This window comes from Kribbella sp. NPDC054772 (genome assembly GCF_053611945.1).
On sequence record NZ_JBSHBJ010000012.1, the window covers coordinates 57,672 to 171,448 of the forward strand.

A 113,777-nucleotide genomic window follows, 5' to 3' on the forward strand; every position below is an offset into this window, starting at 1 on the left:
CGGGGAGAAGCCCCGGGCCGACGGGCTCAGCCCGCTTTCCAGATCACCACGTCGAACGTAGCGCGTGAGTCCAGCGCGCCACCGGCGCCGAGAGCGGAGACCTTCAGCCGCGCAATGTTCTGGTCGCTGGTAATGACGCACAGCACGGTCTTCTTCGTGAGTTTGAAGTCGTCGCGGCTGCCCTGCGTCGTCGCGAGATCCGAGCACTCCTGAGGGCCCGGCAGGGTGCCGGCGGGGTCCGGCCACGGCGCTATCAGGACATTGTTCCAGCCGCTCATCTCGTTCTCGTACAGCATGTAGATGTCGCCTTCGTCGGAATACGCGGCCCGTTGCGGTGGCACCGCGTCGAGATCCTTGGCCTCGTGATCGAGCGACAGCGTTCCGTGCCAGAGCTGGCTTCCGGCGGGAGTAGCCGTCGGGGTTTGTGACGACGACTCGCTGGGTGACTGGGGCGTGCTGGGTGTTGTTTGCTGCGTCGGGCCGGAAACGGCTGAGCTAGGTGCCGCAACCGGCCCGCTGACGGCGTCCTTGTCATCGCCGGACGACGCGAACACCGGCACCAGCGTTGCAATCAGAGCAGCGAAAACCGTTGCCCCGGCGGCGATCCAGGCGCCCTTCTGGTGCCTGTCGAACCAGCCGCCGCGGGAGGACGAGGTGTTTTCTTCAGCGTCGTCGTCGGCCATCGTCCGCATCGCCCCCAGCGCTCAAACGTCTCCGTAGGTCGCTGAGGTTAGCAGTCTGTGAGGGCGCGAGCACTACCTGGATTCAGGACCCGTGACACCACCTCGGCCACCATCCGTCGCGGGATCGGGCGGTGGGCGACGAAGTGGCGGTAGAAGAAGGGGCTGGTCAGGAGGTCGGTGGTGAGTTCCGGATCGGTGTCGGGTGGTAGTTCGCCGCGATCGCGGCCACGTTTTAGGGCGATCAGCATCGGCTCGCGGCGGCGTTTCGTCAGGTCCTGGTGGAGTTTCGCGAGTGCGGGGTCGCGTTCGGCGGCGTCGATGAAGGCGGCGAGCAGCCGGGGGAACCGCGTACGTTCGAGGACTGTGACGAACGCGGTCAGGATCGTGGTGGCGTCCTTGACGACCGAGCCGGTGTCGGGGCCCGGCAGCGGTTGGTACGTCGCGTCCATCGCGTCGACGAGCAATGCGCCGGTGGTGGGCCAGCGGCGGTAGAGGGTTGCTTTGCTGGCGCCGGCTCGGCGTGCGACTGCCTCCATCGTGAAGCCGGCCAGGCCGGCGTCGTCGAGGACGTCGAGGGCTGCGGTCAGCATCCGCTGCCGCGCGCCGTCTCCACGAGAGACCATTGATCCACCTCCATCGAAACGCTATCGTACCGTTAGCGGAAGAGTACGGAACCGTCTCGATAGCTGGTGAGCCGGATGCGGGCAACTTATTGGGCGACGACCGCGATCGTGGTGGGGGAGTGTGCCGTCGGCGGCACGATGGACCTGTTCCGGCTGCCGCCGTTCTACCCGATGATGATCGACCTCGGGTATCCGAGCTACCTGGCCACGATCCTCGGCACCGCGAAGCTGATCGCGGCGGCGATCGTGATCGCGCCGGGGCTCCCGCGGCTGAAGGAGTGGGCGTACGCCGGGGTGCTGATCAACATGATCGGCGCGGCGGCGTCGAACGCCGCCGCGCATCAGTTCTCCGGGATGATCGCCCCGCTCACGTTCGCCGCGCTGGCGCTCGCGTCGTGGGCGATCCGTCCCCGGAACAGGCGACTCAGCGGCTGAACCCGGCCGTCAGACCACTCAGCAGTTGCCGGCGACCCACGGCGTACAGGATGACGATCGGCAGGGTGGTGAGGACGACGGACGCGAGGACCGCCGGGACGTTCACGCTGTACTGACCCTGGAATGTCCAGAGCGCCAGCGGCAGCGTGCGCTTGTCGGGGCTCTGGGTCAGGATCAGCGGGAGCAGGAACCCGTTCCACACCGCGAGGCCGTTGTAGATGCTGACCGTCACCAGCGCGGGCCGGGTCAACGGCAGCGCCAGTTTGCGGAGCATGTCCCATTCGCTGGCGCCGTCCACCCGCATCGACTCGAACAGCTCCTTCGGTACGTCGCGGACGAAGTTCGACAGCACCAGCACGGACAGCGGGATCGAGAACGCGATCGATGGCAGGATCAGCGCGATCAGGCTGTCGTAGAGGTGCATCCGGATGATCAGCAGGTACACCGGGATGATCGTGGCCTGCAGCGGGATCGCCAGCCCCATCAGGAACATCCCGTTCACGCCGGCCAGGAACTTGCTCCCGGCGCCGCGGATGATCGCGTACGCCGCCATGAACGAGATCGCGACGGCCGGGATGATCGTCCCGATCGTGACGATCACGCTGTTCACGAAGTACCGCGGAAAGTCGGACTCGATGACCAGCTTGTAGTTCGTCATGGTCGGCGCGGACGGGAGCGCGAACGGGTTCTGGCTGAAGTAGGCGCTCTGATCCTTGAAGCTGGTGACCACGATCCAGTACAGCGGGATCAGCACGACACCCAGCCAGATCCAGCCGGCCAGTCCGCCGAACCAGTTCAGCTGCAGCAGTTTGTGCGCCTGGACCGGACCGCCGTGGCTCTGGTGGGTCGCCGTACTGGCACCACTGGTGGCCACCGTGTTCGAACCTGTGGCCATGTCAGGCACCTTCCTGCTGGCTGGCCGTCGTCGAGCCACCGAGCCGGCGCAGCAGCAGCGCGAGCGCCAGACCGATCAGCACGATGATCGTGGCGATCACACTCGCCGGCCCCATCTGGTTGGACATGAAGCCCCGCTTGTACATGTCGAGGGCGAGCACTCGGGTGGCGTCGCCGGGACCACCCGCGGTGAGCACGAAGATCAAGTCGAAGAAGGTCAGCGAACCGACCACCATCAGCGTGGACGAGGTGATGATCGTGTACTTCAGCTGCGGCACGGTGATGCTGAAGAACTGCCGGACCCGGCCGGCTCCGTCGATCGAGGCCGCCTCGTACATCGTGGTCGGGATCTGCCGGACGCCACCTTGGTAGATCAGCGAGTGGAACGGGATGAACTGCCAGGAGACGATGAAGACCACGACGCCGACCGCGAGGGTGCTGTTGCCGAGCCAGTCCTGGGTGAGGAAGCCGATGTGCAGCCCGGGCCCGAGTCCGAAGTTCGGGTCGAGCAGCGCCTTGTAGGTGATCGCGATCGCGGCCGAGCTGAGCAGCAGCGGGATGAAGTACAGCACCGCGAGGAACGCGCGGTAGCGCTGCCGTCCGGCCAGGAACGTTCCGAGCAGCAGGCTGATCGGGGTCTGCACCGCCCACGAGAGGATCATGATCTCGAAGGTCACCAGGATGCTGTGCGGCAACTGCGGATCGGACAGCACCGACCGCCAGTTGCTGATCCCGGCCGGTTGGATCGCGCCGAGACCGTCCCACTGGGTGAAGCTGAGGACGAGGACGCCGATCAGCGGGACGACCCCGAACAGCACGAACAGCGCCAGCGCGGGCAGCACCATCCAGGTGACCGAACCGCTCCGCCCGGCGCCGGACGTGGACCGCACTGGCGTCGACAGGATCGGCGGCCGGGTAGGCGGAGCGGTCGCCGTCATGGCGCCTCCCGGCCTGGACTGAGGAGCGCAGGGACTGGAGTGACGAGGGAAGACCGGGAGTTCCAGCGCCATGACCGCCGCGACGGAGTCGCGGCATTCAACACAGTCATGGCGCCTCCAGGCCTTGGCTGAGAAGCAACGTCACTGGCCGATCACCGCGTTCATGTTGGTGGCGAACTGCTGCGGGGAGATCGACAGCTGGAACAGCTTGGCGATGTTGTCGAGGAGAGTCTCGGCCTGCGTCGGGCTGAGCGCCTGGTCCCACGACTGGGCGAAGTTCTTCGCGTTCGCCGCCGTGTCGTAGACGAAGTTCAGCCACGCGGAGTCGTTCTTGTCCGTGATCGAGGAGAGCTTGTCCTTCGCGCTCTTCACGACCGGGATGTTGCCGGACTTGACCCAGTCCGTCACCGTGGCGTCGTCGAGCGTGTTGTTCGCGATGAACTTCTTCGCGGTGTCCTTGTCGGCCTGGCTCGCCTTGGAGGAGATCGACATGTACTGACCCGGGTTGCCGACGGTGTCGGTCGGATCCCCCTTGCCGCCCTCGTACGGCGGGAAGTTCATGTAGCCGAGGTGCCCACCGGTCACGAAGTCGCCACCAGAAGCCTTCATGTTCCCGTAGGTCCAGGCGCCGTGCAGCATCATCGCGGCCTTGCCGGTGTACAGCAGTGCCTGGTCGGCGTTCGAGTCGGCCGTGATCGAGGAGAAGCCCTTGATGAAGCCGTTCGCCTTGATCAGGTTCTGCATCTCCTCGAGCGCCTTCAGCGCTGACGGGTCGGACCAGCCGTCCTTCTTGCCGTCGTAGATGTTCTGGAAGACCTCACTGCCGCCGATCCGGTCGAACAGGAACTCCAGCCACATCATGTTGGTCCAGCGCGACTGTCCGCCGAGGGAGAACGGTGCGATGCCCTTGTCGTTGAACTTCGGGACGAGGTTCATGATGTCCTGCCACGACTTCGGCGGCTCGGCACCGACCTTCTCGAACGACCGCTTGTCGTAGAACAGCACGATCGGCGTCACGGTCTCGCCCGGCACCGCGTAGATCTTGCCGTTGACGGTCGCGGCCGTGAAGGCGGACGGGAAGATCGAGTTCTTCAGGTCCGCGTGCTCTTTGTTGAGCCAGTCGGTCAGGTCCTCGACCTGGTTGGCTTCGACGTAGGCCTTCAGACCGCCGCCGCCCCAGCCCCAGATCAGCGTCGGACCCTGGCCGGCCCCGATCGCGGTCTTGATCTTGGCCTTGAACGCGTCGTTCTGGAACTCGGTGGTCTTGATCTTGGTATTCGGGTTGGCGTCGTTGAACCGCTTGACCTGCGCCTCGCGGATGCCCTGCTGCGGCTGACCGGTCAGGAACCAGTACGTCGTACCGCTGCCGGCCGCCGCGCCGCCGCTGGCCGTGGAACCGGGCGTGCTGCTCGGGCCGGAACTGCCGCAGGCGGCGAGCCCGGCCGCGAGTGCGCCACCGCCGACCAGGCCGAGGAAGTTACGCCGGGATGTCGTCATGGGATCCACTGTGATCTCCGTACTCCGTGCTGCCCCGCAGGTTGCGGAAGCACCCGCCGATATGACTTGTTTTCGAAACATAGATTTCGGAGATTGTGCTGTCAAGACTTGAACAAAGCCCATGTCAGGGTCACAGTTGGGTCTCGTAACTCCTGCTGTCACAGGCGAATAACGAGCGTCCGCGAGCTAGGCAGGTTCGATCGGGAGGCTTCGAAAACTTTTCGATAATTGCTCACCGAAACGAAAGTGCAACAAGGGAGAATTTTCTTGTCCATCTCGACCGACCGGCCCTGGCGCGACCCGGCTCTAGCGCCCGGGGAGCGGGCCGCCCTGCTGCTCGGGGCGATGACGCTGGAGGAGAAGATCGCCCAGCTCGGCAGCCGCTGGGCCGGCAACGACATGGCCGACGCGGAGGTCGCCGAGCAGTCGCCGGACGAGACGATCAACGTCGCGCCGATGGAGGACGTCTTCGCGGTCGGCGGTTCGCTGTCACTCGAGGACGCCAGCCGCGAGGGTCTCGGGCACCTGACCCGGGTCTGGGGCAGCTATCCGCAGACCGTCGAGCAAGGTATCGCCGAGGTGATCCGGCAGCACGACGTCGTACTGAAGGACTCCCGGCTCGGTGTGCCCGCGCTGGTGCACGAGGAGTGCCTCACGGGCTTCACGACGTACGGCGCGACTGTCTACCCGGCGTCGATCGCGTGGGGTGCGACGTTCGACCCGGAGTTGGTCGAGCGGATGGCGGCGGCGGTCGGGCGGGACATGGCGGCCGTCGGCGTGCACCAGGGACTGTCACCGGTGCTCGACGTCGTGCGTGACTACCGATGGGGCCGCGTCGAGGAGACGATCGGCGAAGACCCTTATCTGGTAGGGATCCTGGGCTCAGCGTACGTGCGTGGTCTGCAGAGCGCGGGCGTCGTCGCGACCCTCAAACACTTCGCCGGGTACTCCGCTTCGCGGGCCGGCCGCAACCACGGTCCGGTGTCGATGGGCAAGCGCGAGCTGCTCGACATCATCCTGCCCACGTTCGAGACCGCGATCGCGACGGCCGGCGCCGGCTCGGTGATGAGCTCGTACGCCGACCTCGACGGACTGCCCGCGAGTGCGGATCCCTGGCTGTTCACCGACGTACTGCGTGAACAGTGGGGTTTCGAAGGGACGGTCGTCTCGGACTACTGGGCGGTGCCGTTCCTTTCGTCGATGCACCGGGTCGCCGCCGACACCGCAGATGCCGGCGTCGTCGCACTGACCGCAGGCACCGACGTCGAACTGCCGGACACGATCGGGTACGCCGCACTGCTGGACAAGGTGAAGGCCGGCGAGGTGCCCGAGGAACTCGTCGACCGCGCAGCGCAACGCGTGCTGCTGCAGAAGGCGGAGCTCGGTCTGCTCGACGAGGACTGGACACCCGAGGGTTCGGTCACCCCCGGCGTCGACCTGGACTCCCCGGCGAACCGAGACCTCGCGCGCGAGCTCGCGGAGAAGTCCGTCGTACTGCTGGATGCCGGCTCTGTACTTCCGCTCACCAACGGCGGGAAGGTCGCGGTGGTCGGGCCGTGTGCGGACGACCCGCGGACGTTGATGGGCTGCTACGCATTCCCGAACCACGTGTTGCCGCGCTATCCCGACCGCAGCCTGGGGATCGACATCGCGTCGCCACTCGATGCCCTACGCAACGAACTGACGGGTGTGGATCTGTCGTATATCAAGGGTTGCGAGGTGATGGGGGACGACCGCACCGGGTTCGCCGCGGGCGTCGCGGCGGCGCAGGACGCGGATGTGTGTGTGGCGTTCGTCGGTGATCTCTCGGGACTGTTCGGTCACGGGACGTCCGGGGAAGGATGCGACGCCGAGGACCTGCGACTGCCCGGTGTCCAGGGCGATCTGCTCGACGCGCTGCTCGACACCGGGAAGCCGGTCGTCGTCGTGGTGGTGTCCGGGCGTCCGTACGCGCTCGGGCTGTTCGCGGAGCGGGCCGCCGGGCTGGTGCAGGCGTTCCTCCCGGGCCAGGAAGGCGCCGGCGCGATCGCCGGCGTACTGAGTGGGCGGATCGTGCCGAGCGGGAAGCTCCCGGTGCAGATCCCGCGGCACGTCGGCGGGCAGCCCGGGACGTACTTGCAGCCGGCGCTCGGGAGTGCGGAGAGCGCGGGGATCAGTGGGCTCGAGACCCGACCGTTGTATCCGTTCGGGTACGGAGCGTCGTACACGGACTTCACGATCGGCGATCTCCGGATGAGCGCGCCGGAGATGGGCAGTGCCGGCGAGTTCACCGCCACGGTGCGCGTCACGAACACGGGCGACCGGGCGGGCGACGAGGTCGTCCAGCTGTACCTGCGTGATCTCGTGGCCCTGGTCGCGCGGCCGTTGAAGCTGCTGACCGGGTTCGCGCGAGTGTCGCTCGCGCCCGGTCAGGCGGCCGACGTCACGTTTCTGGTGCACGCCGATCGCACGGCGTACACCGGTCCCGACTTGCGCCGGATCGTCGAGCCCGGGGACTTCGAAGTGATGGTGGGCACGTCGTCGCTCGACCTGCCGTGTCGTGCCATGCTGCGGATCAAGGGGGATGTGAGGGTGGTGGGGCACGACCGGGTGCTCACCACGCCGGTCACGATCAGCAAAGATCCTGGAGGAGGGTGATGAGATGTCGCGGTTGAAGGGTCGTGTCACCCTGGCCACGGTGGCCGGGTCGGCCGGGGTCTCGGTCGCCACGGTCTCCAAAGTGCTGAACGGCCGCAGCGACGTCTCGGCGGCGACCCGGGCGCGGGTCCAGGACACCCTCGAGAAGCACGGGTACGTCGGACGCCGCCCGGACCCGGTGAGCCGGGACACGGTCGAGCTGTTCTACCAGGGCGTGCTGAACGCGTACTCGGTGCAGGTCATCCAAGGTGTCGTCGAGGCCGGTCAGACGGCCGGTGTCGACGTGGTGCTGAACGCGCACCCGCCGCACCCGCAGGCGTCGAGCAGCGGCCGCGCCGCCCGGTGGATCCGCGACCTCATCGGCAACGGCCGGCACGCCGCGATCGGCCTGACCAGTCAGCTCGCCGACGCCGACCTGGCCGCGCTCGCCCGGGCCCGGCTGCCGCTGGTGGTCGTCGACCCGGCGAACATCCCGGAGCCGGACCTGACCAGCGTTGGTTCGACCAACTTCGCCGGCGGGATGGCGGCCACCCAGCACCTGCTGTCCCTCGGCCACCGCCGGATCGGGTACGTCGGTGGTCAGCCCACGTCCGGCTGCAACCAGGCCCGGCTGAGCGGCTTCCGCAGCGCGATGGACTCAGTCGGTGCCGAGGTGCCGCCGGAGTACATCTGGCTGAGCGACTTCCTGTACGACGACGGGCTGACCGGCGGGTCGAAGATGCTCGACCTCGCAGACCGTCCGACCGCGGCCAAGCCGGGGCCGCCCCAGTGCCCCGGGCGCGGCCCGGAGGGCCCCGCCGCCCCCGCGCGGGGGGGGGCGGGGGGGTTCCTCGTGCCGCCCCCGCCCCCCCGCCCCCCCCGCGATCGGGGCGGGCAGCGACGAGATCGCGGTCGGCGTCCTGGAGGCCGCACGGGCCCGTGGGCTGCGGGTGCCGGAGGATCTCAGCCTGGTTGGGTTCGACGACACCGAGGTCGCACGGTTGGCGTCGCCGCCGCTCACGACGGTCCGGCAGCCGTTGCGCGAGATGGGCGCGGTCGCGCTCCGGACCGCCCTGCAGCTGGCGGCGGGGGAGCCGGTCGCGTCCCACCACGTCGAGCTGGCGACGACCTTGATCATCCGCGGCTCGGCCGCACCGCACGAGCTGGCGGTCGACAACGTGGTCGCAGCCTCCTGATCACTCCCTGCGGTCCGCGATCGTCCGCGTGGCCAGCACGGCGGCGACCAGGACGGCCAGGCACAGCACGGCCCACAACGTCGTCGGTACGGCGTTGGCGCCGGCCGACTTCTCGTTCGACAGCACCTTCATCAGCGCGCGGATCGGGGAGACCCAGCGAACGAGCATGAACAGGAGCACGGTGACCGCGGTCAGCATCGCGATCCCGATCCGCCGGATCACCAGCCGCGAGCACAACACGCCGATAGCGATCCCGATCATCGCCGCCGCGAGCTGTGCCACCGCGCCGACGAGGACGTCGCCGACCTGCGCGTGGTGATCACCGGTGACGAGCGGGCAGACGAGACCGAACACCAACAGCGGCGTACACCAGGTGATGACAACGGCGACCGTGATCGCCAGGACGCGCAGTGAACTACCGAGCGTGACCACGGTGATCTGGCGCTGCGTCGGGTCCTCGTGATTGACGATCGCGACCGCCATCCAAGTCGAGCAGACCAGCATCACTAGCACACAGAAGCCGTACGCCGACTGAACGGGCCCGTTGTCGGACGTCGTACCGACCGCGATGACGCCGAAGAAGATCAGCATCGGCGGGAGGTAGCGCTGCGAGAGCAGGACGCTGTGCAGCAGGTAGCGGTAGTGCGCGGTCATCGGGACTTCACCTGCCGGACCGTGGTGACCGACCAGCCGTGGTTCAGCGCGACCAGCAGTGCCGAGTCGTGGCGGCCGGTCGGCAGCGTGAGCGTGACGTTGCCAGCGTGCCGCCGTACCTCGAGGACGTCGGGGTGTTGCGTCCAGTCGATCTCGGTGCCGGGAACCAGCGAGACCTCGGTGAGGGCGAGCTGTTGGGCGGTCGTCGTGAGCGTGCCGTGCTCGATCGCGCAGACCCGGGTCGCGGTCGAGTGGACGGTGTCGGCGGAGTGCTCGGTGAACGCGACGGCAGCCCCGTGGTCAGCGGCTTCGGCGAGTAGCGCGCGCAGCGTCGCGTGGGCGTTGACGTCCAGGCCGGCCCACGGCTCGTCGAGGACGAGCAGCTCAGGTGGGGTGAGCAGCGCCTGCGCGACCGCGACCTTCTGGGCGTTGCCCTTGGACAGCTTGCGCATCGGGGTGTCGGCGCCGCCCGACAGCACGAGCCGCTCCAGCAGTTCGTCCGTACGCGCTCGCGCCGCCGTCGTGGTGAGCCCGCGGATCCGTCCCATGTGCCGCAGGTACGCCGAAGCGGACAGGCGATCGTGGGACGCGAAGACGTCGGGCACGTAACCGACCACGCGGGCGTTCCGCTCCACCGAGCCCTCCGACGGCCGCGACAGCCCGACCATCAGCCGGAGAACCGTGGACTTGCCGGAGCCGTTGGCTCCGACCAAGGCGAGCAGCTCACCCGCGTTCACCTGCAGGTCGACGTCAGTCAGGATCTCCTGTCGTCCGTACCGTTTGGAGACGCTCTGCAGCCGGACCACTTCCATGCGGCGAGCCTATCCAGACCTCGGGGCTCATCACGCGGGCCAGTGGGCGGGTCAGGACGATCGACACCAGCAGCGAGGCCGCCGCGAATCCGGTCATCGCCGGACCGGCCGCGGTCAGATCCGCGATGGCGCCGGCCGCGATGGCGGTGATGCCGAACATTGTCATCCGCAGCGCCGACTCCAGACCCAGCACCTGACCCCGCAACTCGCTCGGGGTGAGCTCGACGAGGACCTCCTGCTGCGCGAGCGAGGCGGAGTACCCGCTTGAGCCGACCGCGACGAGCACGCAGAGCACAGCCAGCGGCAGATCGAAGGCGAAGCCGAGGAACGGAATCGCGAGCAGCAGCCGCAACCAGCGGGCCGCGGCCCGGCGACCGTTGCGGGTGAGGAACCGCCCGACGACGAGGTCGCCGGTCATCATGCCGGCGGCTCCGGCCGCGAGCAGCCAGCCCGCGCGCGAACCGGCGTACGGGACGAAGAGGGCTTCGCAGCCGACGATCAGGGCGTTGGGGAGGGAGAGCGCCAGCAGTAGCGGACGGGTACGGCGTTGCGCGAGCAGCGTGCGGTTGCCCCGCCAGGTCTCGGCGAGCCCGGTTCGCGCGACCCGGCGCGGCGCACGGTCCCGCAGACCGAAGCGGACGACCGGTACGGCGAGGGCGGCGCAACCGGTGGCGATCCACAGCACGGTCGACGGACCGACCGCCTGGAGCAGCACGCCGGCGAGGCCGAAGCCGGCGATCTGCATCGCGCCGACGGACAGGTTCATCGCCGAGCGCCCGAGGATGAACTGGTCCTCGTGCACTACCTCACCGAGCAGCCCCCACCGAACCCCGCCGCCGATCGACAGGCCGTAGGCAACCGCGAGCGAGAGCACCAGCCGCAGGCCCGCCGACAGATCCACGGCCGCTTGGATGCCGACCGCAACCGTCGACAGGACGGCGAGCAGGGTGAGGACCTGCCGGGGCCGCGCGGTGTCGGCGGCCGACATCAGCGTGGAGACGCCGAGCACCTGCGCGAGCGACGGGCCGAACATGATCGCCGCCGTGAGCAACGCCGACCCGGTCGTCGCGTCGACCAGGATCGCCAGGGTCAGGCTCGTCATCGTCGACGACGCGTTCCCGAGGGCACTGCCGATCCACAGACTGCGGAACTCTCGGTTGGCGAAGATCGCCCCATAGGTGCTCATGCCGAGCAGCATCGACTCCGGCCCGTCGGCCGCCTACAGTTTCGGGTGGAGGCGAAACGTTGTCCGAGTTCCTGGTCGATGCCGACACCCTGGCGAACGCCCGCTTCGGTACGTCGCAACTCACCGAGACCGTGTCCGCGCTCAAGCTGCTGCGGGTGCCGGTCGAGCCGTGGTTCCGGCCGTGGAAGGACACGCACGTCACCGCGTTCCGGGCCGAGGTAGCGGCGAATCCGCTGTGGACCGCGTTGCTGGACAGCGCCTTCGGGCGGAGCTGGGTCGCGGACTTCTTCACCGTGCCGCCACTCGAGCCGGACCTCACGCTGGACGCCGAGCTGGAGTACCTGACGTCGCTGGACGACGATCACATCCGCGCGGACCTGAGCGTCGTACGGACGCCGTTGCCGGACATCCTGCTGAGGTCGACCGGGCTGGCAGCGGAGGCGGCGGCCCTGTTGCGGTGGGTGTGGAAGGCGACGGTGGAGCCCGAGTGGCCGCGGCGGTTGCGGGTACTGCAGGCCGACATCGTGTCCCGGACCTCGCGACTCAGCGAGCAGGGCTGGTCCGCCGTACTGCGTGGGCTCGGACCGGACGTGCGGTGGCTCGGGGACGGGCGGATCCAGGTCAACCGCTGGGACTACCCGGTGACCGACGTGCGCGGTCGCGACCTGATGTTCCTCGCGGCGCACACTCAGCGGGTGAACGTCAGCTGGCGGCTGCCGGACCGATTCGCGCTGACCTATCCGGTGACCGGGATCTTCGCGACCGCCGCGCCACCGGACGAGTCCCTGGTGCAGCTGCTTGGGCGCAATCGCGCCCGCATCCTGGCCGAGGCCGCCGCACCCGTGAGCACCACGTTGCTGGTGGCATCCACCGGACTATCCCTCGCGACGATCTCGGACCACCTCCGGGTCTTGACCGACGCCGGATTGCTGGAGCGTCGCCGATCCGGACGGTCGGTTCTGTACTGGCAGTCCGACACCGGCCGCCGCGTCGTACGGCGGCCGGCATCGAACTCTTCCGAGCCCCGATGAAGCTCGTGCAGCCGGGCAGCTAACGGATCTGCAGCTCGGTCCCGAGCGGCAGATCAGAAACCGACGAGCCGGCTCGGATCGTGAAGGCACCGGGCTCGGTCGTCCAACCGTCCGCCCAGTGCTCGAAGGCGTGCTTGTGCAGCTGGACCGTGATCTCGCGCGCCTGCCCCGCGTCCAGCCGGACGACGGCGAACCCGGCCAGCCACCGGACCGGGCGGTCCACGGTGCTGTCGGGCCGCTCGACGTACACCTGGACGACGTGCTTGCCGGCGCGGTCGCCGGTGTTGCGGACCGTCAGCGCGACCGACGTCGGGTCGTTCGCCCGCAGACCGGACAGCTCCCAGGTGGTGTACCCGAGCCCGTGCCCGAACTCGTACGCCGGCTCCGCGCCCGCCTTCAGCCACGCGCGGTACCCGATGTGGATGCCCTCGTCGTACCGCACCACCCCGTCCCGCGGCGTCACGTCGAGCACCGGTACGTCGGCCTGCTCGCGCGGCCAGGTCGTCGGGAGGCGGCCGCCCGGCTCGGTCCGCCCGAGCAGCACGTCGGCGAGCGCGTCGCCGTACTCCTGGCCCCCGAAGTACGTCGCCAGCACGGCGGTGACTTCGTTGCGCCAGGGGAGGAGCACTGGTGAGCCGGCGTTGACGACCACGACGGTGCGCGGGTTCGCGGCGGCGACCGCGCGGACCAGGTCGTCCTGGCGGCCGGGAAGCGCGAGCGAGGTGCGGTCGAAGCCCTCGGACTCGACCTTGGAGTTGGTACCGACGACCACGACGGCGACGTCGGCAGCGCGCGCGGCGGCGACGGCCTCGTCGATCAGCGCCTGCGGGTCGGCGTCGCCAGGTTCCGTGCCGACCGTCATGCTCAGCGCGCCGCCGAGGCTGTCCTCGCCCTTCGGGACGTCGAGCTCGACACGGACGTCGACCGGCCGGCCGGCGGTCGCCTCGAGCGGAACGGAGATCGACGGCGGGAACAGGATCGCGGCCCCGAGGTCGTCGCCGACCGGACCCGTGGATCCCTCGTGCCGGAGCGTGTCGTCGGCGAAGATCCGGCCGTGGCCGACCGCCGCGAACCCGAGCCGGACCGCGCCCGACTCGGCCGGCGTCCAAGTGGTCCGGAACTCGACGACAGCGGCGTCGCCGATCGGCGCGTCGCTGCCGAGGTAGACGAGCGTGCCGGCGAACCGGTCCTCGGCGAACACCTCGGAACCGTCGGCGGCCAGGAACCGGACCCGGGCGCCGGGCCCACCCGACACCGGGTTGGTCATCGTGGCCGGCGCGAACTCGGCGACGCCCTCCTGGACGACCGCGCCGATCGAGTACGTGACCTCGGCGCCGGGGAGTGCGGCGCGGATCCCGTCGAGCGGCGACACGACCTTCTCCGGGACCACGGTCGCGCTGCCGCCGCCCTGGGTCCGGGCGTCGCGGGCGTTGTGCCCGATGACCGCGACCCGGGTGAGCTCGTCGGCCTTCCACGGCAGCGCTGCCTCGTTGCGGAGGAGCACGGTGCCTTCGGCGGCCGCTACTCGGGCGAACGCGACACCGTCGATGTGTGGCGGGTCAGCCGGCTTCTCGAAGCCTTCGAGCGCGCCGACGTGGGCCGCGAGCGCGAGCATGCGGCGGACCTTGCGGTCGATCGCGTCCTCCTTGACCTCGCCCGAGCGCACGGCCGCGACCAGCGCGTCACCCCAGACGCCGATCGGGCCTGGCATCGCCAGGTCCTGCGAGTGCTTGGCGCTCTCGACGCTGCGGACCGCGGTCCAGTCGCTGACCACGACGCCGTCGAAACCCCAGTCGGTGTTCAACGGCGTCTCGAGCAGGTCGTTCTCGGACGCGGTCGCGCCGTTGATCGAGTTGTAGGCGCTCATCACCAGCCACGCCTTGGAGTCCGTGACCGCCTTCTCGAAGGCGAGCAGGTACACCTCGCGCAGCGTCCGCTCGTCGACCACGACGTTCGCGGTGAAGCGGTCGGTCTCGAAGTCGTTGGCCACGTAGTGCTTCGGGGTCGCGCCGACGCCGAGCTCCTGGACGCCGGCGACGTACGCCGCGGCGAGCTCCGCGGTCAGCACCGGGTCCTCGCTGAACGCCTCGAAGTGCCGGCCGCCGAGCGGGGAGCGGTGCAAGTTGATCGTCGGGCCGAGCACGACGTCGACGTTCTTCCGGCGCGCCTCGAGCGCCGACACCACGCCGTACCGATGGGCGATGTCGACGTCCCAGGACGACGAGAGCGCGGTCGCGGACGGGAGGTTGAGCGACGGATCGCGCTCGTCCCAGGCCGCGCCGCGGACGCCGCTCGGGCCGTCGGACAGCACCATCGAGCGCAGCCCGATCGCGGGCAGTGGATGCGTGGACCAGAAGTCCTGGCCGGTGAGGATCCGGACCTTCTCCTCCAGGGAGAGCCGGCCGAGCAGGTCGTCGACGTTCATGGCGACGATGCTACGACCGAAAACCAAGTGATGCTAGGTTTTGAGTATGGCCAGATCCCGCGGTCCGTACGCGAAGGGGGTCGCGAAGCGCGCCGAGATCCTCCGGGCCGCGCTCGCTGTGATCGCCCGGCACGGGTACCGGAAGACGTCGACCCGCGAGCTGGCCGCGGCGGCCGGGCTCAGCGAGGCCGGGATGCTGCACTACTTCGGTTCCAAGGAGAAGCTCTTCGAGGCCGTCCTGCGGGCCCGCGACGACGCCGACCGGGACCGCTTCGACGCCGCTGACGCGATCGACGGGCTGACCGCGATCGCGGGCCACAACCGGTCGGTGCCCGGTCTCGTCCAGCTCTACTCGACGTTCTCCGCCGAGGCCGGCGACCCCGAGCACACCGCCCACCAGTTCTTCGTCGAGCGGTACGCCGGACTTCGGGAGGCGCTCGCCGGCGCGGTCCGGGCCCGCCAGGCGGCCGGTACCCTCGACCCGGCGGCCGACCCGGAGACGATCGCGACGCTGCTGATCGCGCTGTCCGACGGTCTCCAGGTCCAGACGCAGTACGCGCTGGACGCCGATCCGGCCGACCTGTTCGGCCACCTGCTCGACCTGCTGGGTGGTCCCGCGCGGGATAGTTGAGCCATGACGAAGCCTGCTGAACGGCCGGCGACCGCGGCAGGCGCGGACCGGCGGGTGCTGACCAAGGAGATCTGGTTGGTGCTCGCGCTGTCCCTCGGGGCGTCCGGGGTGTCGGCGATCATCTCGTTCGCGGGCGTGCTGACGTCAGCCAAGCCGATCAGCGGGCAGACGGCGGTGATCATCGGTTCCCGGGCTCCGGGGCGACCCTGGCTGGATCTGTCCTGGCAGCTCTTCGCGATCGTGACCGCGCTGGTGCCGGTCGCGCTGGTCGGGCATCTGCTGGCGCGCGGCCACGAGTCGTTCCGGGCGATCGGGTTCGATTTGCGGGACCGGTGGCGCGACCTCGGTCGCGGGACGGCGATCGCCGCCGTGATCGGGGGAGCGGGGCTGCTGCTCTACATCGGTGCCCACGCGGCCGGCGTGAACCTGACCGTCGACCCGTCGCAGCTGCCGGACTACTGGTGGCGGATCCCGATCCTGGTCCTGGTGTCCGCGCAGAACGCCGTCCTCGAGGAAGTCATCGTGCTCGGGTACCTCAACCACCGGCTGGATCAGCTCGGCTGGTCGCCGCGGGGTGCGGTCGCCGCGAGTGCGCTGCTGCGCGGGTCGTACCACCTCTACCAGGGGCTCGGTGGGTTCGTCGGGAACGTGATCATGGGCGTGATCTTCGGCTACCTGTACCGGCGGTGGGGCCGGGTGATGCCGATGGTGGTCGCGCACACGCTGATCGACACGGGCGCGCTGGTCGGTGCGACGTACCTGCTCGGGAAGGTGTCCTGGCTGCCCCACTGAGCGAATTTTGGGCCAGGAATTTGGGCAGGTGTAAAGACTGACACGTAACCGATCGGGGCCCGGACGGGTTGACACTGCTGTGACAGTCAACGGGGAAATCACCAGTCCGCCAGAAATCGATGCCGGACTCGCTGCCGCGGCGCTCGCGGTGTTCGCGCATCGGCACGAGGTCGTCCATCTGCTGTACGCCGCCATCGACGAGCCGGACGCGCTCGCCCGGATCGGCGACCTGCTGAAGGTCGACGGGGCGACCATCGCCCGGGTCCTGGACCAGCCGCTGCGCTGGATGTTGCCGCAGTTCCGTTCCGAGCTCGAGACGATCGCGGCCACGCCGGACGCCGCGATCACCGCGCCGGCCGTGGCGCCCCAGGACGCGCCCGCGGTGCCGGCCACCGTGTCGAGCAAGTGAACAACTGCAGGTAGCTGCCAATCGATCGTCGCACGCACCGCTCCATCGCTAGGTTGGAGCGGTGCTGACGCGTGGGCGGGATGTTCTGGAGATTGCGGACGAACTGACGACGGCGTACGTCGAGGTGTTCACGGCACCGCCGTTCGAGCGCCGGGATCCGGAGGAGACGCGGATCGCGTTCCGCAAGCGGCTCGAGGGGGACGCGGAGCGGCCCGGGTTCCAGGCGTGGTTCGAGCGGTCCGGTGACGGGCGGATCGCGGGGTTCGTGACCGGCTGGACGACGTCGGCGCCGTTCCGGACCGACCGGTCGTACGGCAGCGTCCTCGACCGGCTCGGGGCGGAGCAGGTCGACGAGTTGCTGGTCGGAGCTTTCGAGGTCGACGAGCTGGGGGTGCTGCCGCACGCCCGCGGTACCGGTCTGGCGCGCCGCCTGCTCGCGGCGGCGACCCGGGACCACCCGCGGGCGTGGCTGCTGGCGTGGGACCAGAACCACGCCGCGATCGCGTTCTACCGCCACCTCGGCTGGCAGGAACCCGAGGTCCGCGGCCCCGAGCACGACCTCCTGGTCTTCGTCGCGCCTCCGCGCAGAGAAACCTGACGCATCGGTTCCGCAGGGTCAGAGGCCGAACAGCTCGATCGCGTTCTCGTGGGTGATCGCCTTGTGCTCCTCGGGCGTGAGGTCGGCGGCCTCCAGAGCGCCGAGGGCGACCGACGGGTCGATCAGGGTGGCGTCGGTGCCGAACATCAGCCGGCTCGGGCCGATCTGGTCGAGGATCCAGCGGATCCGGTTCGCCTGCGGCGCCGACCAGCACGGCTCGAACCAGATCCGGTCCGACCGGTCCGCCGCCTCGGGGACCCGCGGCCAGCCGTTGGCGCCCATGTGACCCGCGAGCACCCGCGCCTGCGGGATCCGGGCGGCGACGTCGGCGAGATCGACGACGGTGTCGCCCCAGGTGTGTACGAGCGTCGGCAGGCCGTACTCCGTGGTGAGCTCGATCGCTGCTTGCATCCGAGGTGAGCTGATCGGCGTCCGGCTGTACTCGCTGTGGATCTTCGCGCCGACCCACCGGCTCCGCCCGTCGCCGGCGAGCAGCTCGTCCAGGTCGGTCCGGGCCTCGTCCAGGCGTCGCGGGTCGACGACGATCATCCCGCGCAGCCGCGGGTCGGCCGGCAGTTGCTCGGCGAGTGAGCGGTTGCCGAGCGGGGCGTCGTACACGATGCCCTCGATCGCGGAGACCAGTTGGAGGTCGATGCCGAACCGGTCGATCAGGTCGATGTTCACGTCGATGCTCGTGGTCTCCATCGAGAAGAACCACGGACCCCAGTGGGCGTGTACGTCGATCAGCATGCGGGCTCCAGCAGGGTCTCGAGGCTGCGGCTGCCGGCCTGGGCGATCTCGTCCGGGCCGAGTCTCGACGTGAGCAGCCGGCGGACGACCGACCGGGTCTCGTGGAACGGCGTCCGGCAGCCGAGCACCAGCCGCTCGGCGCCGACCTCCGCGGCCACGATCTCCAGCGAGTCCGGCCCGGTCAGCATCCGCGTCGAGGTGTGGAACCCGGGCTCCGACCGCGCCATGATCACGAAGTCGCCGAGGTAGTAGAAGTGCGTGTCGAGGAACACCACCCGCGCACCGAGCCCGCGCAGCGCCGGTCCGACCTTTCGTACGTCGCCCTCGGTGAAGATCGTCAGTCCGGCGTTCACCAGCAACTGCACGACGTGCCCGAACGCCGGGTACCCGGGTTCGACGCTCTGCGCGGTCGGGGCCAGCCGGACCGCCCGCGGCGGCGCGTCACCGGCCAGCTGCCGCTCGAGTTCCTTCTCGGCGCCGAGCGGATCGCGCAGGTCCAACACCGGGCACGCCGTCCACCCGTTGCCGTCCGCAACCTGCCGCGCCTCGTCGTTCCCGGACGGTACGTCGAAGTGCACCGCCCGCAGCCCGGACACCACACCACCGGAGATCCCGCTCGCGGTGAGCACCTTCCGGATGTCTTCGGCGCGGCCCCAACGACCGGTGGTCACCTCGTGCCCGACGAGGATGTCGCAGTCGAGCAGCGGGGGAGTGTCAGTCACAGCGTCACTCATCAGGCCTCCCGGGCCAGTGCGCTATGGACCTTGCGGATCGCCGCGACGATGTCGTCGACGTCGGACTCGGTGTAGTTCTCGTTCCAGGGGAGCACGAGCAGGCGGCTGTTGATCAGCGCCTCGGCGTTCGGGCACAGGCCGACCGGATACTCGACGTCCTGCAGCGGGAACCCGGACCGGCCGTAGGTGATCCGCTCCCGGACGGCGGGCGCGGCGTACAGCGGGCTGGTCAGGTAGCCGCCGTTCGCCGGGATGCCCTCGGCCGTCAGCGCCGCGGCCCACTCACGCATGTCACCGGCCGCCTCGTCGATGATCAGCGGGTACTGCCAGTAGACGTGGTCGTGTCCGTCCGGCGGCGCGGTGACCCCAGCGAGGTCCTCAATCGCGGCGGTCGCCCGGAGTGCCGCCGTACGACGGTCCTCGACGACGCCCCGGAGGCGGTTCAGCTGGGCCCTGGCGACGGACGCGACCAGCTCGGTCATCCGGTAGTTGAGGGCCAGGAAGAGGTAGGTCCGCTCGTCGGTGTCCCGCGGCCAACCCTTGTCGGCGAACAGGCGCATCCGCCGGGCGTGCTGCGCGTCATCGGTGACGGTGAGCCCGCCGTCGCCGGCGCTGATGTGCTTGGTCTGCTGCAGGCTGAAGCAGCCGATGTGCCCGATCCGGCCGACGAAACTGTCACCGACCGGCGCGAGGTACGCCTGCGCGCAGTCCTCGATCAGCAGGATCCCGTGCTGGTCACACAGCTCACGAAGCTCCCGCACCGCGGCCGGCTTGCCGAACAGGTGGACGACGATCACCGCCTTGGTCCGCGGCGTGATCGCGGCGGCGACCGTCTCCGGCGTCAGGTTCCCGGTGATCGGGTCCACGTCCGCGAACACCGGTACGGCGTTCTGCATGATGATCGGGAACACGGTGCCCATGTCGCTGATCGGAGTGGTGATGATCTCGTCGCCCGGGTCCGGGTTCACAGCGGCGACGGCGAGGTGCAGCGCCGCCGTACCCGAACTGCACGCGACCGCGTGCCCGGCGCCGAGCAAGGAGGCGAACTCCAGCTCGAGCGCGGGCACCTCGGCACCCCAGGTGGCCGAGAGCATGCCGCTGCGGAGCACCCGCTCGACCGCCTTGACCTCGTCGTCGCCGAACCGGCGGCCGCTGGCGTTCATCACCGACGGCAGCGGCTCGGTCCGGACCGGCGTACCACCGTCCCGGGCGAGTTGGCTGTTCTGCATAGCGACAGTCCCTCCTTGGGGCGATGTTTGCTTAAGGCAACGGGAGTTGCACGAGGTCGCGGTCCGCCAGACCCCAGACGGTCTGCCGTTTGCCGCGCACCGGTGTCAGTTGCGGCACGGTGAACCAGCCGTCACCGAGCTTGTTGACCAGGAGTTTCGCCTCGGTGAGGCCCGGCCCGAGCTGATACAGGTTCCCGCCGAAGTTCGTTTCACAGTAGACCCCGGTCCGGTCAGTGTGGATCTGGCCGTAGCCGGAGAGCTTGTTCGCGCCACGGGTGGCGGTCCCGGTGCGCAGGTCGTAGGTGAACCAGGCGCCGCTGGTGCGCTTCAGGACGCCGTACAGGATGCCGTTGTGGACGGCGACGCTCTGGATCGAACGCTCGCCGGCGAACGGTTCGGCCGTCCAGAGCAGCTTGCGGCGGCGCAGGTCGAACGCCGCGATCGCTGCCGATGTGCGGGTCGGGGTGACACCGCCACCGCCCACCACGTCGCCGCCGAGGTACGCGATGCCGTCCGCGATCGCCACCGTCATGACGCTCTGGTCGGGGAGTACGCCGTAGTGGACGTCGACCTCACCGGTTCGAACGTCGACGAGCGTCAGGGCGCCGGTGAGTTTGCCGGTGCCGGGCGCGGTGGCGACCGCGAGCAGTCTGGTGGTCTCGTCGTACGCCGCCTGCCACGGGCGAAGCTGGTCGTGACCGATGGTGCCGAAGGAGTGGACGGCGCCGGTGCGTGGGTTGAGGCGGACGATCTCGGTGCTCGGGTACAGGGCGGAGTACAGCTGGCCACGGATCCAGGAGAGCGTCTTCGCTTCACCCGCGACCCGGAAGCGGCGGGTCTCGTCGCCGGCGTGCTCGGTGATCACCCAGTGCCCGCCGACGTAGAGGTGCGGGTCGCCGAGCAGGATCGACTGCGGTTTGTCGGCCGCCGCGGTGAACCCGGCGTCGAGGAGGTCGAGCAATTCAAAGGAGCCGGTGGTGATGTCGAGCCACCACAGAACGCCGGAACCGGTCGAGCCGAGGAGTGTCTTCTCGTCGAGGAACTCGATCCGGCGGTGCTCGTCCTGCGGCGCCGGTGTCGCGATCGCGGTGAACGTGTCGCCGGCACAGGACCAGACGGTGCCGGATCCACGAGTCGTCACGTACGCCGTCCCGTCGGGGCCGACCGTGAGCGTGTCGATGCCGGTCTCGCCGGCCGGTAGCGGTGCGATCCGGACGTCGGTGCCGTCGAGCGCCATCGTGGTGAGCGCGCCGTCGCTCCCGACGTACAGGCGGTCCGCGGTCGCTGCGAACGGGCCGAACTTCTGCCCGCGGATCGACTCCGGCGTCAGGTCGCGGAAGGTCGCCGAGGTGCGGTCGTAGGCCACGAGCTGCGAGGGCGTGTAGATCCCCGCGTAGACGTGGTCGCCGGCGGCACCGACGTACCGGCCGTACTGCGCTCCCGCGACCGGCGCGCCCAGGCCGGTCAGGGCGTTGGTGGCGGGATCGATCTGCCAGACCGTCCCGTTCGGGTAGCTGACGGCGAAGACCTGGCCGTCCGGGGCGGTGGTCAGGTCCCAGACGAAGCCGTCGGCGCCCGCGAGGCTGCCGACCCGGGCGAGCGAGCCGTCGGCGGGGTCGAAACAGTAGACCTCGGGGACCGGGTACAGGCCGACGTAGATCTTGCCGGCGGCAACGGTGATCGCCCAGCCGCCCTCGCCGACCGGGAGCTCGACGGTCCTGGTGACCTTCCGGGTGCTGAGGTCGAGCTCGGTCAGCCGGGGCGGGACGATGCCGCGGCTGACGACGTACGCGTGACCGTCGTGGACGGCGGTCGCGACGACAGCGGCGGTCAGGCAGGCGGGTCCGAACGTGGGCAGCGTCGAGCCGTCGATGGGACTGTCCTCCGCGTAGGCGGGAAGTTTCATGAGGCTGGCGGCTGCGACCGCGGTCGCCAACACTGTCCTGCGCGGGAGCTTCATCGCAGACCGCCGATGCGGACCAGGTCGCGGCCCTTGATCGTGTAGAGCGCGTCGCCGTTGTGGGATGTGGTGATCAGCGGGTAGCTGTAGATCTGCGCGGCCAGGCCGTCGACCACGGTGGTGACCTTGGCCCCGTCGACCTTGAAGACTCGTTTGCTGTCGGTGCCATAGAGACCGGAGCGGGCGATCGTCAGCCGGCTCTGCCCGGTGCCGATCGTCGCGGTGTCCTGCAGCTTGCCGGTGCGTGGATCGAGTACGGCGAGCCGTCCGTCGTCCGTGGTCGCGTAGAGGCGGCCGCGATAGACCACAACGTCGCTGTAACTCTGTGCCTTGGGCAACGGAGCGCTCTCCCACAGCACCTGGTTGCGCTTCAGGTCGAACGCGACGACGGTTGCCTCGGGCAAGATCGGGTCCGTTCCGAGGCTGTTCCGGGTGGCGCCGCCGAGGTACGCGATCCCGTCCGCGGTGGTGACCGATCGGACCGACTGGTGCGGTACGACGCCGCGGTGGACCTCGCGTTGACCCGAGTCCAGGTGCTGCTCGACGAGCGTTCCGTCGTACTTGCCGTAGTCGGGCTCGGTGGAGATCAGCCAGGTGCGCGAGCGGGCGTCGTACGCGTCGTCGGTCGGCCGGGTCTGCTCGTTGCCGATCTGCCCGAGCTCGTGGAGATCGGTGCCGTCGGGCTTCATCTGCCAGAGCCGGGCCAGTGTGTAAACGCCGAGGTACACGCTCTGGCCGACTGGTGTGAGGGTTTTCGCCTCGCCGGGAAGGAACGTGCGCGTGCTGGTGCCACTGGCGAGGTCGTGGACCTGGACGCCGGCCTTGCCGCTGACCAGGACCGACGTCGGCGTCGCGGCGATCGCCATCGCCTGCTCCGGCGCGGGTGGCAGCCCGGCCTGACCGAGGTCGGTGCCGGTGAACGTCCCGGTCGCCTGGTCGAAGTCGACGACCTGGCTGGTCAGCTCGGCGCGGATCGTCGAGCCCTCGACGAAGATCCGGTTGAAGTACGCCCCGTCGTACGGCGAACCGAGCTTCGTCAGCGTGTTGTCGCGGTAACGGTAGAGCGTCCCGGACGGGCGGGTGCCGAGATAGATGTCGGCGCCGTCCAGCGTGATCGCGGTGACGTACTGATCGCCGCCGGGCGTCTGCACCTCGACCGGGTGGCTCAGGTCGGTGGTGTCGAACACGAGCATCGTGCCGGTGGGGGACAGGCCCGCGGCGAGTTTCGTGCCGTTCAGGGCGAGGGTCGCGACGAAGGTGCGGTCGGCGTACGCGGCCGGCAGGACGTCGCGGCGGGTGCCGGTGGCGCGGTCGATCGCGATCAGGTGCGCCTGGGTGCCGACGCCGGCGTAGATCGTGGTCGCGTCGGCGGCGATGCTTCGGACGTACTGCTGACCGGGTACGGCGGCGCCGTGCGACTTGGTGCCGCCGGTGGCCGGGTCGTACTCGTGGACCGCGCCGTCCGGGTAGGTGCCGGCGACGATCTTGCCGTCTGGCGTCGCCGCGATCGACCAGATGAACGATCCGAACTGAGCGACCTTGGTGGCGGTCCCGGTGGTGGTGTCGATCTTGTAGACGTCGCCCGGGGTGTACAAGCCGACGTACAGGTCGGTGCCGATGTGCGTCATCGCCCAGGCGCCGGCGCCGGTCGGCAGCGAGAGTTTGCGGTCGACGGTCCGGCCGACCGGGTCGAAGGCGCCGACCTGGACGGGCGAGACGCCGGAGGTGATGGTCCAGATCCGGTCGCCGACCTGTTCGGCGACGCTCGTCGAGGTCACGGCCGAGGCCGGACCGAGGTTCGTGACCTGTGGGCTTTCGGTCACGACCGGAATAGCAGCGCGGGCCGGAGCGGAAACGCTCACGAAACCTGCGCAGACGACCAAGGTGGTGATCAATCCCCGTGCGAATCGCTTGTCCACAAGGCCTCCCGGGACAGTGCGCACTGAATTACGGTCATGGCTGAAATTAGCCGGACGTGCAGCAGTGCGTCAACCGTTCGGGAAACAATCAGCAATGAACTCAGAGATGAACGCGGTAGACGACCAGCGGGCGGCCGCTGCCGGTGCCGAGCTGGGTGCCGGTCGCATCCGCGAGCCCGGCCCGCTCGAGCCGGTTCAGGACCCGGCGTGCGGTGCGCGGCTGGATGCCGAGGTAGTCGGCCACCGACCGCGTGGTCAGACCGTCCTCCTCGGTGCTGTGGACGAGCTCCTGCAACCGCTCGAGGGTCGCCTTGGAGAGCCCGGCACGCTGCGCGAGCAGCTGCAGCTTCGACCGCTGCTGAGCACGCGGCGCCGCGCCGCCGACCAGGACCAGGTCGATGTCGTTGCGCAGTGACACCACCGCCGCGGTCCGCCCCGCGGTCTTCGCCCGGCCGAGCGCGCGCCGGGCCAGCGCCTCGGTCTCGGTCCCGGAACCGCCGATACCGAACCCGATCCGGACTGGTCCGAACTGCTCCTTCAGGCGGGTCAGCATGCCCAGCTCGGTGAACGCGGCGGTCGCCTGCTCCAGCGGTCCGCGGGTCGCGATCACCAGCCAACGCTTGTCGTCGTACCGGAGCACGCTGCCGCCCAGCGAGCCGGCCTCGCGCTGGAGCGCGCTCTCGGCGTCGGGGGAGATCTCGACCAGACCGAGCGCGATCTGCGCATCGTCACTGCGCAAAGCGTCATGCACGAGCAGCAGGCTGTTCACCGCGCTGCGGACGGAGTGCACCGACGGCGCGAGCCGTAGCGTCGTCTGCTCGGTGCGGAGCTTCTCGTATGCCGACCGCAGGCAGGTGATCGCCACGGTCGCGCCGGCCTCGTGGTGGAAGGCGAGGATGTCGTCGAGGCTCAGCCCCGGACGGTACGGCAACACCCGAACGCCACGGGTCGGCAGCCCGACCTCGTCGAACGTCTCGCGGACCTCCGCCTCATCGAGTACGTCGATGCTCAGCGAGGTCACGTCCCGCCCCTCGCGGAGCAGCTGGACCAGGGCGCGCATGAGGGTGGCGCCGGTGTACTCGACGTGCGCGGCCGGACGGTCGAGCAGGTCCTGCGCCGCCGCGATCTGATACGGCACCACGCCGGTGAACAACCACGCGTCGACGCTGCCGGGCGCGTCGGCCATCACCTTGGGCGTGTCCGTCTCGCGCCGGTACCGCAGTGGGACGACCTCGACTCCACGCAGCCCTTTGACGATCCGGCTCGTGGAGGTGACCAGGTCCGACGGTCCCACCACTCCGATCGTCGTCACCATCCGAGGGTCCCCTCCTTCATCGGCTCAGTCTCACCACAACACCCCACCGGAGCAAGAACCCGCGCCGTCGGTCGGCTAGGTTCGCAGCATGGAGCGCGTGCACGAGTGGATCGACGAGGGTACGGCGCTGTGCCGCGAGGCGCTCGCTGATCTTGCAGCGCCGTCGTTGCTGCCCGGGTGGTCGCGGCGGCACGTGGCGGCGCATCTGTCGCTGAACGCGGAGGCGCTGGGCAACCTGGTGTACTGGGCGCGCACCGGCGAGGAACGGCCGATGTACCCGTCAGCCGAGGCTCGCAACGCCGACATCGAGGCGAGCGCTGGGCGGTCCGACCTGCGCGCGTGGTTCGACTCGTCCGCGGCAGTTCTCGCGGGCGCCATGGCCGAGCTGAGTCCGGAGCAGTGGAAGGCAACGGTCCGAACCGCCCAGGGGCTCCCGATCCCGGCCACCGACATTCCGTGGATGCGCAGCCGCGAGGTGCTGATCCACGCCGTCGACCTCGGCACCGGGCTCACCTTCGCCGACCTCCCGACGGACTTCCTGGAAGCACTCTGCGACGACATCCGCACCAAGCGCGGCGACGTACCGACGATCGAGGGTCCCCTTCCGGACCAAGCCGCATACCTGTCCGGTCGCGCCTACTCCGACGTCACCACCGCGGACGGCGCTCCCGCACAGCCCCTCCGGCCCTGGCTCTGAGCTAGAGGAAGGCGCCGACGGATGGGGTGTTGTCCGCGGACCAGTTGAGGATGGCGGCGTAGAGCACTCGACGGTGGGTGACGCCGTTCGTGATCTGGGCATCGGTGCAAGGCGTCGTACCGGTGCCGCAGACCCAGGCGTGGAGGAAGATCCGCCAGCCGCCGTCGAGTGACGGGGTGACGTCGGCGCCGCCGGGACCGCAGAGGGCGGTGCCGGCTGAGGTCAGCAGCGAGTTCTCGGTGGCGGCGGCGAAGGTCCAGCGATCGGCGGAGCGCAGCCAGACGGTCGCGTAGCTGCAGTTGTCGTAGCCGTAGCGAGAAGCGAACAGGATGTACTGCGATCCGCGCTGCACCATCGTCGGGTTCTCGATGATGCCGTCACGTCGCAGCAGTTCGCGGCTGTTGGCGCCGGACGAGTGCAGACCGGCACTGTCGAGCGGCACCATTCGGAGCGACGACGGGATCTGCTGGGTCTTGTACAGCAGGAATCGGTTCCCGTCGCTGTCCTGGAAGGGGGAGGGGTCGATCACGCCGGCCGCCGCGATGGGCCGACCGGGTACGCCGTCCTCGGCGCCGTGTTGCCCGTCGGGACAGACGAGTGGAGCGTCGCCGATCGGTTGGTACGGCCCGCCGGCTTGCGACGACGTGGCGACGCCGATGCACCGTTGCCCGCCGAAGCTTTTCGCGACGGCCGAGTAGTAGAGGACGTACCCGGCGGACGTCTGCCAGGCATCCGGTGCCCACACGTCCGCGGTGGTGTCCATCCACGCCGGTGAGGTCGCGAGCGCCGTACCTACGCTCGACCATGGTCCGCTCGCGGTGTCGCCGCGGCTGACGCGTCCGCTCGGTCCCGTGGTGAACGCGTAGAAGTCACCGCCGGAGCGCAGGATGCCGGGATCGGCGACGGAGTTGCTGGGTGCGTACACGGGCTTGGGCACGGCCGCTTGGGCGGGTGACACGATCACCAGCGCGCCGACGACGGCCAGCAGCAGAGCTTTCCACATGCGGACAACCTCCCCAGGGGCGTGGATCAGTCGCACCACATCCTGAGGCCAAATTCCAACACCCTCAAGAGCGCAGGCCGAACATTTTTCCCACCTGGAGTTAAGAGTCCGCGCGAGGCTGGTACTCCGGGCGGCTGCGGACGTACGTCATCCAGGTCTCGCGGTCGATCTCGCCAGTGATGCGGGCGCGGTACATCCGCAGGTACTCCGGATCGTCCGGCGACATCGGGTCGCCCGGCCGGCTCCCGATCCGACCGTCGATCAGCTCCCGCGTCACGTCCGCGTGACCCGCGTGCCGGGTCGTGTCCAGGAGCACGGTGAATGCCATGTCCCGCACCGTGACCGTGGACCCGGAATGGTGCGTGCCGGTCGTCTCGAGATCAAGCTCCTCGACCGACCGTGCGCCGGCCGCACACGCGCGGCGGTACCCGTCGACGATCTCCGCCGGCGACTCGTCGGGCGTCGCCCACATGTCGAGCCCGAACCACAACTCCTCGTCGGTGCACTCCGGGAACATGTCGACGTCCCGCCCGAACGCCACACACAAGTACCCGTGCGTGATCCCGGTCAGGTGCTTCACAATGCCGATCAGGTTCGTCCCGCTCATCGTCATCGGACGCCGGAGTTCGTCGTCGGTGAGGCCCTCGACCTTCCAGATCAGCGAGGTCTGGACGGTGTCGAGCTCCTTCAGCAGGCGGGTCTTCTCGGGAGTCACTTCACGACCTTGTAGTGGAGGTGGGTGACGTCGCGGGCGGGGAGCTGGCGGACCTGCTCGAGTTCGATGTACTCGGCGGGCAAGTTGTCGAACAGGCGTCGGCCCTGGCCGAGCAGAACGTTGACGACGTGCAGCTCGATCTCGTCGATCAGCCCCTCGCGGAGCAGCGCCTGCGCGGCCCCGGCGCCGTGGACCATCACGTTCTTTTCGCCCGCCGCGGCCTTGGCCAGCGCAGCCGCCTCGGCGACATCGGTGACCCACCGCGCGGTCCCGGGCGGTACGTCGTTCGGGTCCACCTGGTGCGTCAGGATGAACATCGGTACACCGTCATGGTGGTCACCCTGCCACCGACGAGCGTGCTCGAACGTACGCCGTCCCGCGATCAACGCACCGGTCGCCTGACCCTCGGCGTACACCTGTCCACTCGGCCCGTCGCTGTTGCGATCGTCGAGCCAGTTGAAGAGCCGGAACCCGCCGCGACCCATCGGCTCGTCGAAGCTGTCGTCCGGTCCGACCACGAAACCGTCCAGCGACATGCTCATGTACAGCACGATCATCGGGCACCTCCAAGTGCTTGCGGGAAGTGGAACACACCGTCGGGGTCGTACTTCTGCTTGATGCCGGTCAACCGCCCGAGGTTCTCCCCGTGGTACGCCGCCGCCCAATCGGACAGCTCAGGGTCGGGGAAGTTCTGGTAGACCCGGCCCGACGCGTACCGGTGGGCGAGCGCCCAGGACCGTCGTACCGCGTCGCTATCAGGGCCGACGTGTTCGAGGAGGAAACGCTCGCTGCGATGCGGAAAGGCCGTCGCGCCGGCGGGGACGCGGTTGTACGCGCCGCCCATCGGGGTGAAGTGCAGCTCGCAGTCGCTCCGTACGAGTTCGGCGATCGCGTCCGGCGGCAGCGGCGCCCCGACGAACTCGGACTTGCTGTGAATCACCCGATCGTCCGGCTCGCCTTCCGAGAGGACACGCTTGAGATCCGGCCAACTGAGGTCATCCCGCACCTCGACCGCACCGTCACCGAGCGGCCCGGCATCGAAGCGGCCGAGCGCCGCGCCGAACACCTTCACCCCGTCCACGGTCACCTCGAGGGATGCGGTGATGTCGTCCGGGGCGTCCGGCGCCCAGTCCTGCCACGTGGCGATCACGTCGGCGGCCCGGGCGCGGGGCCAGGTGATGACGAAGAGCGTCGCGTGCGGCGACGGTACGGCGTCGAAGGTCAGCGACGTGACGACCCCGAACTGCCCGCCACCCGCACCGCGCAAGGCCCAGAACAGATCGGGTTCTCGCTCCGCGTCACACGTCATAACGTTGCCGTCGGCAAGTACCACGGTCGCGGCGAGGAGCCGGTCGCAGGTGAGGCCGTAGCGCCGCCCGAGCAGACCAAGCCCACCCCCGAGCGTCAGGCCCGCGATCCCCACCGTCGGCCCACACCCAGCCGGAATCGTCAGCCCGTGCTGGTGCAGCTCCCGGTAAACAGCCGCCAACCGAGCCCCGGCGCCGATCGTCGCAACCGTGTCCTGAACTGAGATCGCACTCAGCGCCGACAGATCGAGCATCACGCCGGTGGTGGAGGAGCGGCCCGCGAAGCAATGGCCGCCGCCGCGCGGAGTCAGCGGGAGGTTCTTCGAGCGGGCGTACGACAGCGCCTCGACCACGTCGTCGATCGACTCGCACCGCGCGACGACGTGTGGACGGATCCCGGCGTACTGCGGGTGCGCCGGCCGCCGCAAGACGTCGTACTGCTCGTGGTCAGGACCGATCAGTTCCATGGGTCGACGCTAGAAGCGGACGACCGCGCTGCGCTTGAACGAAACGGTCGTACCACCCGGCGAGGAACGGCCGGTACGACGCCGAGTGGTCGTGCCCGCAGTCGCACCGGTCGGCCTTGTCGCCGAGCAGGTCGCGCGGCGTCACCCCGGTCAGCCGTACGCACTCGCGGGTCAGATGCGCGTGATCGGCGTAACCGGTCTCGGCCGCGAGGTCGGCGAGCCCGCTGCCGAACCCGGCCTGCGCGAGCGCGAGGTACCCCTGGAACCGCAGCGTCCGCTGCAACGCCTTCGGCCCGGTCCCGATCGCGGTCAGGCACCGGCGCCGCAGCTGACTCTCCGACAGCGCGAGATCGTCGGCCAGCGTCGCGATCCCGGTCGGCTCCCACGGCATCAACCGGCGCACCATCTCCGTCACAACCGAGTCCGGCCGCACCGGCTGCCCGGCCAGATACCGCTGGACGTCGAGCAACGCCGCCTGTGGTGTCGCGGCGTCAGCCACCGCCCACCCGATCGCCTCGGCCGCCGGACCCCACAGATCCACCGCGCAGTCGACGAGCTCATCCGCCGGTACGCCGAGCAACGGCGTACTCGCACCGGGCATGAACCGCACGCCGACGATCGTGGTCCGGGCCGGGATCGTCTGCAGGTGCGCCCGGGTGAGCGGCCCGATCAACCGCGGAACGCCGCCGACCAGGCAGTGCAGTTCGACACCACCGGTCGGCAGATCGCGCTGCGCGTACGGCCGCGATCCCGTGCGCTGGATCCAGACCGTACGGACGAGGCCGGCCAGTGCAGGCACCGGCGGACTCTCGTCGTACGTCTGGTCCATGGCGGCGGCTACAACTCGATGTGGGAGCCGATGATGACGGTGCGGTCGCGGGGGAGACCGAAGTGTTCGGCCGCGTCCGCGGTGATGTGCGACGTGGCGAGGAACAGTTGCTTACGCCAGCCCGCCATCGTCGGCGCCTGCCCGCGCCGGAGTTCGATCTTCGACAGGAAGTACGACGCGTTGTCGAGATCGAGCGGTCCCTCCGACTGATCCGGATCGAGCCGCGCGAGCGCCGCCGGTACGTCGGGACGCTCCATGTACCCGAACTTGATCGTGACGTGGGTGATCCCGTCGTTGCCGTACCCGAGGTCGTTCACCATCACGCGCTTGTCCTCGGGGACCCGGGGCACCGGCTCGGTGTCGATCGCGACGATCACCACGTGCTGGTGCCGGACCTGGTTGTGCTCGACGTTCGCCCGCAGCGCGAGCGGCGCGCTGGTCCCGCCGCGGTTCAGGAAGATCGCCGTCCCCGGCACTGTGCGGACCGGCAGCATGCCGGAGCTCAGCTCGTCGATGAACTCCTGCAGCGAGCCCTCGGCATGTTCCCGCTCCCGGGTGACGACCTCGCGGCCACGCTGCCAGGTCGTCATCACGGTGAACGCGGTGAGCGCGATCAGCAGCGGCAGCCACGCGCCGTGCAGCAGCTTGGTCAGGTTCGCCGCGATGAACAGCCCGTCGATCAGCAGCAGCGGGACCGCGCCGAGCAGGATCAGCCACTTCGGGATGTTCCAGCGGTAGTGCGCGACGTAGAAGAACAGCAGTGTGGTGATGGTGATCGTCCCGGTCACCGTCATGCCGTACGCGTACGCCAGCGCGGCCGAGCTGCGGAACGCGAAGATCAGCGTCAGCACCGACACGAACAGCAGCCAGTTGACGAAGGGGACGTAGATCTGGCCGATCGTCGTCGCCGACGTGTGCGTCACCCGCAGCCGCGGCAGGTACCCGAGCCGGGCGGCCTGGGCCATCACCGAGTAGGCACCGGTGATGACGGCCTGCGACGCGATCACGGTCGCGGCCGTCGCGAGCAGGACCAGCGGCAGCCGGCCCCAGCTCGGGACGAGCAGGAAGAACGGGCTGCTGATGTTTTCGTGGTTCTTCAGGATCAGCGCGCCCTGGCCCATGTAGCTGAGCGTGAGGGCCGGCAGTACCAGGAACAGCCAGCCCCGGCTGATCGCCTTCCGGCCGAAGTGCCCCATGTCGGCGTACAGCGCCTCGGCGCCGGTGATCGACAGCACGACCGCCGCGAGCGCGAAGAACGCGATGTGGAAGTGCCCGGCCAGGAAGCCGACCGCGTACGTCGGGGAGAGTGCCTTGAGGATCGCGGTGTGCTCGAGGATGCCGCCGATCCCGGCCGCGCCGATCACGGCGAACCACACGATCATCACCGGCCCGAACGCCCGGCCGATCTGCTCGGTGCCGCGGCGCTGGACCATGAACAGCCCGATGATGATGACCGCGGTGATCGGGATCACGTACTCGCCGAGCGACGGCTGTACGGTCTTCACGCCCTCGACCGCGGACAGCACCGAGATCGCCGGCGTGATCATGCCGTCGCCGAAGAACAGCGCCGCACCGAACAGACCCACCGTCGCCAGCACCCCGGAGGCCTTCCGGCCCGGGTGCGTACGGGTCCACTTGCGGAGCAGCGTGATCAGCGCCACCACGCCGCCCTCGCCGTTGTTGTCCGCGCGCATCGTGAGCAGGATGTACGTGACGGTGACGATGATCATCACCGACCAGAAGATCAGCGACACGACGCCGTACACGTTGTGGTCACTGAGCGGCACCGGGTGCGGGTCTTCGGGGTTGAAGACCGTCTGGAGGGTGTAGATAGGGCTGGTACCGATGTCGCCGAAAACGACACCGAGTGCGCCGACCACCACTGCGAGCTTGACCGTGTCGCGCGCTGTGGCGCTGTGCGCCTGCTGATCCGTCACGTCCCCGGACACTACCCGCCTGGAGAGCTCACGGCGCGCATGTCGAGTCGGGACGGACAGCTCCGACGTACCGGGTATGACAGCCGAGCGAGTACTGCGGACCTACCTCACGCTGGTCGTGGTGTCGACGGGCGCGTCGTCGATGATCTGGGGGATCAACACATTGTTCCTGCTGGACGCCGGTCTGAGCGTCGGGAAGGCGTTCGCCGCGAACGCGTTCTTCACCGCCGGGATGGTGCTGTTCGAGGTCCCGACCGGCGTCGTCGCGGACACGGTCGGCCGGCGTGCGTCGTACCTGCTCGGGACCGCCACGCTGATGGGCACGACGCTGCTCTACCTGTTGCTGTGGCGCACCCACGCCCCGTTTGTGTGGTGGGCCGTGGTGTCGGCGCTGCTCGGTCTCGGGTTCACGTTCTTCAGTGGCGCGACCGAGGCGTGGCTGGTCGACGGGCTGCATGCGACCGGGTACCGCGGCTCGCTGGACGACGCGTTCGCGAAGGGACAGGTGGCGAACGGGATCGCGATGCTGGCCGGATCGATCGGCGGTGGCGTGCTCGCGCAGCTCACGAATCTCGGGATGCCGTACGTCGTGCGCGCCTTGTTGCTGTTGGCCACGTTCGCGGTGGCGTGGCGCTCGATGCGGGACATCGGGTTCACGCCGAAGCCGCGCGTCTCGGTACGCGGTGAGATGCGCGGGATCGTCCGGGCCTCGCTGCGGCACGGCCTGCTGAACCGGCGGGTGCGTTGGGTGATGCTGGCCGGACCGTTCACGGCCGGGGTGAGCGTGTACGGGTTCTACGCCGCGCAACCATATCTCTTACAGCTGTACGGGCACACCGACTCGTACGCCGTCGCGGGTCTGTCGGCCGGGATCGTCGCGGGGGCGCAGATCGCGGGCGGGGCGTCGGCGTCGTCCCTGGCGCGGATCTTCCGGGACCGGATCCGGACGCTGATCGCGGCGATCCTGGTGTCCGGCGTCCTGATCGCGTCGATCGGGCTGGTGACGTCGTTCGGGCTCGCGCTGGTGCTGCTGATGGGGTGGGGGACGATGTTCGCCGCGATGTCGCCGGTGCGGCAGGCGTACCTGAACAGTCACATCCCGTCGGAGCAGCGGGCGACGGTGCTGTCGTTCGACAACCTGCTCGGGTCGGCGGGCGGCGTGGTGATCCAGCCGACGCTCGGTCGCGCCGCGGACGTGTGGGGGTACGGGACGGCGTACCTGGTGTCGGCGGTGATCCAGGCGCTCGCCGTACCGTTCCTCGCGCTGGCGCGGCGTAAACCGGTCGAGAGCCCGCGGACCGAGACCCTAGTCTTGCGGGCGTGACGGCTCGACTGATCATCATCAACGGTGGGTCCAGTTCCGGGAAGACCGGGATCGTGCGGTGTCTGCAGGCGGTCCTGGCCGAACCGTGGCTGGCGCTCAGCGTGGACAACTTCGTGGACGCGCTGCCGGCCGATCTGGAGGGCTCGCCGGACGGCATCCTGATCGGCCCGGGCGGCGAGGTGTCCGTCGGGCCGGCGTTCCGTGAACTGGAAGCGGCCTGGACGGCGGGGCTCGTCGCGATGTGTCGCGCCGGCGGCCGCGTCATCGTCGACGACGTGTTCCTCGGCGGCCCGGCCTCGCAACAGCGCTGGCGCGACGCGATCGGCGACCTCGAGACGCTCTGGGTCGGCGTCCACTGCGCTCCCGAGATCGCCGCCGGCCGCGAGATCGCCCGCGGCAACCGCGCCGGCGGCATGGCCGAGAAGCAGGCGTACGTCGTCCACGAGGGCATCACGTACGACGTCGAAGTCGACACCTCCCACACCGAATCCATCGACTGCGCCCACACCATCGCGAGGCACGTGAACTAGCTATGACCGTCCACGACGGTGAGGGCGTGGATGGTGTGTTCGCGGTGCTCGGTTGCGACTGTCACGGCGTCCGCGCCGGCGAGGATTCGTCGTACTGCTCGGAGGTGGACGGTGCGGTAGGCGGCGACGGTCAGGGCCGCGGTGAGCTCAGGGTCGGGCACGCCCGTGTTCGCCATGGCGGCCGCGATGGCCTGCTCGATGTGATCCGTGAGCTCGCGGGCGCGGGACTGCAACGCCCGGGACTCGGCGATGACCTCCCAGAAGCGGCGGAAGCTCGCGCGGATCGTGGACAGCGGGTGCCCGGCGTCGGCGAGGGCGACCAGCAGATCAGACAGCGCCAGAACCGCGGACGTGCCGGCCGGCCGGTCGTTGATCGCGCCAACGACCAGCGCTTCCGCCTCGGGATAGCGGTCGAAGAGCAGGTCCTCCTTGCGGGCGAAGTGCGCGAACACCGTCGGCCGCGCGACATCCGCCGCCTCGGCGATCTCGGACACCGACACCGCGTCGAACCCGCGCTCGAGGAACAGCCCGGTCGCCACCTCCGAGATCCGGCTGCGGAGCTCGGCCTTCTTCCGCTCCCGGCGGCCGTTCTGGTTCACGCTTGAACCATACCGGATAAAAAGATGTACCGAGTATGACTTTGATTGCTAGGCTGCGGAGCATGCGAGCCATCGGGGTGAACTACGACACCGGCCTGCGGTACGACGGCCGGGACACACACGAGCGCTTCGACGCGGACGTCGTACGCCAGGACCTGGCGGTGATCGCGAACGAGCTGCGGGCTCCCGCGGTCAGGGTCTCGGGGAACGATCCGGACCGGCTGGCGATCGCGGGGGAGGCGGCGCTCGCGGCCGGGCTCGATCTGTGGTTCTCGCCGGTGCCGATGGATCTCGAGCCGGACGAGTTCATCGCCTTCCTGGCCGACTGTGCCGGTCGGGCGGAGCAGCTGCGGCAGTCCGGTCGTGGCGAGGTCGTGCTGGTGCTCGGGTGCGAGCTGTCCGTGTTCTGCAAGGGCTTCATTCCCGGAGCGACGTCGGGGGAGCGGCTCGCGCTGATGGCGGACCCGGCGACCTGGACCGATCCGGCGAAGCTGACCGAGCTACAGGCGGGGCTCGCGCGCTGGGGCGACGTACAGCAGCAGTTGGTGTCGGCCGGGCGTACGGCGTTCGGTGGCCGGATCACGTACGCCGCCGGGATGTGGGAGGACGTGAACTGGGACCTCTTCGACATCGTCAGCGTCGACGCGTACCGGGACGCGGCCAACCGGGCGACCTTCGCCGACGAGCTCGGGGCCCGGTCGAAGTGGGGGAAGCCGGTCGTCGCGACCGAGTTCGGCTGCTGCGCGTACCGCGGCGCCGGAGACCGCGGCGGGACCGGCTGGATGATCGTGAACCGCAGTGTCGACCCGCCGGCGCTCAACGGTGCCTACGAGCGACGGGAGGAGGAACAAGTGGAGTACCTGTACGGACTCGTCGAGGAGTTCGACCGGATCGAGCTGGCGGCGGCGTTCTGGTTCAGCTACGCCGGCTTCGGTCTGCCGCACCGCCCGGACGATCCGGAGCACGATCTCGACCTCTCGTCGTACGGGCTGGTCGCGGTCGGGGACGACGGGGAGCGGACGCCGAAGCGGGTGTTCGGGGCGCTCGCGGAGCTGAACAGTCGGCGGTCTTAGACCGGCGGGTACATTTGCTGATGTGTTGACAGCGAAGGGTGCGGCGACGCGGGAGCGGATCGTCGCGGCGGCCGCGGCCGAGATCCGCGAGCGTGGGATCAGTGCGGTGAAGCTCGACGACATCGGGCAGCGCAGCCGGACCGGGAAGAGCCAGCTCTTCCACTACTTCCCCGAGGGCAAGGAGCAGCTGCTGCTCGCTGTCGCCGAGCGCGAGGCCGAGCGGGTGCTCGAGGACCAGGAGCCGCAGCTCGGACAGCTGACCAGCTGGGACGCCTGGCGCGAATGGCGGGACGTCGTCGTCGAGAAGTACCGGCGGCAGGGCGTGAACTGCCCGCTCGGTGTCCTCATCACCGAGATCGGCCGGCACACGCCCGCCGCGCAAGCGGTCACCGCGACGCTGCTCGCCCAGTGGCAGGAGCGGCTCGCGACCGGCATCGAGGAGATGAAAGCGGCGGGCGAGATCCGTGCCGACGTGGATCCCGCCCGCGCTTCGGCCGCGCTGATCGCCGCGATCCAGGGCGGCGTCGCGATCCTGCTGTCGTCCGGATCGTCGACCCACCTGGAGTACGCGCTCGACCTGTGCCTGGACTACCTCAGCGCCAATTGAGCACCGGCGGCTGATACCCGACCGGCTTGTCAGCGACCTTCACGCCGGGGTTCACCAACCAGCCCTGGTACTCCGGCGTGAACATCCGGTACACCGACGACGGCGGTACGGCGCTCGCGTCGTCGAGCGCCGCCCGCAGCTCGGCCGGGAGCTCGAAGTCGAGCGCCGCGATACTCGACTCGAGCTGCTCCGGGCGACTCGCGCCCACGATCGCCGAGGCCACGCCCGGTTGAGTTGCGGCCCAGTTGACCGCCACCTGCGCCATCGTCACGCCCAGCTTGTCCGCCACCTCCCGCACGGTCGTCAGCAGGTCCCACTGCCGGTCGGTCCAGGACTGTCCGGCCGCCCCGTCACCGGTGAGCCGGCCCTCGCCCGCCATCTGCTGCGCGGCGTCGCGCTGGTACTTCCCGGTCAGGAAGCCACCGCCGAGCGGGCTCCACGCGGTGATCCCCAACCCGAGTTGCTGCGCCATCGGGACGTGCTCGGTCTCGACGGTCCGCTCGATCAGCGAGTACGGCAGTTGCAGGCTGACCATCGGTGTCAGCGAGTGCGCGTCGGCGAGAGTCTGCGCGCGAGCGGCGTACCAGGCCGGTACGTCGGACAGGCCGGCGTACCGGATCTTGCCCGCGCGGGCGAGGTCGTCGAGGGTCCGCAGTACCTCGTCGACTCCGGTGATGCGGTCCCAGGTGTGCAGCAGGAAGAGGTCGACGTAGTCGGTGCCGAGCCGGCGCAGCGATTCATCGAGGGCGCGGATCAGGTGCTTGCGGCTGTTGCCGCCCGCGTTCGGGTCGCCGGTGTCGACGCTGTTGGTCGCCTTGGTGGTGAGCACCATCCGCTCCCGGACGCCCGCCTCGGCGATCAGCCGGCCGAGGATCCGTTCGCTCTCACCCGCGGTGTAGAAGTCGGCGGTGTCGATGAAGTTGCCGCCCGCCTCGATGTAGGCCCGGAAGATCGCCCGGGCCTCGTCCTCGGTCTTCCCGTACGGCGCGTGGAAACCCGCCTGGCCGAAGTTCATAGTGCCCAGCGCGAGCCGGCTGACGCGCAGTCCGGAGCGGCCGAGCAGGTAATAGTCGTCAAGTGCCATGACCACAGCGTTGCTCGGGAAAAATGGACCGGCAAGTACAAAGACTCGGTGCCTGTGGGTTCAGAGGGCCGTGTAGCCACCGTCGACGGGCAGCACGGCACCGGTGACGTAGGCGGCCGCGGGCGAGGCTAGGAACGCGTACGGCGCCGCGATCTCGTCGACCGTCGCGCGCCGGCCGAGCGGCGTGAACGTGCTGATCCGCCGGTCGGAGGCGATCCCACGACTCGACCCAGTCACCACGGCAGCAGTACCCGACAGGCCGAAGATCTCACTCATGCGCCAAACGGTAGTGCGTGAAAGGATTTGACGATGGGCCTGTCTGAACAGCAACGGATCGTGCTCGAGCGGTTGGCGGAGTTTGCCGTGCCTGGGGCGGGTGGTGGGGCGGTCGGGTTCGTTGAGCAGGTGGTGACGGTGGATCGGCCCGACTGGCTGGCGCGGGTCGAGCGTGGGCTGGCGGTGGAGCTCGATCGGGTGCTGGACGACCCGGACGGTGCCTGGTTGGTGCGGTTGATCGCGCAGGGGTACTACGCGCAGCCCGGCTCCTGGGAGTCGGTCGGTTGGCGTACGCCGGAGTTCGCGCCGGTGCAGACGTCGCTCGACGTCACGGCGCGCGAGGACCTGGGGGAGCGGTACGACTCCATCGTGATCGGCTCAGGCGCCGGCGGAGGTGCCACGGCGCAGGTGCTCGCCGAGTCGGGGCGATCGGTGCTCGTCGTGGAGCTGGGGAGCTACCCGTCGACGGAGTCGCTCTCGCACGACCACCTGCGGAACCCGCGGTCGGTCGTGGGGTTGCCGGCGGCAACGGATCCGGACCCGACCGGGCGGCCGCGGGTGTCGGTCGTGGATGGGGTCCGGAGCCAGGTGCTGCCGCCCGACGGCGGGTGGGGGAACAACGCGTTCACGGTCGGCGGCGGCACCCGCGTGTACGGCGCGCAGGCCTGGCGGTTCGTCCCGCGCGACTTCCGGATGGCGACGACGTACGGCGTACCGGAAGGCAGTGCGCTGGCCGATTGGCCGATCTCGTACGACGATTTGGAGCCTTACTACTCGTTGGCGGAGCAGCGGTTCGGAGTGAGCGGCGGCGGCGTCGACCCCTGGCACGACTCGCGATCGATCCCGCTACCGATGCCGCCGTTGCCGAGGACCGGGCCGGCGCATCGGTTGGCGGCTGCCGCGGAGCGGTTGGGGTGGGGGACTCTCGACGTACCGCTGCTGATCAACTCGGTCGACTATCAAGGGCGGTCCGGGTGCGTGCGGTGCGCGCAGTGCGTCGGGTTCGCGTGTCCGGTGGAGGCGAAGAGCGGGACCCATAACACCGCGCTCCCCGCGGCGTTGGCCACCGGCAACTGCACGTTGGTCACCGAGACGACGGCTGAGCGCTTGGTGACCGATTCGACCGGCCGGGTCGTCGGCATCGCGCTGGCCGCGAGTGACGGGTATGGCGGGATCTGGCGACGCACCGTCGCGTGCGCGGAGGTCGTGGTTGCCGCCGGCGCGTCGGAGACCCCGCGGTTGTTGCTGAACAGCGCGCACGACGGCGAGCCAAACGGTCTCGGCAACGACCAGGACCAGGTCGGCCGGCATCTACAGGCCCATGTGTACGCCGGAGCGGTCGGGCTGTTCGAGGACGAGGTGATGGATCTCGTCGGGCCCGGGGTGTCGATCGCGACCTGCGACTTCCGGCACGGGAACGACGGGATCGTCGGCGGCGGGATGCTCGCGAACGAGTTCGTGCCGACACCCGCCTCGACGTACGACTATCTGACCGGGGCCGGGATGATTCCGGTCGCCGGGGTGGAGAGTCAGCAGGCGATGCGGCGCGAGCTCCGCCGGATGCTGCGGGTGGTCGGTCCGATCCAGGAGGTGTCGTCCGCGGAGTCCAGGGTCCGCGTCGACCCCTCGGTGGTCGACCGTTTCGGCAACCCGGTCGTCGTCACCAGCGGCTCGATCCATCCCGAGGACGCCCGGGCCCGGGCCTTCATGAGCGCCAAGGCCAGGACGTGGCTGGAGGAGGCCGGTGCGACCCGCACAGCCGTCGGCGGCCTAGGTACGTTGGGCCAGGCCAGCACCGGCCAGCACCAGGCAGGCAGCTGCCGGATGGGCGACGACCCGACGCGTTCGGTCACCGACCCGAACGGCCGGCTCTGGGGCCACGAGAACGTCTGGATCGCCGACGCGTCGCTGCACGTCACCAACGGCGGCGTAAACCCGGTCCTGACGGTCCTGGCCAACGCCCTCCGCGTCGCCACTCACATCACCCGCGCCTGAGCCCCGTCGCTGGCGGGTTGCTTGACCGCGGGCGTGTTGCAACCCGCCACCGCTGACATAACCCGCCAGCCGTAACGGCTCAGCCGACGCGGGAGATGCCGACGCCGCTGCGGGCCTCGCGGCCGTACTTCGTGATCTCGGCGGCGAGGTCCAGGCGGGAGATGCCCGTCTTCTCGCGGTCCTCGTCGGTGAGCAGGTCGGCCGGGATGATCCAGACGATCTCGAACTCGAGGCCGTCCGGGTCCTTGCCGTAGAGCGACTTCGTGGTGCCGTGGTCGGACGCGCCGACCAGGGCGCCGTGCTCGCTCAGCTTGCCGGCCAGTTCCTCGAGGTCACCGAGCGTGTCGACCTCCCACGCGAGGTGGTAGAGCCCGACCGACGTCCGCCCGGCGCCCGACGGAGCGGCCTGGGATCCGATCTGGAACAGGCCGAGGTCGTGGTCGTTGCTGGAACCGGGCGCCCGCAGGAACGCTGCTCCCTGGATCGCGTCACCGGTCTCGGTGTACCCGAAGCCGAGGACGTCTCGGTAGAACGCGACGCTCGCCGCGACGTCGCGTACGTACAGAACTGCGTGGTTCAACCGGAAGATCGCCATACCGCCATAGTAGTTGAAGACTCAACCGAATTCTAGCGGCGACGGCGAGGCTTCTTCTGCGGCGCTTTCCGCTGGGCCGGCGCCTTGGTCGTCCGCTTCGGCTCCCGCGTGGTTTTGGCGGGGCCGCGGGTGCTGTTCACGGTGCGTCCGCGGACGATGCCGATCAGGTGCTCGACGAGCTCGCTGGTCTCGTCCTCGGGCCAGCTGAGCGCGACCTGCGACTCAGGTACGCCGGTCAGCGGGCGGTACGTCAGGTCCTTGCGGTGATGCAACCGGGCGAGGGACTGCGGGACCACCAGCACACCGGTGCCCATGGCAACCAGCTCGACCGCGTCGCCGGTCCGCGCCGGCCGCTCCTCGATCAGCCGGCCGGGCGGCCGTTCCCAGTCGAGTACGTCGTCCCGCGGGTGCAGCACCAGTTCGTCGGCGAGATCGTCGACGGTGACCTCGTCGGCGGCCGTGATCACGTGGTCCTTCGGAACCACGACCACCGTCTGCTCGACGTACAGCGGGATGGCGTGCAGGCCGGTCCGGTCGATCGGGAGGCGCAGCAGCACCGCGTCGACCTCGGCGCGGCGGATCAGGTCGGGCGCCTCGGCGGCGGTGACCTGGACGAGTTCGAGCGGGACGCGGGGGAGGCGCTCGGCCCAGATCCGCACCCATTTCGCGGGGGTCACGCCGGGAACGTAGCCCAGCCGGAATCCGGTCACGGTGCTGAGGTTACCGGGCGTTACGCTGCTCCCATGACGGCGCGTAAGACGCAGACGATGAAGCCCGCGACGGCGGCGAAGAAGCTCGGGGTGTATCTCGAGGCCACGCCCGCGGAGTTCCAGGACGGAGTCGTGTCGCGCGACGAGCTGAACGCGCTGCAGGCGGACCCGCCGGAATGGCTGCGCGACCTGCGCCGCGACGGTCCGCACCCGCGCGCGGTGGTGGCCGCGAAGCTCGGTGTGTCGATCAGCGGGCTTGCGCGGGCCGGTGTCACCGAGGCGCTCACCACCGCGCAGATCGAGGACATCAAGTCGGACAACCCCGACTGGCTCGAGCACGAGCGCGCCACCCAGGCGGAGGTCCGCCGCCAGGCCGCCGACCTGAAGACCCGCGACTAACCGATCCGGACCCGGAGGCGGCGGAAGCCGCGGCCCTTGCTCTCCATCTTGACCACGTCCATCCGGCCGATCAGGGCGGTGGAGGCGACGTGGGTGCCGCCGTCGGCCTGCGTGTCGAGGCCGGCGATGTCGACGATCCGGACGATCTCGATGTCCGGCGGCAGCAGGTTGGTCGCCGTCCGGATGATGTCCGGGATCGCGAACGCCTCCTCGCGCGGCAGGTTGCTGACGGTGATCCGGCGGTCGGTGCGGATCTCGGCGTTGACGGCCTCGGCCACCCGGTCCTTGAAGTCCGGCGGTACTTCGGCCAGGTCGAAGTCCATCCGCGCCGACAACGGCTCCATGTTCCCGCCGGTGACCAGCGCCCCGAAGTCGCGGAACACCACGCCGGTCAGCACGTGCAGCCCAGAATGCGTCCGCATCAACTGGGTACGCCGTTCGTCGTCCAGCGCACCCCGCACCGCGGTCCCGACCGGCGGCACCGGATCGCCCTCGTGCGGGACGAGGTACAAATCGTCGCCCTTGACCGTCCCCACGATCCGCGTCCGCACGCCGCCCCACAGCAGCACGCCCTCGTCCGGCGGCTGCCCACCACCGCCCGGGTAGAACGCCGACCGATCGAGCACGATCCCGCGGTCCGGATCCACGCCGACGACCGTCGCGTCCCACTCCCGCACCGACGCGTCGCCAAGATCCAGCCGATCCGTGTGCCCATGCTGACTGCCCGTGTCACTCATGACTCCACCAGTTCGGTGAAGGCGTCTAGTGCCTTGCGGATGTTCTCGACCGAGTTCGCGTACGAGAAGCGCAGGTAGTTCTCGCCGTATGCGCCGAACGACGTACCGGGGAGGCAGGCGACGCCGGCTTCGTCGAGCAGGCGGTCGGACAGCGTCGCCGCCGGCATCCCGAGTTCGGTGATGTTCGGGAACGCGTAGAAGGCGCCCTCGGGCTCGACGCAGGACACACCGGGTACGGCGTTCAGGCCGGACACGATCACGTCGCGGCGTTCGCGGAACGCTGCGAGCATCCGGTCGACGTCGTCCCACGGACCCTCGAGCGCGGCGATCGCGGCGTGCTGGCTGAACGCCGACGTACACGACACCGAGTTGATCATCAGCCGGGTCACCGGCTCGACCAGCGGCTCGGGGAACACCCCGAAGCCCAGTCGCCAGCCGGTCATCGCGAACGTCTTCGACCACCCGTCGAGCAGGATCGTCCGCGACGCCATCCCGTCGAAGTCGAGGACGCTGTGATGCGTACCGTCGTACCGCAGTGCCCAGTAGACCTCGTCGCTCAGCACCACGAGGTCGTGCTCGATCGCGATCTCGGCGATCTCGGCGAGTTGCTCCGGGGTGGAGACGCTGCCGCACGGGTTGTGCGGCGAGTTCAGGATCAGCAGCTTGGTCCGCTCGGTGACCAGGGACCGCAGCTCGGCCGGGTCGATGGCGAACCCGTTCTCCTCGCGCAGCGGCACCGGCACCGGCTTCGCCCCGGCGAACGACGCGATCGACGCGTACATCGGGAACCCGGGGTCGGGGTACAGCACCTCGTCGCCTTCCTCGCAGAGGGCGAGGATGGTGAAGAACATGATCGGCTTCGCACCGGGCGTGATCAGCACCCGGTCCGGCGTCGTCCGCAGCCGACCGGTGCGCTCGAGGAAGTCCGCGACCGCGGTCCGCAGCTCGGGGATGCCGGGGGCCGGCACGTAGTGCGTGAAGCCCTTGTCCAGGGCCTGCTGCGCGGCGGCGATCACGTGCGCCGGAGTATCGAAGTCCGGCTCACCGATCTCCAGGTGCACGATCTCCCGACCCCGGGCCTCCAGGGCCTTCGCCTTCGCGAGCACCTCGAACGCCGATTCGGTGCCCAGCCGGTCCATCCGCGCAGCAAGCTTCACGGCCTCAGCCTAATCTCACATCTGATCTCAAGCCGGGTGCGGCCCGTACGGGAACAGCCGGTTCCGGTCGTACGCCGCCCGGATCCCGGCCAGCCGCGCGAACGTCGCCGCCGGCCAGGACGCCTCGTACGAGCCCGGCAGCGCGAACCCACCGGCGAAGTTCACCGTGGTCTCGTCGGACACCCAGTCCCGCAATGCCGCCAGCACCCCGTCAACCGTTGCCGGAAGCACCTTTTCGAACAGCCCCGGATCCGGTACGCCGATCATCGTCATCGTGAACGCCCCGGACCGGCCGCCGACGGCACTGCCCTCGGGGACGTCCCGCTCCGTCGCCCCGCCGAGGTGCCGCAGCTCGACCGCGACCAACGGCACCTGCTGGTCCGGGCCGACCGCGTCCAGGAACGCGGCGACGAAGCCGGCGTCCATCTCGGTCAGCATCAGCCCGCGGTCCCACGACGGTGTCGGGGCCTTGGGATCGTTGTGGATCAGTGCGATGTCGCTCGCCGGCATCTCACCGACCGCGTCGATCAGCGCCGTCCCCGCGTCCCGGATTGGCTGGAACAGGCGTTTGCCCTCCGTCGCGTCACCGACGTACGCGAACCGGACGTTGATGACGGTCTTGCCGCGCAGCGGTTCCGGGATGAACTCGAGCGGTGGCAGCCGCAGGATCACCACCGAGGAGTTGGCCTCCTCGGGCAGCGTCTTGGTCCACTCGGCCCAGGCGCTCAGCACCGGCGCGACGTACTCGGCGTCGAAGAACACCGAACCGCCGTACAGGGTGCTCAGCTCGACGAGGGCGAAGTCCATCGCGGTGACGATGCCGAAGCCGCCCTTGCCGCCGCGCAGCGCCCAGAACAGGTCGGCGTTCTCGGTCGCGTTCGCGGTGACGATCTCGCCCGTCCCGGTGACGACGCGGAACCCGCGGGCCCAGTCGGACGAGAAGCCGTAGGTGCGGGCGAGCGGACCGAGTCCACCGCCGAGCGTGTACCCGATGCAGCCGACCGCGTCGGAGCCGCCGGTGATCGGTGCGAGACCGTGCGGCGCCGCGGCCGCGATCACCTCGGCCCAGCGGTTCCCGGCCGCGATCTGTGCGATCTTCGCGTCCGGGTCCACGGTGAGGCCGGTCAGCCGTGTCGTGGTGACCACGATCCCGTCCTGGATCGGGTTCGGGATCCCGTGGCCGGTCGCCAGCACGCGGACCGGCGTACCGCTCTCGGCCGCCACGCGGACCACCGCGACCGCGTCGGCCTCGGACGTCAGCCCGACCACCACGTCGGGTGTGTGCGTCACGGCAAGGTTGAACCCGGACAGTTCCTCGGCGTACCCCTCGGCCTCCGGTGTCAGCACCGGCCCGGCGACTTCGCTGCGTAGCCGGTTGATCATTTCCTGAGTCATGTGTTGTTCCCTCCCTGCCGGGCAGTTTCGCGCACGGCGGGGTCACGTAGCAGAGCCCGAAAACACGCCTGGGGAGGGGGCCGACTCGACGGTAACGGCCAAGGACTGAAAGCCTGTGCCAGCGGCAGCTGTCTTCTGCGATCCAGGGGAGAGGTCTGCCCGCGAAGCTCAGGGTGAGACATGGAGGCGGTCGGTGTTCAAGCGTATCGCAATAGTGAACCGGGGAGAAGCCGCGATGCGGCTGATCAACGCGGTCCGGGAAGTCAACGCCGAAGGCGGTGACCCGATCGAGACCGTGGCCTTGTTCACCGACGGCGAGCGTGCCGCGACCTTCGTCCGGGCGGCGGACATCACGTACCCGCTCGGCCCGGCGTCGGCCCGGCCGTACCTGGACCTCGCGGTCCTGGAGCGCGCGCTCCGCGAGACCGGGGCCGACGCGGCCTGGGTCGGCTGGGGCTTCGTCGCCGAGGACCCGGCGTTCGGCGAGCTGTGCGAGCGGATCGGCGTGACCTTCATCGGCCCGTCGGCCGAGGCGATGCGCAAGCTCGGCGACAAGATCGGCTCGAAGCTGATCGCCGAGGAGGTCGGCGTACCGGTCGCACCCTGGAGCCGCGGGGCGGTCGAATCGCTGGACGCCGCGCTCGAGGCGGCCGAGCGGATCGGCTACCCGTTGATGCTCAAGGCAACGGCCGGCGGCGGTGGCCGCGGCATCCGGGTGGTGCGCTCCGCGGACGAGCTGTCCGACGCGTACGCGCGGACCAGTGACGAGGCGGCCCGCGCCTTCGGCAGCGGCATCGTCTTCCTGGAACGCCTCGTCACCGGTGCCCGGCACGTCGAGGTCCAGGTGATCGCCGACGGCCAAGGTACGGCGTGGGCGCTCGGCGTCCGCGACTGCTCGGTGCAGCGCCGCAACCAGAAGGTGATCGAGGAGTCGGCCTCGCCGCTGCTCGCCGCGTCCCAGGTCGAGGACCTGAAGGCGTCCGCTGAGCGGCTGGCGCTCGCGGTCGGCTACCAGGGCGCCGCGACCGTCGAGTTCCTGTACCACCCGGGCGAGAAGTCGTTCGCGTTCCTCGAGGTGAACACCCGCCTCCAGGTCGAGCACCCGATCACCGAGCTGACCACCGGGTTCGACCTGGTGAAGGCCCAGCTGCACGTCGCGTCGGGCGGCCGGCTGGAGGGCAGCAAGCCGCTCGAGAGCGGCCACGCGGTCGAGGCCCGGCTGAACGCCGAGGACCCGGACCGCGACTTCGCGCCGTCGCCGGGGCGGATCACCGTCCTCGACCTGCCGGCCGGTCCGGGGATCCGGGTCGACACCGGCGTCAGCGCCGGCGACAGCATCCCCGCCGACTTCGACTCGATGATCGCGAAGATCATCGGCTACGGCCGGACCCGCGAGGAGGCGATGGCGCGGCTGCGGCGGGCGATGCAGGCGACCACCGTGCTGATCGAGGGCGGTGCGACCAACAAGAGCTTCATCCTCGACCTGCTCGACCAGCCCGAGGTGATCGACGGCAGCGCGGACACCGGCTGGATCGACCGGGTCCGCGGCGAGGGCCGCCTGGTATCGCACCGGCACTCCGGCGTTGCGCTGGTCGCGGCCGCGATCGAGGGGTACGAGGACGCCGAGCAGGTCGAGCGGATCCGGCTCTTCGAGACCGCGCACGGCGGCCGTCCGCAGGTGCAGCACGAGGTCGGTCGCGCGATCGACCTGAAGCTGCGCGGCGCGAGCTACCGGGTGACCGTGGCGCGGATCGGTCCGGACCGGTTCCGGGTCGGTGTCGGCAACGGCAACGACCACCTGAAGATGGTGGACGCCGAGCTGGAGCGCCTGGACGAGTACACGAGCCGGCTGCTGGTCGGCGGGCAGCGGTTCCGACTCGTCACCGCGACCCACGGCCCGGTGCACCTGGTCGAGGTCGACGGCGTGACCCACCGCGTGAGCCGCGACGAGGGCGGCGTACTGCGTTCGCCCGCGCCGGCGCTCGTGGTGGCGACGCCGGTGCAGGCGGGGGCCGAGGTCGAGGCCGGCGCGCCCGTGCTGGTGCTGGAGAGCATGAAGATGGAGACGGTGCTGTACGCGCCGTTCAAGGCGACCGTGAAGGAGCTGCAGGTCTCGACCGGCAGCCAGGTCGAGACCGGTGCGCCGCTGCTCCGCTTGGAGCCGGCCGCCGACGAGGGTGCCGCGGAGGCGGCTGCTCCGGTGCAGAACGGCGTCGAGCTGGACCTGCCGAACGGGACGGGGGAGAAGTCCGCCGTCGAGCGCGTCGAGCGCGGGCTGGACGACCTGCGGAGCATGCTGCTCGGGTTCGACATCGACCCGCAGGACGAGGGCGGCATGCTGGCCGACTACCTCGCTGCCCGGTCGGAGCTCGCGCACCAGCAGTCCGGGCCGCCCGTCGGCGCCGAGATCGAGCTGCTGACGGTGTTCGCGGACTTCGCCGAGCTGAGCCGGAACCGGCCCGCCGGAGCGGACACCAGCATCGAGAACCGGGTGCACAGCCCGCGCGAGTACTTCTACACCTACCTGCAGAGCCTGGACCCGGACCGCGGCGGGTTGCCGGCCGAGTTCCAGGGGCGTCTGACGCGGGTGCTGAGTCACTACGGTGTGACTGCGCTGGAGCGGAGCCCGGAGCTGGAGGAGGCGGTCTTCCGGATCTTCCTGGCACAGTTGCGCTCGACTCCCGACGTACTGATCGTGACGTCGGTGCTCCAGCGGTGGATCGCCGAGCCACTGCCGGAGACGCCGTACGGCGAGTCGGTGCACGAGCTGCTGGACCGGTTGGTGCTGGCCACGCAGCTGCGGTTCCCGGTGGTCGGGGACCTGGCACGGAGTGTCCGGTTCCGCTGGTTCGACCAGCCGCAGGTGGACGCCGAGCGGGCGTCGATCATCGCGGGTGTCGGTGACGAGGTGGCCGACCTGGCCGCGAACCCGGACGCGCCGGACCGGCAGCAGCGGGTGGACGCGCTGGCCGCGATCCCGGAGCCGATCGTCCGGTTCCTCGCCGAGCGGCTGGAAGGCGGCTGGAGCGAGCGCGAGCCGATGCTCGCGGTGCTTGTCCGGCGGCACTACCGCGAGTACGAGCTGCACGACCTGCGGGAGTTCGCGGTCGACGGGCGGCCGTTCGCGACCGCCAGCTACTCGATCGACGAGAAGCCGAGTCACCTGGTCACGACGGTCGGCACGGTGGCCGAGCTCGCCGACCCCGACAGCGACCTGTCGCGGGCGCTGACCGCGCAGATCGACGCCCGTACGGCGGGTCACGAGGCGGTCGTCGAGCTCTACCTGCACGGCCCGGAGCTGCCGGAGTCCCAGCAGGAGGCCTCCGACCGCTACCGCCGGCTGGTCGCCGACCTGCCGATCGCCCAGCGGGTACGCCGGATCTCGGTCGCGATCGCCCCGGGCCACGGCAAGCCGGTGTCCTACTTCACCTACCGCCCCGCGGGCGGCTCGATGGCCGAGGACGACAACGTCCGCGGCGTGCACCCGATGGTCGGCCGCCGCCTGAACCTGTGGCGACTGCGCGACTTCCGGATCACCCGCCTGGACGCGCCGGACGACGTACTCCTGTACTACTGCGTCGCCCGCGACAACGAGGCCGACCGGCGGCTCGTCGCGCTGGCCCAGGTCCGTCAGTTCGCGGTCGTCCGCGACGAGGACGGCCAGGTCACGTCGCTGCCGCACGCCGAGCGTGCGATCGCGAACTGCCTGGAGGCGATCCGCCGGGCCCGGACGGCGCGCGGCGCGGCGGGCGCGAAGCTCGACATGAACCACGTCTGGGTGCAGATCTGGCCGGTGGTCGAGGCGCAGGTCGACGAGGTGACCGCGCTGCAGCGCAACATCGCCCCGCTGACCGCCGGCGCCGGGATCGAGGAGGTCCTGGTCCAGGGTCGCGTCGCGGCCCCGGACGGCACGATCAACCCGGTCACGGCCCGGTTCTACTACCAGCACGGCGCCGGCGTCGTGACGTCGGTGGAGCAGCCGCCGACCGGTCGGCTGTTGCCGCTCGACGACTACGCGCAGAAGGTGCAGCGGTCCCGGCGGCGGAACACGATCTACCCGTACGAGGTCAGCGGGATGGTCGCCGGCCAGGGCGGCAGGTTCGTCGAGCACGACCTCGACGACAGCGGCAACCTGGTCCCGGTCGACCGGCCGAAGGGCCTGAACAAGGCCGGCGTGATCCTCGGCCTCGTCACCACGCCGACCGACCGGTACCCCGAGGGCGTCACCCGGGTGGCGCTCAGCGGCGACCCGACGAAGGCGCTCGGTGCGGTCGCCGAGGCGGAGTGCTCGCGGATCATCGCGGCCCTCGACCTGGCCGAGCGGATGCAGGTCCCGGTCGAGTGGTACTCGCTGTCCGCCGGTGCCCGGATTTCGATGGACTCCGGCACCGAGAACATGGACTGGGTCGCGAAGGCGCTGAAGCGGATCGTCGAGTTCACCCAGGCCGGCGGCGAGATCAACGTCGTGGTCGCGGGCATCAACGTCGGCGCGCAGCCGTACTGGAACGCCGAGGCCACGATGCTGATGCACACCAAGGGCATCCTGGTGATGACGCCGGACAGCGCGATGGTGCTGACCGGCAAGCAAACGCTCGACTTCTCCGGCAGCGTCTCGGCCGAGGACAACTTCGGTATCGGTGGGTACGACCGGGTGATGGGCCCGAACGGCCAGGCGCAGTACTGGGCGCCGGACCTGAAGGGCGCCCGGGACGTGCTGATGACGCACTACGACCACACCTACGTCCTGCCGGGCGAGAACGGTCCACGGCGCGCGGTCACGACCGACCCGGTCGATCGCGACGTCACGCCGTACCCGCACGATGTCGCCGGGAGCGACTTCAAGACGATCGGTGAGATCTTCTCGGCGGCGACGAACCCGGACCGCAAGAAGGCTTTCGACATCCGCACCCTGATGCGGGCGGTGACCGACCAGGACCACCCCGTGCTGGAGCGCTGGGCCGGGATGGCCGACGCCGACACCGCGGTCGTGCAGGACGCGCGCCTCGGTGGGTACCCGGTCTGTCTGGTCGGGATCGAGTCCCGGTCGGTGCCGCGCCGGGGCTTCCCGCCCACCGACGGCCCGGACACCTACACCGCGGGCACGTTGTTCCCGCGGTCGTCTAAGAAGGTCGCGCGGGCGATCAACTCCGCCAGCGGCAACCGGCCGCTGGTGGTGCTCGCGAACCTGTCCGGATTCGACGGCTCGCCGGACTCGATGCGCAACCTGCAGTTGGAGTACGGCGCGGAGATCGGGCGCGCGATCGTGAACTTCCGGGGACCGATCGTTTTCTGCGTGGTCTCGCGGTACCACGGCGGCGCGTTCGTGGTGTTCTCGAAGTCGCTGAATCCGTCGATGACGGTGCTCGCGGTGGAGGGTTCGTTCGCCTCCGTACTCGGCGGCGCGCCGGCCGCGGCGGTCGTTTTCGCGGCCGAGGTCGACGCGCGGACGGCCGCAGACCCGCGGGTCGCGACGCTCGCGGAGCGGGTCGGCGAGGCGACCGGAGCCGAGCGCGCGGCGCTGGCGACCGAGCTCGCGGACGTCCGAACCGTCGTCCGGGCGGAGAAACTGGGCGAGGTCGCGGCCGAGTTCGACCGGGTGCACAGTATCCAGCGGGCCCGCGAGGTCGGGTCCGTCGACGCGGTGATCAGCGCGGCCGAGTTGCGGCCACAGTTGATCGAGGCAATCAATTCCGGGGTACCCGGACTGTGATGATTCCTCTAGCCTGGAAGGGTGCGTACCGACAGGGGCGGTCGCAGTCGGGCTCGGTCGTTGATCACGTTCATCGGCGTGAGCGTACTTTCGGGTGCGCTCGCGGCCGGGCTGGCGGTGCCGTTCGCGGGCTTCGCCGGACGTGGTGCGGCTGAGGTCGCGGGGACCGTCCAGAACCTTCCGAAGGAATTCCAGACCGATCCGCTCGCCGTCCGCAGCCGCATCCTGGCCGCGGACGGCTCGCTGATCGCCACCCTCTACGAACAGAACCGGGTCCCGGTCCGGCTGGGCACGGTCAGCCCGATCATGCGCAAGGCGATCGTCGCGATCGAGGACTCCCGGTTCTACGACCACGGCGCGCTGGACCTGAAGGGCACGCTGCGCGCGATGGTGCGGAACTCGACCGGCGGCGAGGTCCAGCAGGGCGGGTCGAGCATCACCCAGCAGTACGTGAAGATGAGCCTGGTCGAGAAGGCGCGGACGGCGGCCGAGCGGCAGAAGGCGACCGAGGTCTCGTACGAGCGCAAGCTCACCGAACTGCGGTACGCGATCGCCGTCGAGAGCGAGCTGTCCAAGGACGAGATCCTCGAGCGGTACCTGAACCTGGCGAACTTCGGCGACGGCGCGTACGGCGTCCAGACCGCGGCGCAGCACTACTTCCGGACCACCGCCGACAAGCTCACGCTCCCGCAGGCGGCGCTGCTGGCCGGCCTGGTGAAGAACCCGAGCGGGTACGACCCGACCAACGACCTGCAACGGTCCCGGGCCCGCCGGGACGTGGTGATCAAACGGATGCACGAACTCGGCGCGATCACCCTCCGGCAGGCGAACCAGGCGCTCCGCACGCCCGTCATCGACCTGGCCGCGGTCGAACCGGTGCCGAACGGGTGCGCCAACTCGCGGTACCCGTTCTACTGCGACTACGTGGTCTCCAAGCTGCTGGCCAATCCGGAGCTCGGCGCGACCGTCAAGGACCGCGACCACTACCTGAAGACCGGCGGCCTGTTGATCCGGACCTCGATCGACCCGCGGATCCAGGCGGCCGCCCAGGCGTCGATCGTGAAGCACACCAAGCGCAAGGACAGCGCGATCGCTGCCATCACCGTCGTCGAGCCGGGCACCGGCCTGGTCAAGGCGATGGTGCAGAGCCGTCCGTACGGCAACGGGCGCTACCACACGAACTACAACTACAACGTCGAGAAGTCGTACGCCGGTGGGTACGGCGGGTTCCAGAACGGCTCGACGATGAAGGCGTTCACGATCGCGGCGGCCCTGGCGAAGGGCATCCCGATGGACTACCGGATCAACTCGCCGGAGCAGATCGACCTGCGGAACACGAAGTTCAAGACCTGTCACGGCACGACCCGCGACCCGACGTACACGCCGAAGAACTCGACGCACAGCGGTGACCTGACGATGGTCGAGGCGGCGCGGTTCTCGACCAACACCTACTTCCTGCAGCTGTCGCAGCGGACCGGTCTGTGCGCGATCGCGAAGATCGCGTCCCGGCTCGGGATGTACAACGCGCAGACGATGGGGCCGCTCGACCAGGTGGTGTCGATGACGCTGGGCGTCGGGTACGTGACGCCGCTGATGCTGTCGAACGCGTACGCCACGTTCGCGGCGCGCGGGAAGTACTGCAACCCGCTGGTCGTCACCTCGGTGCGGGACAAGTCCGGAAAGGCGATTCCCGGTCCCGGCTTCGACTGCAAGCAGGTGCTGCCGCGCGCGGTGGCGGACGGGGTCAACCGGGTTCTCAGCGCGGTGATGATGCCGGGCGGTACTGGTGGCCACCTGCGGTTCGGTACCCGCGACATGGCCGGCAAGACCGGGACGATCCAGCAGAACCTGGCCGTGTGGTTCTCCGGCTACACCCCGAATCTCGCCGCCGCCGCGGTCGTCGCCGACGCGAACCTGCCGTACACGAACCTGATGTACGGCCACACGCTGGGCGGCCAGGACATCGTCGACCCGACCGGATCCGGTACGGCGGGTCCGCTGTGGGAGACCGCGATGCAGGGCGCCCTGCACGGCCTCCCGGTCGAACGCTTCGCCAACCCGCCGCGCAAGATGATCGGCAACCCGAAACCCCCGGCCTCGGGGAAGCCCACACCGAACAGTCCCCGCTGAGCCCAGCGTGACCAGCGCCCTGCTGATCGCGCTCGACGGGTCGCTCGGCACGCTGGTCGGCATCCTGCTGCTCGCGCTCGGCGCCGGCTACACCCACGGCGTACTCCGACCTGGTTGCTGCTCACCCGCGCCTAGAGCGGTCTGAGGTCCGAGCCCGGGACCCAGGCGATCTCGCCGTCCTTGTCGCGGAAGCGGCCGAGCCATTCGCCGTTGTCGCGGATCCAGATGTCGAGCTCGCCGGCCGCCCAGGTGGCGCGCTGGACCGACTGGCTGGGATCGACCTTGCGGATCGCGTCCGCGGGCCGGGGCCCGTGGGCGTCGTACTGGACGTCGAGATCGGAGGCCACCTGCCGGGCCTCCGTCTCGTCGTCGATCCCTGTTGCACGCCACCCGTTGACCGCACCGTCCCAGACGCCGAACCTGTTGGTTCCGTCGTCGGACGGGCGCACCGTGAACCGACCAAGCATGTTTTCAGATTACCGCCTTGTCGAACATATGTTCTAGTCTTGATGTCGACAGGAGGTGTGTGCGATGGACGACACGGTGCGCCCGGCCGGACTCAGTTGCGGTAGCGGAAGATGATCCGGCCCCGGGTCAGGTCGTAGGGGCTGAGTTCTACCAGGACGCGGTCCTCGGGGAGGATCTTGATGTAGTTCTTCCGGATCTTCCCGCTGATGTGCGCGAGGACCCGGTGACCGTTGCTGAGTTCGACCCGGAAGTTGGCGTTCCGGAGGCACTCGACGACGGTGCCTTCCATCTCGAGACCGCCTGCTGTTCTGGGCATCGTCAGGCCTTTCCCGGTCCGCTGACCAGTTCCAGGCTGCCGCCCGTTCGGTGGGCGCCGAAACCTTCGAACAGCCTTGTCGCGGCGGTGTTGGTCTCGTCGACCTCTGCCGTCGCCGCTTCCTTGCCGGAGTGGTGCAGTTGGGTCAGGGCGTGAGCCAGTAAGGCCCGGGCGATCCCGCATCGTTGCTCGGCGGCGAGGACCGCGACCAGTCCGATCCGCGGGAGTCGGGTCATCGTCGCGAGCCGGAGCAGGCCGACGTACCGACCGTCCCGGACCGCGACGGTGTACTTCGACGGGTCGAGCGGTCTCGTCCCACCTTGCCAGGGCAGGACCTCTGCGGGCATCGTGTGCCATCCGACGGTGGACCCGACCTCGGCGCGAATCGCCTGGTCCAGCTCGCGCAACGGCGCCTCGGCCACGTCGTCACCGGTCAGGATGGACAGCCCAGATGTCGTGGCAGTTGGTGTTGTGGGTACGGCGTACTCCGCCTCGCGCCGCCAGATCGTGAACCCGGCGCGGATCCACTGGGCTGTGAGGTCGTGGTCGGTCGCGTCGACAACCGTGTAGCGCGGGGCCGGCTGGTCGGCCAGGATCGCGGCGGCGAGCCGGTCGAAGACCTCGTCCCGCCAGGTGTCGATGCTGAGGAAGGTTCGGCCGTCGAGCCGACGGCTGGCGTGGCCGCGACCGACGACCAGGTCGTTCTCGATCGCATGCCATTGATTGTCGGCGACGCGTGAGACGGTCACCTTGTGGGCGTGAACGCCCGGACTGAAAGGCAAAGAGTTCATCGGTGTTCCTTTCGGGAGCTTCTGGGGGCGCTCCCGACGACACCTACGTCAGCCCGCCCGTGACCACGAGAGGGGGAGCACCCACTGCGTTGCAGCGTTCATCGGGGCCTCACCTCCAGGTGTGATGTCACGGACCACAGAACGGTACCAACCGCGCCGTCGGGTGGGCCACCGATTTTGGTCCTTCGAACAAGTGTTCTATTCTTGATCTCGGATGGAGGTGTGCGATGGGATACAACAATCCGCCGATCAAGTGGTCGGAGCTGGAGCGGAAGCTGTCCGACCGCCACCGCCCGGGCAGCCACGGCGGCCGTCCTGTCACCGCTGACGGCGGAGACAGCCCGGCCTGGTCCCAGCACCGCGGGCCCTATGTGCCCGAGCCCGTCCACCGCCCTGACCACGCGGTGCCTTATGCCGAGCTGCATGTCCATTCGAACTTCTCCTTCCTGGACGGCGCCTCCCAGCCGGAGGACCTGGTCGAGGCCGCCGTCCGGCAAGGGCTGCACGCGCTGGCGCTGACCGATCACGACGGGTTCTACGGCGCGGCGCGGTTCGCCGAGGCCGCCGCGGCGTACTCGCTGCCCACCGTGTTCGGCGCGGAGCTGTCGCTGGAGCTGACCGGCCCGCAGAACGGCGTGGCCGATCCGGAGGGCAGTCATCTGCTGGTGCTGGCCGAGGGACAGGAGGGGTATCACAAGCTCGCCGGTGAGATCACTGAAGCGCAGCTGGCCGGTGGCGAGAAGGGGAAGCCGGTCTACCACCTGGAGGAGCTGGCAGCGCGCGGGAAGGACCACTGGATGATCCTGACCGGCTGCCGCAAGGGGCTGGTCCGGCAGGCGCTCGAGCTCGGTGGACGCGCCGACGGCCCGGCCGCCGCGGGGCGCGAGCTGGACCGGCTCACCACCTTGTTCGGCAAGGACCGAGTGGTCGTCGAGCTGATGGACCACCACCTCCCCGCCGACACCACCCGGAACCGGATCCTGGCCGCCCTGGCCGCCGACCGCGGCCTCCCGGTCGTTGCTACGAACAACGTTCACTACGCGACCCCCGCCAAACACAAGCTGGCCGCCGCGCTGGCCGCGGTCCGGGCCCGCCGCGACCTGGACGCGATGGACGGCTGGCTGCCGGCGGGCGGGATGGCGTTCGTCCGGTCGGGCGCGGAGATGACCGTCCGCTTCCGGCGCTTCGACGGGGCGGTCGCGCGTTCGGTGACGCTGGCCGACCAGCTCGCGTTCGATCTCGCCCGAGCGAAACCGAAGCTCCCGCTCCGCGACGTACCGGAGGGGGAGACGCCGATGTCGTGGCTGCGGGTGCTGACGTTCCGGGGGGCTCTGAAGCGTTACGGGACACGTGAACAGCGCCCGGACGCGTATGAGCGGCTGGCGCGGGAGCTCGACGTCATCGAGGAGAAGGGGTTCCCGGGGTACTTCCTGATCGTCGAGGACATCGTCCGGTTCGCCCACGACCACGGGATCCTCTGCCAGGGCAGGGGATCCGCGGCGAACTCGGCGGTCTGCTACGCGCTCGGGATCACCGCGGTGGACAGCATCCTCTACAACCTGCCGTTCGAGCGGTTCCTGGCCACCACGCGGGCCGAGGAACCGGACATCGACGTCGACTTCGACTCGGGGCGTCGCGAGGAGGTCATCCAGCACGTCTACGCCAAGTACGGCCGGCGCAACGCGGCCCAGGTGGCGAACGTGATCTCCTACCGCCCGAAGTCCGCCGTCCGCGACATGGCCAAGGCGCTCGGGTACTCCGTCGGTCAGCAGGACGCCTGGTCGAAACAGGTGGACGGCTGGAGCCCCGAGATCACCTCGACCGAGCACGACATCCCGCCGCAGGTGGTGGCGATGGCGACCGAGCTGCTGAAGTTCCCGCGGCACCTCGGCATCCACTCCGGCGGGATGGTGCTGACCGAGCGCCCGGTCGGCGAGGTGGTGCCGATCGAGCACGCCCGGATGGAGGACCGCACCGTCCTGCAGTGGGACAAGGACGACTGCGCCTGGATGGGGCTGGTGAAGTTCGACCTGCTCGGGCTCGGCATGCTCGCCGCCCTGCAGTACTGCCTGGACATGGTCCGCGAGCGGATCGGGGAGTCGTGGGAGCTGCACACGATCCCGCGGGAGGAGGCCGGGGTCTACGACCAGCTCTGCCGGGCCGACTCGGTGGGTGTCTTCCAGGTCGAGTCCCGCGCGCAGATGGCGACGCTGCCGCGGCTGAAACCCCGCCGGTTCTACGACCTGGTCACCGAGATCGCGCTGATCCGGCCCGGCCCGATCCAGGGCGGCGCCGTGCACCCGTACATCCGGCGCCGGACCGGGGAGGAGCCGGTCACGTACCTGCACGCGAAGCTGCGGCCGGTGCTGGAGCGGACGATGGGCGTGCCGCTGTTCCAGGAGCAGCTGATGCAGATGGCGATGGCGGTCGGCGAGATCGACGGCGACGAGGCCGACCTGCTCCGCCGCGCGATGGGTTCCAAACGCGGCATCGAGAAGATCTCCTCCCTGAAGGACAAGCTGTACGGCGGGATGGCGCGCAACGGGATCACCGGTGACCTGGCCGACGAGATCTACGCCAAGATCGAGGCCTTCGCGAACTTCGGGTTCGCCGAGTCGCACTCGATCAGCTTCGCGCTGCTCGTCTACTCCAGCACGTGGCTGCGCCTGCACTACCCGGCCGCGTTCCTGGCCGCGCTGCTGCGAGCACAGCCGATGGGCTTCTACTCACCACAGTCCCTGGTCGCCGACGCGCGCCGCCACGGTGTCGAAGTACGGCGTCCGCACCTGCATCTGTCCGGGGTCGACGCGGGGCTGGAGTTGCTGGTCGAGGGGCAGGAGCGCACCGGGCCGACCGGATCGCCGCAGTGCCTGGAGGACCCGCAGCCGCTGGTCGGTCCGTTCGACCCGAAGGCACCGTTCGACACCACCAGTCATCGGCGGGACGGGGTGTTCGCGGTCCGGCTCGGGCTGGCCGAGGTCCGCACGGTGGGGGAGAAGGGCGCGAAGCTGATCGTCGAGGAGCGGGAGCGGGGCGGACCGTTCACCGAGATGGCGGACGTGGTCCGGCGTACCGGGATCACCGCGGCCCAGGTCGAGGCGCTGGCCACCGCGGGAGCGTTCGACTGCTTCGGGCTCGACCGCCGGCAGGCGTTGTGGGAAGCCGGCCGGGCAGCCGAGGAACGCCCGGGACAGCTGGCCGGTATCACCGCCGCCGGCCCGCCGCCGACACTGCCCGGGATGAGCGACATCGAGGCCGACATGGCGGACCTGTGGTCCACCTCGATCACCACCACCAACCACCCGATGGAACGCGTCCGCGACCAGCTCCGTGCCGACGGCATCCTGTCCGCGGCCGAACTGAAGGCCGCCCCCAACGGCGCCCGGGTCCGCGTCGCCGGCGTGGTCACCCACCGCCAGCGTCCCGCGACCGCCTCCGGCGTCACGTTCATGAACCTCGAGGACGAGACCGGCATGGCCAACATCGTCATCACCGTCGGCTGCTGGCACCGCCACGCCGCCGTAGCCCGCAACGCCGCCGCCCTGATCATCCGCGGCCGCGTAGAACGCGCCGGCGAAGTCACCAACCTCTCCGCCGACCACCTCCAACGCCTCCCCCTAGCCGCCCAAACCAAATCCCGCGACTTCCGCTAGAAACGGTTGGTCGGGTGGGGTTGGAGGAGAGTTAGTACTTCGGCGGTGGGGCGGACGTCGGCGAAGGTGCGGTAGAGGGTGTGGAGGGTGGCGTTGAGGTCTTGGTCGCGGCGGGCGGCGTTGGCGTCGGCGATCATGATGACGCGGTAGCCGACGGTGCTGGCGTCGCGGGCGGTTGATTCGCAGCAGACGTTGGCCACGGTGCCGGTGATCAGGACGGTGTCGATGCCGCGTTCTGCCAGCAGGTCCGACAGGTCGCAACGGCCTGGGAAGAACGCGCTGGTGGCGGTCTTCTCCACGATCAGGTCTTCGTCCCGTACGTCGAATTCGCGCCAGACGCGGTCTCGCAACGGACCGGTACCTCCCGATTCGCTGAACATTCTGGCGATCTCAGGCCCGAGGAACTCAACTGTCACGGGGGTGATCTCGGTGCGCCCGGGCAGTACCCACGCGACCGTGCCGCCCAGGGAGCGAAGGTTGCCGGCGAGCGCTTGGATGTTCGGCACGATGCCGCGCGCGTAGTCGTCGTGCTCGACGAAGAACGAGACCATGTCGACGACCACCAGCGCCGTACGCTCCGGCACCAGCTCCTGGTAAGCGTGCCGCTTCCCGCGCCGCGCCTCGTGCCGCGCGTACTCGCGTGCCTCGATCGTCCACTGGTGCAGCTTCGGAACCACAGTCTCCGTCATGCGCCAGAGCATGTCAGCCGCTACCGACAGATCTCCGAGTTGTCGCAAACTCTCGCAGTACCCGCTTCGAGCGCCGGTTGCCCGCGCGCCGGCTCCGCGTTCGCCGAGTCGTGGCGTTTGGTTCGTGCCCTGATTGGCGAATCGTGGAGTGCGGTTGGGATTTCGGAGCCGTCGTTCACGACTCGGCGGGGCAGGTCGGTCGTGCGGGGTACGGCGTTGATACGTGAGGGAGTCGTAGAGTCGGCTTGTGGGTGTTGATGTGGTGACCGAGTGCGTGATTGCTCGGGCGGTTGATGTTGTGGCGGGGTACGTCGGGGATCCGGGCAATGCGCCGGCGTGGTACTCGAATATCGAGTCGGTGCAGTGGCAGACCGAACCGCCGGTCGGGGTTGGTTCGCGGATGGATTTTGTTGCGCACTTTCTCGGGCGGCGGCTTGCCTATACGTACGAGGTTGTCGAACTGGTTCCGGGGCGTCGGCTGGTGATGCGGACCGCGCAGGGGCCGTTCCCGATGGAGACGAGCTACGAGTGGTCTCCCGTGAGCGAGGACGCCACGCGGATGACGTTGCGGAACCGGGGTGAGCCGAGCGGGTTCGCCGGGGTTGCGGCGCCGTTGATGGCGGCGGCGATGCGGCGCGCGAACACCAAGGACCTCGCGCGGCTGAAGCAGGTTCTCGAGTCGCGCTGAGATGGCCGGCGGGAACATCTGCGCGTCTAGCAACTGTCGGGCCCAATCTGACCACATGCTGGCAAACGCTTACCGGCGGCTGTCGAACTCTGCCACACTGGGTGTCCATGACTTCGCCTCTGGTGATCAATGACAACGGTGCGTGGTGCTGGTTCCAGGACGAGCGGGCGTTGGTCGATCCGAATGACGGGGTCCTCGTCGTCGGGTCGATCGCGGCGCCGGAAGGTCCCGGTGGCGCTGATCGGGCCGGCAATGTCGAGCTGACCGTGGTCGATCTGCGGTCCGGTGCGACCGACGTCGTGGTCCTGCATGAGCAGTTCGAGGCCGACGACCACGACGTACCGGCGTTGTGGCGGCGGCGGGACGGTCGGTGGCTGGCGGTCTACACCAAGCACAAGACCGACGACCTGACGCGGTGGCGGGTGAGCGAGCCCGGCGATCCGCGGAAGTGGGGCCCGGAGCAGACGTTCGACTGGAGCGAGTTCACCGGCGGCCGCGGCGTCACGTACTCGAACCTGCACGAGCTCGACGGCCGTCTCTACTGCTTCGCGCGCGCCGTGAACGACGACCCATGCGCGCTGGTGTCCGACGACGAGGGTGACACATGGACGTACGCCGGGAAGCTGTTCACCCGCCCGAAGATCGGCTACGTCAACGGATACACCCGCTACGTCTCCACGCCGAAGCGCGTCGACCTGATCACGACCGACCACCACCCGCGCGACTACAACAACTCGATCTACCACGGGTACCTGGAAGCCGGCGCGCTGCACCGCACCGACGGGACCGTCGTGGGCGAGGTCGCGCTCGACGCGGACGCACCCTCGCAGGTCGAGCTGACCACCCTCCTCGCCGCCGACTCGGTCTGGGACGGCGAACCGATGACGCACTGCTGGACGACCGACATCCGCCGCGGCGACGACGGCACGATCGCGGCGGTCCTGACCGCTCGCCACGACACGCCTGAGAAGCCGGAGGACGCCTTCGAGCGGCTGCACCCGGTCCCTGACCACCGCTTCTTCTACGCGCGCCTCGCGCCCGGCGGGACCTGGCAGGTTCACCAACTCGCCAAGGCGGGCGACGGTCTGTTGCCGCACGAGAACGACTACACGGGCCTGGTCGCGATCGACCCGTACGACCTCGACTCGCTGTACGTCTCCACGCCGATCGACCCGCGGGACGGCGCCGCCCTGAAGCACCACGAGATCTTCCACGCCCGTACGGCGGACGGCGGCGCGACGTGGACGTGGACACCAGTGACGGAGAACTCGACCGGTGACAATCTCCGGCCGATCGTCGCGCCAGGCGATCCGGGGAGGGTCCCGCTGCTGTGGTTCCGCGGCGAGATGACGGCCTCGCAGCACTACGCGTGTGAGGTCGTGCTCCGGGATCAGCCGCGACAGACATAGTAACAAGCGGTACCATCTGACCCATGGGCGTGCCGGTTCGGCGGTTGTGGGTAGCGGTGCTGTGTGGATACCTCGCGTTCGGAGCCGCGTTGCAGGCGCTGCCGTCGTACGTGCCGAGCAGGTACGGCGGTGGCGCGCTGGCCAGCGGGACCGCGGTCGGGATCGCGTTTCTGGCCACGGCTCTCGGGCGCCCGTTCGCCGGTCGGCTGGCGGACGCGGGCAGGTCGCGACCGGTCGTGCTGACCGGGGGAGTGCTGGCCGCGCTTGGAGGCCTGGGGCAACTGTTGGCGCCGGATCTCGCGGTGCTGCTGGTCGCGCGACTGGTGATGGGCGCGGGCGAGGCGGCGCTGTTCTCGGCGGCGTTGCCCTGGGTGCTGGCCGGAACGCGGATGGCCCATCGCGGCCGGCTGGCAGGATGGTTCGGCCTGTCCATGTGGGGCGGATTGGCCGGCGGCCCGGTCCTCGCGACAATCGTCGGGAGTGCGGGAAGCGCGGGTGGTGGGGGCGGTGCGGGCGGCGCAGGTGGGGATGTCGTCTGGTGGGCGGTCGTGGTGTTGTCGCTCGTGTCCGTGGTGCTGGTGCTCACGACCCGTCGCGATCCAGGCCGAAGCGAGCCGCTGACACGCATCCGCAGTATCCGGGATCTGATCCCCGTCGGCGTTCCCTTGCCGGGAGCAATCATCGGCCTGGCCGCCTACTGCTACGGCACCGTGGCGGCGCTACTCGTCCTCAGACTGAGAGCCGACGCGATCGGCGTCGACAACATCGCCCTCGCCGTCTTCGCGCTCGCCTTCCTGATCGTGCGCTTCGCCGGCAGCCCACTGGTCGATCGGTACGGCGGACGCGTCGTCGCGGCAACGACCGTCACGATCGAGATCGTTGCCTTGCTCGGCCTCGCAAAAGTCGACGGCCCGGCCGGCGCGCTCGTCTTCACCGCGCTCGCCGGCGTCGGTATGGCGCTGATCTATCCGGCCTGCGTCTCGATGACGCTCGATCGCGTCCGTGGTCTGCGGCCGGGCGTCTCGATGGGCGTGATGACGTCGTTCTGGGACTTCGGCGTGATGGTCGCAGGTCCGCTGGGCGGGTTGACCGCGGACCGCGCGGGCTATCCGGCCGCGTTCGGTCTCGCGGCCGGAGCGGGAGTCGCCTGTGTCGCCGTACTGCTCAGAATGCCGCGGCGAGCAGTGTCTCCACGATGACCCGCGCCTCCGCACCGAGCCCCGGATCCTGGTCAACCGCACTGATCAGCGTCGCCCCTTCCAGTACGACGACCAACTGCCGCGCCGTCGTCTCGGGATCGCGGGCGCCGGCGTCGGTGAGCAGGCGTGCGAAGAGTTCGCGGTAGAAGGTGAGATGGTCCCGCGCGAGCCGGCGCGGCGCCCCGTCGTACCCGCGGTCCTCGGTGGCGGCGTTCATCATCGCGCAGCCGCGGAACCCGGACTCGGCGTACCAGGTCGCGACCAGGTCGAAGACGGCGAGGACCTGGTCGCGGCCGGGCGGTGCCGCGGCGACGGCCTCGTGGTGCCAGGCGCGGACCCGGTGCGTGCGGTCGGTGAGGACGGCCTCGACCAGGCCCTCCTTGGAGCCGAAGTTCTTGTAGATGGTCAGCTTGGACGCGCCGGCCGCCTCGACCACCTCGTTGATCCCGGCCGCGTGGATCCCGCGGCGGCCGAACACGTCCGCCGCCGCCTTCAGGATCCGGGCCCTGGTCGCCTCCGGGTCCAGTCGTTCACCTGCCTTGACCGGCATCGGGTCACCACCTCCGGACTCCATAATACCGATCGGTGTTATCTGGACGTAGATAAGAACGATCGGTACTATCAACGTCATGTGGACAGCGGCAGGATTCGAGCGCGTGGCCGAGGCCTTCGAGCGCAACTTCGTCGAACGCGGTGAGGTCGGCGCGGCGTTCGCGGCGTACCACCAGGGCCGGTTGGTGGTCGACCTCTGGGGCGGGACCGCCGACCCTGAGACGGGACGGGCGTGGGACCGCGACACCATCCACCTGATGTTCTCGGGCACCAAAGGGTTGACGACCGCGTGCGTCCTGCTGCTGGTGCAACGCGGGCAGGTGGGGCCGGCCGATCCGCTCAGCCGCTACTGGCCCGAGTTCGGTGCCGAGGGCAAGGAATCCGTCACGATCGCCGACGTGCTGTCCCACCAGGCGCGGCTGCCGCACGTCGAGGCGGGGTACGCCGACCTTCTCGACCACGATGCGATGGCGGCACACCTGGCGGCGCAGGCACCGTCGCCCGATCCGCACGCCGGGTTCGTGTACCACGCGATCACGTGGGGCTGGCTGCTCGACGAGTTGGTACGCCGGGTCGACGGTCGCACCGTGGGACAGTTCTTCGCCGCGGAGTTCGCCGTACCGCTGGGGCTGGAGGTGTGGATCGGGTTGCCGGCGGAGCTGCACTGGCGGGCGGCGACGATGGTCGCGCCGGAGGGTGTGCTGTTCGACGGGCCGAATCCGTTGTGGGTGCCGGGTGCCGAGAAGATCTGGAACAGTGACGAGTACCGATCGGCCGGCCTGGCCGCGGTCGGTGGGTACGCGACCGCGCGCGGGATGGCGCGGTTCTACGCGTCGCTGCTCGGCGAGGTGGACGGCGTTCGGGTGCTGGCGCCGGCGACCGTCGAGCTCGGGCGCCAGGAGATCCGGCGCGGCATCGAGCCGACGTGGGGGAGTCCGATGGCCTACGGCGCCGGGTTCGAGTTGCAGACCGGTGACGGACCGGCGGACGCGTTCGGTCACGCCGGAGCGGGCGGTTCGCGGCACGGCGCCTGGCCGGGCCGCGAGACCGCCTACTCCTATCTGATGAACGAGGTGCGCGCCGCTCCGGACGGGCGCCCGCTCAGTCTGCTGGGAGCGCTCAGCCGAGGTAGTCGCGCCACGGGCCGGTGATGGCCAGCGTGATCCCCGGCGTCTGGATGTTCACGAACAGCACCTTGCCGTCCTCGGAGAACGCCGGGCCGGTGAACTCCGAGTCGTTCAGCATGTTCCGGGCGATGGCGTACGTCGGGCCACCCGGCGTGGCGCTGAGCACGTGGCTGCTGGCCTGACCGTCCTCGGCGAGGATCAGCGAACCCCACGGGGTCACGGTGACGTTGTCCGGGCCGTCGAAGTTGAGGTCGTCGTACTTCACGTCGGCGCGGCCCTTGTTCGCGGCGGCGTTCTCCGGGAAGTAGGTGACCAGCTGGATGGTCTGCGCGTCGTAGTCGTAGAACCAGACCATGCCGTCGTGCGGTACGGCGTCGGCGGGCAGGTCGGCGGTGCCGGACTCGGCGTACGAGTTGACGACGTACACGCCCTTCTTGGTGCCGAACACGCCCTCGAACTTCTTACCGCGGGTGATCTGGCCGTCGGTGAACTGCTTGCGGACCGACGTGGTGGCGCCGTCGCGGTCCGGCACCGGGATCCACTTGACCCGGAACGGGCGGAGCAGCTGGGCCGAGGTCAGGTACGCGACGTCCGGGATCGGCTTGCCGTCGTCACCGAGGATGGCCAGCGCCTCGAGGGTGCCGAAGTCCTTGTTCTGCAGGTCCTGCCAGCTGCGCGGGCCGAGCTTGTAGCCGCGCGGCGCCGACCAGCGGTAGAAGGTGCCGTTCGGGCCGGAGGCGTCCTCGGACAGGTAGACGTGGGTCCGGTCCTCGTCGATCGCGAGCGCCTCGTGCGCGTAGCGGCCGAGCGCCTTCAGCGGCACCGGGTGCGCGGTCTTGCCGTCGCCCCAGACCTCGAACACGTACCCGTGGTCCTTCAGCCGGGTGGTGCCGTTGGCCTTGTTCTCGGTCTCCTCGCAGGTCATCCAGGTGCCCCACGGGGTCGGGCCGCCGGCGCAGTTCGTCAGCGTGCCGGAGATGCCGACCCACTCGCCGAGGTTGTTGCCGTCCTTGTCGACGTCGATGACCGTGCAGCCGCCGGCCGCGCCGACACCCGCGTCGTAGACGGTGCCCTCGACCGGCGGTACGCCGAGGGCGTTGGCGCTGCCGACCTCGTGGTTCTGGATCAGCTGGTAGCGGCCCTGGCCGGCGCTGAACACCGCCGTACCGTCGTGCAGGGTCGGCGTCGGCTGGCCGGTCTTGAGCTTGGTCTGGCCGGCCTGGGTGACGACCTTGTACTTGAACCCGGCCGGCAGCGCGAGCAGGCCCAACGGGTCGTCGAGCAGCGGCGGGAAGGGCCGGTGCTGCGGGAACGGCGAGCGGTCGGCGTGCGACGCGGGTGCGGCCTCGGCGAGCGTCGGCATCGCGCCGACGGTGCTGATGCCGACTCCGGCGGCGCCGACGGCGGCACCGCGCAGGACGGAACGACGATCGACTGACATGGTGTTGACTCCTTGGAAAAAGCGGTTCCCGAGTTGCCCAGATCCTTCAGGCCGTGGACTGACGGCTGGGAAACAACACCTGAACAACATTCGTGCGATCCATCTGCAACGAATGCACAGCCCCCGGCGTCTACTGTGGGAGGTGATGGTGATGCGCACAGTGAGCGTCGTGCTGCTGGTGGCCGGACTGCTGGTTGCTTGCGGCAATGACCCCGGATCGGGAGGGACCCCTTCGATGAGCGATACCCCGACAGGCAGCCCGTCGAGCAGCGTGCCGTCAGGTGGACCGGCCGACCAGGCCAAGGCCGACCTGGCCAAGCGGCTCGGCGTCGCCGCCGCAGAGGTGACGGTGGTCAGCTCCGAGGAGGTCACCTGGCCGGACGGCAGCCTCGGCTGCCCGGAGCCCGGGATGCGGTACACCCAGGCGCTGGTGCCGGGGAACCGGACGATCCTCGAGGCCGGCGGCAAGCAGTACCAGTACCACTCCGGCGGGCACAGGGCGCCGTTCCTCTGTGAGCATCCGCAGGGTCCGGCGCGTTGAAAAGTTTCCTCGGGACGCGGTGTATCACCGCAGGCCGAGGGTGACTCCGCAGCAATAGGGGGGAAGCCTTCGGGCCGTTGCAGGAGGGAGAACGGCGCGCAGGTGCGTAGAGGGGGGTGACGCGGTGCGGGGGCCTGGCCGATGAGGCCGGGAGCCCGCACCGCGTCAGCGTGGAGCTAGGGCTGCTCGAGTGACGCCAATGCGTCGCCGGCCCGCAGGACTGGACCGGTGCCGGGCTCGGGCTGGGACAACGCGAAGGCGAGCAGTGCGTCGGCGGCCTGCTTCGCGTTCTCGCCGGTGACCGACATCCGGCCGGCGATCAGGCCCGCGACGAGCGGCGTCGCGAACGACGTACCGCTCCAGCGCGCCATACCGGCGAAGGAGCGCAGTTGGCCGGTGTTCGGCGGTTCGGTGCATTCGTAGTCGCCGGTGAGGAAGGCGTTCACCAGGTTCTCGCCCGGTGCATAGACATCGACCCAGCCGCCGAAGTTGCTGAACGACGCGCGGTCGCGGCCGTTGTCGGCCAGCGCGCCGACGCCGACCGTCTCCGGGAACGCGGCCGGCCAGAAGTAGTCCCGGCTCGCTTCGTTGCCTGCGGCGGCGACGAGGGTGAGTCCGTTGACACGGTTCAGCCGGGTCTGGATGAAGACGTCCAGCCCGAGCGCCGGCAGGTCGAAGCGGGTCCGCGTCCCGGCCGACAGGCTGATGATGTCCGGCGCCAGATCGAGTACTTCGTCCAGCGCCTGCGCGAGGTCGAACTCCCACATCGCGCCGGCCGCGGTGAAGTAGCTCTTCACCACGACCTCCACGTTCCGCGCGATCGCCCGCAGTACGCCGGCGATGAACGTCCCGTGGCCCGCGTACGGCCGGATTCGCCCGGACCCGTCGAACGCGTTCTCCGGATCACCCGTCACGCCGTTCAGCCAGTACGCCGCCGGCGCGTCGGACCACCCCACGTCAAGTACGACGACCTTCACCCCGCGACCGTCCGCGGCACCCGCGGGCAGGAACGGGGTCGGTAGTACGGGATCCGGTGGGATCCCCGGCGGTACCTCCTCGGGCTCGGTGGCCGGGCACGGGCTGACACTCGGACTCACGTAGAACAGATGCTCCGGGGTGACAACGCCGCGACCGAGCCGCAGGTCGGCATGTCGCAGGAATCGTTGGGTGGGCGAACGATCCTCGGGTGCGTCGGCCGGGACCTTGTCCGGTAGCAGCAGCCGGGTGACGCCGCCGATCCCGCCCTCGGCCGGGCGTCCGCCCTCGAACAGGTCGACCACTCGGGCGAGGTCCTTGTCGCGGACCAGCACCACCCCGGTCCGATACAGGTAGTCGGCCCCTTCCGGGCGTTTCTCCCAGTCCTCCGGGTAAACCTCGACCGCGCGCCCGAACGCCTCGAGAATCAGCTCGATCTGGGCGATGTACTTTCGCTCGGTCGTTTGATTTTCCATTTCCGGCATTCCCCCTCTGAATCAGCGAAATGACCGATATCATTCCAGAGTGCCGACGGCCGGGGGGAGTGCCGAAGCAGCGGAAAATCTGCTGCCGCTCGCGTTGTCACGTCCGCACGACGCGATCGCGTCGGCGCGGCTGCTGCTTGCCGCCGCTCCCGCCGCCCGCGAGGCGTCGATCGCGCACCAGGCCTGGGGCATCGGCCTGCGCCAGCTCGGCGACGTGACCCGGGCGGTGCGCGAGTTGCGGACCGCGCTGCGGCTCGCCGAGCAGTCCGGGCGGTCCGAGCGGGAGGCGGATGTCCTTGCCACGTTGGGCGCAACGCTGGGCCGGGCCGGTCGCAGCCGGGAGGGACTCGAGCGGCTGGACCGGGCCGTCGACCTGAGTCGCGGTGCGCTGACCGGGCGGGTGTTGTTGCGGCGGGCCGACGTACTGCTGGTGCTCGGGCGGCATCGGGAGGCGCTCGACGATCTGCGGTCGGCGATCACCCGGTTGCGGCGATCCGGCGACCAGGTCTGGGAAGCGCGGTCGCGGAACTACCGTGGATTCATCCAATTGGCGTTGGGCGGGACGCAACGGGCGGACGCGGATTTCGCGGTCGCCGAGAAGTTGTACGCCGCAACGGGTCAGGAGTTCGAGTACGCCGAAGCTCGGCAGAACCGTGGACTGGTCGCGTACGCGCGCGGCGATTTACCGGCGGCCTTGCGGTATCTCGACGACGCCGGCCGCCGGTTCGCCGCGGTCGGCGTGGTCTGGCCGGACCTCGCGATCGACCGCTGCGGCGTACTGCTGGCCGCCGGGTTGAGCACCGAGGCGCTCGCGGAGATGGACCAGGCGATCGCCCGGATGGATGCCGACGGCGGTACGGCGACCAAGCGCGGCGAGCTGTTGTTCGCAGCGGCGACGGCCGCGTTGGCGGCCGGAGATCCGCAGGCCGCGCGGCAGCGGGCCGAGCGGGCGCGCCGGTCGTTCTCGGCGCACCGTCGGGAGTGGTGGTCGGTGCGGTCGTCGCTGGTGTTGCTCGAGGCCCGTTACCAGGCGGGCGAGCGGGGGCCGCGTCTGCTGCGAGGGGTCAGCGAGGTCGCGCGCCGGCTCGATGCGCTGGGATCTTCCGAGGCGTCGGCCGCGCATCTGCTGGCGGGGCGGATCGCGCTGGCCGACGGGCGGTCGCGGACCGCGGATCGTCAGTTGGAGTCGGCCGGCCGGCACGCGAAAGGCGCCCCGCCGATTGCGCGGAGCGCGGCCTGGCTCGGGAGGGCGTTGCGGGCCGAGGCGCGGGCGGACGTGCGCGGCATGTTGTCGGCGTGTGGTCGTGGGCTCGACGCACTCGACGAGCATCGGTTGTTGATGGGTGCGACCGAGTTGCGCGCGTTGGCGACCGGGCAGGGTGCCGAGTTGGCGGGGCTGGCGTTGCGGGACGCGGTACGGCGTGATGATCCGCGGCGATTGCTGGTGTGGGCCGAGCGATGGCGGGCCACGGCGCTCGACGTACCGCCGGTGCGGTCGTCGGACGACACGCACCTCGCTGCGGAGCTTGCCGCCCTGCGAGATGTCGTACGGCGCTCGGACGCGGATCCCGATCCGGGGTTGGAGAAGGAGCGGCGGCGACTGGAGAAATCCGTTCGCGACCGGGCGTTGCTGGCGCAAGGTGCTGCCTTGGGTGGTGGGGCATCGCGGCTCGACTTGGACGAGTTGGTCGGCGCGCTGGGCGACACGGTGCTCGTCGAGTTGGTCGAGGTCGACGGGGTGTTGCATGCGGTGGTGGTGCGGGACGGCCGGATCACCCGGCGGGAAGTCGGGCCGATGGCCGCGGCGGCCCTCGAGGTCGAGCGCTCGCGTTTCCGGTTGCGGCGACTGGCCCACGGCCGCTCCCCAGGACGGCCCAACGGCAACGGCCGAGTGATTGGACGGTCCAACGGTGAGGGCCGGGGGCAGATGCAGCTGGGGCCGTCGTTGGAGGTGCTGGGTGCTCGGCTCGGGGGAGCGATTCTCGGGTCGGCGCTGGAGCTGCTCGGGGATCGTCCGGTGGTGATGGTGCCGCCTGCTCGCCTGCAGGCTTTGCCGTGGGGATTGGTACCGGAGCTGGCCGATCGGCCGGTCAACGTTGTGCCCTCGGCCGCGTCTTGGTTGCGCGCCCGGCAAGTGCGACCACCCGCCGACCGGCGAGTCGTGCTGGTGCTCGGGCCAGGCTTGTCGGCCGGTCGGGCCGAGGTACTGCGGCTGGCCAAGAAGTACCCCGACGCGACCGTCCTCGCCGACGGCGACGCGACCGCGGAGAAGGTACTGCGGGAGCTCGACGGTGCCTGGATCGCGCACATCGCCGCGCACGGAACCTTCCGCGCGGACAGTCCGCTGTTCTCGTCGCTGCGGCTCGACGACGGCCCGCTGACCGTGTACGACTTCGAGCGGCTGCGCAGAGCGCCGTACCGGATGGTCTTGTCGAGTTGCGATTCCGGGCTGGCGAAGCCGGTCGGGGCCGACGAGTTGCTGGGGTTGAGCAGCAGCCTGATCCCGTTGGGCGCGGCGGGGATCCTGGCGAGCGTCGTACCGGTGAACGATCCGGCGACGGCGCCGTTGATGCTCGCGCTGCACGACAACCTGCGGGCCGGTCAGCCGCTGGCGGCCGCGTTCGCCGGTGCGCGGTCGGCGGCGCGCGGGGATCCGGTGGCGCTGGCGGCGGGGCGATCCTTCGTCGCACTCGGGGCCTGAGTTTGTATCAGCGGACATCCGGACTGTCTCTGTAGAAGTAGCGGTCCGGTGCGAGAGGGGGACGGCATGCGGGACGATCCGTCGGTCGTCGACCTGGTCACCCGGGCCAGGGACGGCGACAAGAGCGCGTGGGACGAACTGGTCGAGCGGTATGCACCGCTCGTCTATTCGGTCTGCCGCCGATACCGGCTGCCGCAGGCGGATATCGACGACGTCGGGCAGAGTGTGTGGCTGCGACTGGTCGAGCACCTGCCGGGGTTGCGGGAGCCGGCCGCGTTGCCGGGCTGGATCGCGACCACGACGCAGCGCGAGTGCTTCCGGCTGATCCGTTCGACGAGCCGGGTGGAACCCGTCGATCCGGCCGAGTCGGCTGACGTACCCGAGCCGGCGATCGCCGAGGAGGAAGTACTGCGGCACGAACGCCGGCGGATCCTCCGGACCGCGTTCGCCGAGCTGTCGCGCAAGTGCCAGCTCCTGCTCGCATTGCTGATGCAGGACCCGCCGACGCCGTACGACGAGATCGGCCGGACGCTGCGGCTACCGATCGGCAGCATCGGGCCGAACCGGGCCCGCTGCCTGACCCGGCTCCGGCAGACCCCCGCGCTCGCGGTGCTGGTCGCGGACGGACCCGATGACCCGACGAGGAGGTGAGCGACCATGCTGGACCCCGAGTGGAGCGATGACGAGAAGCTGATCGAGGCCCTGCGGGACGCGCTGGCGTCGGCCGGCGAGGTGCCGGAGGCTTTCGTCGAGGCCGGTAAGGCGGCGTTCGCGTGGCGCACCATCGACGCCGAACTCGCGGCGCTCACCTACGACTCGGCGTGGGACTCGCTGGACGCCTTGGCGATCCGTTCCGAGAGCGCGATCCTGCGGTCGCTGACATTCGCCTCGGACGGCTGGACGGTCGAGGTCGAGCTGACCCCGGACGCCGTCCTCGGGCAACTGGACCCGCCCGAGGCCGGGACGGTCGCCGTCCGCGGGGCCGGTGGCAACTGGCCGACCGCGGAAATCGACGACCTCGGGTTCTTCGTCCTGCGCCCACCACCGACTATTCCCTACCGGCTGTCCTGCACCACCGCGTCCGGTACGACGATCCTCACCGGCTGGATCACGCCGTAGGGAATGTGCTCGGTGCTGCTCAGGCGGCGAACACCTGCGAGTCGTCCGCGAACGCCTTGAACTCCAGGGCGTTCCCGGCCGGGTCGAGGAAGAACATCGTCCACTGCTCACCGGTCTGCCCCTGGAACCGGACGTACGGCTCGATGACGAACTCGGTACCGGCCGCCTTCAACCGCTCGGCGAACTTCTGGAACTCCTCGACGCTCAGGATCAGCCCGAAGTGCGGCACCGGTACGTCGTGACCGTCGACCGGGTTGTGGATGCGCTGCTGCCGCTCGGGAGCGACGTGCGTGACGAACTGGTGGCCGCGCAGGTTCCAGTCGATCCACGTCTCGGAGCTGCGCCCCTGCTCGAGGCCGAGGACCGTGCCGTAGAAGTGCCGGGCCGCGTCCAGGTCGTCGACCGGCATCGCGAGGTGGAAACGGGGAACGGGGGAGTCGAGAACGGTCATGGCGTCCATCGTCGCCTACGTTCGGGCGCAGGGCAGCTCCAGGCGGCTCAGGCGGTGGTCGCGTTCCGCTGGCCGGACTCGACGTGCGGGCGGGACTGCCACAATGCCCACTCCGCGCTGACGTCGCCCGCGGTCCGGAGCAGCAGCGGGAGATGGTCGTGCAGCAACGTCTCGACGGAGGTCTCGGCGGCGTGCACCGTCACGTTCATCGCCGCCCGGACCGTCCCGTTGCCGTCGCGCACCGGCGCGGCCACCGATCGGACGCCGGGCGCCAGCTCCTCGTCCGCCAGCGCCCACCCGCGCGCCCGGATCTCGGTGAGTTCGTCCCGCAGCTGCTCCGCGGTCCTTCCGATGTACGGCGGCAGTCCGGCGCGACTCGGTTGGGCGAGGACGTCGGCCAGTTCGTCCGGGGTCAGCGCGGACAGCAGCACCTTGCCCTGCGACGTTTGCGCCGCGGGGAACCGGGTGCCGATGTCGACGCGCAGCGCGATCAGTTTCGGTACCGACACGCGCGCGACGTACACGATGTCGGAGCCGTCGAGCTGGGCCATCGACGAGGACTCGCCGGTGCGCGCGACGAGCGCCTCGAGGTGCGGTTTCGCGATGTCCCAGAGGCCGAGCGAACCGACGTACGCCATCCCCAGGGTGAGCACCTTCGGGGTCAGCTGGAAGGCGCCGTCGGTGGTGCGGACGAAGCCGAGCTCCTCGAGGGTGAGCAGCAGCCGGCGCGCGGTCGGCCGGGCCAGGCCGGCCGCGGTCGCGACCTCGGTGAGCGACATCGTCCGGTGGTCGGCGTCGAAGCAGGCGAGCACGTCCAGCCCGCGAGCCAGCGCCTCGACGAAATCCGGCCCTGCGCCACGCCCTGCCATCTGTTCCTCCGTCGGTCGACTACGACTCACCGAAGATGGTGCCACGTGCCTCACGGGTCGAGTCGGACTTGTACTCGGTGTACTGGTACGGGTTGTCGAGCACCTCGCCCTTGGGCAGCTCCGGGTTCATCCCGTTCCGCCAGGCCTCTTCGCCGAGCGACGAGCGCAGGTGGTCGACGGTCGCCTCCACCTCCCGCCGTACGGCGGCCAGGTCGCAACCGACCAGCTGGTGATCCTGCTTCACCACGCGACCGTCGACGATCACCGTATGGACGTCGCCGCGCTGCGACTGGAACGCGACCTGACCGTACGGGTTGATCAACGGGAACGACACCGGTGACGCGTCGTTCTTGATCAGCACCACGTCGGCCTTCTTGCCCGGTTCGAGGCTGCCGAGGTCGTCGCGGCCGAGGGCCTTAGCGCCGCCGCGGGTCGCCCAGCCCACGACGTGTTCGGCGCGCAGATGGCTGTGCGTCACGGTGGCGCCTTTCATGTGCGCCTCGAGGTGTTCGCGGGCGCGGTCCGCGCCGAGGGTGGTCCGCATCGCGCTGAACAGGTCGCCACTCCACCACACGCTGGTGTCCTGCGACAGCGAGACCGGGATGTCGTGGCGGCGTACCTGCCAGGTCGGTGGGTAGCCCTGACCGGCGCTCTGCTCGGACTCGGTGGAGACCGAGATCGATCCGCCGGTCGCGGCGATCCGCTGGTACGAGTCGGTGTTCAGCGACGCGGCGTGCACGTAGATGTTCTGCGGCGTCATGAACTCGTTCTCGTGCATCAGCCGGATGCCGTCGTCGTTGGTCGCACCCCAGACCCCGGCGTGCGTGGTGACACCGAGCCCGAGCTCGCGCGCCACCTCGAACGCGGGCCGCTCCGGGAACGCCGGGTCACCGGTGACGTCGAACGCCAGCTGCAGGCCCAGCTGCGAGTCGTCCCGCATCCGCTCCAGGAACGCCCGCACCGCCGGGTCCGCGGTCCACTCCCACGGCCCCGCCTGGATGTTGCCGTAGGCAAGAACAAACCGCCCGGGTACGGCGCGTAACGCGTCGGCCGCCGCCTCGGCGTGCTCGACGGTCTGCAACCCGTGCGACCAGTCGACGGTCGTGGTGACACCGGCCTCGAGGGACTCCCAGGCCGACGTCAGGTTGCCGGCGTGGATGTCCTCGGGCCGGAACGTCTTCCCGTGCTCCAGGTAGTACCAGACGAAGTACTGCGTGAGCGTCCAGTCGGCGCCGTACGCGCGCATCGCGGTCTGCCACATGTGCCGGTGGGTGTCGATCATGCCCGGCATCACGATGCCGCCGGACGCGTCGATCACCTGGGTCCCCTCCGGGACGTCGAGGTCCCGGCCGACGGCCGCGATCCGGTCGCCGTCGACCAGCACGTCGCCGTCCTCGACGATCGTGTGCCGGTCGTCCATCGTCAGTACGGTCCCGCCCCGCAGCAGCAACTTGGTCATGATCCCCTCCAGAACAGTTCGGACAGACGTCCGTATCACGGTCACATGGGGCGCTGCTGCTCACTATTGGAGCGCTCGTGGACCCTGTCAAGAGGTCGCGCCGGGTGGTTGACAGGCGACGGAAGGCGTGCAGAAACTGGTGCGGACAGATGTCCGTAGATCTCGCCGGGAGGTCAGGGTGAACGGTCCGTTGTCCGGCCTGCTGGTGGCCGACTTCTCCCGGATCCTCGCCGGTCCGTACGCGACCATGCTGCTCGCCGATCTCGGCGCCGACGTGATCAAGGTCGAGGCGCCGGCCGGTGACGACACCCGGTCCTGGCAGCCGCCGGTCCGCGACGGCATCTCGACGTACTACCTCGCGGTGAACCGGAACAAGCGGTCGATCGCGCTGGACCTGAAGGACTCCGGTGATCTCGCCGCGGCCCAGGAGCTGGCGCGGCGCGCGGACGTCCTGGTGGAGAACTTCCGGCCGGGCGGGCTGGCCCGGTTCGGGCTCGACTACGAGACCGTTGCCGCCGGCAACCCACGGCTGGTGTACGCGTCGATCAGCGGGTTCGGGTCCGGGCCGAAGGGGGCCGAGCTGCCCGGGTACGACCTGATCGTGCAGGCGATCTCCGGGCTGATGAGTCTGACCGGCGATCCGGACGGCGAGCCGTTCCGGGCCGGCATCTCGGTGTTCGACGTGATGGCGGGGCTGCACGCGACGATCGGCGTCCTGTCCGCGCTGAACGCCCGGCACGAGACGGGTCGCGGTCAGCACGTCGAGGTCAACCTGCTGTCGTCGGCGCTGTCCGGCCTGGTCAACCAGTCGAGTGCGTACGTCGCGGGTGGCGTGGTGCCGCGGCGGATGGGGAACAGCCATCCGAGTCTGTTCCCGTACGAGCCACTGCCGTGCGCGGACGGGGAGCTGATCATCACGGCCGGGAACAACGGGCAGTTCCGCAAGCTGGTCGAGGTTCTCGGGGTCCCGGAGCTGGCCGACGACCCGCGGTTCGACCGGAACGAGAAGCGGACCGCGAACCGGGAGGAGCTCCGGCCGCTGCTCGTCAACCGGTTGATGACGCGGACGAAGCTGGAGTGGTTCGCCGACATCATCGCGGCCGGGGTGCCGTGCGGACCGATCAACTCCGTCGACGGCGGGGTCGCGTTCGCCACGGACATCGGGCTGGACCCGGTGGTGACCGTCGGTGGGATCCCGACGGTGCGGAATCCGATCACGTTCACGGGAGGCACGGATAGTGCAGCGTCGTACCGGCTGCCGCCGCCGTCGCTCGACGAACACGGTGACGAGCTGAGGAAGTGGCTGACCTGATGACCTTTCCGACATCACTGGGTACGTCGACGGCGGACGAGATCCGGCTGCTCGGGCAGGATCTCACCGCGGACCTGATGGGCAAGGTCGGGTTCGGGGAGCTGGCGTTCTGGCTGGTCGCGTTACGGCGGCCGACGCCGTCCGAGACGCGCGTGTTCGAGGCCGTGCTGGTCGCGCTCGCGGATCACGGGTTCACGCCGACGGCCATCGCCGCGCGGCTGACGTACTTGTCGGCGCCGGACTCGTTACAGGGGGCGCTCGCTGCCGGGCTGCTCGGTGGGGGATCGCGTTTCCTCGGAGTGACCGAGGACTGCGGGCTGTTCCTGCACCGGGCTCTGGAAGGTCACGACGTGCCGACGGACGACGCCGGCTGGGACGAGCTCGCGCTTGCCGTTGTCCAGAAGGCGCGAGCAGACGGGAAATACATCCCCGGGCTCGGTCATCCGGTGCACAAGGTGCAGGACCCGCGCACGCCTGTGCTGCTGGGGATCGCTGAGGAGGAGGGCCTGCGGGGCAACCATCTGCGGTTGTTCGAGGCGATCGGGCGGGTCCATGAACAGGTCCTCGGGCGCAGGCTGCCGTTGAACGGCGCCGGGGTCTGCGGCGCCGCGCTGGCCGACCTCGGGCTGCCGGTCGAACTGTTGCGCGGATTCGCGCTGCTCGCGCGGGCGGCCGGCCTGCTCGGGCAGATCGCCGAGGAGCGCCGCCGCCCGATCGGCATGGACGCCTACCTGACCGTCGACCGCAACGCCGAGTACGTCGATCCGGAGTCCTGAAGGGGGACCAGATGGCCACAGTCGCCGCGGTGATCGCCTCGACCCACCACCCGTTCTACTACCGCGCGAGCACCGCCACGGGTGCCGACCGGCCGCCGTTCGCCGACGAGTGGGTGGCGAAGATCGAGGCGTTCCGGGAGACGCTGACGAAGGCCCGACCGGACATCCTGGTGATGGTCGGGAGCGATCACTTCCACCAGTTGTGGCTGGACAACATGCCCCAGTTCCTGGTCGGCAAGGCGCCGTACTTCGACGCCAACTGGTACAACGAGGAGCGCGAGTTCGGGCTGCCGCGGATGCGGCTGGCCGGGGACGAGCAGCTCGCGGGGCACATCCTGCGGAACGGGCTGGACTCCGGGTTCGATCTTGCCTTCAGCAACGAACTGCGGATCGACCACAGCATCACCTGCCCGATCATCACGCTGCGGCCGGAGGCGGACCTGCCGATCGTGCCGATCTACACCAACATCTTCGCGCCGCCACTGCCGCGTCCCGGCCGGTTCGTCGAGCTCGGGCGGACGATCCGGCAGCTGGTCGAGTCGTGGCCGATCGACAAGCGGGTCGCGATCATCGGCACCGGGCACCTGTCGCTGGAGCTGGGCGGGCCGCGGCAGTTCGGCGCGCACGGGCCGGACCCGGAGTTCGACCGCAAGGCGGTGGACTGGATCGCCGGCGGCGACATCGAGGGGTGCCTGTCCGAGGTGACGCTGGACAGTCTGCATCTGCCGGGGAACGCGACCCACGGGTTCATGGACTTCATGCTGATGATGGGCGTCGCGGGCGCGGGACAGAAGGCGGACCACGTCGACTCGCTCGACCTGTTCCACACGATGGAGGCCTACTTCACCTGGTACCCGAACGGGGTGCCGGCATGAGCAAGTACCTGCTGAACAAGTTCCTCTACACCGTCGACCGCGACCCGGAGCTGGTCGAGCGGTACCGCGACGACGCCGCCGGGACCGTGGACTGGTGGGAGCAGGAGATCGCCAACCAGCTCCTGAACTGCGCGGTCGCGGAGAAGTCCACCTGGCAGGAGTTCACCGACGAGGAGCGCCGCGCGTTGCGGGAGCACGATCACGTCGCGCTGTTCGGCCTCGGCGCGCATCCGTTCCTCACGCTGACGCTGTTCATCGCGATGTTCGAACGGGACCACGGACCGCTGGAATATCAGAAGGCGTATGGTCGCGCATTGCAGCACCTGTCGTTGCCCTATCCCGACGTCGCCACCTGAGGAGAGCTCGCGTGCGCGCAGCAGTCCTGCACACCCACGGTGAACCACCGACCCACGCCGAACACCCCGATCCGGTCGCCGCGGCCGGGCTGTCGATCGTCCGCGTGACTGCTGCGCCGGTGGTCCCGCTCGACCTGCTGTGCGCCTCCGGTACGTCGTACTTCGGTCCGCCGGCGGTTCCGTACGTACCGGGTGTCCAGGGTGTCGGCGTGGTCGAGCAGTCGGAGGTGGTGGCGCCCGGGACGCGGGTGTTCTTCGCGACGTCGGCCGGGATGGCCGCGGGGGACGGAAGCTTCGCCGAGCGTGCCGCGGTGCCGGACGAGGACCTGATCCGGCTGACCGGCGGCGAGGCCGTCTCGGACGCCGCGGTGGCTGCGATCGGACTGTCCGGCGTGGCCGGGTGGATGACGTTGACCTGGCGGGCCCGGATGCAGGCGGGGGAGCAGGTGCTGGTCCTCGGCGGTGGTGGCGCGGTCGGCCAGGTAGCGATCGGGGCCGCCAAAGTACTGGGTGCCTCGCGGGTGGTGGCGGTGCTGCGGTCGGACGCGTCGCGGGAACGCGCGCTGGCGGCCGGCGCTGACGAGGTGGTTGCCCTGAGCACGGATGTCGACGAGTTGACGGGGCGGCTGGGCGAACCGACGTACGACGTGGTGATCGATCCGGTGTTCGGGGTCGCCGCGACGGCTGCTGCGCGGGTGCTCGCCGCGGGCGGGCGGCTGGTGAACCTTGGCGGGTCGTCCGGTGACGAGGCGGTGTTCTCGTCGGCGGTACTGCGGAGCAAGACGGCGAGCGTGCTCGGGTACACCAACAACGCACTGACGGCGGACCAGCGGCGGGACGCGCTGACCGCCGTACTCGAGCACGCGGCGACCGGCGCCATCGCCGTGGCCCACGAAACCGTCACGCTCACCGACGTCGCGTCCGCCTGGTCGCGCCAGTCATCCGGCGACACCTCGGGCCGCCTGGTCCTGACGATCGACGGCTAGCGCTGGCTGGTTGTTTGCCGGCCGGCGTGTTGTAACACGGCACCGGTGAAACAACCCGCCAGCGGCCACCCTCACAGCAGGCGGCTGATGAGGCCGTACGTCTGGGCTTCCTCGGCGGAGAGGACGCGGCCTTCCAGGTCGTGGGCGACCTCGTCGGGCGAGCGACCGGTTGCGTCGGCGATCAGGTCGCGGAGACGGGCCGTCTGGCGTGTGTGCTGCTCGGCGAGGGTCGCCAGTTCGTCGGCGGTGCCTTCGGCCGCGAAGTGTGGGACCGAGAGGACGAACATCGTGTGCCGCTGCGCCTCGCGCTGTCCGGCAGCAGCGAGTACGGCGATCGCGGGGCCGCGGACCGTACCGCGCGCGACGGCGTGCACCGGGGCGCTGATCAGGCCGATCGCGCCGACGACCGAGAGCGCCGCCTCGAGGTCGGACTCGGTGGCGGACAGCTGCAGGGTGATCGGGTCGTTGCTGCGGGCATCGAGTAGCAGCAGCTGCGCGGTGACGTGATTCGCCAGCCGGTCGTCGAGGTGGCCGCCGATGATCAGCACCCGCTCGGCGAGCAACCGGTCGGCGATCTCCTGTTCGACGCTGATCGACATCGGCTCGAACCAAGCCGGCAGGATCGGCTGCGGCACCGTTCCAGGCTGCGGCGCGTCAGGCTGCGGCAGACCGGGGAACGGGCCGGGTCGTGGCGTTCCCGGATTCGGCTGCGGGATCTCGGGTTTGCCCGGCCAGGTCGCGGCGGGCTTTTCGACGTACATGGTGTCCTCCTTCGACCTCTCCACCTTGCGGTAGGCGGACGGCTCGGAGAACCCTCTTCCGCTGTCAGCAGACGAATGCGATCAGCCGAGCGTGGTGATCGCGCCGACGATCCGGTCCCAGAACGCGGTGCGGTCGAGCTCCATCGCGATCCGGGCGTTCGGCGGGCGGCCGGTGTAGTGATCCAGGTCGACCACCGTCGCGCCGGCCGTCCACTCGCCCTGGGTCTCGACGACCAGGTTGGCCTCGACGCACCGGACGATCGCCGGGTCGATCACCCGCGCGACCGCGACCGGATCGTGCAGCGGCGGCGCGACGAACCCGAACAGCTCCTGGTACGTCGACGCGAAGAACGTCATCCACTCGACGCAGACCCGCGCCAGCGGCGTACCGATCCGGTCCAGACGGGCGACCACTTCGTCGGTCACGAGCGCCTGATGGGTGACGTTCAGGCCGCACATCGTGAACGGGACTCCCGACCGGGCCACGAGATCGGCTGCCTCGGGGTCGACGGCGGCGTTGGCCTCGGCGAGTGGGGCGATGTTCCCGCGGCCAGTGGAACCGCCCATCCAGACGATCTCGGTGATGTTCGACGCGAGACCGGGTTCCTCGGAGAGCAGGCGCGCGACGTTCGTCAACGCTCCGGTCGCCACGATCGTCGCCGTCCCGGTCCGCAGTACGTCGGTCAGGATCTGCTGGGCCGAGTACGGCGACTCCGGGACCGTCGGCTCGTCCGCGAACTGAGGGCCGTCGAGACCGGTCTGCCCATGGACATCGTCGGCGATGCGCAACCGGCGTACCAGCGGCTGCTCCGCGCCACGCGCGACCGGGATGTCGGGCGCACCTGCGAGGGACAGCACGCGCCGGGCGTTCAGGGTGCACTTCTCGATGGTCTGGTTGCCCGCCACGGTCGTCACGGCGCGCAGGTCGATCGCTGGATCGGCGACCGCGAGCAGGATCGCGATCGCATCGTCGTGGCCGGGATCGCAGTCGAGGACCAGCGGGGTGGGCATGCGCCAGCGTACGTCGTTCGGGTTGGTGCTGGGTGGCAGGCGGTTCGAGGTCCTATGTTGGGCTGCATGACCGACAAGGATCAGCCGGCGAAGGACGAGTCCTCGGCCGACCGCCGACCGGGCTCCGAGGGCAGTGGCAACCGAGGGGACCGGGACGGGAACGGTGGGTCGCAGCGGCCGCCGCACAAGCCGTGGCGGACCGAGGGGCTGCCGGCGGGTCACGGCGACAACGGCAAGCCCCGGCGGCCGCGGTGGTGGCGGTGGGCCGCATGGATCATCGGGGGCTACCTGGTGCTCTTCCTGCTCACCACGATGCAGGACCAGCTGTCCGGCGGCGAACAGACGATCGCCTACACCGACTTCACCGCGCAGGTCCAGAAGCAGAACGTGGCCGAGATCTTCGCCCGGGGCGACACCATCGAGGGCCGGCTGAAGAACGCCGCGCCGGTGCCGGGCAAGAGCGGCTCGACGTTCACGAAGTTCACCACCGAGCGGCCGACGTTCGCCAACGACAACCTGTACGGCGACCTGCAGAAGGGCGGCGCCACGGTCCGGGCGACGCCGGTCGTCGCGCAGCGTGGCGTGCTCTGGAACCTGCTGATCTCGCTCGGCCCATTCGTCCTGATCGCGGCCTTCTACTGGTGGCTGATCCGGCGTAGCCGGGCCGGCGGCGGTCTGGGCGGGCTGCTCGGTGGCAGCGGCCAGCAGAAGAAGCCGGTCGACCCGACCACGGTGCGGGTGACGTTCGCCGACGTCGCCGGAATCGACGAGGTCGAGGCCGAGATCGAGGAGGTCGTCGACTACCTGAAGGACCCGGACAAGTACCGGCGGCTCGGCGCGCGGGCGCCGAAGGGTGTGCTGCTGGCCGGAGCGCCCGGCACCGGAAAGACACTGCTGGCGCGCGCGACCGCGGGCGAGGCCGGCGTACCGTTCTTCTCCGCGAGCGCGTCCGAGTTCATCGAGATGATCGTCGGGGTCGGCGCGAGCCGGGTGCGGGAGCTGTTCGGCGAGGCGCGGAAGGTGGCGCCGGCGATCATCTTCATCGACGAGATCGACACCATCGGCCGGGCCCGCGGCGGCGCCCGGTCGGTCGGTGGGCACGACGAGGGCGAGCAGACGCTGAACCAGATCCTCACCGAGATGGACGGCTTCTCCGGCACCGAGGGGGTCGTGGTGCTCGCGGCGACGAACCGGGCCGACGTGCTCGACCCGGCGCTGCTGCGGCCCGGGCGGTTCGACCGGACGATCACCGTGCACGCGCCGGACCAGCCCGGGCGGGAGGCGATCCTCAAGGTGCACGCGCGCGGCAAGCCGCTGGCGCCGGATGCCGACCTGGCCGCGTTGTCCCGGTCCACACCCGGGATGACCGGCGCCGACCTGTCGAACCTGCTGAACGAGGCGGCGCTCGCGGCGGCGCGGCAGGGCGAGTCGCAGATCACCCAGCGCGACCTGACCGACGCGCTGGAGAAGATCCAGCTCGGTACGGCGCGCAACGTGGTGATGCCCGAGGAGGAGCGGCGCAGGACGGCGTACCACGAGGGTGGGCACGCGTTGCTCGGGATGATCCAGAAGGGCGCGGACCCGGTGCGGAAGGTGTCGATCATCCCGCGCGGACGGGCGCTCGGCGTCACGCTGTCGACGCCGGAGACGGACCGCTACGGGTACGACGTGGACTACCTGCGCGGCCGGATCATCGGGGCGCTCGGCGGCATGGCCGCCGAGCAGGAGGTCCTCGGGATGGTCACCACCGGCGCGGAGAGCGATCTGGAGACCGCGACCCGGATCGCCCGCTCGATGGTCGGCCGCTGGGGGATGTCGGACGCGATCGGGCCGGTGTCGGTGCTGCCGTCGGAAGGCGACGCGCGCACGGCCGGGGTGTCCGACGAGCTCCTCAACACCGTCGACGAGGAGGTACGACGGCTGATCGAGCAGTGCTACGCCGATGCGCGCCGGTTGCTGCGGGAGAACCGTGCGAAGCTGGACTCGATCGCCGGTCAGCTGCTGATCCACGAGACCCTCGACGAGGCCGACGCGTACGCCGCGGCCGGGATCGCGCGCGAACCTCGGCAGCTCCCAGCCCCGGAGCCTGCGGTCCCAGAACCGGCTCAGCAATCTCAGGTGACGCCGGGCGACGGCGTGTAGCGCGTCGATCGTTCACCTCCGAGTCGCTTGTTGACCATCGGGCGGGGGTGGACCGTTACCTGCTCACTGACAGATTTCGCGCCGGTCGCGTATGCGCGTGTCTTGGGGGACCGTGAGCATTCGGAGCGTTGACGCGTGGGCAGGTTCAGGCGGCTGGGTCTGGGGTTGACCGCCGGAGTGGTGCTGGTGATCGCCGGGATGTCGCCGGCGGCGGCGCACCCGTTCGGGGATCCGCAGACGGTGTCGATCACCGCTGACGGCACGGACCGTGCGGTCGTGCACGTGCGGTGGAAGGTCGGCGGGCTCGACGACCTGACGTTGCTCGGCGTCGCCCTCGGCGTACTGCCGCAGGACCGCGTGCTGATGGACGGCGCGGTCATGTATCAGCCGGCCGACAGCGCCGCGATCGGCCCGTCGCCGAAGTTCACCGGTTACCTGCTGCGCCGGATCACGGTCGCCAGTCGCGGGAAGGACTGCCCGGGCTCGGTCACGTCGGCGGCCGATGTGGCGAAGGCTGGTGTATCCATCGACTACACGTGTCCCGCCGCGGTTGGCGAGATCGCGCTGACCGTGACGACGCTGACCGATCTGAACCCGGCGTACAAGACGCTGGCGACCGGGCCCAACGGTGCTCGCGCGATGTACGGCGACGGGAACGAGCGGCACGACTGGACCGTCGGCTCCGTCGAGGACACGCACCTCGGGCGGAGCGCCGCGATCCAGGTCGGAGCGATCGCGCTTGCCGTGCTGGTGCTGGCGGTCGGTGGCGTGTTCGGCGTACGGCGCTGGCGGCGCGCGTGAGCGTCGCGGATCAGCTCGAGGGTTTCGTCCACTCGCCGGGGGTGCCGCCGCTCGCGTTCGTGCTGGCGTTCGCGGCGGGGGCCGGGCATGCGGTGATGCCGGGGCACGGGAAGAGTCTCGCGGCGGCGTACCTGGTGGGGGAGCGCGGCCGGGTGCGGGACGCGGCGTGGCTGGGTGGATCGGTCGCGGTCATGCACACGGTGTCGGTGCTGGTGATCGCTGTCGCGTGGACGTTCCTGTCGCTGGCGGACTTCGTGCAGCTGGAGCAGCTGACTGCTGGGCTGCAACTGGTCGGTGGTCTGTTGGTGGTGACGACGGGCCTCTGGTTGTTCCGCCGTCACAAGCAGCACCGCGGCCACGGACACGGGCATGGACACGGTCACGGGCACGGTCACGGTGAGGCTTCTCGGCCGGGGTTGGTGCTGCTCGGGATCTCCGGTGGGCTGACACCCTCACCGTCGGCGTTCCTCGTCCTGGTCGCCGGGCTCTTCCTCGGCCGCGCGGGTTTCGCGCTGCTGCTCGTCATCACCTTCGGCGTCGGGATGGCGGTGGTGCTGTTCGGCGTCGGCCTGCTCGCCGTTGCCGGAAGCAACGTTGTCGTCCGCGGCGGCCGCTCCCACCACCTGCTGTCCGTCGCCACCCGCGTGGCACCCCTGCTGGCCGCCGCAGGCATCACCCTGGCCGGCGTCGTGATCACCGCGGACGCCGCCATCCGTCTTTCAGCTCGACTGTAAATCCGCCTATGAAGGAGTTCCCTGCCATGACACCTGCCCTGAGACACCGATTCAGACGGGCGCGCGCCGTCTCGGCGATGCTCGCGGCCGCGCTGGTCGCCGGCTCCGGCGCCGCGATCGTCTCCACCACGTCAGGAGCCGAGGCCGCCGCCGCGGCCGAGTCCACCGGCGCGCCGAGCCTGAACGTCCGCGACGGCCAGACCCTCGAGGGTACGGCGGCCGTCACCGCCGAGCCGTCCGCCGAGAACGACTCGGTGGTCGCGCTCAAGGTCGACCGTGCACAGGTCGACGCCGCGAAGACCGCTGGTACGGCGCACTTCGCGTTCGACATGGGCGGCAACGGCACCGAGGCGCGGTACCACAACTACCTCACCGTGAACGGCCGCACCGAGAAGGTGTTCTTCCCGGACATCGCGGGCGGCCAGAGCGGGCGCCTCGACATCCCCGGCGAGTGGCTGCACACCGGCGTCAACACGGTCACCGTGCACGCCGGCGCCGCCTGGGTGGACACCACCAACACCGCCGCGGTCGGCTACGAGGTGCTCCCGTACGGCGAGGGCGGCCGCTGCCCGAACTACGACGACTTCCCGCTGAGCAGCATCGGCCTGAGCCTGCTCGGGACCGCGATCGACGGCGAGCAGAACGACTTCAGCTACAGCTTCGGCGACGGCACCTGCGGCAGCTCGAAGCACCTACTGACCCAGGACCTGACCTTCGTGGTCTCCGGCGAGCCCGGCAGTACGGCGGGACTCCGCAAGGATCTCGACACCACGCAGCTGACCAACGGCGAGCACACGATCGCGGCAACGACCGCCTCCGGCGCGACCGCGACTGCCACCGTGCAGGTCAACAACGCCCCCGCCGGCGCCCCGAAGATCACCCCGGCCGACGGCACGGTCGTGAAGGGCGAGCAGCCTGTGATCGCCGCCGTCCCGGGTGACGCCCAGGTGGACTCGCTGGCGATCGACGGTGCGCCCGCGCAGAACGACGAGACCCTGGCCGCGGGTACGGCGACCTTCGGCCTCACGGTCGAAGCAGGGAACTCCGTCGAGGCCCGTTACCACAACTACCTGCTGGTCAACGGCAAGCGCGTCGACCTCGGTGGTGACTACGGCGTGAGCGGCGCGGAGCCGGTCTCGATCAAGCTCCCGCAGCGCTTCCTGAAGCTCGGTGACAACACCGTTCAGCTGAAGACCGGCGACTACAACGGCACGCTGAACGGCGCGACCTGCGCGAACCACGACGACTTCAAGATCAGCGCTCCGGTCCTCAGCGCCGCGGGCACGGTCACGCGCGGTACGACGTACCTGCTGACGACGACGGGCTCGACCACCACGAAGGCCGCGACGAGCGACGCGATCCTCGCGCTGGGCGACGGCACGTGTGGGCCGAACAAGGAGGCCGAGTTCCACTTCACGATCGCGGATGCTCCGACCACGAGGACGGTCGAGACGCTCGGGAGTGCGGGCGACGCGCACCTGAAGGTGTACGTCGGTGGCAACGGCGCCGACAACGGGTACGACAACAAGGTGCTCGTGAACGGGATCCCGCTGGACCTGGGGATCTGGGAGAAGGAGACCGCGGACCTCACCTTCCCGAACGAGTGGCTGGTCCCGGGCGTCAACGTGATCGAGTTCGTGGCCGGTACCGACCACGGCAGCGCCAAGCCCGGCGGGTGCGACAACTACGACGACTACACGCTGCGGGACTTCGAGCTCACCCCGGCCGCGGGCAAGGCCACTCAGCTCACCAAGTCGGTTGCCGAGAGCAACGTGACGATCGGCGGCGCGACGTACCCGGCCGGTTCGCCGGTGACCGTGTACATCGGGGACGGCAGCTGTGGCAGCAGCTTCAATGCCGAAGTGCGCAAGACGATCCTGTTCGACGTGACCGCGACGGACGGGTCGCCGCTGGCGGCGCGCGGCCGCCGGGCCGATGTCGACACCACCGGGATCGCGGACGGCGCGCACACGATCGAGGCGGTCGTCGGTGACAAGACCGCGACGCGGCACTTCACCGTCGACAACTCTGCACCGACCGTCGAGAACAGCGTCCCGGCCGCGGGCCAACGACTGACCTCGACCGTCGCGCTGATGGTGAACGTCAAGGACGCCACCGGTCTGTCCGGTACGCCGCTGATCACGCTCGACGGCAAGCCGGTGAAGCAAGGCGACCAGATCGGTCACGGCCTGCCCGCCGGCGCGCACACTCTCGCAGTGACGGCGGCTGACACGCTCGGCAACACCGCCACTCGCGAGATCAAGTTCACCAGCGCGAGCATCCCGGATGTGCCGACCGATCTCGGTACGACGGTCAGCGGGGTGAACGAGCAGGCGGCGACGCTGTCCGCGAAGATTCCGGGTGAGGACGGCGTACCGCTGACGGCGACGTTCACGAAGGCGGACGAGGTTGTCCCGTCGACCGGGTACCAGGGCGAGGCGGCCGACGTACCGACCACTTTGGACGTTGCACACGACAAGACCGTCGACGTGAAGTCGCTGCGGCCGCTCGACGGGAAGACCGTCGACACGGTGTCCAGCCGGGCCGTGGTGTTCCAGCGATACGACCTGAACTTGGGCGCCACGCCCTCGCCGCCGACGCTGCGGTGGGAGGGGACGATCGACCCGAAGCGCGTTGTCGCACTGCGCGCGTGGGATCCGAAGGCGCAGAAGTGGGTCGCGCTGACGAGCGGCCGGGGTCAGACCGGCCGGACCACTGTCCTCACTACGCAGGTCGAGAACCAGTACCGGGACGGCAGCGTCGTTCACGTGCTCGTGACCGGTGAGGACCCGTTCGCCGACGATCTGTCGCCGCGGGACTCGTCGGCCCAGAACGACAAGGACCACTTCGAGGACCCGGCGTCGTACGACTTCGCGATCGCCCACTTCACCGACACGCAGTACCTCACCGAGGGCGCGGCCGGTGGCACCTACGACGACTGGGACGGCGTGAAGGAGCCCAGCGACGTGATGACCGCCGAGGAGCAGGCGATCTGGGCGGCGGCGTACCGCAACGAGGTGCAGTGGATCGCCGACAACAGCGCCGGCCGCAAGATTCAGTACGCCGCGCACACCGGCGACATCATCGAGAACGACTACTACGACCCGCTGGCGACCAAGCCGGACGGCTCGCTGCAACGACCCGGCCTGAACGAAGAGGTGGAGAAGGAGCTCGCGCTGGCGTCGAGCTACCAGGCGATCCTCGACAAGAAGGGCGTCGTCAACCAGGTCATCGCCGGTAACCACGACAACCAGTTGGGTGCGGAGACCGGCCCGGCGTCGCGGTTCAGCAAGACGTTCAGCGCCGAGCGGTACCAGGAGGTCGCGAAGGGCTGGCCGGCCGGCGCGGAGTACCACGCCTGGGACGAGAAGGTGAACGCCGACGGGTCGATCACCCCGGGCAAGGACAACCAGAACAACTACGTGCTGTTCTCGGCCGGCGGTCTGGACTTCGTCGCGGTCGGTCTGTCGTACGGCGTGACTCCGCAGGAAGCGAACTGGGCGGACTCGATCTTCAAGCGGTACAAGGACCGCAACGGGATCCTGTTGTCGCACGACTACCTGCGCCCGTCCACCAACCCGGACGGTCGCGACGCCGGCTTCTCGGCACCGGACGGCTCGCCGCTGTACAAGCAGGTCGTCGAGAGTAACCCGAACGTCTTCCTGGTGCTCGCCGGTCACGAGCACGGCGTCGGCACCAACCTGAAGACCAAGGTCGGCGTGACGGTCGCGCACGATGTCGTGGAGCTGCTCGCGGACTACCAGTTCTACACGGTGCCGGCCGGTGAGCTGTGGCCGTCGTTGGTCGATGCTTCGGGCAACATCGACGTCAACGGTGACGGTACGCCGGACCACAAGGCGACCGACCGGCTGCAGTTCGGCGCGAGCTTCCTGCGGCTGCTGCAGTTCGACGTCAAGCGGGCCGAGATGCACATCGACACGTACTCGCCGTTCCTGAACAACTTCGGGGCGACCGAGTACGACCTGCGCCAGGACGGCAGCCAGACGAAGCCGCGGTACAACGGTGCCGAGGACAACCTCACGCTGCCGGTCGACCTGAGCACGCGTAAGACGTCGTTCAGCACCGACTCGCTGGCGGCGTACGTGCCGAACGGTGTGATCGGCACCGACACCGTGACCGCCAACGGTACGGCGACCACGACGTGGAACGGGTTGACCCCCGCTACGTCGTACGGCTGGATCGTCACGGCTCGGAGCGCGGACGATGGTACGGCGGTTGCGCAGCCGTCGGTGTTCCGGACTCGCAAGGGTCAGCCGGTCGTCACGGCTCCGGCGGTGACCACACCGTGGGGTAGGGCGGCGAAGGTGACTGTCACCGTTGCCGCAGGCAACCGGCCGGTCGACGGCACGGTCGAGCTTCGAGAAGGCACCAAGGTCCGGGGTGCGGCTCCGGTCTCGGGTGGCAAGGCGACGTTCACCCTGCCGGTCGGGCTGAGTGCCGGTGCGCACGCACTGACCGCGGCGTACTCGGGTAGCGACACCTTCGAGCCGGCGCAGGGCGCGGTGAATGTCACTGTCGCCCTGCCACCGGTGTGGAACGCGAAGACCCTGTACAAGGGTGACGCCACGGTCTCGTACCAGGGTAAGCCGTATCTGGCCGCCTGGGCGAGCATCCGCCAGACGCCGGGGGACCCGTACGGCGCCTGGCAGGAGCTCGCGATGACCGAGGACGGTACGACGTTGTGGACCGCGTCCCGGATCTTCGAGAAGGGTGACGTGGTGTTGTTCAAGGACAAGCGGTACCAGGCCAAGTGGTGGACCCGGAACCAGGCTCCGGGCGATCCGTACGGGCCCTGGACGCCTATCCGGTAGTCACTGTCTGGCCGAGGTCGTTGTACCCGGTGCTCGGCTGCCAGGTTCCGTTGTTGGCGAGACGCAGCGCGTAGACAGCGTTGTAGGTCTCGCTGGAACCTGGCAGGCGGGCCTGGGACTGCAGCTTCGGGTCGGCGATGTTCAGCAATACCTTGTACTTCCCGGGCACCGGCGGAGCGGGCACGGTCCAGGTGAGGTCGGTTGAGCCGCCGGCTCCCCAGCGGCGGGGATCGGCGGGTACGTCGACCTTGAACGTGTGCTTGTCGTTCTGGAACACCAGCTGGACCTGTCGCGGGTTGAACGGCGCTGCCCAGCCGTCGTTGCGGATCTGCAGGTCGACCTGGACCTTCCCGCGGCGGCTCGTGACCGTGCTCTGCGTCAGTGCGAAGCGGTAGCCGAGCTTCTGCTTCGCGGTCGTGATGTTGTCGCCCCAGGTGTTCAGGACGTCCTTGTTGTAATCGGTGTTCAGGAACGACACGTGCAGCTGGGCCATTTCGGCCGACGCCGACGGCCAGTCGGATCGTGGTCAGTTCACTGCGCAGGTCTCACCACCTTCGGGCACGTAATTGGTGTCCTGGGCAACGAAGTCCTTGTCGAGCTGGATCGGGTCGCTCAGGTAGGTGCCGAAGTCGTCCGGGCTGGCGAGGAAGCAGTCGTTGTGGTGCCCGATCCGCGCCAGCGCCGAACCGTCGTACGCCTGCTGCGCGGTCAACGCGCCAGCGGTGCCGGTGGGTACGCCGTACATGCGTTGCTTCATGTACGGCGTACGGACCTGGATCATCTTGTCTTTCGGCAAGGCCTTCAGGAGTGCGTCGATGACGGCCCGGCGGTCGAGCCAGTTCTGGTCCGAGACCTGGCTCGGGTCCTGCGGGTTCGAGAAGTGGTCGGTGTAGTAGCCCTCGCCCCAGAGCCCGACGAAACCGGACTGGACAAGCTCGATGACATCCGAGTTCTCGCGCAGCACCGGGGTGAGTTGCTGGACGTGCTTCAGGACGCGCGCGACCGGAGCATCGCCGTACGGCGTCGGTGGTGGCCAGCCGTCACCGGGCAGGGCGTACGCGAACCGGACGATCACCTTCACGCCGGCTGCACGGGCGGTGCGGAAGTCGGCGCGGACCAGGTCGAGGTATTGCTTGTCGAGCGTGTCCTGGGTCGCGAACTTCTCGAGGTAGAAGACGCGGAGTATCTGGGTGATGTTTTCCTGCGTGCGGAAGCCGCGCAGGGTGGTGACGTCGAGCGGGACGTACCCGGTGTTGTCGGCCCGGTAATGCGTCTCGGTGTGGTGGTAGAAACCACGCTCCTGGTTGGCGATCACGTCGTCGAACGTGGTGTAGGTGCGTGTTGTGTTCGGTGTGGCGATTGCCTGCTGGGCGGGGAGCAGCAGGCCGATCGCGGCGACGGCTGCAGCGAGCTTTCTCATGGTCGTCTCCTAGCTGATGCTGGCGGTGTGCAGGAGCGAGCGTCCCTTTCGCTGGGCGTGGCGATGGGGATAATCATGGAGTCCAGGGAAATTATGTCAAGGTCTCAGGCCGGAGGTGATCGTCGACTCGACCTCCTCGAGCGCCAGCCGGACCGCGCCGAGCGCGACCCCCTCGTCGGCGAAGGCGGACACCCGGATCTCCGGCGTTCGCAGACACCATCGATCCACTTCCCGCCGCAACGGCTCCACCATCACATCCGCCGACCGCGAGAACCCACCCCCGATCACCACCAGTTGGGGGTCGAGTGTGAGCACGAGCGCCGAGGCCCCCACCGCCAGATCCTTCACATACCCGCGCACCGCTTCCAGAGCACCCGCATCACCCTCCCGAGCCGCCACAAACACCCGCTCAAACTCACCCGAACCATTTGTAGGCGGCGCGGTTTTCGCTAGCCAGGCTTGGAGGTGTTTGGGGGCTTCCTGCCAGCCTGCGGCTGGGAGCGCTCCTATTTCGCCGGACCAGTTGGCGAAGCCTCGGTGGAGTTTGCCGTCGATGATTAGGCCGGCGCCGGTGCGGAGGCCGGCTAGGAGGAAGACGACGTCTTTGGCGTAGCGGGCTACGCCTCGCCAAGTCTCGGCGAGTGCGGCTAGTTTGCAGTCGTTTTCTACGCGGACGGGGCCGGGGACCAGGCGGCGTACGTGCGCGGCGAGATCCACTCCGGTCCACTCGGGGAGGGAGTCGGACAGCATCACCTTGCCGGCGCCGTCGACCAGGCCGGTGGTTGCCACGCCGGTCGCCCAGATCTCGCCGGACCCGGCGTCGACGCGCGCGCCGGCGAGGGCTTTGGTGACGCAGCGGTCGAGGGCGGCGAGGCGTTCCCGGCGGCCGGCTTCGGCGCGGATCTCGACCCGGGTCTGATGCAGCACCTCGCCGTCCAGATCCGTGACGACCGCCAGCGCCTTGTGCCCACCGATGTCCACCCCGAGCAACCACCCGGCCCCAGCGTTGAACCGGTACCGCCGCGCCGGCCGCCCGACCGACCCCACGGCCGGCGCCACCTCGGCCAGCCAGCCGCGTCCGAGCAGGTCCCGGGCGACGTCCTCGGTCGATGCGCGCGACAGTCCTGTGCGTTTGGACAACTCGGTGAGCGTCAGCGGCTGGTCCCCGCGCAACTCCCGCAGTACGGCGACCGCGTTGAGCTGGCGCAACCGCGAGAGGTCCCCGCCGGCCGGCTCCTCAGTCATCCGCGGCTCCTCACCTAATCCAGGACTCCTGGATAACTATAAGCACCGCGTCTGCGCACCGGTCTCAGCGTGTGAAAGGGCGCGCCAGACCCCTGTCCAGACCTCCTGACAACGTTGTACCGTGATCAGCCGACGGTCGATCCGAAACGTTTCCGAACGCATCCGAAATGAGGAGGACCTGCGTGTCCAATCCACTGAAGATCGCCACGCTCAGCTTCTGGCACGTGCACGCCGGCGACTACTCGAGGCAGGCTCAGGCGCACCCGGGGACGGACCTGGTGGCCGTCTGGGACGACGACGCCGAGCGCGGCAAGGCCGGCGCCGAGAAGTTCGGCGTGGAGTACACCGACGACCTCGACGCGCTGCTCGCCCGGGACGACCTGGACGGCGTGGTGATCACCACCCCGACCGACGTGCACCGCGACATCATGGTGAAGGCCGCGCAGGCCGGTAAGCACATCTTCACCGAGAAGGTGCTGGCGCCGACGGTCGCGGAGGCCGAGGAGATCGTCGCGGCGACGGACGCGGCCGGCGTGAAGCTGATCGTCTCGCTGCCGCGGCTGTATCACGGGTACACGACGGCGATCCGCGAAGTACTCGACAAGGGAACCCTCGGTCAGCTGACGTACGGCCGGGTCCGGCTGTCGCACGACGGCGCGATCGGGCGGGACGGCAACGAGGGCTGGCTGCCGCAGCGGTTCTTCGACCCGAAGTCCGCGATCGGCGGCGCGCTCACCGACCTGGGGTGTCACCCGGTCTACCTGACACAGCTCTTCCTCGGCGCGACGCCCGAGACGGTGAGTGCGACGTACCGCTCGGTGGCCGGTCGTGGTCTGGAAGACAACGCTGTCGTGGTGGCCGGGTACGGCGACCAGAAGATCGGTGTGATCGAGGCCGGATTCGCGAGCGGCAACCCGTTCACGATCGACCTGTTCGGGACCGAGGGCACGCTCACGTACACCGACGCGGGCAACGTGCTCACGGTGAACGGCGAACAGGTCCCGGTGCCCGAGCACTCGACCGACGCGTTCGCGCAGTGGGTCGATCACATCGCCAACGACACCCGCGCCGACGACAACATCGCGCGCGCGATCGAGCTGACCCGCCTGGTGGTCGCGGCGAACGCGGCCGCCGAGTCGAACCGCGTCATTTCCTACAGCTGAGGAGCGTTCCGATGATCAAGGTTGGGCTCATTGGCGCCGGTGGAATCGCCTCGGCGCACATCCGCGGGTACGCCGAGCACGCGGACAAGATCGGCATCACCGCGGTCGCGGACGCGGTCGCGGAGACCGCGAAGAAGCGTGGCGAGGAGCTCGGCGCCACGTCGTACACGGACTATCGGGAGATGCTCGCCAACGAGGAGCTGGACGCGGTCGACATCTGCCTGCCGCACCATCTGCACCGGGACGCGATCGTCGCGGCGGCCGAGGCGGGCAAGCACGTGCTCTGCGAGAAGCCGTTGTGCCTCAGCGCGGAGGAGGCCGCCGACGTCCGGGCAGCGGTCACCAAGGCCGGCGTGACGCTGATGTGCGCGCACAACCAGCTGTTCATGCCGGCGGTGGCGAAGGCCAAGGAACTGCTCGCGGCCGGGACGATCGGCACCGTCTACGAAGTACGGACGACCGACAGCTTCTACAACGACTTCGACCCGAGCTCGATGGGCTGGCGGGCGAGCAGCAAGACCAGTGGTGGTGGCGAGCTCATCGACACCGGGTACCACCCCACTTACCTGATGCTGCACCTGGCCGGCGGGCTGCCGGTCGAGGCCACCGCACTGCTCTCCACGCACCGGTTGAAGTTCATGGAGGGCGAGGACTCCGCGCAGGTCCTGATCCGGTTCGACAACGGGGTCGTCGGCCAGATGGTGACCAGCTGGGCCTACCAGCCGGCCGAGGGCACTGAGCGTTTCTCCGTGGTCGGCGAGCTCGGCTCCCTGACCAGCGACGGTACGACGCTGTCGTACCGGCTCCGCTCCGGCGAGACCGAGACCTTCTCGTTCGAACCGGTCGACACCTTCGTCGCCGAGATCGGCCACTTCGCCGACTCGCTGGCCGACGAGACGCGTCCGCTGCACACCGAGGAGGAAGGGATCGCCGTCCTGGGGATCCTGCTCGCGGCGTACGAGGGCTCGCGGACGAAGGTCATCGCCCCGGTCCTCAAGGTCTAACCGAAGTAGAACCCGGCCGCCAGGTCGGCGAGCAGGTTCGGATGGGTGGGCTGCCAGTTGAGCAGCTCACTCGTCCGGGCCGCCGACGTCGGGCTGTTCATACTCGCGAACCGACCGAGGAACCCGAGGTACTGCGCTGCGTCCTCAGCGGCGACCGAGCGCGCCGGAAGGTCGAGGCCGCGACCGATGGCCTCGGCGATCGTGCGGAACTCGATGCCCTCGTCCTGGACGGCGTGCAGCCGGCTGCCCGCGGGGGCGGACTCCAGCGCCAGCCGGTAGAGCCGGGCGGCGTCGAGCGTGTGGACCGACGGCCAGCGGTTCGTCCCGTCACCGACGTACGCCGCGAAGCCGTTGGTGCGGGCGAAGGCGATCAGCGTCGGCGCGAAACCGTGCAGATCGAGGCGGCTGTGGGTGATCTGCGGCAACCGGATGATCGACGAGCGGACTCCCTTGGCGGCCAGGTCGACGACGAAGTTCTCGGCGTCGATGCGGTAGCCGCCGTTCGGGTCGTAGTCCTCCTCGGTGGCGGTCCGGTCGCGCACGATCTGGGCGAGCATGCCGGTGCCCGACGTACTCACGAGTGGTTTGTCGGTGCCGGCGAGAGCGTCGCCGATCGTCCGCAGGGCGGCGAGATCCGACTCCGCGGCACCGGCCAGGTCGCCCGCCGCCATCGCATCGTGGCGGAACGCGAGGTGGACGACGCCGTCGGCGGCCGTGGCCGCGGCGTGCAGCCGGTCGAGATCGTGGAGGTCGCCGCGGATCGCCTCGGCGCCCCAGTCGGTCAACCGCTTGGCGGAATCGTCGGAGCGGGCCAGGCCGAGAACCTGGTGGCCGTTGTGCAGGAGCTCGGGGACGAGGGCGGACCCGACGTGCCCGGACGCTCCGGTGATGAAGACGCGCATGCTGCTTCCTTTCGTGATGTCAGTGTGTGACATCACGACCGTACACCCTAATGTCATTGAATGACATCGGCTAGGATCGAGCCATGGGACGGTGGGAACCGGGCGCGGCCGGGCGGCTGCGCGAGGCGGCGATGGCGCTCTACACCGAGCGCGGGTACGACGGCACGACCGTCGCCGAGATCGCCGACCGGGCCGGCGTCACCGCCCGCACGTTCTTCCGGCACTTCGCGGACAAGCGCGAGGTGCTGTTCGCCGGGTCCGAGATGCTCGAGCACCAGATGGTGAAGGCACTCCGGGAGGCGCCACCCACCGCGACGCCGATGGAGGCGGTCGTGGCCGGGGTGCTGGCGTCGGCGGAGTTCTTCGACGACATCCGCCGGGAGTACTCGCGCCGCCGGGCGACGGTGATCGCCTCGACGCCGGAGCTGCGAGAGCGCGAGCTGATCAAGATGGCGTCGCTGACGGCGGGGCTCACCAACGCGCTGCTCGACCGGGGCGTCGATCAGGACGTCGCAGCGCTGGCGGCCGAGACCGGTGTCGCCGTGTTCCGGGTGTCGTTCGAGCGGTGGATCGCGGCGTCCGACGACGTACCGATCACTGAGGTGATCCGGTCGACGCTGAAGACGCTGTCCGAGCTCACTGCCTGACGGTCTCGGTCCACGAGGCGACTGCGACCAGGGCAACGCAGGTCGCCGCAAGTAGGGCGAGGTCGGCGACCGATCCGATCTGCGGTGTCGCGAGCGGCAGTGCGAGCAGTACCGCGGCGCCACCGGCCGCCGTACCGAGGTGGGCGCGGGACGGCTCGCCGACGCAGCGGTGCACGGCCCAGAGTAGGAGGACGAAGCAGGCGGCCGGTACGGCGACCGCGTAGCTCGCGCCGGTCGGGGACAGATGGAGCTCGTGACTGGTCTGTTCGACCGCGACCTCGAGGCCGGCGCCGAGCGCGGCGAGCGAGGCGAAGATGCCGTAGTGACCGTAGCCCCAGCGGTACGAGCGGTCCCGCCGGTCCTCGAGCCGCGGACCGGCCGGGCGCAGGAAGTACAGCCACCACAGGGCGAACAGGATCACCAGTCCACACGCCGCGACGGCGATCAGTTCCGCGCTCACCGCGGTCGCCACGACAGCTCGCCGTACGGCGTTGGACGAGGCCAGGACCGCCTCGCCGAGCAGGATGATCGTGAACAGGCCGTACCGCTCGGCGATGTGATGCGGATGCCAGTTCGTGGAGTGTGGACGCTCGGCCCACAGCGGCACGCACAACTCGAGGGCGGCCAGGACGACGAACGTGACGAGCAGGACGCGATCCGAAGCGCCCGTGGTCGCGAGATACAGCCGGCCGAACCAGCCGACCTGCAGGATCCCGATCCCGAACGCGTAGCGGAACGCCGTACGCCGGGAGGCCGGGTCCTCGATGCCGGCGCGCAACCACAGCGAGATCAACCCGAGCCGCATGATCAAGTAGCCCAACGTGATCATCAGGTAGTCACCGTGGTCCGCTGCGGCCGGGACGCCGGCGCCGAGCAGCAGTACGCCGGCCATCTGCACCATCGTGAGGATCCGGTACGTGACGTCGTCGGTGTCGTACGACGAGGCGAACCAGGTGAAGTTCATCCACGCCCACCAGATCGCGAAGAACACCTGCAGGAACGGCAGTACGCCGTCGCTCGCGTGACCGTCGGCGATGGTGTGCGCGAACTGCTCGGTGACCGCGGCGACCGCGACCACGAACGTCAGGTCGAACAGCAGCTCGAGCTGACTGGACACCCGGTGCGGCTCGTCGATCGGCCGCGCCGTCATCCGCACCCGGATGCGGATTCCTGGGCTTGACACCTGCGGGCTCCCTTCGTCGGACGTCCTCATCCAGTGAGACAGCGCACAAACCTCGGCTGTGACCGGACGGGAGCTGTCACAAGACGGCGTACTGCCCTGTCTCACCTCATGACAAGGGCGGAATCCACCGCCCACGTCAACGAAACGTCAACGAAACGTCAACGAAAGGGTTCAAGCGATGAAGATCGTCGTGATCGGCGGGACCGGCCTGATCGGTACGAAGCTGGTGGCGAAGCTCACCGAGCACGGCCACGAGGCGGTGCCGGCCGCGCCGAGCACCGGAGTGAACACCATCACCGGCGAAGGCCTGGCGGATGTCCTGAAGGACACCGACGTGGTGATCGACGTGGCCAACTCGCCGTCGTTCGAGGCCGGGCCGGTGATGGAGTTCTTCCGGACCTCGACCGGGAACGTGCTGCAGGCCGAGGCCGCGGCGGGCGTCCGGCACCACGTCGGGATCTCGATCGTCGGCACCGAGCGGATGCCGGACAACCACTACTTCGCTGCCAAGATCGCCCAGGAAGAGCTGATCAAGGGCTCGGGGATCCCGTACTCGCTGATCCACGCGACCCAGTTCTTCGAGTTCGTCGCGGCGATCGCCGACGAGGGCACCTGGGACGACGGCAAGGTGCACATCGCGCCGGTCGCCTGGGCGCCGATCGCGGGTGAGGACGTCGCGGCGATCCTCGGCCGGACCGCCACCGGTGCGCCGCTGAACACCCGGATCGACATCGCGGGCCCGGACGAGTACCGGATGGACGAGTTCTTCCGCACCGCCCTCGCGCAGCGTGGGGACACCCGCGAGGTGGTCGCCGACGAGCACGCGCGGTACTTCGGCTCCGAGCTCACCGAGCGCAGCCTGGTGCCGGTCGGCGAGGCGACGCTGGGGGAATGGCACTACGACAAGTGGTACGCCGCACAGGACGGTCAGTGACGATGGCCGGCGACGATCCGTTCCTGCGTGCGCTCGACGTGGAGGTCGAGGCCGACATCGCGCTGAACGCGGCCGGTACCGCACCTGACGACGAGCCGCCGAGTGAGTGGCTGGCCGATCCCTTCGAGGTGGAGGCGGAGGCCGCGGACCTGAACAGCCTGCACGGCGCGATCGAGGCCCTGGAGGGTGATTCGGGGGTGGATCCGAACGTATCCTCCAGCTGAGATCCGAGGGGGTTGTCCGATGGTGGACGACGTGGACGACGTGGGTGACCTGGACGACGCGGTCGCCGTGTTCAACGAGGTGCGGCCGCGGCTGATGGGGATCGCGTACCGGATGCTCGGCAGTCACTCCGAGGCCGAGGACCTGGTCCAGGAGGTGTGGCTGCGCTGGCAGGCCGCCGATCGGGCCGCGGTGCAGAGCCCGGTGGCGTACCTGTCGACCGCGGTCACCCGGCTCGCGATCAACGCGAGCCAGTCCGCCCGCGCCCGCCGGGAGACCTACATCGGCCCGTGGCTGCCCGAGCCCGTCGACACCAGCGCCGACCCGTACCTGGGAGCCGAGCGCGGGGAGGCGCTGAGTTTCGCGGTGCTCCTCGTGCTCGAGCGGCTGTCGCCGACCGAGCGGGCGGCGTACGTGCTGCGGGAGGCGTTCGACTACTCGTACGGCGAGCTCGCGACCATGCTGCAGTCGACCGAACCGGCCGTTCGGCAACTGGTCAGCCGGGCTCGTAAACGGATCCGCGCGGAACGGCGTACCGAGGTCAGTGGGAGCGAGCAGCAGACGCTGCTGTCGGCGTTCATCGTGGCCGCGCGGTCGGGTGATCTGAGCGCGCTGGAGACTCTGCTCGCGAAAGATGCGATCAGCTATTCCGACGGCGGCGGCGCGGCGCGGGCGTCGAAGTTCCCGGTCGTCGGGCGGCTGCGCGTGGCGAAGTACCACAGGGCGTTCCACACCCGGTTCTGGGTTGGTGTCGACGTCGAGTTCGGGATGGCGAACGGCCGCGCGGTGTCGCTGCTCCGGCGCGACGGTACGACGTTCGCGGTGTGCACCGTGACCGCATCCGAGGACGGCATCGACGAGGTGCTGTGGATGATGAACCCGGCGAAGCTGACCGCGATCGCCTGAGCTGGAGGAGCTGTGTCGAAGCGGGGCGATCATGCCGTCGTACACCGGTTCGCGACCGCGTGGCGGGCGGGCAGTCCGGGCGCGATCCGCAGCCTGCTCGCGCCCGAGGTCGTCGCGGTCAGCGACAGCGGCGGACGGGTGCCCGCGGCGCTCGGTCCGGTCCACGGTCCGGAGCAGGTGGCCCGGTGCGTGACCGAGTTGCTCGGTCCGGACATCGCGCTGACCGTCGAGGCGGTGAACGGGGAGCCTGGCGTCGTACTGCGGGGGACCGCGGGCGTGGTCGCGGTGGTCAGCCTGAAGCTCACCGGGGCGAAAGTGGCGGCGGTGTGGATCGTGCTGAACCCGGACAAACTGCGCGGCTGGGGCTGATGCCGCTCCGGGGAATGAACCCCACTCACTCTGGTGTTGACGTGTCAACCTAGACTTGGTGTGAGTGGACAAGGAGCGTGCGGACATGACTGAGGTGAAGTTCGGCCTCGACACCTTCGGGGACATCCCGGTGGACGACAGCGGCGCGCCGGTGACGGCGGCGGCCGCGATCCGGCAGGTGGTCGACGAGGCGGTGCTGGCCGACCAGATCGGCGTGGACGCGATCGCCCTCGGTGAGCACCACCGGCCGGAGTTCTCGATCTCGACACCGGAGACGGTACTGGCCGGGATCGCGACCCAGACCTCGAACATCAAGCTCGGCTCCGGCGTGACGGTGCTGAGCTCGGACGACCCGGTGCGGGTCTTCCAGCGGTTCTCGACCGTCGACGCGCTGTCGAACGGGCGGGCCGAGGTGATCCTCGGGCGCGGCTCGTTCACCGAGTCCTTCCCGCTGTTCGGGTACGACCTGGCCGATTACGACAAGCTCTTCGAGGAGAAGCTGCAGCTCTTCGTACGGTTGCTCGACGAGAAGCCGGTCAGCTGGGAAGGCACGGTGCGGCCGTCGCTCGACAACATCGAGGTGTACCCGAAGACCGAGTCCGGCCGGCTGACCACCTGGGTCGGTGTCGGTGGATCGCCACAGTCCGTCGTCCGGACGGCGTACTACGGACTGCCGTTGATGCTCGCGATCATCGGTGGATCGCCGGAGCGCTTCGGGCCGTATGTCGACCTGTACAAGCGGGCCGCGGAGCAGTTCGGGAGCGTCGCGCATCCGATCGGGATGCACTCGCCGGGGTTCGTCGCCGAGACCGACGAGCAGGCGAAGGAGATCTACTACGCGCCGTACAAGGTGATGCGGGACCGGATCGGCGCGCTGCGCGGCTGGCCGCCGCTGAAGCGTGAGGAGTTCGAGTCCGAGGTCCTGCACGGGTCGATGTACGTCGGCTCGCCCGAGACCGTCGCGCGGCGGATCGCTGCCGCGGTGAAGACGCTCGATGTCGGACGGTTCGACCTGATCTACTCAGGTGGACCGCTGCCGGTCAGCGCGCGGACGAAGGCCGTCGAGCTCTACGGGACCAAGGTCGTCCCGATGGTGCGGGAGCTGCTCGCGGAGGAGTCGGAGTGACGACGATCGGGATTCTCGGGGCCGGCAAGGTCGGCACCGTGCTGGCGCGGCTCGCCGTCGCGGCGGGCTACCGCGTCCTGATCGCCGGCTCGGGTGACGTCTCGAAGATCGCCCTGATCGTCGAGGTCGTCACCCCGGGCGCCGTCGCGACGACAGCGGCCGAGGCGGTCGCTGAGGCGGACGTCGTGATCCTCGCGCTGCCGCTCGGCAAGTTCCAGACGATCCCGGCTGCGGCGTTGGGCGGGAAGCTCGTTATCGACGCGATGAACTACTGGTGGGAGGTCGACGGGATCCGCGACGATCTCACCGACAAGCGGACGTCGTCGTCGGAGATCGTCCAGGAGTTCCTGGCCGGGGCCCGGGTGGTGAAGGCGTTCAACCACATGGGGTACCACGACCTGGACGAGGGCGCCCGCCCCGCCGGCGCCCCGGACCGCAAGGCGATCGCGATCGCCGGCGAGCCGGACGACGTCGCGGAAGTTGCGGCCGTTGTCGACGCCTTGGGCTTCGAGCCCGTTCCGTCCGGGCCGCTGTCCCACGGCAAACGCCTGGAGCCCGGAACCGAGGCGTTCGGCGCCAACGTGGACGCGGACGAACTCCGCGAGATGCTGGCCCGCTACCCGTCGACGGTGCAGGGCCAGGAGGTAGCGCAAGTCCGGGCCGGCTGACTGGCGGCTTGTGCGACCGCTGGCGTGTTGTACCGCGTCAGCGGTGAAACAACGCGCCAGTGGGTCAGGCTGCGAGGACCTGCTGTTGCTGCTTCGGGCGGACGGCTCGTTCTGCGCCGATGCCGGCGGCGATGACGCAGGCGATGCCGATCGCCTGCAGCAGCGTGGGGGACTGGCTGAGGAAGACCCAGCCGACCAGCAGCGCCAAGGCGGGCTCGAGGCTCATCAAGGTCCCGAAGACTCCGGCGTCGAGGCGGCGCAGAGCGAGGTACTCGAGGCTGAACGGGATGACCGGAAGCAGAAGCGCCAGCCCGAAGCCGATGATCACGAGCTGCCAGGTCATGACCGGGATCGTGCTCGGCCCGGCCACCGCGGTGGCGACGACGGCGGCGACGGGCAGCGAGACGCCCATGCCCTGAAGTCCGGTCACGCTGCTCCCGACGCGCTGGGTGAGCACGATGTACGCCGCCCAGCACGCGGCCGCACCGAGCGCGAACAGCACGCCGACGAGATCGACCGCCCCACGCCACGGCTGCGTCAGCAACAGCACACCGGCGAACGCCAGCCCCGGCCACACCAGTCGCCCGCGACTCCGCAGTACGGCGACCGACAGCGGACCGAGGAACTCCAGCGCGCTCGCCGTCCCGAGCGGCAGTCGCGCCACCGCGGCCATGAACAGCAACGTGACGCCCGCGGTCGCGACACCGAGCCCGACCGCGGCCAGGAACGACTTGCGGTCGAACGAGCTTGGCCGCGGCCGGAACAGCACCAGCACGATCAGCCCCGCGCACACCAGCCGCAACCAGGCCGCACCCTCCGGCCCGACGCGGTCGAACAGCCCGACCGACGCGGCCAGTCCCAGCTGGACCATCGTCATCGACAGCACCGCGAAGGCGATACCGGTGTCACGTGTGCGCATGCTGTCCAGTGAAGCCCGCGATTCCGTTCGCGTCCACGTGAGAATCATGGACAGATCGTTCGGGATCGCTGAACAATGCCGAGATGGACGTACGCCGTCTCGAACTCCTGCTCGCGCTGTCCCGGCTCGGCTCGATGCATGCGGTGTCGGAGACGCTCGGTGTCGCGACGTCGACGGTCTCGCAACAGATCGCCGCACTCGCCAAAGAGGTCGGCCTGCCGCTCGTCGAACCCGACGGCCGTCGCGTCCGGCTCACCCCGGCCGGTCGCCGGCTCGCCACGCACGCCGTCCACATCCTCGCCGCGCACGAGGCGGCCCGGGCCGATCTCGATCCGTCCGCGGAACCTGCCGGAACGGTCCGGGTCGCCGCGTTCCACACCGCGATCCGGGACAGCCTGCTGCCCGTCGTACCGCAGTTGCCGCCGGCGGTGCGGTTGGAGATCCAGGAGCAGGAGCCACCCGACGCGCTGGCGATGCTCGAGCGCGATCAGGTGGACCTCGCCCTGACCTACGACTACAACCTCGCGCCCGCGGCGATCGACCCGGCGCTGCACGCCACCCCGCTCTGGGACACCGCGTGGAGTCTCGCCGTACCGTCGCGGTCCCCGCGCACCCCCGGTACGGCGGCGGACGTGCTCGCCGCGTTCGCCGACAGCGACTGGATCGTGAACTCCCGCCACATCGCCGACGAACAGGTGATCCGCACCATCGCCGCGCTCGCCGGCTTCGAGCCGCGGGTCACGCAACGTGCGGACAGCCTGCAACTGGTGCAGGAGATGATCGTCGCCGGCCTCGGCGTCGCCCTCCTCCCGGCCGCCTACCCGAAAACCACCGGCGTCTCGCTCCGCCGCCTCCGCGACCCCGAGCCACGCATCCGCGCGTACGCCCTGACCCGCGCCGGACGCACCGGCTGGCCGCCACTGTCACTGGTTCTGAGCCACCTGCACTGACCCCGGTCACAAACCGCCCGGCTGCCCGGTCTTTCTCAATAGCTCGGGGAACAAGATCGAGGAAAGGGAAGACCCATGAGTGAAAGTCCGGTCGTCGTCCTGGTGCACGGTGCGTTCGCCGAGTCGGCCAGCTGGAACGGTGTCGTCGAGAGGTTGCAAGCCCGGTCGATCGAGACGGTCGCCGTCGCAAACCCGCTGCGCAGTCTCGAGGGCGACGCGCAGTACGTCCGGGACGTGATCGCGGGCATCGGCAAACCGGTCGTCCTGGTCGGGCACTCGTACGGCGGCATGGTGATCACGCAGGCCGCGTCGGACAACGACGCGGTGCGATCGCTGGTCTACGTCTGCGCGTTCGCGCCGGACCACGGTGAGACCGCGTTCCAGTTGTCGCTGCAGTTCCCGGGCAGCACGCTCGGTGACGCGCTGAACGCCTATCCGGTCAGCAGCGGTGGCAACGAGCTGGCGATCCGGGCCGACGTGTTCCGGACCCAGTTCTGCGCCGACGTACCCGCCGAGCAGGCCGCGTTGATGGCGGCCACCCAGCGTCCGGCCACCGAGGCGGCGCTGACGGACCCGCTGCCGACGTCCACGCCGGCGTGGCGGACGATCCCGTCCTGGTTCGTGTTCAGCGATCAGGACCTGAACATCCCGGTCGCTCTGCACCGCTTCCTCGCCGAGCGTGCCGGCGCGAAGGTCACTCGCGAGATCGCCGGTGCTTCGCATGCGGTCAGCGTCTCGCAGCCGGAGGCCGTCGCGACTACGATCCTGGACGCGATGGGGAGTTGACGATCGGACGGAGAAGACGGATGCGCAGGATCCTGGTGGTGGGCGGAGGGTACGCCGGGTTCTACACGGCGTGGCGGCTGGAGAAGAAGCTCCGGCGCGGCGAGGCCGAGGTGATCGTGGTGGATCCGCGGCCCTACATGACCTACCAGCCGTTCCTGCCCGAGGTGGTGGCCGGCTCGGTCGAGGCCCGGCACGCGGCCGTCTCGCTGCGCCGGAACCTGCGCCGGACGCGGATTGTCGACGGCATGGTGACCCACATCGCGCACGCCGACCGGACGGTCACCATCCGCCCCGCGCTCGGACCGGACTACGAGCTGTCGTACGACGTGATCGCGGTGACCGCCGGCGCGGTCACCCGCACGTTCGACGTCCCCGGCGTCGCGGAGCGGGCGATCGGCATGAAGCACGTCGAGGAGGCGGTCGCGATCCGGGACCGGCTGTTCACCGCCTTCGACCAGGCGGCCGGTCTGGAGCCGGGGCCGCTGCGGCGCAAGCTGCTGACGATCACCTTCGTCGGTGGCGGGTTCTCCGGCGTCGAGGGGTTCGCGGAGCTGCAGTCGCTGGCCCGGGCGTTGCTGAAGAAGTTCCCCGAGCTGTGGGCCGACGACCTCGCCTTCCACATGGTCGAGGCGACCGGCCGGATCCTGCCCGAGGTCAGCGACCGGCCCGGCGAGTGGGTGGTGAAGATGCTCGAGAAGCGCGGCGCGGTGGTGCACCTGAAGACCACGATGACGTCGGCCGCGGACGGGCACGTGGTGCTGTCCGACGGGTCGGAGTTCGACTCGGAGCTGATCGTCTGGACGGCCGGCAACGCCGCGACCCGGCTGCTGCGCAACCACACCGACCTGCCGCACAACGAACGCGGTCTGGTCCAGGTGCGGGCCGACCTGCGGATCGGGACCGCGAACGAGGTGGTCCCGGACGCGTGGGCGGCCGGTGACGACGCGGCGGTGCCCGATCTCGCCGCGTCGACCGAGGGCGCGTACACGGTGCCGAACGCACAGAACGCCGTACGGCAGGGGAAGTTGCTGGCGAAGAACCTGCTGCGATCGCTGCGCGGACGGGCGCCGAAGAACTACGTGCACCACAGCCTCGGTGCGATCGCGACGCTCGGCCTGGGCACCGGGATCTTCCAGTACCGGCGGCTCGTCATCAAGGGTCTGCCGGCCTGGCTGATGCACCGCGGGTACCACGTGCTCGCGGTGCCGACGTGGGACCGCAAGGTGCGGGTGCTGGCGATCTGGCTGGTGTCGTTCGTCTACGGCCGCGACATCGTGTCGCTGGCCTCGGTCCAGAGCCCACGGGAGGCGTTCACGACCGAGGCCAAGGCACCGAAGCTCAGCGCGTCCCGCCCGGGATGAGCAGATCGGGCAGGCCGAACGTGGCGCCGGCGGCCGGCAGTGTCGGCTGCCAGTCCGGTTCGAGGCTGAGGTAGCTGGCCGGGTCCGCGCGCAGCAGCCCGATCAGTACCTCGGTCACGATCCGCCCGCCGACCGGCCCGAGCCGATCGCCGTGAGCGAAGTACTCCGACTCCTTCAGGATGTAGAACCACAACGGCGTACCGCCCGGCCAGGTCTCCTCGGTGAGCGCCGGTACGCCGAGAAGCTTGGCCACCGCCTCGCCACTCGGCAGGCCGGTGGTGTCACCGCGCAACAGATCCCGCACCGCCAACGACCGGTACGCCGTTTCGTCCACCGCACCCGTCACTCGCTCGGGCAGCCCGATCAGGCTCGCGGCCAGCCGCCCGTCGAGCCGCTTCGACCGCTGCGCCCGCGGACGTCCGGGGACGTCGAAGACCTGCGCGAGATCGAGCCGCCGCTCGGCCGCCAGCGGTCCGAAACCCACCAGGTCGGGGAACAGCGGGTACTCCGAGCCGCCCTCGACCAGCCGGTACTTGTGCCGGATCTGCCCGTGCCCGTACCGGTACGCCGCATCCGCGAACTCCAGCGGGATGAACCCCCGCGACGGTTCGGGCGCGAACCAACTGCCGCCCTTGTCGAGCACCTCGTCGACCAGTTCGCGACCGACCAGCCGCGGCAGAAAGTCGTGGACGACGATCCACTGGTAATGCCACGTCAGCGTCACCCGGGCCTTCTCGAACACGTCCTCCTCGGCCACGCCGCTCGCCCTGAGCCGATCCACGATCCGGTTGTGCGCGTGCAGGAACGCCACGTGCAGACTCAACGAGAACAGGTGTACGTCGTTCCGCGGGTCGCCGATCAGCGCCACACCCTGGGGATTCCGCGGTACGTCGTACCCGTCGGGGTCGAGCAGGAACTTGGCCGGGTCGTCCACGTCGAACAGGTACGGCGTGCCGATCGGACCGTCGGCGTACAGCATCTCGAGGTTGAGCCGAGGCGAGCGGGCGTTCCGCAAACCGTCTGTGTCCGCGGGAACCCCGGCGATCGGTGAGCGGTCCGCGGTCGTGTCGTGCGCCACCAACTGCCCGAAGAACGGCCATCCGGCCGCCTGCTCTGCGTCATCACCACCGCTCCCGAGATCCAGCGCGGCCGCGGCGTCGCAGACCCCGCCGTCCGCACCGGCCCGCATCAACACGTGCGGATCCGTCCCGAGCGGCTCGAGGCCCGCGAACATCCGCCCGTACCGCGCCCCACCTGTCGGTCTGTCCACGCTCCGCACCAAGCTCAAACAGTGGTCGCGCGCCGCCGGATGCGTACTCATCCCAGTCCTCCTCAGCGTTGTCTCCACAAGAAAGACAGCACACCTCGGCCCCCTGTGACGAGGGGTCAGCTGATGCGGGTGAGGCGGCCGTCGGGGAGGACCCGGATGGTGGTTTTGCGGGCTCCGACGGTGAGGTCGACGAAGAACATCGTGCCGACGGTGCGCGTGGTGAAGGAGACCGGTTCGGTGGCGCCGGCAGGGACGACAGCGGACAGGATGCTGGCGCTGGTGCCGTTGCGGTTGAACTTCACGACCGGAGCGGGCTGCCGGTGGAAGATGTCCGGGTAGTACCAGCCCTGGACCGGGTCCTGCTGACCCTGGACGACCGTGATGCCGTCAGCGGGCGGCTGCTGCTGGTACGGGATCTGCAGCAGGTGGGTCTTGGTCTTGTCACCCGGCTTGCTCGCGATCGCGGTGGTGGGGGACTGGACGGTGACCTTCTGGTCCGGCGCCAGATGCCACAGGGTCTCGTACCGCTGGCTGCTCGTCGACTGGCCGCGGTCCAGCGTGATGATCAGGTCGGGGTCCTTCAGCACCAGCACGTCCCGCTTCCGGGTCACCTCCGGCGCCGGCGAGTCCTCGAGGGAGTACGACTCCCAGGTCGGCGTGATCGCGGCGCGCACCAGCCGGGTCTCGACGGAAGCCGTCTGCGCCGACGGGATCGTCATCACGTTGTGCGCGGCCTGACTCTTCGACCAGGCCTGCCACTTGTCGAGCTGGTACCCCGAGTGCCCCGGGTCGATCAGGACGTCCCGCCCGTGCGAGGAGTAGGTGATCGACATGTGGTCGTCGTGCCCGTGCAGCCGCCGCGCTACGCCGTACCTGATGCTGTACGTCGACTCGTTCGCGAACGGTCGCGTCTGGCCCCATCCGGTCCGCCCGAAGACGTACCCGGCGTCGAACACCGCGACTCGCTTCGCCGGCGCCTTGCCCTGCTTCCCGAGCGAGGCGACGTAGTCCAGCGACGTACCGACGGCCCCGGTCGGCTTCTGCCGTACGGCGTCCCCGACCTGCTGCAGCTCACCGGTCGACTTGGTCGCGAGCGCGAGCCACTCGGACAGCGCGGCCCGGCGCTGCGAGATCACCTGGCCCGGATCCGACCCGCAGCGCTGCAGGGCGGTGGTCGCGCGACCCCAGAGCAGGTAGTTGAACATCGCGTACCCGACCGACTGCTCGTTCGTCGACCCCTGCGGGTCGATCGCGATCGTGATCGCCTGGGTCAATCGGTCGACCGCCAGCTTCTTCAGCTCCGGCCGCTTGAGCGTGCAGCCGACGCCGAACATCGCGATGCTCTCGTCCGTCCCGTGGTTCGACGAGCCGCTCCAGTTCGCGATCATGAACTGCGCATGGTCGACGAGCGCCTTGTCGAGCCAGGCGTACTGCGTCGGCAGCGTGCGGACGTGCATCCCGGTGAGCACCGCCTGCCGCGTACACAGCAGCACGTTCGTGCGGTGCATGGTCGCTTCCCAGGCGCCAACGTCGCCCTTCCACGAGTACGGGTTGTCCTGCACCCAGTCGTGGATGATCGCCAGCACGTGGTTCAGCGTCTTGCGGTCGCCGCGCTGCCCGGCGGCGATGCCTTGGCCGAGCCAGCGCAACGAGTGCAGCCACATGTACCAGCTGGGCTTCTGGTACGGGTTCGAGCGCCAGTTGATGTCGCCCTTGCCGTTCCCCACCTTGTACGCCGGGTCGTCGCCCCAGAGGAAGGTGTCGTTCATCAGCATCGACACCGGGACCTTGGAGTCGATCCCGCTGAAGCCGGGGCACTCGTACGTCCCGGTGTTCGCGACCGGCGTCGACGGCGGGGGAGTGGCCGGGGTGTCGACGCCCGGCAGCGGCTCGTCGGTCGACGATGGCACGCCCGGGGTCGGGGAGGGCTTCGTGTTCGGGCGGGGCGTGCTGGGCGTCGGCGATCCGCTCGCGGCGACCGGCGTACTGCGGTCGCGGGCGCCGGGCATCAGCACGAAGACGGCGCCCGCGAAGGCCACACCACAGACCAGGACGCAGACAAGCGTCAGCGCGACGGTCGTCCCCCACCGCCTCGCCGGCCGCGCACCCACCCGCCCCCCACCACCCTTCCGAGAACTAGACGCTCCGAGTCCCCCGATTGGTTGCATCCGGCCCCGGTTGGTCGATTGCAGCTCGAACGAGCGAATTCTTCAAGCCCCGGCCGGTGACCCGCAGACAAGCTACCCGCATCACGAGTCGCAGGCCGCCGAGGGTACGAGGACGGGCGCGCGGCGGCCGAGGGCGGTCACGCAGAGACCGGCGACGCTGGCCGCGGCGGCCACGATCGCGCAGGTGACGAAGCCAGTGCTCAGGTTGTGGGCGGTGCCGAGCAGCGGGCCGAACGTCGCCACACCGATCGCGCCGCCGATCTGGCGGGAGGTGTTGAACGCTGCCGACGCCGCGCCGTGCAGGTCGGGCTCGACGGCGGCGATGGACTGCGCGGTCATGGTCGGTACGAGGATTCCGGAGCTGAAGCCGATCGGGAGCAGCGCGAGGACCATCGGCCAGACTGCGGACGCCGTACTGGCCCAGGCGAGCGCGAGCAGTCCGATGGTGAGGACGGCCTGGCCGAGGGCGAGCACGGTCGGGCGGCCGAGCCGGCGGGTCAGGGGCGCGGAGCAGAGGTTGGCGATCGAGATCAGGCCGGTCAGCGGCAGGAACAGCAATCCGGTCACGAGTGCGCTGAGGCCGCGACCCTGCTGGAGCAACAGGCTCATCGAGAACAGCACGCCGTAGAAGGCGAAGTTCAGCAGGCTGCCCTGCAGCGCGGCGGCCGCGAACCCGCGATCGGCGTACAGCCTTGGAGGCAGCAGCGGGCCGCGGACGGAGCGCTCGACCAGGACGAAGCCCACCAGACCGACGACGGTCAACGCGCCCGCCGTGAGGATCGCTGGATCGAGCCAGCCACGGGACGGCGCCTCGATCAGGGCGAACACGAGACCGCCGATGAAAGCCGTGGCGGCGACCATTCCGCCGACATCGAGCCGACGACCACGGCGTACGACGGCCGGCATCGAGCGCAGCGCCCAGATCGCGGCCGGGATACCGATCACCACGTTGACCGCGAAGACGGCCCGCCAGTTCGCGAGCGCCACCAGACCGCCACCGAGCAACGGACCGGCCGCCATGCCGGCGCCGCCGGCCGCCGCCCACCAACTGACCAGGCGGTGCCGCGTTTGCTCGTCGGTGGCCGAGGCGGTTGCGAGGACGAGCGCGCTCGGCAGCAGCAGCGCGGAGCCCGCACCCTGGACGAGCCGGGCCAGGTTGAGCATCAGCATCGAGCCGGCCGCCGCGCAGACAGCCGACGACAGCGTGAAGACGACGAGCCCGGTGAGGAAGGCCCGCTTCGCGCCGAGGGTGTCCGCGATCGCTCCGGCGCCGAGCATCAGTGCAGCGAACGACAGCGTGTAGGCGTTCAAGGACCACTCGAGCTCGGCCCGCGACGCGTGCAAATGGGTGCCGAGTTCGGCCAAGGTGACGTTCACGATCGTGCTGTCGACGAAGACCATGAACGAGGCGATCAGGGCCAGGGCGACGACGGACCGGCGGTGTTCGACGGGCATGGAACTCACCCTACGACATTGTTTGACACGCGTCGAACAATAGACCACTCGACGGGACCCGTTGACCTACGCGCGGGTCCTGACTACGGTGTCGGAAATCGATTTCTCCCACACACCGCCCGTCAGGAGAACCGAATGACCGCCTGCGATCTTCCGCCCGGCTGTGCGAACCGTTCCTGTGCCGGTGACTGTCCCCGGGCCCATCTGAGTCGCCGTACCTTCATCGCCCTCGGGGCCGGTGCCGCCGGTGCGCTGGCCGTCCCGGGCCAAGCCGTCGCCGCGTTCGCCGCACCGCCGGCTCCGGACCCGAGTGTGCTCTTCGACCGCGGCAAGCCGACGACGTACAGCGGCGCCGCGCTGCCCAAGATCGGGATGCCGGTCGGCGGCGGTACGACGGGCCAGGTGTACCTCGCCGGCGACGGACGCCTGTGGGCGTGGGACATCTTCAACCCGTCGTCGTTCCCGCTCGGTGGCGCGGACTTCTCCGGGCACAACTACGCGGATCCGCTCTCGGCCGACCAGCCGGGCGCGTCCCAGTTCGGTCAGGGCTTCGCGCTGCGGACCACCACGCGCGGCCGGACGACGAGGCGGACCGTCGACGCGGCCGGCTTCCGCGACGTCCGGTTCACCGGCACGTATCCGATCGGCCAGGTCTCGTACGCCGATTCCGCCAGCCCGGTCGCGGTCGAGTTGGACGCCTTCTCGCCGTTCATCCCGCTCGCCACGCTGGACTCCACTCTGCCGACGACGATCATGGCGTTCACGCTGCGGAACACGTCCGCCGCGGCGGTGCACGCGACACTGCTCGGGTACGCCGAGAACCCGGTCTGCATCGACAGCCGCGATCGCCAACCCACCACGTTGCAGGCGCGGAGCTTCTCGAGCGGGATCCAGTTCGGCGCGGTCGACGACCTGGCGGCCGAGCAGGGCGACATTCTGTTCGAGGACTGGGAGAAGGACACGTACGACGGTTGGACGGTGACCGGCGACGCGTTCGGGCCGGGTCCCGTGCGGCCGCTCGACGTACCGAACCTGATGAAGCGCTTCGGGGACCTCAACGTGTCGGGGACGCGATACGTCACGTCGTACGACTTCCGGGGTGGCGGCAACGACGGCGCGACCGGGAAGCTGACAAGCCGCGAGTTCACCATCGAGCGCCGGTACGTCGCGGTCGGGGTGAGCGGCGGACGCCAGGCCGGCGTCAACGTGGTGGTCGACGGCAAGGTCGTCGCGTCGGCGACAGGTGACGAGAGCGAACCGCTGGTCGCGCAAATGCTGGACGTCGGCGATTACCAGGGCCGCACCGCGCGGATCGAGATCGTCGACGCGACCACGGGTGCGTGGGGACACATCAGCTGCGACGCGATCGTGTTCACCGACCGCCCGGACATCGTGTTCGAGAACTGGGACAAGACGACGTACGACGGCTGGACAGTGGCCGGTGAGGCGTTCGGGGCCGGGCCGGTGACCGCGGCCGAGACGCCGGACGGGTTCCGGCGGCCGTTCGGGGTCCGGACCGAGCTGAACGTGAGCGGGCGGTTCGTCACGTCGTACAACTTCCGTGGCACCGGCGATCCGGATCGGTACACCGGGTCGTTGACGAGCCGGGACTTCGTCATCGAGCGCCGCTTCGTGACGGCGTGGGTCGGTGGCGGGCACCACAAGGCGGAGACCTGTCTGACCGTGGTGGTCGACGGTCAGGTTGTGGCGAGCACGGCGGGTACCGACGTCGAGCCGCTGAATGCTGTGTCGATGGATGTCGGGAAGTACGCCGGGCGGACCGCGCACATCCAGATCGTCGACAGCAACACCGGCGGCTGGGGCCACGTCAACGTCGACCGGATCCTGTTCAGTGACCGCCCGATCCGGCGGCAGCCCGTGGCCGAGCGGCCGGACGGCGGCACGTTCGCGCTGGCCGCGCTCGCACCGGGCGCGGTCGCCCGGCCGTCGATCGCGAAGTGGGACAGCACTGCCCAGCTCTTCGACTCGGTCGCCGGTCCGGTGGACTCCGACGGTCCGCAGGCCGGGACCGTCGCGGTCAGCGTCACGCTGGCGCCGGGGGAGTCCAGGACGATCCGCTTCGCCTACGGGTGGTTCTTCCCGAACCCGGAACGCGAGCTCTTCTCCGAGCTCGTCGGCGCCTCGACGTTCCGCCGCCACTACGCGAGCCGGTTCGCGTCCGCCCGCGAAGTCGTCGAGTACGTCGGCAAGCACGTCGACCGCCTCGAGCGCGACACGAGAACCTGGGTGAAGACGTGGTACGACGACTCGTCACTGCCGCACTGGTTCCTCGAACGCACGCTCGCGACCGCGTCCACGATCGCCACCAGTACGTGCTATCGCTGGGACGACGGCCGTTTCTACGCGTGGGAAGGCACGTACTGCTGCGCCGGCACCTGCGAGCACGTGTGGAACTACGCGCAGGCGATCGGCCGGCTGTTCCCCGACCTGGAACGCGACACCCGCGAACGCGTCGACCTCGGGATCGCGTTCCGGCCGACCGGCGAGATCGGGAACCGTGGCGAGTCGGGCGATGCGTCGAGCTCGTTCGCCGACGGGCAGACCGGGACGATCCTGCGGATCTACCGCGAGCACCAGATGAGCAAGGACGCGACGTTCCTGCGCCGCGTCTGGCCCCGGGTGCGGACCGCTGTCGAGTTCCTGGTGACGCAGCGGGACGGCAAAGACGAGGACGGGATCTTCCGCGGCAGCCAGTGGAACACGCTCGACACCGAATGGTTCGGCGAGGTTCCGTGGATCAGCGGCTTGTACGTCGCGTCTCTGCGAGCGGCCGCCGCGATGGCCGGTGAGGTGGGGGATACCGCGAGCGCGTCCCGGTACGCGGCGATCGCCGACCGAGGGTCGGCGTACCTGTCGGGGAAGCTGTGGAACGACGAGTACGGGTACTACGTGCAGAAGGTCGATCCGGCGCATCCGACGGCGGAGAACAGCAACCGGGGATTGTTCGTCGACCAGATGTACGGCCAGACGTACGCCGCTCAGCTCGGGCTGCCCCGGGTGTTTCCCGCGGACCAGGCGCGGACGGCGCTGTCACGGCTGTACGAGTCGAACTTCCGGGTCGAGCCGGGAACGTACCGGCCGCCGGGGATCGGGGTGGGCCGGGTCTACACCACCGAGGGCGAGAGCGGCGTGATCATGGCGACCTGGCCGCACGGCGGGTCGGACGAGACCCGCGGCCTGATGTACTTCAACGAGGTGTGGACCGGTCAGGAGTACCAGTTCGCCGCGCACCTGTTCTCGGAGGGCATGACGTCGGAGGGCCTCGCGGTCACGCGGGCGATGTACGAGCGCTACTCGGCGACGAAACGCAATCCCTACAACGAGATCGAGGCCAGCGACCACTACGCACGCGCCATGATGGGCTTCGGCGTCTACCTCGCGGCCTGCGGCTACGAGTACCACGGCCCCAAGGGCCACCTCGGTTTCGCCCCACGCATCCACCCAGAAAACTTCCGCTCCGCCTTCACCACCGCCGAAGGCTGGGGTCTCTACACCCAACGCCGAACCCCAACCACCCTCACAGCCACCATCGACATCCGCTACGGCCAGGCGTCCCTGACCACGCTGTCCTTCGAAACCGCACGCCCCGCACACCAGGTCAAGGCTCGCATCGGAAGCGCCTCGGTCCCTGCCACCGTAGTTGCCACCGGCAACCGAGCCGTAGTCACCCTCACCCGCCCAGCCGCGATCACCCCAGCCGGCGCCCTGCAGATCACTCTCACCTGAGGCTGAGACCCGCACCGGTGACTGGAGACCTGCTATAGGTAGTCTCCAGTCACCACGAGGTGTCTTAGGTCGGGTCGGGCTCGGCGACGTGGCAGGCGGCCTGGTGGTTGTCGCCCATCGGGCGGAGGAGTGGGGTGACCTCGTGGCACTTGTCGACTGCGAGCGGGCAGCGCCAGCGGAAGCGGCAGCCGGGGGTGGGGTCGATGACCTTCGGGGGCTCGCCGGTGTCGCCTTCGATGCCGGTCGAGAGGGGAGCCCGCGGGTCGGGAACCGCGCCGAGCAGCAGGTCCGTGTAGGGGTGTTTCGGGTTCTGGAGGACCGACTCCGTGGGGCCGGTCTCGACGACGTGGCCGGCGTACATGATCATCAGGCGGTCGGCGACGTAGCGGGCGCTCGCGATGTCGTGGGTGATGTAGAGGAACGACACCCCTTCCTTGCCGCGCAGCTCGGCCATCAGGTTCAGCAGGCCGATCCGGATCGACACGTCGAGCATCGACACCGGCTCGTCGGCGAGGATCAGTTTCGGTTTGTGGGCGAGCGCCTGCGCGAATCCGATCCGTTGCCGCTGGCCACCACTCAGCTCGTACGGGAACCGGTTCATGATGTCCCCGGCCGGTGACAGCCCGACCGCCTCGGCGACCCGCTCGGCCTCGGCGTACCGCTGCTGCCGGTTGATCTCCGGCCGGTGCAGCTTGAGGCTGCGCAAGATCCCGTGCGACACCCGGAACGCCGGGTTCAGCGAGCTGAACGGATCCTGGAACACCATCGGTACGTCGGCCCGGTATGCGAGCTGATCCTTCCGGGACCGGTAGGTCGACAGTGCCCGGCCCTGGTAGTAGATCTCGCCGCTCGTCGGCTTGTACACACCCGCCAGCAGCCGTGCGATCGTGCTCTTGCCGCTCCCGCTCTCACCCGCCAGCGCGACGATCTCCTGCTGGCCGATGGTGAAGTTCACCTCGTCGACCGCGTGCAGCAACTGCCGCGACAACCCGCGCCCGACCCGGAAGTGCCGGGTCAGCTCCTTTGCCTCGAGCAACGGTGTGCTGGCCGGTGTGGCCTCGGTCTGCTCGGCGTCGACGCTCGTCATGACACCTCCCGGGCGGATTCCAGCGATGGTGCGTGCAACAAACAGCGCGCTTCGACGGCGCCGACCGAGTACAGTTCCGGTGCGATCTTCGGGCAGTCCTCGAACGCCTTCGGGCAGCGCGGC

General features: G+C 69.6%; 100 protein-coding genes and 2 pseudogenes (2 of these 102 cut by a window edge). 51 read left to right on the forward strand and 51 right to left on the reverse strand.

From position 1 onward, the window contains the following. Positions 1-61, forward strand: the 3' portion of a protein-coding gene (locus tag ACWGID_RS20440) for an FAD:protein FMN transferase (protein ID WP_452198697.1). It extends 728 nt beyond the left edge of the window; 61 of the gene's 789 nt are visible here — the last part of the coding sequence; its start codon lies off the left edge, out of view; its stop codon occupies positions 59-61. On the opposite strand, the gene ACWGID_RS20445 is transcribed toward ACWGID_RS20440, so the two are convergent. Together ACWGID_RS20445 and ACWGID_RS20450 are read right to left on the reverse strand one after the other, a co-directional pair. Next, a complete protein-coding gene (locus ACWGID_RS20445; protein ID WP_452198699.1) occupies positions 27-683 on the reverse strand; it encodes a hypothetical protein in 657 nt (218 codons plus the stop codon). The genes ACWGID_RS20440 and ACWGID_RS20445 overlap by 35 nt on opposite strands. 47 nt (positions 684-730) lie before the next feature. Further along, positions 731-1,306, reverse strand: a complete 576-nt coding sequence (locus tag ACWGID_RS20450) for a TetR/AcrR family transcriptional regulator (protein WP_452198701.1) — start codon at positions 1,304-1,306, stop codon at positions 731-733. A gap of 75 nt (positions 1,307-1,381) precedes the next feature. Between ACWGID_RS20450 and ACWGID_RS20455 the strand changes: the two genes are divergently transcribed. Then, a complete protein-coding gene (locus ACWGID_RS20455; protein ID WP_452198703.1) occupies positions 1,382-1,741 on the forward strand; it encodes a DoxX family protein in 360 nt (119 codons plus the stop codon). Here the strand turns inward: ACWGID_RS20455 and ACWGID_RS20460 are convergent. From ACWGID_RS20460 to ACWGID_RS20470, 3 genes are all read right to left on the reverse strand, one after another. Beyond that, positions 1,731-2,636, reverse strand: a complete 906-nt coding sequence (locus ACWGID_RS20460) for a carbohydrate ABC transporter permease (protein ID WP_452198704.1) — start codon at positions 2,634-2,636, stop codon at positions 1,731-1,733. The genes ACWGID_RS20455 and ACWGID_RS20460 overlap by 11 nt on opposite strands. A 1-nt stretch (position 2,637) precedes the next feature. Beyond that, entirely contained in the window at positions 2,638-3,573 is a 936-nt protein-coding gene (locus ACWGID_RS20465) for a carbohydrate ABC transporter permease (RefSeq protein WP_452198706.1), read from the reverse strand. A 141-nt stretch (positions 3,574-3,714) separates the two neighbouring features. Continuing rightward, a complete protein-coding gene (locus ACWGID_RS20470; RefSeq protein ID WP_452198707.1) occupies positions 3,715-5,070 on the reverse strand; it encodes an extracellular solute-binding protein in 1,356 nt (451 codons plus the stop codon). Between the two features lie 267 nt (positions 5,071-5,337). On the opposite strand from ACWGID_RS20470, the gene ACWGID_RS20475 reads away from it, so the two are divergent. The 3 genes and pseudogenes from ACWGID_RS20475 to ACWGID_RS20485 all read left to right on the forward strand — a co-directional run bounded on the left by ACWGID_RS20475 (position 5,338) and on the right by ACWGID_RS20485 (position 8,882). After that, entirely contained in the window at positions 5,338-7,707 is a 2,370-nt protein-coding gene (locus tag ACWGID_RS20475) for a glycoside hydrolase family 3 N-terminal domain-containing protein (protein WP_452198709.1), read from the forward strand. A 4-nt stretch (positions 7,708-7,711) separates the two neighbouring features. Further along, positions 7,712-8,305, forward strand: a pseudogene (locus ACWGID_RS20480) (LacI family DNA-binding transcriptional regulator); the annotation flags it as partial. 301 nt (positions 8,306-8,606) lie between these two features. After that, positions 8,607-8,882, forward strand: a complete 276-nt coding sequence (locus ACWGID_RS20485) for a substrate-binding domain-containing protein (protein ID WP_452198917.1) — start codon at positions 8,607-8,609, stop codon at positions 8,880-8,882. Here ACWGID_RS20485 and ACWGID_RS20490 read toward each other — a convergent pair whose 3' ends face one another. From ACWGID_RS20490 to ACWGID_RS20500, 3 genes are read right to left on the reverse strand one after another with little or no spacing between them, the layout of a single operon-like run. Beyond that, positions 8,883-9,536, reverse strand: a complete 654-nt coding sequence (locus ACWGID_RS20490; protein WP_452198711.1) for a hypothetical protein — start codon at positions 9,534-9,536, stop codon at positions 8,883-8,885. It abuts the gene before it with no gap. Further along, positions 9,533-10,348, reverse strand: coding sequence for an ATP-binding cassette domain-containing protein (locus ACWGID_RS20495; protein WP_452198713.1), 816 nt, complete (start codon positions 10,346-10,348; stop codon positions 9,533-9,535). Before ACWGID_RS20495 ends, ACWGID_RS20490 begins: the two co-directional genes overlap by 4 nt. After that, on the reverse strand, positions 10,287-11,534 hold the full coding sequence (locus ACWGID_RS20500; protein ID WP_452198715.1) for a hypothetical protein: 1,248 nt from the start codon (positions 11,532-11,534) through the stop codon (positions 10,287-10,289). Before ACWGID_RS20500 ends, ACWGID_RS20495 begins: the two co-directional genes overlap by 62 nt. Before the next feature lie 59 nt (positions 11,535-11,593). Between ACWGID_RS20500 and ACWGID_RS20505 the strand changes: the two genes are divergently transcribed. Further along, on the forward strand, positions 11,594-12,565 hold the full coding sequence (locus ACWGID_RS20505; protein ID WP_452198717.1) for an ArsR/SmtB family transcription factor: 972 nt from the start codon (positions 11,594-11,596) through the stop codon (positions 12,563-12,565). 19 nt (positions 12,566-12,584) lie between these two features. On the opposite strand, the gene ACWGID_RS20510 is transcribed toward ACWGID_RS20505, so the two are convergent. After that, complete coding sequence (locus ACWGID_RS20510; protein WP_452198719.1) at positions 12,585-14,990, reverse strand: glycoside hydrolase family 3 protein; 2,406 nt, start codon at positions 14,988-14,990, stop codon at positions 12,585-12,587. A 46-nt stretch (positions 14,991-15,036) separates the two neighbouring features. Between ACWGID_RS20510 and ACWGID_RS20515 the strand changes: the two genes are divergently transcribed. From ACWGID_RS20515 to ACWGID_RS20530, 4 genes are all read left to right on the forward strand, one after another. Continuing rightward, positions 15,037-15,621, forward strand: coding sequence for a TetR/AcrR family transcriptional regulator (locus tag ACWGID_RS20515; RefSeq protein WP_452198721.1), 585 nt, complete (start codon positions 15,037-15,039; stop codon positions 15,619-15,621). Between the two features lie 3 nt (positions 15,622-15,624). Next, entirely contained in the window at positions 15,625-16,413 is a 789-nt protein-coding gene (locus ACWGID_RS20520) for a CPBP family intramembrane glutamic endopeptidase (RefSeq protein ID WP_452198722.1), read from the forward strand. A 79-nt stretch (positions 16,414-16,492) separates the two neighbouring features. Then, entirely contained in the window at positions 16,493-16,822 is a 330-nt protein-coding gene (locus ACWGID_RS20525) for a hypothetical protein (protein ID WP_452198724.1), read from the forward strand. A gap of 61 nt (positions 16,823-16,883) precedes the next feature. Continuing rightward, positions 16,884-17,420 (forward strand): GNAT family N-acetyltransferase, encoded by a 537-nt coding sequence (locus ACWGID_RS20530; protein ID WP_452198726.1) that lies wholly within the window; start codon positions 16,884-16,886, stop codon positions 17,418-17,420. 18 nt (positions 17,421-17,438) lie between these two features. Here the strand turns inward: ACWGID_RS20530 and ACWGID_RS20535 are convergent, their stop codons facing one another. From ACWGID_RS20535 to ACWGID_RS20560, 6 genes are all read right to left on the reverse strand, one after another. Next, complete coding sequence (locus tag ACWGID_RS20535) at positions 17,439-18,170, reverse strand: amidohydrolase family protein (RefSeq protein WP_452198728.1); 732 nt, start codon at positions 18,168-18,170, stop codon at positions 17,439-17,441. Then, positions 18,164-18,904 carry a hypothetical protein gene (locus ACWGID_RS20540; protein WP_452198730.1) on the reverse strand — a complete coding sequence of 247 codons (741 nt, stop codon included), beginning with the start codon at positions 18,902-18,904 and terminating at the stop codon, positions 18,164-18,166. The genes ACWGID_RS20535 and ACWGID_RS20540 overlap by 7 nt, the downstream gene beginning before the upstream one ends. After that, positions 18,904-20,133 carry a DegT/DnrJ/EryC1/StrS family aminotransferase gene (locus ACWGID_RS20545; RefSeq protein WP_452198732.1) on the reverse strand — a complete coding sequence of 410 codons (1,230 nt, stop codon included), beginning with the start codon at positions 20,131-20,133 and terminating at the stop codon, positions 18,904-18,906. The genes ACWGID_RS20540 and ACWGID_RS20545 overlap by 1 nt, the downstream gene beginning before the upstream one ends. Positions 20,134-20,164: 31 nt before the next feature. Further along, on the reverse strand, positions 20,165-22,039 hold the full coding sequence (locus tag ACWGID_RS20550) for a hypothetical protein (RefSeq protein ID WP_452198734.1): 1,875 nt from the start codon (positions 22,037-22,039) through the stop codon (positions 20,165-20,167). A gap of 50 nt (positions 22,040-22,089) precedes the next feature. After that, positions 22,090-23,916, reverse strand: a complete 1,827-nt coding sequence (locus ACWGID_RS20555; RefSeq protein ID WP_452198736.1) for an outer membrane protein assembly factor BamB family protein — start codon at positions 23,914-23,916, stop codon at positions 22,090-22,092. Between the two features lie 196 nt (positions 23,917-24,112). After that, entirely contained in the window at positions 24,113-25,327 is a 1,215-nt protein-coding gene (locus tag ACWGID_RS20560) for a helix-turn-helix domain-containing protein (protein ID WP_452198738.1), read from the reverse strand. Between the two features lie 88 nt (positions 25,328-25,415). Here ACWGID_RS20560 and ACWGID_RS20565 point away from each other — a divergent pair, with 88 nt between their 5' ends. After that, positions 25,416-26,024: a maleylpyruvate isomerase family mycothiol-dependent enzyme gene (locus ACWGID_RS20565; RefSeq protein ID WP_452198740.1), complete on the forward strand. Its 609-nt coding sequence runs from the start codon at positions 25,416-25,418 to the stop codon at positions 26,022-26,024. A gap of 1 nt (position 26,025) precedes the next feature. Here ACWGID_RS20565 and ACWGID_RS20570 read toward each other — a convergent pair whose 3' ends face one another. The 6 genes from ACWGID_RS20570 to ACWGID_RS20595 all read right to left on the reverse strand — a co-directional run bounded on the left by ACWGID_RS20570 (position 26,026) and on the right by ACWGID_RS20595 (position 32,282). Beyond that, positions 26,026-27,027 carry a glycoside hydrolase family 43 protein gene (locus tag ACWGID_RS20570; protein WP_452198742.1) on the reverse strand — a complete coding sequence of 334 codons (1,002 nt, stop codon included), beginning with the start codon at positions 27,025-27,027 and terminating at the stop codon, positions 26,026-26,028. Between the two features lie 100 nt (positions 27,028-27,127). Next, positions 27,128-27,742, reverse strand: coding sequence for a DinB family protein (locus ACWGID_RS20575; RefSeq protein ID WP_452198744.1), 615 nt, complete (start codon positions 27,740-27,742; stop codon positions 27,128-27,130). Next, the gene (locus ACWGID_RS20580; RefSeq protein ID WP_452198746.1) at positions 27,739-28,299 is read right to left on the reverse strand and encodes a dihydrofolate reductase family protein; all 561 of its coding nucleotides are present in this window, start codon (positions 28,297-28,299) and stop codon (positions 27,739-27,741) included. Before ACWGID_RS20580 ends, ACWGID_RS20575 begins: the two co-directional genes overlap by 4 nt. Then, complete coding sequence (locus ACWGID_RS20585) at positions 28,296-29,516, reverse strand: FAD-binding oxidoreductase (protein ID WP_452198748.1); 1,221 nt, start codon at positions 29,514-29,516, stop codon at positions 28,296-28,298. Before ACWGID_RS20585 ends, ACWGID_RS20580 begins: the two co-directional genes overlap by 4 nt. After that, complete coding sequence (locus tag ACWGID_RS20590) at positions 29,497-30,345, reverse strand: DUF6597 domain-containing transcriptional factor (RefSeq protein ID WP_452198750.1); 849 nt, start codon at positions 30,343-30,345, stop codon at positions 29,497-29,499. Before ACWGID_RS20590 ends, ACWGID_RS20585 begins: the two co-directional genes overlap by 20 nt. 8 nt (positions 30,346-30,353) lie before the next feature. Next, a complete protein-coding gene (locus ACWGID_RS20595; protein WP_452198752.1) occupies positions 30,354-32,282 on the reverse strand; it encodes a potassium transporter Kup in 1,929 nt (642 codons plus the stop codon). A gap of 76 nt (positions 32,283-32,358) precedes the next feature. Between ACWGID_RS20595 and ACWGID_RS20600 the strand changes: the two genes are divergently transcribed. Beyond that, on the forward strand, positions 32,359-33,606 hold the full coding sequence (locus ACWGID_RS20600; RefSeq protein ID WP_452198754.1) for an MFS transporter: 1,248 nt from the start codon (positions 32,359-32,361) through the stop codon (positions 33,604-33,606). Then, positions 33,603-34,136, forward strand: a complete 534-nt coding sequence (cpt, locus tag ACWGID_RS20605) for a chloramphenicol phosphotransferase CPT (RefSeq protein ID WP_452198756.1) — start codon at positions 33,603-33,605, stop codon at positions 34,134-34,136. The genes ACWGID_RS20600 and cpt overlap by 4 nt, the downstream gene beginning before the upstream one ends. Here cpt and ACWGID_RS20610 read toward each other — a convergent pair. After that, positions 34,133-34,735: a TetR/AcrR family transcriptional regulator gene (locus ACWGID_RS20610; RefSeq protein ID WP_452198758.1), complete on the reverse strand. Its 603-nt coding sequence runs from the start codon at positions 34,733-34,735 to the stop codon at positions 34,133-34,135. The two genes, cpt and ACWGID_RS20610, sit on opposite strands and share 4 nt — an antisense overlap. Positions 34,736-34,797: 62 nt before the next feature. Between ACWGID_RS20610 and ACWGID_RS20615 the strand changes: the two genes are divergently transcribed. Continuing rightward, complete coding sequence (locus tag ACWGID_RS20615; protein WP_452198760.1) at positions 34,798-35,808, forward strand: hypothetical protein; 1,011 nt, start codon at positions 34,798-34,800, stop codon at positions 35,806-35,808. A 22-nt stretch (positions 35,809-35,830) separates the two neighbouring features. Continuing rightward, positions 35,831-36,415 carry a TetR/AcrR family transcriptional regulator gene (locus tag ACWGID_RS20620; protein ID WP_452198762.1) on the forward strand — a complete coding sequence of 195 codons (585 nt, stop codon included), beginning with the start codon at positions 35,831-35,833 and terminating at the stop codon, positions 36,413-36,415. Here the strand turns inward: ACWGID_RS20620 and ACWGID_RS20625 are convergent. Beyond that, on the reverse strand, positions 36,402-37,499 hold the full coding sequence (locus ACWGID_RS20625; RefSeq protein WP_452198763.1) for an aldo/keto reductase: 1,098 nt from the start codon (positions 37,497-37,499) through the stop codon (positions 36,402-36,404). The two genes, ACWGID_RS20620 and ACWGID_RS20625, sit on opposite strands and share 14 nt — an antisense overlap. A 60-nt stretch (positions 37,500-37,559) precedes the next feature. Next, entirely contained in the window at positions 37,560-37,775 is a 216-nt protein-coding gene (locus tag ACWGID_RS20630; RefSeq protein WP_452198765.1) for an SDR family oxidoreductase, read from the reverse strand. Positions 37,776-37,808: 33 nt separating this feature from the next. Here ACWGID_RS20630 and ACWGID_RS20635 point away from each other — a divergent pair, with 33 nt between their 5' ends. Next, positions 37,809-39,770, forward strand: a complete 1,962-nt coding sequence (locus ACWGID_RS20635; RefSeq protein ID WP_452198767.1) for a GMC oxidoreductase — start codon at positions 37,809-37,811, stop codon at positions 39,768-39,770. A 79-nt stretch (positions 39,771-39,849) separates the two neighbouring features. Here the strand turns inward: ACWGID_RS20635 and ACWGID_RS20640 are convergent, their stop codons facing one another. Then, positions 39,850-40,365 carry a VOC family protein gene (locus ACWGID_RS20640; protein WP_452198769.1) on the reverse strand — a complete coding sequence of 172 codons (516 nt, stop codon included), beginning with the start codon at positions 40,363-40,365 and terminating at the stop codon, positions 39,850-39,852. A gap of 32 nt (positions 40,366-40,397) precedes the next feature. Further along, positions 40,398-41,075: a LysR family substrate-binding domain-containing protein gene (locus ACWGID_RS20645; protein ID WP_452198771.1), complete on the reverse strand. Its 678-nt coding sequence runs from the start codon at positions 41,073-41,075 to the stop codon at positions 40,398-40,400. A gap of 33 nt (positions 41,076-41,108) precedes the next feature. On the opposite strand from ACWGID_RS20645, the gene ACWGID_RS20650 reads away from it, so the two are divergent. Then, positions 41,109-41,474 (forward strand): DUF5997 family protein, encoded by a 366-nt coding sequence (locus tag ACWGID_RS20650; RefSeq protein WP_452198773.1) that lies wholly within the window; start codon positions 41,109-41,111, stop codon positions 41,472-41,474. Here ACWGID_RS20650 and ACWGID_RS20655 read toward each other — a convergent pair. The 3 genes from ACWGID_RS20655 to ACWGID_RS20665 are packed head-to-tail and all read right to left on the reverse strand — an operon-like array spanning position 41,471 to position 44,763. After that, entirely contained in the window at positions 41,471-42,211 is a 741-nt protein-coding gene (locus tag ACWGID_RS20655; RefSeq protein WP_452198775.1) for an alanyl-tRNA editing protein, read from the reverse strand. The two genes, ACWGID_RS20650 and ACWGID_RS20655, sit on opposite strands and share 4 nt — an antisense overlap. After that, on the reverse strand, positions 42,208-43,368 hold the full coding sequence (locus tag ACWGID_RS20660) for a pyridoxal phosphate-dependent aminotransferase (protein WP_452198777.1): 1,161 nt from the start codon (positions 43,366-43,368) through the stop codon (positions 42,208-42,210). The genes ACWGID_RS20655 and ACWGID_RS20660 overlap by 4 nt, the downstream gene beginning before the upstream one ends. 27 nt (positions 43,369-43,395) lie before the next feature. Continuing rightward, the gene (locus ACWGID_RS20665; RefSeq protein WP_452198778.1) at positions 43,396-44,763 is read right to left on the reverse strand and encodes an FAD-binding oxidoreductase; all 1,368 of its coding nucleotides are present in this window, start codon (positions 44,761-44,763) and stop codon (positions 43,396-43,398) included. A 235-nt stretch (positions 44,764-44,998) separates the two neighbouring features. Here ACWGID_RS20665 and ACWGID_RS20670 point away from each other — a divergent pair, with 235 nt between their 5' ends. From ACWGID_RS20670 to ACWGID_RS20680, 3 genes are all read left to right on the forward strand, one after another. Then, complete coding sequence (locus tag ACWGID_RS20670; protein ID WP_452198780.1) at positions 44,999-50,473, forward strand: ATP-binding protein; 5,475 nt, start codon at positions 44,999-45,001, stop codon at positions 50,471-50,473. Positions 50,474-50,551: 78 nt separating this feature from the next. Continuing rightward, the gene (locus tag ACWGID_RS20675) at positions 50,552-52,603 is read left to right on the forward strand and encodes a transglycosylase domain-containing protein (RefSeq protein WP_452198782.1); all 2,052 of its coding nucleotides are present in this window, start codon (positions 50,552-50,554) and stop codon (positions 52,601-52,603) included. A gap of 7 nt (positions 52,604-52,610) precedes the next feature. After that, on the forward strand, positions 52,611-52,748 hold the full coding sequence (locus ACWGID_RS20680; RefSeq protein ID WP_452198784.1) for a hypothetical protein: 138 nt from the start codon (positions 52,611-52,613) through the stop codon (positions 52,746-52,748). On the opposite strand, the gene ACWGID_RS20685 is transcribed toward ACWGID_RS20680, so the two are convergent. From ACWGID_RS20685 to ACWGID_RS20695, 3 genes are all read right to left on the reverse strand, one after another. After that, positions 52,735-53,070: a hypothetical protein gene (locus ACWGID_RS20685; RefSeq protein WP_452198786.1), complete on the reverse strand. Its 336-nt coding sequence runs from the start codon at positions 53,068-53,070 to the stop codon at positions 52,735-52,737. The two genes, ACWGID_RS20680 and ACWGID_RS20685, sit on opposite strands and share 14 nt — an antisense overlap. Before the next feature lie 92 nt (positions 53,071-53,162). Beyond that, positions 53,163-53,387, reverse strand: coding sequence for a translation initiation factor IF-1 (infA, locus tag ACWGID_RS20690; protein WP_452198787.1), 225 nt, complete (start codon positions 53,385-53,387; stop codon positions 53,163-53,165). 2 nt (positions 53,388-53,389) lie between these two features. Continuing rightward, a complete protein-coding gene (locus ACWGID_RS20695) occupies positions 53,390-54,178 on the reverse strand; it encodes a GNAT family N-acetyltransferase (RefSeq protein ID WP_452198789.1) in 789 nt (262 codons plus the stop codon). Positions 54,179-54,405: 227 nt separating this feature from the next. On the opposite strand from ACWGID_RS20695, the gene ACWGID_RS20700 reads away from it, so the two are divergent. Next, positions 54,406-57,831 carry an error-prone DNA polymerase gene (locus ACWGID_RS20700; RefSeq protein WP_452198791.1) on the forward strand — a complete coding sequence of 1,142 codons (3,426 nt, stop codon included), beginning with the start codon at positions 54,406-54,408 and terminating at the stop codon, positions 57,829-57,831. Here the strand turns inward: ACWGID_RS20700 and ACWGID_RS20705 are convergent. Further along, the gene (locus ACWGID_RS20705; protein WP_452198793.1) at positions 57,828-58,520 is read right to left on the reverse strand and encodes an isochorismatase family protein; all 693 of its coding nucleotides are present in this window, start codon (positions 58,518-58,520) and stop codon (positions 57,828-57,830) included. The genes ACWGID_RS20700 and ACWGID_RS20705 overlap by 4 nt on opposite strands. Positions 58,521-58,767: 247 nt before the next feature. Here ACWGID_RS20705 and ACWGID_RS20710 point away from each other — a divergent pair, with 247 nt between their 5' ends. From ACWGID_RS20710 to ACWGID_RS20720, 3 genes are all read left to right on the forward strand, one after another. Further along, complete coding sequence (locus ACWGID_RS20710; protein WP_452198795.1) at positions 58,768-59,208, forward strand: SRPBCC family protein; 441 nt, start codon at positions 58,768-58,770, stop codon at positions 59,206-59,208. A 107-nt stretch (positions 59,209-59,315) separates the two neighbouring features. Then, positions 59,316-60,617, forward strand: coding sequence for a BNR-4 repeat-containing protein (locus ACWGID_RS20715; protein ID WP_452198796.1), 1,302 nt, complete (start codon positions 59,316-59,318; stop codon positions 60,615-60,617). Positions 60,618-60,640: 23 nt separating this feature from the next. Next, positions 60,641-61,816, forward strand: coding sequence for an MFS transporter (locus ACWGID_RS20720; RefSeq protein WP_452198798.1), 1,176 nt, complete (start codon positions 60,641-60,643; stop codon positions 61,814-61,816). Here ACWGID_RS20720 and ACWGID_RS20725 read toward each other — a convergent pair. Continuing rightward, complete coding sequence (locus tag ACWGID_RS20725; protein WP_452198800.1) at positions 61,782-62,366, reverse strand: TetR/AcrR family transcriptional regulator; 585 nt, start codon at positions 62,364-62,366, stop codon at positions 61,782-61,784. The two genes, ACWGID_RS20720 and ACWGID_RS20725, sit on opposite strands and share 35 nt — an antisense overlap. A 79-nt stretch (positions 62,367-62,445) precedes the next feature. Between ACWGID_RS20725 and ACWGID_RS20730 the strand changes: the two genes are divergently transcribed. After that, positions 62,446-63,519: a serine hydrolase domain-containing protein gene (locus tag ACWGID_RS20730; RefSeq protein WP_452198802.1), complete on the forward strand. Its 1,074-nt coding sequence runs from the start codon at positions 62,446-62,448 to the stop codon at positions 63,517-63,519. Here ACWGID_RS20730 and ACWGID_RS20735 read toward each other — a convergent pair. Then, a complete protein-coding gene (locus tag ACWGID_RS20735) occupies positions 63,488-64,936 on the reverse strand; it encodes an alkaline phosphatase PhoX (RefSeq protein ID WP_452198804.1) in 1,449 nt (482 codons plus the stop codon). The genes ACWGID_RS20730 and ACWGID_RS20735 overlap by 32 nt on opposite strands. 235 nt (positions 64,937-65,171) lie before the next feature. On the opposite strand from ACWGID_RS20735, the gene ACWGID_RS20740 reads away from it, so the two are divergent. Next, positions 65,172-65,477 (forward strand): hypothetical protein, encoded by a 306-nt coding sequence (locus tag ACWGID_RS20740; RefSeq protein WP_452198806.1) that lies wholly within the window; start codon positions 65,172-65,174, stop codon positions 65,475-65,477. A 176-nt stretch (positions 65,478-65,653) separates the two neighbouring features. Here ACWGID_RS20740 and ACWGID_RS20745 read toward each other — a convergent pair whose 3' ends face one another. Further along, positions 65,654-66,928, reverse strand: a complete 1,275-nt coding sequence (locus ACWGID_RS20745; protein ID WP_452198807.1) for a S8 family peptidase — start codon at positions 66,926-66,928, stop codon at positions 65,654-65,656. A 49-nt stretch (positions 66,929-66,977) separates the two neighbouring features. Between ACWGID_RS20745 and ACWGID_RS20750 the strand changes: the two genes are divergently transcribed. The 3 genes from ACWGID_RS20750 to ACWGID_RS20760 all read left to right on the forward strand — a co-directional run bounded on the left by ACWGID_RS20750 (position 66,978) and on the right by ACWGID_RS20760 (position 70,757). After that, complete coding sequence (locus ACWGID_RS20750; RefSeq protein ID WP_452198809.1) at positions 66,978-69,638, forward strand: CHAT domain-containing protein; 2,661 nt, start codon at positions 66,978-66,980, stop codon at positions 69,636-69,638. Between the two features lie 66 nt (positions 69,639-69,704). Then, entirely contained in the window at positions 69,705-70,289 is a 585-nt protein-coding gene (locus tag ACWGID_RS20755) for an RNA polymerase sigma factor (protein ID WP_452198810.1), read from the forward strand. 6 nt (positions 70,290-70,295) lie between these two features. Then, positions 70,296-70,757: a hypothetical protein gene (locus tag ACWGID_RS20760; RefSeq protein ID WP_452198811.1), complete on the forward strand. Its 462-nt coding sequence runs from the start codon at positions 70,296-70,298 to the stop codon at positions 70,755-70,757. A gap of 19 nt (positions 70,758-70,776) precedes the next feature. Here the strand turns inward: ACWGID_RS20760 and ACWGID_RS20765 are convergent, their stop codons facing one another. The 3 genes from ACWGID_RS20765 to ACWGID_RS20775 are packed head-to-tail and all read right to left on the reverse strand — an operon-like array spanning position 70,777 to position 73,536. Next, on the reverse strand, positions 70,777-71,208 hold the full coding sequence (locus ACWGID_RS20765; protein ID WP_452198813.1) for a VOC family protein: 432 nt from the start codon (positions 71,206-71,208) through the stop codon (positions 70,777-70,779). A gap of 47 nt (positions 71,209-71,255) precedes the next feature. Continuing rightward, positions 71,256-72,077, reverse strand: coding sequence for an IclR family transcriptional regulator domain-containing protein (locus tag ACWGID_RS20770; protein ID WP_452198815.1), 822 nt, complete (start codon positions 72,075-72,077; stop codon positions 71,256-71,258). A gap of 19 nt (positions 72,078-72,096) precedes the next feature. Next, the gene (locus ACWGID_RS20775; protein ID WP_452198817.1) at positions 72,097-73,536 is read right to left on the reverse strand and encodes an amidohydrolase family protein; all 1,440 of its coding nucleotides are present in this window, start codon (positions 73,534-73,536) and stop codon (positions 72,097-72,099) included. A 178-nt stretch (positions 73,537-73,714) separates the two neighbouring features. Between ACWGID_RS20775 and ACWGID_RS20780 the strand changes: the two genes are divergently transcribed. Genes ACWGID_RS20780 through ACWGID_RS20800 form a run of 5 tightly spaced genes read left to right on the forward strand, consistent with a single transcriptional unit; the run spans position 73,715 to position 77,841 of the window. Next, positions 73,715-74,848, forward strand: coding sequence for a CaiB/BaiF CoA transferase family protein (locus tag ACWGID_RS20780; RefSeq protein WP_452198819.1), 1,134 nt, complete (start codon positions 73,715-73,717; stop codon positions 74,846-74,848). Continuing rightward, positions 74,848-75,624 carry a citryl-CoA lyase gene (locus ACWGID_RS20785; RefSeq protein ID WP_452198821.1) on the forward strand — a complete coding sequence of 259 codons (777 nt, stop codon included), beginning with the start codon at positions 74,848-74,850 and terminating at the stop codon, positions 75,622-75,624. Before ACWGID_RS20780 ends, ACWGID_RS20785 begins: the two co-directional genes overlap by 1 nt. 11 nt (positions 75,625-75,635) lie before the next feature. Beyond that, positions 75,636-76,499 (forward strand): DODA-type extradiol aromatic ring-opening family dioxygenase, encoded by an 864-nt coding sequence (locus tag ACWGID_RS20790; protein WP_452198823.1) that lies wholly within the window; start codon positions 75,636-75,638, stop codon positions 76,497-76,499. Beyond that, the gene (locus ACWGID_RS20795; protein WP_452198825.1) at positions 76,496-76,855 is read left to right on the forward strand and encodes a hypothetical protein; all 360 of its coding nucleotides are present in this window, start codon (positions 76,496-76,498) and stop codon (positions 76,853-76,855) included. The genes ACWGID_RS20790 and ACWGID_RS20795 overlap by 4 nt, the downstream gene beginning before the upstream one ends. 11 nt (positions 76,856-76,866) lie before the next feature. Beyond that, a complete protein-coding gene (locus ACWGID_RS20800; protein WP_452198827.1) occupies positions 76,867-77,841 on the forward strand; it encodes a zinc-binding dehydrogenase in 975 nt (324 codons plus the stop codon). A 71-nt stretch (positions 77,842-77,912) separates the two neighbouring features. Here ACWGID_RS20800 and ACWGID_RS20805 read toward each other — a convergent pair whose 3' ends face one another. After that, positions 77,913-78,602, reverse strand: a complete 690-nt coding sequence (locus ACWGID_RS20805) for an ATP-dependent Clp protease proteolytic subunit (protein WP_452198829.1) — start codon at positions 78,600-78,602, stop codon at positions 77,913-77,915. Between the two features lie 81 nt (positions 78,603-78,683). Next, positions 78,684-79,613 (reverse strand): nucleoside hydrolase, encoded by a 930-nt coding sequence (locus tag ACWGID_RS20810; RefSeq protein WP_452198831.1) that lies wholly within the window; start codon positions 79,611-79,613, stop codon positions 78,684-78,686. Between the two features lie 66 nt (positions 79,614-79,679). Between ACWGID_RS20810 and ftsH the strand changes: the two genes are divergently transcribed. The 4 genes from ftsH to ACWGID_RS20830 all read left to right on the forward strand — a co-directional run bounded on the left by ftsH (position 79,680) and on the right by ACWGID_RS20830 (position 88,122). Next, a complete protein-coding gene (gene ftsH, locus ACWGID_RS20815) occupies positions 79,680-81,755 on the forward strand; it encodes an ATP-dependent zinc metalloprotease FtsH (RefSeq protein ID WP_452198833.1) in 2,076 nt (691 codons plus the stop codon). A 135-nt stretch (positions 81,756-81,890) separates the two neighbouring features. Continuing rightward, entirely contained in the window at positions 81,891-82,556 is a 666-nt protein-coding gene (locus ACWGID_RS20820) for a hypothetical protein (protein WP_452198835.1), read from the forward strand. Beyond that, positions 82,553-83,290, forward strand: a complete 738-nt coding sequence (locus tag ACWGID_RS20825) for a cobalt transporter (protein WP_452198837.1) — start codon at positions 82,553-82,555, stop codon at positions 83,288-83,290. Before ACWGID_RS20820 ends, ACWGID_RS20825 begins: the two co-directional genes overlap by 4 nt. Before the next feature lie 26 nt (positions 83,291-83,316). Next, entirely contained in the window at positions 83,317-88,122 is a 4,806-nt protein-coding gene (locus tag ACWGID_RS20830; protein WP_452198838.1) for an Ig-like domain repeat protein, read from the forward strand. Here ACWGID_RS20830 and ACWGID_RS20835 read toward each other — a convergent pair. Next, positions 88,112-89,542, reverse strand: a pseudogene (locus ACWGID_RS20835) (DUF4832 domain-containing protein). The gene ACWGID_RS20830 and the pseudogene ACWGID_RS20835 sit on opposite strands and share 11 nt — an antisense overlap. A 96-nt stretch (positions 89,543-89,638) precedes the next feature. Then, a complete protein-coding gene (locus tag ACWGID_RS20840; RefSeq protein ID WP_452198840.1) occupies positions 89,639-90,787 on the reverse strand; it encodes an ROK family protein in 1,149 nt (382 codons plus the stop codon). A 182-nt stretch (positions 90,788-90,969) separates the two neighbouring features. Between ACWGID_RS20840 and ACWGID_RS20845 the strand changes: the two genes are divergently transcribed. Further along, positions 90,970-91,950, forward strand: a complete 981-nt coding sequence (locus ACWGID_RS20845; protein ID WP_452198842.1) for a Gfo/Idh/MocA family protein — start codon at positions 90,970-90,972, stop codon at positions 91,948-91,950. A gap of 11 nt (positions 91,951-91,961) precedes the next feature. Further along, positions 91,962-92,954, forward strand: coding sequence for a Gfo/Idh/MocA family protein (locus tag ACWGID_RS20850; RefSeq protein ID WP_452198844.1), 993 nt, complete (start codon positions 91,962-91,964; stop codon positions 92,952-92,954). Here the strand turns inward: ACWGID_RS20850 and ACWGID_RS20855 are convergent. Next, positions 92,951-93,856 carry an SDR family oxidoreductase gene (locus tag ACWGID_RS20855; RefSeq protein WP_452198846.1) on the reverse strand — a complete coding sequence of 302 codons (906 nt, stop codon included), beginning with the start codon at positions 93,854-93,856 and terminating at the stop codon, positions 92,951-92,953. The genes ACWGID_RS20850 and ACWGID_RS20855 overlap by 4 nt on opposite strands. A gap of 83 nt (positions 93,857-93,939) precedes the next feature. On the opposite strand from ACWGID_RS20855, the gene ACWGID_RS20860 reads away from it, so the two are divergent. Beyond that, positions 93,940-94,503, forward strand: coding sequence for a TetR/AcrR family transcriptional regulator (locus tag ACWGID_RS20860; RefSeq protein WP_452198847.1), 564 nt, complete (start codon positions 93,940-93,942; stop codon positions 94,501-94,503). Here ACWGID_RS20860 and ACWGID_RS20865 read toward each other — a convergent pair. Then, positions 94,493-95,686: a low temperature requirement protein A gene (locus tag ACWGID_RS20865; RefSeq protein ID WP_452198849.1), complete on the reverse strand. Its 1,194-nt coding sequence runs from the start codon at positions 95,684-95,686 to the stop codon at positions 94,493-94,495. The two genes, ACWGID_RS20860 and ACWGID_RS20865, sit on opposite strands and share 11 nt — an antisense overlap. A gap of 178 nt (positions 95,687-95,864) precedes the next feature. On the opposite strand from ACWGID_RS20865, the gene ACWGID_RS20870 reads away from it, so the two are divergent. The 6 genes from ACWGID_RS20870 (at position 95,865) to ACWGID_RS20895 (ending at position 99,911) form a co-directional block, all read left to right on the forward strand. Further along, positions 95,865-96,620 (forward strand): SDR family oxidoreductase, encoded by a 756-nt coding sequence (locus ACWGID_RS20870; protein WP_452198850.1) that lies wholly within the window; start codon positions 95,865-95,867, stop codon positions 96,618-96,620. A 2-nt stretch (positions 96,621-96,622) separates the two neighbouring features. After that, on the forward strand, positions 96,623-96,844 hold the full coding sequence (locus ACWGID_RS20875; RefSeq protein ID WP_452198852.1) for a hypothetical protein: 222 nt from the start codon (positions 96,623-96,625) through the stop codon (positions 96,842-96,844). Between the two features lie 19 nt (positions 96,845-96,863). After that, positions 96,864-97,748, forward strand: a complete 885-nt coding sequence (locus ACWGID_RS20880) for an RNA polymerase sigma-70 factor (RefSeq protein ID WP_452198854.1) — start codon at positions 96,864-96,866, stop codon at positions 97,746-97,748. Positions 97,749-97,760: 12 nt separating this feature from the next. Further along, positions 97,761-98,117 carry a nuclear transport factor 2 family protein gene (locus ACWGID_RS20885; RefSeq protein WP_452198855.1) on the forward strand — a complete coding sequence of 119 codons (357 nt, stop codon included), beginning with the start codon at positions 97,761-97,763 and terminating at the stop codon, positions 98,115-98,117. Positions 98,118-98,202: 85 nt separating this feature from the next. Beyond that, positions 98,203-99,243, forward strand: coding sequence for an LLM class flavin-dependent oxidoreductase (locus tag ACWGID_RS20890; RefSeq protein ID WP_452198857.1), 1,041 nt, complete (start codon positions 98,203-98,205; stop codon positions 99,241-99,243). Beyond that, the gene (locus ACWGID_RS20895; RefSeq protein WP_452198859.1) at positions 99,240-99,911 is read left to right on the forward strand and encodes an NADPH-dependent F420 reductase; all 672 of its coding nucleotides are present in this window, start codon (positions 99,240-99,242) and stop codon (positions 99,909-99,911) included. The genes ACWGID_RS20890 and ACWGID_RS20895 overlap by 4 nt, the downstream gene beginning before the upstream one ends. Before the next feature lie 64 nt (positions 99,912-99,975). Here the strand turns inward: ACWGID_RS20895 and ACWGID_RS20900 are convergent, their stop codons facing one another. Further along, entirely contained in the window at positions 99,976-100,830 is an 855-nt protein-coding gene (locus ACWGID_RS20900; RefSeq protein ID WP_452198861.1) for an EamA family transporter, read from the reverse strand. Between the two features lie 83 nt (positions 100,831-100,913). Here ACWGID_RS20900 and ACWGID_RS20905 point away from each other — a divergent pair, with 83 nt between their 5' ends. The 3 genes from ACWGID_RS20905 to ACWGID_RS20915 all read left to right on the forward strand — a co-directional run bounded on the left by ACWGID_RS20905 (position 100,914) and on the right by ACWGID_RS20915 (position 103,927). Continuing rightward, complete coding sequence (locus tag ACWGID_RS20905; RefSeq protein ID WP_452198863.1) at positions 100,914-101,780, forward strand: LysR family transcriptional regulator; 867 nt, start codon at positions 100,914-100,916, stop codon at positions 101,778-101,780. A 75-nt stretch (positions 101,781-101,855) separates the two neighbouring features. Beyond that, on the forward strand, positions 101,856-102,566 hold the full coding sequence (locus tag ACWGID_RS20910; RefSeq protein ID WP_452198865.1) for an alpha/beta fold hydrolase: 711 nt from the start codon (positions 101,856-101,858) through the stop codon (positions 102,564-102,566). 20 nt (positions 102,567-102,586) lie between these two features. Next, positions 102,587-103,927: an NAD(P)/FAD-dependent oxidoreductase gene (locus ACWGID_RS20915; RefSeq protein ID WP_452198867.1), complete on the forward strand. Its 1,341-nt coding sequence runs from the start codon at positions 102,587-102,589 to the stop codon at positions 103,925-103,927. On the opposite strand, the gene ACWGID_RS20920 is transcribed toward ACWGID_RS20915, so the two are convergent. The 3 genes from ACWGID_RS20920 to ACWGID_RS20930 form a co-directional block, all read right to left on the reverse strand. Then, a complete protein-coding gene (locus ACWGID_RS20920; RefSeq protein ID WP_452198869.1) occupies positions 103,905-105,197 on the reverse strand; it encodes a peroxidase family protein in 1,293 nt (430 codons plus the stop codon). The genes ACWGID_RS20915 and ACWGID_RS20920 overlap by 23 nt on opposite strands. 116 nt (positions 105,198-105,313) lie before the next feature. Beyond that, positions 105,314-107,308: a heparinase II/III domain-containing protein gene (locus ACWGID_RS20925; protein WP_452198871.1), complete on the reverse strand. Its 1,995-nt coding sequence runs from the start codon at positions 107,306-107,308 to the stop codon at positions 105,314-105,316. A gap of 138 nt (positions 107,309-107,446) precedes the next feature. Continuing rightward, on the reverse strand, positions 107,447-108,820 hold the full coding sequence (locus ACWGID_RS20930) for an MFS transporter (protein WP_452198873.1): 1,374 nt from the start codon (positions 108,818-108,820) through the stop codon (positions 107,447-107,449). Between the two features lie 135 nt (positions 108,821-108,955). Here ACWGID_RS20930 and ACWGID_RS20935 point away from each other — a divergent pair, with 135 nt between their 5' ends. Beyond that, the gene (locus ACWGID_RS20935; RefSeq protein WP_452198875.1) at positions 108,956-112,567 is read left to right on the forward strand and encodes a GH116 family glycosyl hydrolase; all 3,612 of its coding nucleotides are present in this window, start codon (positions 108,956-108,958) and stop codon (positions 112,565-112,567) included. A 64-nt stretch (positions 112,568-112,631) separates the two neighbouring features. On the opposite strand, the gene ACWGID_RS20940 is transcribed toward ACWGID_RS20935, so the two are convergent. Both ACWGID_RS20940 and ACWGID_RS20945 read right to left on the reverse strand, forming a co-directional pair. Then, positions 112,632-113,654, reverse strand: coding sequence for an ABC transporter ATP-binding protein (locus tag ACWGID_RS20940; RefSeq protein ID WP_452198876.1), 1,023 nt, complete (start codon positions 113,652-113,654; stop codon positions 112,632-112,634). Beyond that, positions 113,651-113,777: the 3' end of an ABC transporter ATP-binding protein gene (locus tag ACWGID_RS20945; RefSeq protein ID WP_452198877.1), read on the reverse strand. The gene runs 851 nt beyond the window's last position; only the last 127 of its 978 coding nucleotides appear in the window; its start codon lies beyond the right edge, outside the window; the stop codon is at positions 113,651-113,653. Before ACWGID_RS20945 ends, ACWGID_RS20940 begins: the two co-directional genes overlap by 4 nt.

What these genes read in the sequence shown, in the direction of transcription:
- ACWGID_RS20730 (WP_452198802.1), top strand. Translation starts at nt 62,446, where the DNA reads ATGTGGACAGCGGCAGGATTCGAGCGCGTGGCCGAGGCCTTCGAGCGC.
- ACWGID_RS20510 (WP_452198719.1), bottom strand. Translation starts at nt 14,990, where the DNA reads ATGAACGTCGACGACCTGCTCGGCCGGCTCTCCCTGGAGGAGAAGGTC.
- ACWGID_RS20770 (WP_452198815.1), bottom strand. Translation starts at nt 72,077, where the DNA reads ATGGCAGGGCGTGGCGCAGGGCCGGATTTCGTCGAGGCGCTGGCTCGC.
- ACWGID_RS20830 (WP_452198838.1), top strand. Translation starts at nt 83,317, where the DNA reads ATGACACCTGCCCTGAGACACCGATTCAGACGGGCGCGCGCCGTCTCG.
- ACWGID_RS20725 (WP_452198800.1), bottom strand. Translation starts at nt 62,366, where the DNA reads ATGCCGGTCAAGGCAGGTGAACGACTGGACCCGGAGGCGACCAGGGCC.
- ACWGID_RS20450 (WP_452198701.1), bottom strand. Translation starts at nt 1,306, where the DNA reads ATGGTCTCTCGTGGAGACGGCGCGCGGCAGCGGATGCTGACCGCAGCC.
- ACWGID_RS20720 (WP_452198798.1), top strand. Translation starts at nt 60,641, where the DNA reads ATGGGCGTGCCGGTTCGGCGGTTGTGGGTAGCGGTGCTGTGTGGATAC.
- ACWGID_RS20890 (WP_452198857.1), top strand. Translation starts at nt 98,203, where the DNA reads ATGACTGAGGTGAAGTTCGGCCTCGACACCTTCGGGGACATCCCGGTG.
- ACWGID_RS20745 (WP_452198807.1), bottom strand. Translation starts at nt 66,928, where the DNA reads ATGGAAAATCAAACGACCGAGCGAAAGTACATCGCCCAGATCGAGCTG.
- ACWGID_RS20810 (WP_452198831.1), bottom strand. Translation starts at nt 79,613, where the DNA reads ATGCCCACCCCGCTGGTCCTCGACTGCGATCCCGGCCACGACGATGCG.
- ACWGID_RS20880 (WP_452198854.1), top strand. Translation starts at nt 96,864, where the DNA reads ATGGTGGACGACGTGGACGACGTGGGTGACCTGGACGACGCGGTCGCC.
- ACWGID_RS20550 (WP_452198734.1), bottom strand. Translation starts at nt 22,039, where the DNA reads ATGAAACTTCCCGCCTACGCGGAGGACAGTCCCATCGACGGCTCGACG.
- ACWGID_RS20850 (WP_452198844.1), top strand. Translation starts at nt 91,962, where the DNA reads ATGATCAAGGTTGGGCTCATTGGCGCCGGTGGAATCGCCTCGGCGCAC.
- ACWGID_RS20935 (WP_452198875.1), top strand. Translation starts at nt 108,956, where the DNA reads ATGACCGCCTGCGATCTTCCGCCCGGCTGTGCGAACCGTTCCTGTGCC.
- ACWGID_RS20470 (WP_452198707.1), bottom strand. Translation starts at nt 5,070, where the DNA reads ATGACGACATCCCGGCGTAACTTCCTCGGCCTGGTCGGCGGTGGCGCA.
- ACWGID_RS20455 (WP_452198703.1), top strand. Translation starts at nt 1,382, where the DNA reads ATGCGGGCAACTTATTGGGCGACGACCGCGATCGTGGTGGGGGAGTGT.
- ACWGID_RS20870 (WP_452198850.1), top strand. Translation starts at nt 95,865, where the DNA reads ATGAAGATCGTCGTGATCGGCGGGACCGGCCTGATCGGTACGAAGCTG.
- ACWGID_RS20670 (WP_452198780.1), top strand. Translation starts at nt 44,999, where the DNA reads ATGCGGCTGATCAACGCGGTCCGGGAAGTCAACGCCGAAGGCGGTGAC.
- ACWGID_RS20665 (WP_452198778.1), bottom strand. Translation starts at nt 44,763, where the DNA reads ATGACTCAGGAAATGATCAACCGGCTACGCAGCGAAGTCGCCGGGCCG.
- ACWGID_RS20615 (WP_452198760.1), top strand. Translation starts at nt 34,798, where the DNA reads ATGCGAGCCATCGGGGTGAACTACGACACCGGCCTGCGGTACGACGGC.
- ACWGID_RS20840 (WP_452198840.1), bottom strand. Translation starts at nt 90,787, where the DNA reads ATGACTGAGGAGCCGGCCGGCGGGGACCTCTCGCGGTTGCGCCAGCTC.
- ACWGID_RS20560 (WP_452198738.1), bottom strand. Translation starts at nt 25,327, where the DNA reads ATGGTGACGACGATCGGAGTGGTGGGACCGTCGGACCTGGTCACCTCC.
- ACWGID_RS20655 (WP_452198775.1), bottom strand. Translation starts at nt 42,211, where the DNA reads ATGAGTGACACGGGCAGTCAGCATGGGCACACGGATCGGCTGGATCTT.
- ACWGID_RS20520 (WP_452198722.1), top strand. Translation starts at nt 15,625, where the DNA reads ATGACGAAGCCTGCTGAACGGCCGGCGACCGCGGCAGGCGCGGACCGG.
- ACWGID_RS20500 (WP_452198715.1), bottom strand. Translation starts at nt 11,534, where the DNA reads ATGAGCACCTATGGGGCGATCTTCGCCAACCGAGAGTTCCGCAGTCTG.
- ACWGID_RS20625 (WP_452198763.1), bottom strand. Translation starts at nt 37,499, where the DNA reads ATGGCACTTGACGACTATTACCTGCTCGGCCGCTCCGGACTGCGCGTC.
- ACWGID_RS20765 (WP_452198813.1), bottom strand. Translation starts at nt 71,208, where the DNA reads ATGACCGTTCTCGACTCCCCCGTTCCCCGTTTCCACCTCGCGATGCCG.
- ACWGID_RS20910 (WP_452198865.1), top strand. Translation starts at nt 101,856, where the DNA reads ATGAGTGAAAGTCCGGTCGTCGTCCTGGTGCACGGTGCGTTCGCCGAG.
- ACWGID_RS20640 (WP_452198769.1), bottom strand. Translation starts at nt 40,365, where the DNA reads ATGGCGATCTTCCGGTTGAACCACGCAGTTCTGTACGTACGCGACGTC.
- ACWGID_RS20860 (WP_452198847.1), top strand. Translation starts at nt 93,940, where the DNA reads ATGGGACGGTGGGAACCGGGCGCGGCCGGGCGGCTGCGCGAGGCGGCG.
- ACWGID_RS20600 (WP_452198754.1), top strand. Translation starts at nt 32,359, where the DNA reads ATGACAGCCGAGCGAGTACTGCGGACCTACCTCACGCTGGTCGTGGTG.
- ACWGID_RS20545 (WP_452198732.1), bottom strand. Translation starts at nt 20,133, where the DNA reads ATGCAGAACAGCCAACTCGCCCGGGACGGTGGTACGCCGGTCCGGACC.
- ACWGID_RS20915 (WP_452198867.1), top strand. Translation starts at nt 102,587, where the DNA reads ATGCGCAGGATCCTGGTGGTGGGCGGAGGGTACGCCGGGTTCTACACG.
- ACWGID_RS20465 (WP_452198706.1), bottom strand. Translation starts at nt 3,573, where the DNA reads ATGACGGCGACCGCTCCGCCTACCCGGCCGCCGATCCTGTCGACGCCA.
- ACWGID_RS20540 (WP_452198730.1), bottom strand. Translation starts at nt 18,904, where the DNA reads ATGAGTGACGCTGTGACTGACACTCCCCCGCTGCTCGACTGCGACATC.
- ACWGID_RS20650 (WP_452198773.1), top strand. Translation starts at nt 41,109, where the DNA reads ATGACGGCGCGTAAGACGCAGACGATGAAGCCCGCGACGGCGGCGAAG.
- ACWGID_RS20535 (WP_452198728.1), bottom strand. Translation starts at nt 18,170, where the DNA reads ATGCTGATCGACGTACACGCCCACTGGGGTCCGTGGTTCTTCTCGATG.
- ACWGID_RS20685 (WP_452198786.1), bottom strand. Translation starts at nt 53,070, where the DNA reads ATGCTTGGTCGGTTCACGGTGCGCCCGTCCGACGACGGAACCAACAGG.
- ACWGID_RS20790 (WP_452198823.1), top strand. Translation starts at nt 75,636, where the DNA reads ATGGCCACAGTCGCCGCGGTGATCGCCTCGACCCACCACCCGTTCTAC.
- ACWGID_RS20900 (WP_452198861.1), bottom strand. Translation starts at nt 100,830, where the DNA reads ATGCGCACACGTGACACCGGTATCGCCTTCGCGGTGCTGTCGATGACG.
- ACWGID_RS20775 (WP_452198817.1), bottom strand. Translation starts at nt 73,536, where the DNA reads ATGACCAAGTTGCTGCTGCGGGGCGGGACCGTACTGACGATGGACGAC.
- ACWGID_RS20490 (WP_452198711.1), bottom strand. Translation starts at nt 9,536, where the DNA reads ATGACCGCGCACTACCGCTACCTGCTGCACAGCGTCCTGCTCTCGCAG.
- ACWGID_RS20570 (WP_452198742.1), bottom strand. Translation starts at nt 27,027, where the DNA reads ATGTGGAAAGCTCTGCTGCTGGCCGTCGTCGGCGCGCTGGTGATCGTG.
- ACWGID_RS20495 (WP_452198713.1), bottom strand. Translation starts at nt 10,348, where the DNA reads ATGGAAGTGGTCCGGCTGCAGAGCGTCTCCAAACGGTACGGACGACAG.
- ACWGID_RS20855 (WP_452198846.1), bottom strand. Translation starts at nt 93,856, where the DNA reads ATGCGCGTCTTCATCACCGGAGCGTCCGGGCACGTCGGGTCCGCCCTC.
- ACWGID_RS20760 (WP_452198811.1), top strand. Translation starts at nt 70,296, where the DNA reads ATGCTGGACCCCGAGTGGAGCGATGACGAGAAGCTGATCGAGGCCCTG.
- ACWGID_RS20445 (WP_452198699.1), bottom strand. Translation starts at nt 683, where the DNA reads ATGGCCGACGACGACGCTGAAGAAAACACCTCGTCCTCCCGCGGCGGC.
- ACWGID_RS20630 (WP_452198765.1), bottom strand. Translation starts at nt 37,775, where the DNA reads ATGAGTGAGATCTTCGGCCTGTCGGGTACTGCTGCCGTGGTGACTGGG.
- ACWGID_RS20735 (WP_452198804.1), bottom strand. Translation starts at nt 64,936, where the DNA reads ATGTCAGTCGATCGTCGTTCCGTCCTGCGCGGTGCCGCCGTCGGCGCC.
- ACWGID_RS20590 (WP_452198750.1), bottom strand. Translation starts at nt 30,345, where the DNA reads ATGGACCAGACGTACGACGAGAGTCCGCCGGTGCCTGCACTGGCCGGC.
- ACWGID_RS20785 (WP_452198821.1), top strand. Translation starts at nt 74,848, where the DNA reads ATGACCTTTCCGACATCACTGGGTACGTCGACGGCGGACGAGATCCGG.
- ACWGID_RS20515 (WP_452198721.1), top strand. Translation starts at nt 15,037, where the DNA reads ATGGCCAGATCCCGCGGTCCGTACGCGAAGGGGGTCGCGAAGCGCGCC.
- ACWGID_RS20795 (WP_452198825.1), top strand. Translation starts at nt 76,496, where the DNA reads ATGAGCAAGTACCTGCTGAACAAGTTCCTCTACACCGTCGACCGCGAC.
- ACWGID_RS20695 (WP_452198789.1), bottom strand. Translation starts at nt 54,178, where the DNA reads ATGAACTCTTTGCCTTTCAGTCCGGGCGTTCACGCCCACAAGGTGACC.
- ACWGID_RS20740 (WP_452198806.1), top strand. Translation starts at nt 65,172, where the DNA reads ATGAGCGATACCCCGACAGGCAGCCCGTCGAGCAGCGTGCCGTCAGGT.
- ACWGID_RS20580 (WP_452198746.1), bottom strand. Translation starts at nt 28,299, where the DNA reads ATGATCGTGCTGTACATGAGCATGTCGCTGGACGGTTTCGTGGTCGGA.
- ACWGID_RS20905 (WP_452198863.1), top strand. Translation starts at nt 100,914, where the DNA reads ATGGACGTACGCCGTCTCGAACTCCTGCTCGCGCTGTCCCGGCTCGGC.
- ACWGID_RS20875 (WP_452198852.1), top strand. Translation starts at nt 96,623, where the DNA reads ATGGCCGGCGACGATCCGTTCCTGCGTGCGCTCGACGTGGAGGTCGAG.
- ACWGID_RS20705 (WP_452198793.1), bottom strand. Translation starts at nt 58,520, where the DNA reads ATGACGGAGACTGTGGTTCCGAAGCTGCACCAGTGGACGATCGAGGCA.
- ACWGID_RS20585 (WP_452198748.1), bottom strand. Translation starts at nt 29,516, where the DNA reads ATGGAACTGATCGGTCCTGACCACGAGCAGTACGACGTCTTGCGGCGG.
- ftsH (WP_452198833.1), top strand. Translation starts at nt 79,680, where the DNA reads ATGACCGACAAGGATCAGCCGGCGAAGGACGAGTCCTCGGCCGACCGC.
- ACWGID_RS20700 (WP_452198791.1), top strand. Translation starts at nt 54,406, where the DNA reads ATGGGATACAACAATCCGCCGATCAAGTGGTCGGAGCTGGAGCGGAAG.
- ACWGID_RS20635 (WP_452198767.1), top strand. Translation starts at nt 37,809, where the DNA reads ATGGGCCTGTCTGAACAGCAACGGATCGTGCTCGAGCGGTTGGCGGAG.
- ACWGID_RS20805 (WP_452198829.1), bottom strand. Translation starts at nt 78,602, where the DNA reads ATGTACGTCGAAAAGCCCGCCGCGACCTGGCCGGGCAAACCCGAGATC.
- ACWGID_RS20565 (WP_452198740.1), top strand. Translation starts at nt 25,416, where the DNA reads ATGGAGCGCGTGCACGAGTGGATCGACGAGGGTACGGCGCTGTGCCGC.
- infA (WP_452198787.1), bottom strand. Translation starts at nt 53,387, where the DNA reads ATGCCCAGAACAGCAGGCGGTCTCGAGATGGAAGGCACCGTCGTCGAG.
- ACWGID_RS20930 (WP_452198873.1), bottom strand. Translation starts at nt 108,820, where the DNA reads ATGCCCGTCGAACACCGCCGGTCCGTCGTCGCCCTGGCCCTGATCGCC.
- ACWGID_RS20460 (WP_452198704.1), bottom strand. Translation starts at nt 2,636, where the DNA reads ATGGCCACAGGTTCGAACACGGTGGCCACCAGTGGTGCCAGTACGGCG.
- ACWGID_RS20940 (WP_452198876.1), bottom strand. Translation starts at nt 113,654, where the DNA reads ATGACGAGCGTCGACGCCGAGCAGACCGAGGCCACACCGGCCAGCACA.
- ACWGID_RS20715 (WP_452198796.1), top strand. Translation starts at nt 59,316, where the DNA reads ATGACTTCGCCTCTGGTGATCAATGACAACGGTGCGTGGTGCTGGTTC.
- ACWGID_RS20755 (WP_452198810.1), top strand. Translation starts at nt 69,705, where the DNA reads ATGCGGGACGATCCGTCGGTCGTCGACCTGGTCACCCGGGCCAGGGAC.